The following is a 114,225-nucleotide window of genomic DNA, read 5'->3' on the forward strand; positions in this document are numbered from 1 at the left end:
AGCCGTGACCATGCTGCTTGTCTCGAAAGGCCGTGGCCGCCATATGCCGCCACCGGTGCTGATCCCGCGGCTCAACGCGCTGGACGGGCTGGCGACCGATGTATCGGAAGAAGCCCGCAAATTGGCAGAAGCCTTCTGGCCCGGCGGCGTGACGCTGATCTTCCACGCCCAGCCGTCCCTGGATTGGGACCTGGGGGAGACCCGCGGAACCGTGGCCCTGCGCATGCCTGACGACGAAATTGCGCTCGAACTGCTCAACCGCACCGGCCCGCTGGCTGTGTCCTCGGCAAATCGCACCGGTCAGCCGGCAGCGCAGACAGCCTCCGAGGCGAGGACCCAGCTTGCTGAATCGGTCGAGGTATACCTTGAGGGCGGCTTCCGGCCTGTCGAGGGAACCGAGTCCGTGGCGTCCACGATTGTCGACGCCACCACCCTGCCGCTCCGTGTGGTCCGCGATGGTGCCATTTCCCTGGAACGCCTTCGCGAAATTGTTCCCGGAGTGCTGGCCCTTGGAGAAGCCGCGCCGGAAACTGCAGCGGCGACTGAAGCCGCGCCGGAAACTGCAGCGGCGCCTGAAACCGCCCCTGAAACCGAACCGGCGACTGAGACAGAAACGGCCCCGGGGGAACAAGCTGGGACTGTTGTCCACACGGAGACCAGGGCCGAATGAGCCTGGTCCGGGATCGTGTTCCCCTTCTGGACGTAGATGTCACCGCACTATGCGCCGACGAACTCATTGAGGCCATCAGCGGGTACGTTTCGGACGGCACCACCAAGGTTGTCCTTGGACACAATCTGCACAGTGTCACGCTGTTTCATTCGAGCCCGGATTTCCGCCGCCTCTATGAACGCAGCGATGTGGTGCTCATGGATGGTGCGCCTGTCGCCATGCTCTGGGGACTAGGGCGCCGCACCGGCTCAAGAGACGATGGAGCGGGGTTGATGGAATACCGTTTGGGATCCACTGACTGGGTGCCGGCGCTCGGCGGCGTCGAAGGACTCCGCCGGATCGCCGTCGTGGGCGCCGGCCCCGAGGCCAACAGCAAGACGGTGGAGCGCCTCCGCAAAATCGTGCCCGGCGCCGAGGTCTCCGGGCGGCCCGGTGAGAATTGGAACGATGCCAGCGAAGAGGCCGCCGTCGCCTGGCTCGCGGAATTCCGTCCGCAGCTCGTGCTTCTTGGCCTTGGAATGCCATTGCAGGAATCGGTCTTGCACCGCCGCTTGGACGAGCTTCCGCCTGCGGTCTACTGCACGGTCGGCGGCGCCATCGAGCAGCTGGCGGGCCTCCAGAAGCTCGCTCCACGCTGGCTGGGCCGTCTCGGGCTCGAATGGGCCTGGCGGCTCGTCCTGCATCCGGGACGCGTCGCTTACCGTGTCTTCGGCGAGCCGTGGGTGCTCCTCGGGCTGCTGGTCCGCCGTCGGCTTTCCCGCAGGAACAGCACGCCGCGCCCGGTGGGCCGTTAGAACTTCTGGTCCTCCAGCGGGCCGAAGCCCTTTTCCCGCAAACCGGCGGAGAATGCCCTGAACCATTCGGCGAGCCCCCGAAAGTCACCGCGGGGGAGGAAGTAGCCCAAGTAGCCACCGACGTCGGCTACCATCGACTTGCCGCGGCGGTAGCGGCGGATCAAGTAGCCCCGGTTGCGGTAGTAGAAGTAGCGCTTGAAGGCAGAATCCGGCACGATCACGTGCCAGCGCGCGCCGAAGACGTGCTTTGTTTCGGAGAACGCGTGCGGGTGGGTGATCCACGCCGTCGCGACCGTACCGAAGCGTATCCCGGCTTTCCTGAGGCGGATCATGAAGTCCACCTCATCGCCCCGGATGAACAGCCGGATATCCGGCACTCCGACTTTGAAGAAGACATTGGAACGGATGAGCGCACCGTTGAAGAAGTGCCCGACGTCGGGCAGGAACCCCGCCTTCTCGACTTCGGCGCGCTCGTGGGTCACCTTGCCGTCAATCCGGAAGAAGAAGGAAAGCTTGTCCGGGTGGCCGGGGGCTACGACAAGCGGAACGACTGCATCAAGTCCACGGGCCTCCGCTTCGCGAACCAGGGTTTCGAGACAGGCCGGATCGCCGGGCTCGGCGTCATCGTCCATGATCCAGACCCACTCGGCGCCGCTGGCCACCGCCTTGAGGATCGCAAGGGCGAAGCCCCCCGCGCCGCCCAAGTTCGCCTCCGAGCGGACGTAATCCACCTTTGGATGGCTTGACGCAAGCTCCCGCGAAGGAACGGTCCCGCTGTCCACGAGGCAAATCGTGTCCACGGCCATGGACTGCTTGTTGATGGCGTCGAGCAGGACTGCTAGCTCTCCGGGGCGGTCAAAGGTCACAGCCGCTACGGCAACGGAGACAGGCATGTAGGGTTCCTTCCGGGCAGTTGCGGGGAGGGTCCTCCCGGCTCGCCCTAGGGGCGCGTGAAACGGAGCAAAGCCGCCGTAGCCGCTAGTATCTTGACAGAGTCCAACTGTAGTACAGCAATATTCGGCGGTGCGCAGAGGTGTTGCAGGTGTTGTGCCGGCAGCTAGTCGCCAGGGACAGAATCCACCGCCACCGCCAACAGGAGCCGCCACGTGATCATGTATTCCCTCATGATGCTCACGGCTGCCGTCGTGTCGTACCTCGCTACGTGGGTAGCCCGCCAGATGGGTAACAGACTTCGGCTTTTCGCCCCCATCCGCAGCCGGGATATGCACTCGGTGCCGATTTCCCGACTCGGTGGCCTGGGACTCTTCGCCGGCTTTGCCGTGGCCCTCGTGGTAGCCAGCAATTCGTTCTTCGTGAAGGACATATTCCACGGGAACGGTGCGCCGTGGGGAATCCTGGCAGGTGCCCTTGTGATCGTCGCGGTGGGTGTCGCCGATGACGTGATGGACATCCGCTGGTGGGTCAAACTGATCGGCCAATGCACGGCCGCTACGATCGTTGCGGTCTGGGGAGTGCAGATGTCCGTGATTCCGTTTGTTCCGGAACCCATACGGATTGAGGCGGAGCCGCTGCGGATCGTCCTGACCGCGCTCCTCATTGTGACCACCATGAACGCAGTCAATTTCATCGACGGCCTCGATGGCCTGGCAGCCGGCGTCGCCGCAATCGGCGGGGTTGCGTTCTTCCTGACGGCGTATTGGGTCCACCGCAATGCAACGCTCACGGACCGCTCGGATCTGGCGGCGCTGCTGATGGCGATCATCGTGGGTTGTTGCATCGGATTCCTGCCGCATAACTGGTTCCCGGCCAAAATCTTCATGGGCGATTCCGGCGCCATGCTTCTGGGCCTCGTGATGGCTTCGGCCGGTGTGGTGTCAACGGGCCAGATCAGTTCAGGACTGTACGACCGCGCCAATGGTATTCCGACCATCGTGCCAATCCTTCTGCCGTTCGCTATCTTGTCGCTACCGTTGCTGGACCTAGGCCTGGCGGTGTTGCGACGCACCGCTCGCGGCCAATCCCCCTGGTCGGCTGACCGCGGTCACTTGCACCACAAGCTCATCGAGCTCGGCCACACCCACCGCACGGCGGTGCTGATGATGTACGTCTGGACCTGCATTCTGGCGTTCGGAGGCCTCGCGTTTGCCATCTTCCCGTGGCAGATGGTCCTCACGGTCGACATCGTGGCCGCGCTGATCATGGCCGGAGTGACAGCCTGGCCATACTTCGTCCGAAAAGGGCGCGCCGTCCAGTAGACGGTGTGTGACGAAGGCGTTAACATCACAGTTCTATCTCATGTAGAATTCTAGGGCGGACAGTCACTCGCCCGCGCACCCACCCTTTTTGAGACTTTGGCATTTTTGCCACGACGATTGGCATCCCCATGACCTCCAACGCCGGCGGACAGCAGTCCGACTCGAGCGGCGTTGCTGCCCCCCGCTCCACCTCTTCGCTGTGGCTGCGGCTTCTTTTCCTCAGCTCGACGACGGCGGTGGCGGCTCTCGCTGCGACGGCGGCTGTTGCGGCGGTCATGAACGGTGGCGTAGGAGTGCTTTCTGCCGCATTCGGCGGTGCGATCGTGATGGCTTTTTTTGCCATCAGCCTCCTGATCGGCCATTTTGTCGGCAGGGATAACCCCTCCGGCGCGGTTGGCCTTTTCGTTGCCAGCTACTTTGTCAAGGTCGTCGGCTTCGCGGTGGTGCTGTTCGTGTTGGGAGCCCCCGCATGGCTGCACGGACGCTGGTTCGTGATCGGCGCCGTCGTCACGGTTGTCTCGTGGCAAGCCGCCGAGATCTACGGCTTCAGCAAGGCCCGGCTCCAGATCTACAACGACCCCGCAGCAGGCAAAGGGGGCGACGATGTTCACTCCTAGGAACAAGCGACGCTCCGCTACACCTAATGCCCCAAAACCCGGCGATTCCACTGAGCAAGTGAGCGACGGAAGCGACGGCGGATACAACGCCGGCATCGCCGTCTTCAGCTACATTGTTGGCGGAATCATAGTCTGGAGTTTGATAGGCTGGGGTCTGGATAATCTGTGGGGGACTCGCTGGATTGTGCTCCTTGGCGCTCTGCTTGGAGCCGCAGGAGGGTTCTATCTTTCCCATATGCACGGCCTCACAAGTCATCGCTCGTCTTCCGGTGGAAGCAAAGCAGACAGTGGTCCGTCCCAGGACGGGGACAGTAATGCCAAATAATTTCACACGGGAAATGGCTGCAAGAAACGCGGCCGGATCCTCAACAACGCCCAATGATGGACACTGCAGAGAGGAAACGCGTTGATCGCGCTTGCGCTCCCGGCCCAGGATTCAGGGACCTTCACTCCTCCCGGAATCGACCAAATGCACCTGCCGGCTATCCTGCCGTGGGGTGCGAGCGATGGCTTCTCCAAGCAGATGTTGCTGGTGATCCTGTCGGTCGTCCTTATCGCTACATTCTTCATCCTCGCTGCGCGCAAGCAGCAGCTGGTTCCCGGCAAGCTGCAGTTCGCGGGCGAGATGGCCTACGGCTTCGTCCGCAACAGCATCGCCAAGGACATTATCGGCGGACGCGACTTCATGAAGTTCGTGCCCCTTCTGTTCTCCCTGTTCTTCTTCATCCTGGTGAACAATATCTACGGCGCCATTCCCGTGATCCAGCTTCCGAGCTTCTCGCACGTCGGCGGGGCCTATGTGCTGGCCGCAGTTGTGTACGTCACCTGGATCGGCATCGGCATCAAGAAGAACGGCCTGAAGTACTTCAAGCTGGCCACTGTTCCTTCCGGTGTTCCGTGGTACATCCTGCCGATCGTCGTGCCGATCGAGATCATTTCCAACTTCATGGTCCGGCCGGTCACCCACAGCCTTCGTCTCTTCGCCACCATGATGGCAGGGCACCTCATCGTGATGATCGCCGGCTCCGGCATTGAGTTCCTCGTCATGCAGGAAAACGTCCTTCTCAAGGGCGCGTCCGTGCTGGTGCTCGTTGGCGCAGTCGCCATGTACATGCTTGAAGCCCTGATCATGGTGCTGCAGGCGTATGTCTTCACCCTTCTGACTGCGATCTACATTGAAGGCGCGCTCCACGCCGACAGCCACTAGGCACAACCCCTCAATCTTCCCCTCCGGGGGTTGAAGCAAACCAAACAACCTGCCGCGACTGCGGCATCTTGAAAGGAAAACAATGAACGGCGATATCAACGGCTCCCTTAACCTCATTGGCTACGGTCTCTCCGCAATCGGCGGTGGTATCGGTGTGGGTCTCGTATTTGCTGCTTACATCAACGGTGTTGCACGTCAGCCGGAAGCCCAGCGCGTGCTCCAGCCGATCGCGTTCCTTGGTCTGGCTCTGACGGAAGCCCTCGCCATCCTCGGCCTGGTCTTCGCTTTCGTTCTCAAGTAAACCGCTAAGAACCAAGCGAACATTCAGAACCGAGTAGATAAGGACGGGTGAAATATGAATCAGCAGATCATCTCAGCCGCCGCTCAAGGTGCCGCCGAGTCGGCTAATCCGCTCGTTCCCAACGTCTGGGAAATGGGCGTCGTCCTCGCTGGCTTTGCGGTCCTCTTTTACATCGTGGTCAAGTTTGTTGTCCCGATGTTCGAGAAGACTTTCGCCGAGCGCGCAGAGGCGATTGAGGGCGGCATTGCCAAGGCTGAAAAGGCCCAGGCAGAAGCTTCTGCAGCTCTCGAAGAGTACAAGCAGCAGCTCCACGATGCCCGCGCCGAAGCCAACCGCATCCGCGAAGAAGCTCGAGCCGAAGGTGCCCAGATCCTCGCGGAGCTGAAGACCAAGGCAGCAGCCGAGTCGGCTCGCATCACCGAGCAGGCGTACGCCCAGATCGAATCAGAGCGCCAGGCAGCTGTTGTCTCCCTGCGTTCCGAGGTGGGCACCCTGGCCACGACATTGGCAGAGCGCATCGTTGGCGAATCGCTCAGCGATGACGAGCGTGCCGCCCGCGTGGTGGACCGCTTCCTCGCAGATCTGGAGACCCAGAGCGCAGGTGCAGCTAAGTAATGGCAGGTGTATCGAGCGAATCGCTGACCAAGGCGCTGGAGCAGTTGGAAGCCACGCTTCCGACGGCCTCGCTGCAGTTGGCTAAGGACCTCTTCGGAATCCTGGGAACGGTGGACAGCTCGGCTGGCTTGCGCCGCGCCCTGACTGACCCCTCCCGCAGCGGAGAAGAAAAGTCGGCGCTGGTCAAGCAGCTGGTTGGCGGAAAAGTCTCCGCTGATGCTGCGGAAATCGCGAGTGGATTGGCCAGCTTGCGCTGGGCATCGGCACGCGATATCGGCGATGCACTCGAGACTCTTGCCGCCACGGTGGTCATTGCCGTGGCTGAAAACAAGTCGGCCGTTTCTGCCTCCGGAATCACGGGGCTGGAAGAGCTGGAAAACGATCTGTTTGCTTTCAACCAGACCGTTGCTTCCAGCCACGAGGTACAACGTGCTCTGGGAGAGTCGCAGGCAAGTGCTGCGGCCAAGATCAGCCTGGCGGAGAAGCTGCTTCCTGGTGGAAGCCCGGAAGCCCAGCTCCTCATCGGCCAGGCCGTGTCGCAGCCGCGCGGCGTCAAGCCGAGCAAGCTCATCGACAATTTCGCCAAGCTTGCAGCCAAGCGCCAGCAGCGCTGGATCGCAACTGTCCGCGTTACCCGTCCGTTGACGGATGCGCAGGCCAGCCGTCTGCAGGCCGGGCTTGATGCCCTCTACGGCCGCGAGCTGAAGGTCAACATCAGCGTTGATCCGACTCTGATCGGTGGAATCCGGGTCCAGGTGGGAGACGAAGTGCTTGACGCTTCCGTCGTAGCCCGCCTGTCCGAGCTCCGCCGGCAACTCGCTGGCTAGCCAGACAAGCACAACTTAACTGATACAAACACCGGTCATCGTGAGCAACGATGATCACGAAAACAGGAGAGCAGGGACTGCAGATGGCCGAATTGACCATCAACGCCGACGACGTCCGTAATGCGTTGAACGAGTTCGCGGCGTCCTACGAACCCGGAAACGCAGAGCGCGTAGAGGTCGGCCGCGTGACCGCCGCAAGTGACGGCATCGCCCGTGTTGAGGGCCTTCCCTCGGTCATGGCGAACGAGCTGCTTCGCTTTGAAGACGGCACCCTGGGCTTGGCCCAGAACCTCGACGTCCGCGAAATCGGCGTCATCATCCTCGGTGACTTCACCGGTATCGAAGAGGGCCAGGAAGTCCACCGCACCGGTGAAATCCTGTCCGTCCCGGTAGGCGACGCCTTCCTGGGCCGCGTAGTTGACCCGCTGGGCATGCCGATCGATGACCTCGGCGAGATCAAGGCCGAGACCACCCGTGCACTGGAACTCCAGGCTCCGGGCGTGACCCAGCGTAAGTCGGTGCACGAGCCCATGCAGACCGGTCTCAAGGCTATCGACGCCATGATTCCGATCGGCCGTGGCCAGCGCCAGTTGATCATCGGTGACCGCCAGACCGGCAAGACCGCCATCGCAGTGGACACCATCATCAACCAGAAGGCCAACTGGGCTTCGGGCGATGTCACCAAGCAGGTTCGCTGCGTTTACGTCGGTGTCGGACAGAAGGCTTCCACCATTGCCGCTGTCCGCCAGACCCTGGAAGACCACGGCGCGCTGGAATACACCACCATCGTGGCTTCCCCGGCATCCGACCCCGCCGGCTTCAAGTACTTGGCTCCGTACGCCGGCTCGGCCATTGGCCAGCACTGGATGTACGGCGGCAAGCACGTACTGGTGATCTTCGATGACCTGTCGAAGCAGGCCGAAGCCTACCGTGCAGTGTCGCTGCTGCTCCGCCGCCCGCCGGGACGCGAAGCGTACCCGGGTGACGTTTTCTACTTGCACTCCCGTCTGCTGGAGCGTTGTGCCAAGCTCTCCGACGAGCTGGGCGCAGGCTCGATGACCGGTCTTCCGATCGTCGAAACCAAGGCAAACGACGTCTCGGCCTACATCCCGACCAACGTCATCTCCATCACCGATGGCCAGATCTTCCTGCAGTCGGACCTCTTCAACGCCAACCAGCGCCCCGCTGTTGACGTCGGCGTGTCCGTGTCCCGTGTTGGTGGTGCGGCACAGGTGAAGTCCATGAAGAAGGTCTCCGGTACCTTGAAGCTGGACCTGGCACAGTACCGCGACATGCAGGCGTTCGCGATGTTCGCGTCCGACCTTGACGCCGCTTCACGCCAGCAGCTGACCCGTGGCGCCCGCCTGATGGAACTGCTCAAGCAGGGCCAGTACTCGCCGTTCCCGGTCGAGGACCAGGTTGTGTCCATCTGGGCCGGTACAAAGGGCTACCTGGACGATGTCCCGGTTGAGGATGTCAGCCGTTTCGAGTCCGAGTTCCTGGAGCACCTCAAGCACAAGTCCTCCATCCTGACCACGCTGGCGCAGACCAACGTCCTGGACGACGACACCGCTGAAGCGCTGAAGTCCTCGATCATCGACTTCAAGAAGGGCTTCTTCGGAGAAGGCGACAACCGCTTGGTTGGTGCCGGACACGAAGAGCACGAAGCGATCTCCGGTGGCGAAGTCGACCAGGAAAAGATCGTCAAGCAGAAGCGCTAGAGCATTGGTTCCCGGGCCTGCGGAATCCGCAGGCCCGGGGCCTTCGCCAAAGCCTTAGCCGCTGATCCATCGGGATCTTAGGAAAGGAAATGTATGGGAGCCCAGATCCGGGTCTACCGCCAGAAGATCAGCTCGACGACGTCGATGCGCAAGATCTTCAAGGCGATGGAACTGATCGCTACCTCGCGCATCGGTAAGGCCCGCGCCCGCTTGGCAGCTTCACTGCCCTACGCAAACGCGATCACCCGCGCCGTTTCTGCTGTCGCAAGCCAGAGCGAAATCGATCACCCGCTCGTCACCGAGCCGGAGCAGATCCGCCGTGCCGCCGTCCTTGTTATCACCTCGGACCGTGGCCTGGCTGGTTCTTACTCGGCGAGCGTGCTCAAGCAGGCCGAAGGACTCAACGAACTTCTCCGAGCAGAGGGCAAGGAAGTCAAGACCTACTTGCTTGGCCGTAAGGCCCAGGCATACTTCGACTTCCGCAGCCGTCCGTACTCCCGCGTATGGACCGGCGGAACGGACGCACCGGAATTCAAGACTGCAAGGGAAATCGGCGCCGCTCTTCTCGAAGAGTTCGCCAACGACTTCGCTGAGGGTGGCGTGGACGAAATCCACGTTGTTTACACCCGCTTCAAGTCGATGGTGACGCAGGAGCCCACAGTTGTCCGTCTGCTGCCGCTCGAAGTTGAAGAGCAGACAGTCAGTGAGTCCGAGCTTTTGCCGCTGTACGAGTTTGAACCGGAATCGGAGCAGGTGCTTGACGCACTGCTGCCGCGTTACATCGAGTCCCGCATCTTCGCAGCAATGCTGCAGGCGGCAGCTTCCGAGCTCGCCGCCCGCCAGCGTGCCATGAAGTCGGCAGGCGACAACGCGACCGATCTGATCAAGAAGTACACGCGTCTGCGCAACACGGCCCGCCAGGCTGAGATCACGCAGGAGCTTTCCGAAATCGTGGCCGGCGCCGACGCCCTGAGCGCGTAGCCGCCGGTGTCTGGTTCGGCGCAAGCTGCACCTGCACCAAATAGATAAACTTAACCCCACGCCATCTACTGAGTGAAGTGAGAGAGATGACTGCCACCGCTACCGAGCACGCAGCTGCAACGGCCGGCGCCACCGGCCGCATTGCCCGTGTCATCGGCCCGGTTGTCGACGTCGAATTCCCGGCTGACGCAATCCCGTCGATCTACCATGCGCTTACCACTGAGATCACTCTCAACGGTGAGACCAAGACCATCACGTTCGAGACCTCCCAGCACCTGGGTGACAACCTCGTCCGCGCCATCGCCCTGCAGGCCACCGACGGACTCGTCCGCGGCACCTCCGTGCAGGACACCGGCGCCCCGATCTCCGTGCCTGTCGGCGACGGTGTGAAGGGCCACATCTTCAACGTTCTCGGCAAGCCGCTGGACGTTGACGAGTCCGAGATCCACGCTGACGCTTACTGGCCGATCCACCGCAAGGCTCCGGCCTTCGCGTCCCTCGAGGGCTCCACGGAGATGCTCGAGACCGGTATCAAGGTCATCGACCTTCTCACCCCCTACATCAAGGGTGGAAAGATCGGTCTGTTCGGTGGTGCCGGCGTCGGCAAGACCGTTCTGATCCAGGAAATGATCACCCGTGTTGCCCGCAACTTCGGTGGTACTTCGGTATTCGCCGGTGTTGGCGAGCGTACTCGTGAAGGCAACGACCTCTGGGTTGAAATGGAAGAGGCAGGCGTCCTCAAGGACACTGCCCTTGTATTCGGCCAGATGGACGAACCGCCGGGAACGCGTCTGCGTGTGGCACTGTCCGCGCTGACCATGGCGGAGTACTTCCGCGATGTGCAGAACCAGGACGTGCTGCTCTTCATCGACAACATCTTCCGCTTCACCCAGGCCGGTTCCGAGGTCTCCACGCTGCTCGGCCGTATGCCGTCCGCAGTTGGTTACCAGCCGAACCTCGCCGACGAGATGGGCCTCCTGCAGGAGCGCATCACCTCGACCAAGGGCCACTCGATCACGTCGATGCAGGCTATCTACGTGCCTGCTGATGACTACACCGACCCGGCTCCGGCAACGACCTTCGCACACCTCGACGCGACCACGGAACTTTCCCGTGAAATCGCCTCCCGTGGTCTGTACCCGGCCGTTGACCCGCTGACGTCGACGTCCCGCATTCTGGACCCGCAGTACATCGGCAAGGACCACTACAACACGGCTGTCCGCGTGAAGCAGATCCTGCAGAAGAACAAGGAACTCCAGGACATCATCGCCATCCTCGGCGTTGACGAACTGTCCGAAGAAGACAAGATCGTTGTGTCGCGTGCACGCCGCATCCAGCAGTTCCTGTCCCAGAACACCTACACCGCCAAGCAGTTCACCGGCGTCGAGGGCTCCACCGTGTCCATCAAGGACACCGTGGAAGGCTTCACGGCGATTTGCGACGGCGAGCTGGACCACATTGCAGAGCAGGCGTTCTTCAACGTCGGCGGCCTGGATGACGTCGAGCGCCAGTGGGCCAAGATCCAGGAACAGACCAAGTAGTATGGCTGAGCTCGAGGTTGAGATTGTCGCAGCGGACCACTTTGTGTGGTCCGGTGCGGCCAAGATGGTCAAGGCCCGCACCAGCGATGGTGAAATCGGGATCCTGCCGGGCCACTCGCCGCTCCTCGCCATTCTGGCCGCGGGCGAGCTGGCCATCGAGCCGGTTACCGGAGACCGCCTTGCAGTAGTTGTGGACGGCGGGTTCTTCTCCGTCGACAACAACCGCGTGGTGATCGTCGCTGACAACGCCCAGCTGGGCGATTCAGCTACTGCGGGGATCCGATAGCAAGACCTTGATGGACGATTCTGCTATTCCGTTCATCGCCTTGGCAACGGCGTTTGCGTTGCTGATTTTTACACTGTGCCTCGTCGGGGTGCGCCGCTTCAATTTGCGGCGCGCCCTGGGCACAGTCGACGCCTCCATTTGCACGGCTGGAAACAGCTGGCGGATGGGGGTTTGTCGTTATCAGGACTCGGAGCTTGAGTGGTTTCGCCTGCTCTCGCTTAGCTTCCGTCCGAAGCACAGCTTCCGCCGCAGCTCCTTGGAGCTCTTGGGTCGTCGGAAGCCCACGGAGGAAGAACGGACGAGGCTTCAGCCCGACGTCGTGGTAGTCGAACTCCAGCATGAAGGCCAGTCGTTCATGCTGGCAATGAGATTTGATGCCTACGCCGGGTTGTCGTCCTGGCTGGAGGCCGGCCCTGTGGTGGGCGTCGGCACCTGGCGCTGAGGACAGTGGAATTCCTGTACAACCTAAGCCTTGTTGATGGTCCGTTCTATTGGACCATCGTTGGCGCTGGAATTGCCGGGACCGCATTCCTCCTGCTCCTGCGACGCGACCGGCGCTGGTTGCTTTCCATAGTTGTGTCGCTTGTCGTGGCAAGTGGAGTTGTCTCGGTCATCCATTGGCTGCTCGTCAACGTCCTGACCGTATTCCCGGAGGATCTCCCCTTCGACGTCCTCGCTTGGTCGACGGTTGCCTTGTCCGCATTGGCCCTCTTCCTTTTTCGGCTTCCTCGTTCGTCGTTGCGCGGCAGGAGCGCCGCAGGGGTCTCGTTCGTCGCCGTGCTGCTCCTCTCCGCCATGCAGATCAACAGCTACTTCGGGCTCAATCACACGGCGGCTGATCTCTTCGGCCACAATGTGGGACGGATCCCCCAGCTTGAGGAAGGGCTCAAAAGGGGTTTTTCCCGGGCCCTGCCCGTCTCACTGCCTGACGGGGGAATAGTCCGCAGGGCATCGATTCCCGGAATCGAATCCGGCTTCAAGGCCCAGGACGCTTTCCTCTACCTGCCACCGGCATACCAAGCCGCTGATCGCAGCCAACTTCCCGTGCTCGTCCTGTTTGCCGGCCAGCCCGGACGTCCCGCCGATTGGCTGACCGGAGGCCTGCTTGAACGGGCCATGAATTCCTTCGCCGCCCGGCACGGAGGCGTGGCGCCCGTCGTCGTCGTGGTCGATCCAAACGGGTCGGATACCGCAAACACCATGTGCATGGATAGCCGGATCGCGCGTGCCGACACTTACCTCGCGATCGACGTTCCGCGCTGGATCAACTCGACGCTCGAGGTTTCCGCCGACCCAAGGAAGTGGGCGGTCGGCGGGTTCTCCTTCGGTGCAACCTGCGCCGTTCAGATGACCACGCTGCATCCGGAAATCTACCCTTCCTTCATCGCCTTCTCTGGAGAGCGGGAGCCTTCACTTGGCCCTGATCGCCAGCGGACCATCCAGACCGCATTTGGCGGGGACTCTGCCGCCTTCGACGCCCTCACGCCGTTGAACCTGATGAAACAGCGACGCTACGACGGCCATGCAGGCTTCTTCGCCGTCGGGGCCGCGGACGGCGAATTCGTCCGCTACGCCGCCGAGCTGGCGGCAGCCGCCACTACTTCCGGGTTCGATATCAGGCATGCTCCAGTTTCCGGAGCGGGCCATTCGTGGGCCGTGGCCGTGCAACAGCTTCCTTCGGCAATGGAATTCCTGGCGCCCCGGTGGGGACTCGTCCAGTGAGTACCCAGGAAGCCCAATTGTCCAAGGACCAGGCTGACCCCGAAGATGCCAGGCCCGCCCGGAAGATGGTGGCAACCCTTGCCCGGGCCATCCTGGGCAACGTGGCTGCCCATATTGGCGCGATCCCCTTCACGGTGATTGTGCTCGCGCTTTACCTTCTCGCTCCGGCTATCTTCGACTCCGATCTCGGGTACGGCCCTGACGTGTTGCGGCATATTTCGAGCGTGAGCGGCGGAGGATTGAAGTCGGGGGACTGGTGGTCCATTTGGACCTCGATGTTTTTTGCCGCCAACCCTCTCGACTACGTCATGAGCTCATTGTTGTTGGTTGTGTTGTTGGGTTCTTCAGAGCGCAAGCTGGGGTGGTTCCGGACAGCGGCGGGCTTCTTTGGCGGGCAGTTTGCCACGGTCACCGCCTTTTTGCTGGTGGTCCAGTTGGCAGCCTATGCCGACGACGGCTGGCTGGGACGGATGATGGATGCCAGGACCTCCGGGCCCCTTCCGGCGACGCTCTTCGTCTCGATGGCGGCCAGCGGCCTTCTACCGACCCTGTGGCGTCGGCGCCTGAGGGCGACTGTCGTGTCCGTGGCGCTTCTCTTGGTCCTGTACGTTGGCGACCCCTCGGCTGTCATGGCCCTGACAGGTGCAGTGCTCGGTCTGGGGGCCGGTCTGTGGCTCCAGCTCGACCACGGCATTCAACCGAGCCATCGGGCGACCAGGCGTGAAACGCGAAACCTGCTGTCCCTCATGGTGGCGATTTTCGGCGTCGGGCCCTTAGTGGCGGGTGCGGTGAGGAGCCCCGCGGGGCCGCTGGCGTTGCTCCGCGAAATGGTCCTGAACCCTGTTCCCACGCTCAACCAATTGCAGGCGAACTGCGGCGGAACCGTGGACATCAACTGCCTTCAACTTGGACGCCAGGGTTATCCCGGGCCCGCCGGCGTCGCCCTCGCGGTGGTACCCGCGTTGCTTCTCCTGATCTGCGCGGTGGGCATGCGCCAAGGAAGGCGCTTGGCGCTGAAAATCGCCATCGGCGTGCAACTTGGCGTGGTGGCGCTGTCCTTTGCCTACCTGGTGCTGTTTGCCAGCATTCCGCATTTTCCAGGACGGGGCCGTACCGTCGTCATGGGCTCCGCGGTGTTCCACATCCTGACCCTCGCCCTGGTTCCTCTGGTCCTGGCGGTTCTGCTTTTCCTGTTCAGGGGCAACTTTGTAGTGGGATCGAGGGCGTCGCTCCGCCGGAAGATGGCCTGGCTGGTTGGTGGCACGTGGCTCATTTTGGCGAGTGGCTACACCGGGGCCTGGCTCGGCTCGGGCGGTTTGGCGCACGACGGCGGCATCCTGGGGCTCATTGCGGAACTCGCCCGACAGTATCTTCCCTTGCCCATACCCACGGCTTTCGGCCGCGTGTTCGCAGAGCGAAGCGCTGCCGAGTCGATATTGTTCGCGTGGTCGGGGATTATCTTCTGGCTTGTGGCCATGGGCGCAGTGTGGACGCTCCTTCTCAAACGGCAGCACGGCCCCGGCGGTGACGATCCGGCTCGCTTGGCTGCCAGGGATTTGGTCAAGCGCGGCGGGGAGTCCCTGTCGTGGATGGCGTTATGGGAGCCGAACAAGTTCTGGTTCACTCCCGGAATGGACGCCGGTGTTGCCTACCAGCAGCACGGAAACGTCGCACTGACCCTTGCCGGTCCGTTCGGTGATCCCGCACAAGCCACTGCCGCAACCGAGGGATTCCTGGACTATTGCGCACACCATGCATTGGTGCCCTGCCTCTATTCCTGCACTGAGGAATTGTGGCCGATGCTGCAATCCACGGGATTTCGCCGAATTGCGGTTGCCCAGGAAACCCGGCTATCCATCCGCGACCTTGAGTTCACGGGCAAAGCGTGGCAAAACGTCCGCACAGCCAGGAACCGTGCACTGAAGGCCGGGATTGAAGCCCGGTGGGGGCGCTATTCGGAGTTTCCGCAACACATACGCTCCCAACTCGGCGAAGTGTCGGAAGAGTGGGCCGCCAGGAAAAAGGTTCCTGAAATGGGCTTTACCTTGGGTTCCCTCGACGAGCTGATGGACGATGAAGTGCTTTGCTGCATAGCTGTCGACGGCAAAGGGTTTGTCTACGGTGTCACCAGCTGGCTTCCGGTGTTCCGTGACGGCCAAGTGATCAGTTGGACATTGGACTTCATGCGCCGGCGCAGCGACGCCTTCCCCGGCATCATGGAATTCATGATTGCCTCGGCGGTCTACGAGTTGCGACAGGGAGTGGAGGTCATTTCCCTCTCGGGCTCGCCTTTGGCCGGGGAGACCGAGGAATTCTCCGGCGGGGAAGCCGGTTTGGAGGGCATTCTCGACCTCGTTGGCAGGACCTTGGAGCCTGTTTACGGATTCCGCTCTTTGGCCCGCTTCAAATCGAAGTTCCAGCCGGAGTACAGGACTTTGTATATGTACTACCAAGACAGCCTGGAGATTCCCGCGATCGGCGCCGCGCTAAGCCGGGCATACTTGCCGGGGCTGTCCGTCCGGCAAACCGCCAGGCTTCTCCGCACCCTCGTCGCCTGAAACGGAAAAGGGGTCCCGCAACCTGTGCGGAACCCCTTCCCTGAATCTGCCAGGCAGAATTCAAGCAGTCAAACTAGACGGCGGTTACGCCGGTGGCCTGCGGGCCCTTTGCGCCCTGACCGATCTCGAACTGAACACGCTGGTTCTCGTCGAGGGTGCGGAATCCGCCGGTCTGGATCTCGGAGTAGTGGACAAAGACGTCGCCTTCAGCGTCGTCCGGGGTAATGAAGCCGAAGCCCTTTTCAGCGTTGAACCACTTGACGGTGCCCAGTGCCATTTTTGTTTCTCCTCATTGTGGAACTATTAAGTCCGGCACACCGCGTGCCGGCCTTGGTTACTCCGCGAGAAGACCTGGTTTTCCGTCCAAGCAAGGCTTGGTTGGCTTCGCAGGAGCTTCACGCTCGCAACACGTCTTGCGAGCATGAATCACACCTACACAAAGACTGCTACAACACTTTCATGGCGGAAACTGGAGGTCAACGGTCTGCTGGGGAATTCCGACAAATTTTAAGTAAAAAGAAGGTAACGGAAGAAAGCGCGCCCGCCACTGCATGCGCCATTGGGAGCCTGCAAATTCGGCCAAAGTCAGCCAATCCCCGCTACGCCAGCCAATCCCCCTACGCCAGCCAATCCCCATTGCGCAATACACCCGCGAGTTGAAGCTCTTTGTCGACGACGACGAGATCGGCCCGCAGGCCCCGGCGGAGGCCGCCGAGTTCATCGGAGAGCCCCAGGACCGCGGCGGGAACCGCCGTGGCCGAGGCAACCGCGTCGGCGAGCCCGACGCCGGCCGCAACGGTCCGCCTGACGACGTCGAGCATGGTGGCAGTGCCACCGGCGATCGATCCCGTCGCATCCAAAGTAGCGACGCCGTCCGTCACGGTCACTGGCGAGGGGCCCAGCATGTAGTTTCCGTCGGAGAGTCCCGCCGCCGCCATTGAATCGGTCACAAGGACGACGTTTGCGGCGCCTACCAGCTGAAAAACGGTTGCGACGGTGCTCGGGTCAAGGTGGGTGCCGTCCGCTATCAGTTCCACCACGGCCTTGCCCTCCTGGGCCGTGCGAAGGGAGGCCGCCACGGGGCCGGGGGAGCGGTGGTGCATAGGAGGCATGCCATTGAACAAGTGCGTGACAGTCGGCAAGGAGCTGACGCCGTCGAAACCAGCGGATTCCAAGCCCTCCCGTGCCGCAGTGAGGGAGGCGGCCGCCGTCGCGTCGTCGCAATCCGTGTGGCCGAGAGACGGCGTCACTCCGTGGAACGTCATCAAGTCCACGAGTGCCGCAGCGCCGGGAAGCTCGGGGGCGTAGGTCATGGTGGCGAGCTTGCCGGCAGCGGCTTCAACCAGCTCGGTCATGAGATCCAGGTCCGGCTCCAGCAGATAGGCAGGGTTCTGCGCGCCGCAGCGGGCATGGGAGAGGAAAGGCCCCTCCAGGTGGATTCCCGCGACGAGTCCTTCATCGGCCAAACGTACGAACAGCTCGATGCCGCGGAGCAGGTCCTCCCGGGGTGCGGTGACCATGCTGGCGAGGAGGGTGGTAGTTCCGGAGCGGTGCAGGAAATCGATGGCCTTGCGTGCCGAGGATTCATCGGCTCCGGGGAAGTCGCCTCCGTTGCCGCCATGGCAGTGCACATCCACGAATCCGGGAACAATGTACCGCTCAGCAGGGAAATCGGTCCGGGGAGTTTCCTCGAACCCTTCGAAGGCTGCTTCGTGGAATTCGGCGGCCGGCCCGGCGAAGGCGATGCGGTCGTCCTCCACCGCCACCAGGCCATCTTCGATCACCACACCGTCGCTGACGATGGTTCCGGTAATCAAGTGGCGCACAGGCGCAGAAGAAGTTACAGGCCGGTCTGGGACAGTCATGTTTTGATTCTAGTTGCCGGGGCCCGCGCCTGACCCGGTTTATCCGGGATGACGGCCAGGACAGCTAGAACAGGCGCGACTCGCTGTCGTCTACGCCGCGCATCGCGTCATAGTCCAGGGTGATGCAGTCGATTCCGCGGTCGTTGGCAAGGACCTTCGCCTGCGGCTTGATCTGCTGGGCGGCGAAAATGCCCCGCACCGGGGCCAGCAGCGGATCGCGGTTGAGTAGTTCAAGGTAGCGCGTGAGCTGCTCGACGCCGTCGATGTCGCCGCGCCGTTTGAGTTCGACGGCGACTGTCCTGCCGTGGCCGTCGCGGGCGAGGATGTCCACCGGACCGATGGCAGTGAAGTACTCGCGCCGGATGAGCGAATAGCCTGCTCCAAGGGTTTCGATCTGCTCGGCGAGCAGTCGCTGCAGATCGGCTTCGACGCCGTCCTTGATGAGCCCGGGGTCCGTTCCGAGGTCGTGGGACGTGTCATGGAGGTGCTCGTAGATGTTGATGATGAGCCGGTCATCGGTCTTGGCCGACTGCACGGTCCACTGCTCCACCACGCCTTCTTCGACCTCGGTTTCCTCCGGTGTGGTCACCCGCAAGGTAGCGGGCGGGCTCATCCAGTTGAGCGGCTTGTAGGAGCCGCCGTCGGAGTGGACCAGCACCGAACCATCGGATTTGACGAGCAAAAGCCGGGTGGCAAGCGGGAGGTGGGCCTTGAGGCGGCCAACGTAATCTACGGAACAACGGGCTATGACGAGTCGCACCCGCTCCACTTTACTTCCTCTGCCGCCACCCCTGCCGCGCGCAACTAGCGACTGGGGCAGAATGGAGTCATGCCCCGCTCCAACCGCCCCCGACGCACCGAATCAGCCAAGGCAAGCTGGAAACGGACAGGCGAGTCGCCGGAACTGGACCTGGAACGTGCCCGTTCGGGCATTGCGCGCAGGGAAAGTGCCCCCGACGGCGACTGGATGGTCCGGACCATGACGGCACGGAATGCCGAGAAGACCTATATATGTCCCGGTTGTTCGATGGCCATCGTGCCCGGAATCGCCCATTTGGTGGTGTGGTCCGAGACGCACCTCTTCGGCGATGCCGCAGGGTTGGCGGAACGGCGCCACTGGCACAACAACTGCTGGACGGGCCGAACGTACAGGTACCGCTGAGCACTTAAGCTTGGAAGCATGAGTTTCGATCCCGCTTCCCTCGTTTTCAGCCAGCCGGAGTCTGCCACGGACATCAGGGCATCCACGGTCTTGCCGGCGCACCGCGAAAACGTGGAGTTCCGCACCGAAGACGGCAAGTTGCTTGTGGGTGAGCTGGCACTGCCGGAGTCGGGCGAGATCTCGGCGACCCTTATTACGCTGCACCCCCTGCCTACGCACGGCGGGTTCATGGATTCGCACGTCTATCGGAAGGCGTCCTATCGGCTTCCGGCACTCGCCGACGTCGCGGTCCTGCGCTTCAACACACGGGGAACGCATTCGCCCCGGGGTACCAGCCAGGGGCAGTTCGACGAAGGAATCGGTGAGCGGTACGACGTCGAGGCCGCTGTTCGCTTCGCGGTGGAACGCGGGCTTCCTCATCGCTGGCTGGTGGGCTGGTCTTTCGGCACCGAGCTGGCCTTGATGTACGGTGCCGTGGAGCCCGTGGCTTCCCAAGTGGAGGGTGCCGTCCTCTTGTCCCCGCCGCTCCACCGTGCCACGGATGTGCACTTGAAGGAATGGGCTGCTTCGGGGAAGCCGCTGACGGTCCTGGTTCCGGAACACGACGACTATCTTCAGCCCGCCGAGGCCGCCGAGCGATTCAGCCTGGTGCCCCAGGCCAGGGTCTTGGGGATCGACGGCGCGAAGCACCTGTGGGTCGGTGAGAAGTACGCGGCCCGGGTCTTGGACGAGATCGTGGACGACGTGACGGAAGCCGGTGCGGGACCGCACGGCCTGCCGCGCCAATGGACAGGCCCAGTGGCCACGGCATGATCGTTACGGCTTAACAGTCACCGCCTGACAGTCACCGCTCAGTGGCGGTCCTGCCGGACGATGAAGACTTCCTTTATCAGCAGCATGATGGCTGCCGCCGTCGGGATGGCGATCAAGGCGCCGAGCACGCCCAGTAGGCTACCGCCCGCGATCACCGAGATCACGGCAACAGCACCCGGAACGGCAACGGCCTTCTGCATGATGCGCGGCGAGATGAAGTAGGCCTCGAACTGCAGATAAGCGAAGTAGCAGATGGCGTAGATCACGGCGGTCTGCCAGCCGGCGGTCAGGGCTACCAGGATGACCACCACAGCGGCAATCAAGCCTCCCACCAAGGGGATGAACGCAAGCAGGGCAACCACGAAAGCCAGCAGGACGCTGAACGGAATGCCCAGGATGCTCATGACGATGAACGCGAACAACGCGTTGAGCAAGGCGACACAAACCTGGCCGATCACATAGTTGCCCACCGAGCGTGTGATCTCCTCGGACAGCGCCTCCACCCGGGGCCTGCGTGACCGTGGTGCGAGCCGGTATCCCCATCTCTTCATGGCAGGCAGGGCACCGAGGAAGTAGAGGCTGAGGACCAGGACGATCAGCGTTCCGAAGACCCCGTTGGCCACCGTGGATCCGAAACCGACGACGCCGCCGAAGATACCACCCATGGCGTCGGGGTTCTTGACGAACTTGTCGAGTTCCTGGCTGATCTTGTCGCGGACGCCGAATTGGCTGTCGAGGGACCGGAAGAAATCCGAATCCACGAAGCCCCGGATCCAGTCCGGAGCCTGCCGCACGATCTGCGAGACCTGTTCCACGATGGTGGGGATCAGGGTGGCGAAAAACGCCGCTACTCCAGCAACGAGGACGCCGACGGCGATGACGACGCCGGCAGGGCGCGGCACCTTGCGCTCCTCAAGCCCACGGACCACGGGGTCAAGTCCCAAGGCAATGAACAGGGCCGTAACGATCCACAACAACAGTTGGACGGTACTGGTGCCGATGTAATACAGCATGAGGGCGACGCCGACGCCCGCCGTGCCCATGAAGCCGACGTACAGGGGATGTTGCGCGGACATCCTGGGGCCGGGGGAACCGAAGCGCGCACCGTCGGATTCATCCTGGGCGGGCTCGGTTGTTGCATCGTGCTCAAGTTCGGGAGGCATTTCGAAACGGACCCGCGGTTGGGCTCCGGGAATGGGCTGGCGGAGGCGGCGCACGAAGGACGCCATCAGTCCCTCACCATGATCTTTGCCGTCCCGGGCAGACCCATCAGCCAAGCGATCGGGGCTGGTCCCCGGTTCTTGTTCGGCGGGAGTGGGATCCTTGCGCTCTTTCACGTGCTTCAGCTGCCTTTTCGTTCCGCGGTCAGGCTCCAGGAGCGTCCGATGTCATGTTGTTCGCCACACTATCAGCAGGCCGGAATTGGCGGATTCTAGAGGGTGAGCCATGCGGCGGGAAGCCCTTCGGGAGGGCCCCGAACTGACTCCTCGGTAACAAAACCGTTACCCTTGAAGTTCAACGACCGCTGATGATTGGTATTCCTGTGCGATTGAAGACTGCAGTTTCGCTGGTGCTGCTTGGCCTGCTGACACTGTTGGCCGGCATTGGCCAGCTGACCTTTTGGGCCCCGGCCGAGACCGTAACCGCGTCCGCCCCCGGTGACTCCAAAGCCGCTCCGCTGACCGTGATAACCCAAGATGTGTTGACCCACAAGGGCGGTCCCAGACAAATCAGCATCAAGGGCGACGGCAAGTTCGTGTTGGCTGTCGGACGTCCGGATGACGTCGATGCGTGGGTAGGCAAGACCGCGCACAACAGCATCACCGGTGTCTCCGAGGACGGCAAGTCCCTCGAGGTTGCCGGCACCGACGGCGAAGCAAGCTCTCCGTCGCCTGCCGGATCGGACCTGTGGGTGCAAACGGAGAACGCCAACGGACAGCTGGACTACACCTTTACCCCTCCCGCGAGTGGCAACTGGTCCCTCCTCCTTGCTAGCGACGGAACCAAGCCGGCGCCGTCGTCGGTCTCCATAACGTTCGCCAACGAGGCCACTATGCCGTGGGCGGCCCCGCTTATTGTCATTGGCGCGATCCTCATCGTCGCGGGTGCGGCGTTGCCGTTCGTCAGCAAGTTCACCAGGGGCCGGGGCTCCCGCCCGAACGGTCCGCGGGGCGGTGGGAACGCAGAAACTGTTCCGGAGACCGCCGGCGAAGACACCGCCAAGGAAACCGGCAAGGAAATCATCGGCGAGGACGCACCTGCCGAGGAGACCAACAAAGGCACAAACGGGGGTCCCGCACTTCGTATTTCGCTTGTAGCTGCAGCTGTTGTGACCGCCCTCGTCGGCGGCACCGCGGCAAGCGCCCAAGCGGCCGAGACTCCTTCTCCCTCCGGATCCGCGACACCGTCCGGATCCGCGACGGCGAGCCCCGCAGGGACCGCCGGTGCGCAGAACGTCCCCGTCGTGGTGGACGCGCAGCTCAAGCGCATCCTGGACCAGGTCGCCGGCGCCGTGGCTGCCGGGGATGCAGCTCGTGATGCCTCCAAACTCGCTCCCAGGGTTGACGGCACGGAGCTGCAGGTACGCACACAGAACTATAAGATCCGGTCCCAGGTCGCCACGCACGAGGCGCGGATGCCCGTCCGGTCCAGCAAACTGCTGGGCAGCGTCATCTCCACCCAGCGAACCTGGCCACGCACAGTGATCGCCCTGACCCAGGGCGATGGCAACGTGGTTCCCCAGGTCCTGACCCTCGTGCAGGCCTGGCCGCGGGAGAACTACAAGCTGAAGAGCACTTCCCCGCTTCAGCCGGGAACGTCCTTCCCGGCGATTCCCTTGGGCGGAACCGCGCAGTTGGCGGCCGAAGACAAGCCCGGGCTGCAGTACAGCGGGACCGAGGCGATGGCAGCCCTGGGCGATCGCTTGACGAAGGCCGATTCGGCGTTCAAGGACAAGCTCGTGGAAGGCACCAATTCGCCCTACATTGCGGATGTCCTTGACTACCAGGCGAGCACCGTCAAGTCCGGCACCAACGGCAATTTCACCTTCACGCACACGCCCTCTCCGACGGATACGGCTGTGTTCCGGACGTCCGACGGCGGCGCCGTGGTCGTGGGAAAGCTGAACTTCGATTTCACCAGCAAGCCCAAGTCGGATGGCGACACCCTGACCGTGGACAAAGCCGCGGCAGTGCTCGCGGGCGGGGATTCCACGAAAGTCGGCCTCGTGCAGACCTTCTCGGAGTCGGTAGCCATTTACATTCCACCGGCAGGCTCGACTGCTCCCATGAAGCTCGTTGCCGCGGTCCGCGGTCTGGTGGGGGCCAGCTTCCAGTAGGCAAATGCTGTTGGCGCAGCGGCTAGAGTGGACGGTATGAGTTCGCCAGGATCCCGTCCCGTCTCTCCAGCCGCTGCCAGCCAGCTCAACCTGCGCGGCGCCGTCGACCTCTCTGCATTGCGGCGCCCTGCGCCGGCGGCACCGAATGTTGCCCCGGCTGCGTCCGGCGGAAGCCCCGGAGGCAGTCAGCCCCTTCGCGTAGATGCCACCGAGGCCAATTTCCAGGATCTCGTCCAGCTGTCCGCGCAGATTCCCGTCCTTTTCCTTTTGTGGTCCAACCGCTCCCTGGAGGCTTCGACCCTCCTCCACAGCCTCGAAGCTGTCGTCGAAGGTTACGCCGGCAAAGTCGTGCTGGCTGCGGCGGATGTTGACGCGTTCCCGCAGCTTGCGCAGGCATTCCAGGTCCAGGCCATCCCCACCGCCGTCGCGGTCTTGAAGGGCCAGCCCGTGCCGCTCTTCGAGGGGCCCGCGTCGGACCAGGAAATCCGTGCCCTCATCGACGAACTCCTCAAGGTGGCCGAAGCCAACGGAGTGACAGGCAGCATCGGCGCGGGCGCCGCGGGTGCGGAGGCTCGTCCTTTGCCTCCGCTGCACCAGGCAGCCTTCGATGCCATTGAAGCCGGAGATTACGCCGCTGCGGCTACCGCCTACCGCCAGGCGCTCGCTGAGAAACCGGCTGATGCCGAGGCCAAGGCCGGACTCGCCCAGGTGGAACTGATGGGCAGGCTCGAGCTCCTGACGGCAACGGAAGCCGAAGCCATGCGTCAGCGGGCGGCGGAGGAGCCGGACAACATCGAAGTGCAGCTCACGGTGGCCGACCTTGACATCTCGGGTGGTCACATCGAGGACGCGTTCAACCGCATCATCGCGTTCATTGGCCGCAACTTCGGTCCCGAGCGTGAGGCGGCGCGTGTGCGCCTGCTGGAACTGTTCGACGTCGTCGGCATTTCGGACCAACGTGTCGCCAAGGCCCGGCAAGGTCTGGCGCGGGTCCTCTTCTAATGACGCAACCGGCGTTGTTCAGCCCGCTTCAATTGCGCTCCTTGACGGTGCCGCATCGTGGCTGGGTTTCCCCTATGTGTCAGTACAGCTGCTCGCCCGACGGCGGGGGCGGCGTGCCCAACGATTGGCACCTGGTGCATCTTGGCGCGTTTGCCACGGGCGGCGCGGCCCTCATCCTCACCGAAGCAGCGGCCGTCAGCCCCGAGGGGCGGATCAGTCCGCGCGACGCCGGACTGTACACGGACGAGCAGGCGGCCGCCTGGGAGCGGATTGTGGACTTCGTCCACCGCAACAGTGCCGTGGGCGGCAAGATCGGCGTCCAACTGGCGCACGCCGGCCGCAAGGCTTCCACCTACTGGCCGTTCGCCGAAGAGAGCGGATCCGTCGCGGAGTCCGACGGCGGGTGGGTGGCCCGGGGTCCGGGTAACGAGGCGTTTGCCGGCCTTGCGAGTCCGCTTGCAATGAGCGATGAGGACATCCACGCCGTGATTTCGGATTTCGCGGCGGCAGCCTCACGGGCCGTGGACGCCGGGTTCGACACGGTGGAGATCCACGGCGCGCATGGCTACCTCCTGCACGAATTCCAAAGCCCCTTGATCAACAAGCGCGACGATTCCTGGGGAGGCAGCGAGGCGGCACGAAACCGCTTGATGCTTGCGGTCATCGACGCCGTCCGTGCGGTCATCCCCGATTCGATGCCGTTGCTGCTGCGGATATCCGCCAGTGATTGGGCCGAGGGGGGCGTAGACATTGACGCCTCCGTGCGCCTTGCACGGGCAGCGGCCGAGCACGGCGTGGACTTGGTGGACGTCTCCAGCGGAGGCGCTGTGGCCCACCAGCGGATCAAGGCGGGTCCTGGATACCAGACGGGATTCTCGGAACAGATCCGGCGCGAAGCAGGGGTTCCCACCGGTGCAGTCGGCTTCCTGACATCCTCAGGACAGGCCGAACACACGGTGGCCACGGGCCAAGCCGATGGCGTATTCATGGCACGGGCAGCCCTCCGCGATCCGCACTGGTGGCTTCGCGCGGCTTTTGAACTCGGCTTCCCGTTGGATTGGGCGCCGCAGTATCAGCGCGCAGTTCCACGGCACAGCTTCTGAGAGCTAGTCCTTTGGGATGAGGCTGCTCCGGAAAAGGGGCCCCGTAGTTCCCCCTCCGGGACGACTCCTGGAACCGTCCCCGGGGCTAGGCTGGCTGCATGACTGTCCAGCTTCCCGGTTCACCTCCCATCTCCCCGGTGCCTGCCTTGGCCCTGCGCGGACTGGCAAAGCGCTTCGGCGGCAAAATCGCCGTCGACGGCATCAGCCTGGATGTCCCCGCCGGCTCCTTCTACGGCGTCGTTGGTCCCAACGGGGCGGGCAAGACGACCACGTTGTCCATGGCCACCGGGCTCTTGCGGCCGGATTTCGGGACGGCCTACATCCACGGCGTGGATGTGTGGACGAAGCCGCTCGAAGCCAAGAAACTGATGGGGATACTGCCCGACGGCGTCCGTCTCTTCGACCGCTTGACGGGTGAACAGCTGGTCACCTACGCCGGCTTGCTCCGTGGCATGGACAGGGACGTTGTTGCCCAAAGAGTGGGAGAGCTGATGGCCGCGCTGGATCTCAGCGGCGACGCCGGCACCCTCGTGGTTGACTACTCCGCCGGCATGACAAAGAAGATTGCCCTCGCGTCGGCGCTCATCCATGCGCCCAGGCTGCTGGTGCTGGACGAGCCCTTTGAGTCCGTGGATCCCGTCTCGGCAGCCAACATCAGGGGAATTCTTGACAATTATGTGGCCTCGGGAGGGACGGTCATCGTCTCGAGCCACGTCATGGACCTTGTGCAGCGCATGTGCGACCACGTAGCCGTCGTGGCTGCCGGCAGGGTCCTCGCCGCCGGAACCGTCGACGAGGTCCGTGACGGTGCCACGCTCGAGGACCGGTTTGTGCAGCTCGTGGGCGGCGGAAACCAGACGGGGGGCCTGGAATGGTTGCGCACCTTCTGAGCCTGAAGTGGCGGCTCCTGCGGAACGGCTTCCGGCGCAGCCCGGGCCAGCTTGTGGGCATCGCGATCGGCGGGCTCTATGCGCTGGGAGTCGTCGCGACCCTCGTGGTGACGCTCGTCGCCCTGCGGTGGGCCGACGCCGAGACGGCCCACACCGCCGTCGTCCTCGGTGGCGCCGCCGCGATCCTGGCCTGGGCAATCGTGCCCCTGATGGCCTCGGCCGCTGACATGACGCTTGACCCTTCCCGCTTCACGACGTCGGCGATCCCGATGCGCCAGCTGCTGACCGGGCTTGCCCTCGCCGGATTCATCGGATTGCCGGGCTTGTCCACGACGATTGTGGCGTTATTCACCGCGGCGACATGGTGGCGCAGCGTGCCGGCGGTGCTCGGCGCCCTGCTGGGTGCCGTGCTAGGCGTGCTGAGCTGCGTGGTCTTGTCGAAAGTCATCACGACGGCGACTGCCAGCCTCGCGGCCTCCCGCCGTTTCAAAGATGTGAGCAGCATTGTGGTCTTTGTGCCACTCGTGCTGATGGGGCCGATCGTGGCCGGCGTCTTCAGGGGAGTGTCCGGTTCTACGGGCTACCTCCCGGAACTTGCCCGGACGGTCTCCTGGACTCCACTCGGAGCTTCCTGGTCGCTTGGCGGGGATCTGGCGTCCGGAGATTTTGCCGCCGCCGGCCTGAAGGCATTGATCGCCCTCGCCACTCTCCTCGTGTTGTTTGCCGTCTGGAATGCCTTGCTCAAGCGGGCGCTGGTCACTCCGCCATATTCCGGTGGATCAAGGAAACGCGGCGGGAAACTTGGCTTGTTCGGACTGCTGCCGGCAACTCCCACCGGTGCGGTTGCCGCACGCTCCCTCAGCTACTGGATCCGCGATCCGCGCTACGCAGCTTCGCTGATGGTGGTCCCGTTGTTGCCCGTGATTTTCCTGTTCCAGTCCGGGCAGTCCGGAAGCTACTCCATGCTGGTGATTCTGGGGCCCATGTCTGCCTTTGTCCTCGCATGGTCCATTGCCGCGGATGTCTCCTACGACAACACCGCATTTGCCTTGCATCTGGCCACCGGGGTCCGCGGCATTCATGACCGGCTCGGCCGGGCCTTGGCTTGCATGGCCTTCGCCCTCCCGGTGGTGTTGATCTTCGCCGTGGGGCCCTTTTTCCTGACCGGCGAATGGGGCTGGTTGCCCGGTCTCCTTGGGCTTTCCCTGGGCGTGCTGTTCACGGGCCTCGGCTTGGCCTCCGTTGTGTCGGCGCGGTACACGTCCACTGTGCCGTTGCCAGGTGACAGTCCGTTCAAGAAGCCGCCGGGAAACGTTGCCCAGACACTGGCGGTCCAGTTCGGAGGAATGGCGGTGCTGTTCCTCCTGGTCCTTCCGGAACTTGTCCTCGTGATTGTCCAATCGGTCACGGGCGATCCGCTGTGGGGATGGATCAATCTGGCAATTGGTACGGTTCTTGGGGTGGCATTGTTGGTGTCGGGAGTCCGGATCGGCGGACGCTGGCTTGACCGGCGCGGGCCCGAGCTCTTCGCACAATTGAGCGTCAACCGTTGATTCCATGATCAACAATGACAAGTTATGGGACATGGGATAACCTCGAGTTTGAACCAGTTCATCCGGGAAACACAGCTAGAAAGGTCGTGGACGATGGAAGTTGTCATCCTTCCGGGAAGCAAACAGATCGGGGCACTTGCCGCGGATGCCATCGAGGCACTGCTCCGCCGAAAGCCGAACGCCGTCCTGGGCCTGGCCACAGGGTCCTCTCCGCTCCCTGTCTATGACGAACTGGCGCGCCGCCACCAGGAAAAGGGACTCGACTTCAGCCAGGCACACGCCTTCGCCCTTGATGAATACGTCGGGCTCGAACCCGGGCATCCGGAGTCGTACCGTGAAGTCATCCGCCGTGAGTTCACGGACCGGGTCAATATCGACCCCGCCAACGTCCACAGCCCTGACGGTACCGCGGCCGACCTTCCCGCAGCCTGCGAGGCGTACGAGGACTCCATGCGGGCACTCGGCGGCGTTGACCTGCAGATCCTTGGCGTGGGCACGGACGGCCATATTGGATTCAATGAGCCGGGTTCCTCGCTCGCTTCGCGGACTCGGATCAAGACGCTGATCGAGCAGACCCGCAAGGACAACGCGCGCTTCTTCAAGAGTATCGACGACGTTCCCCACCACGTGGTCACGCAGGGTTTGGGAACCATCATGGACGCCCGGCACGTTGTCCTGATTGCCACGGGGGCGCAGAAAGCCCAGACCGTCAGGGACTTTGTCGAGGGGCCGGTGGCGGCCATCTGCGCGGCATCGGTGTTGCAAATGCACCAGCACGCTACCATCCTGATCGATGAGGCTGCGGCTTCCTCGCTCAAGCTCGCCGATTACTATCGCCACACCTATGACAACAAGCCGAAATGGCAGAGCATCTGACGCGGTGCATCTGATCGCGAAGCATCAGCGGCTAAGATGGATGGCATGACGACGCTGCCTCCGGACCCATTCGAAAACGATCCCATGCGCGAGCTTTCCGGAGCCGGAACTTCCACTGCAACCATTGAGCGCGAGGAAGTGCGCCAGGAAGTGGAACCCGGTGACCGGGAGCGTTTCTCGCACTATGTCCGCAAGGAAAAGATCATGGAGTCCGCCCTGACAGGCGAACCCGTGATTGCCCTGTGCGGCAAAGTGTGGACCCCTGGCCGGGACCCGCAGAAGTTCCCGGTCTGCCCCGAGTGCAAAGAAATCTATGAAGGACTTCGCCCCGGTAACGACGGCGGAGACAAAGGCGGCCCGGGCGGCTCCAAGTAGCGAGTAAGCCCAAGTAGTCGGGTATTTCCTGGTAGTAGGCGGGGGAGTGCTTTCTCCTGCCTGTTTGCTGCCCTGCGTGATTCGGCGCGTCCGGAACAGATTGGTGTTTTTTGTGGTTATTTGGGTTTCGCTGGCCGCAGCGGACTTGCTTGGAATCGTTGCTGGTCAGGGGGAATCCGCGTGACTGAAACACTCTTCGGCGGCCCCGCGCTGCCTCCGGCATATCCGGAACGCGCAGCCTGGGGAACCGCCCCGAAGCTGCGCGCCTGGCAGCAGGAAGCGCTGGACTTGTACCTCAACGCGAGCCCGCGCGATTTTCTCGCCGTGGCAACGCCGGGAGCAGGTAAGACCACCTTCGCCCTGCGGATTGCCTCAATACTCCTCGACAGTGGAACCGTGAACCGCGTGACGATCGTCGCTCCCACTGACCACCTGAAACGGCAGTGGGCGGACGCCGCGGCCAAGGTGGGCATTGCCATCGATCCGAACTTCAAGAATTCCGACGGCCAGCACGGCAGGGGTTTCGTCGGCGTCGCGGTCACCTATGCGCAGGTGGCGAGCAAGCCCATGCTCCACCGGGCCAAGACCGAGGCCGCCCGCACGCTGGTCATCCTCGATGAAATCCACCACGGTGGCGAAGCGTTGTCCTGGGGCGACGGATTGCGCGAGGCCTTCGATCCTGCCGCGCGACGCTTGGCGCTCACAGGCACGCCTTTCCGTTCCGATACCTCACCCATCCCTTTCGTGGAATACGCCGAAGACCGCGACGGCATCCGCCGCTCGAAGGCGGACTACACCTATGGTTACGGCAACGCCTTGAGGGACCACGTTGTCCGTCCCGTGCTGTTCATGGCGTATTCGGGCCAGATGCGTTGGCGTACCAGCGCGGGAGACGAAATGGCGGCATCGCTCGGCGAGGCCGCCGTCACCAAGGACATCACCTCCCAGGCATGGCGGACCGCGCTGAACCCCGGCGGCGAATGGATCCCCGCGGTTCTTGCTGCCGCCGACAAGCGCCTCGGCGAGGTGCGCCGTACAGTGCCCGACGCCGGCGGCCTCGTCATTGCCACGGATCACGACGACGCCCGCGCCTATGCAGGTCAGCTCAAGAAGATCACAGGTCAGTCGCCCACGGTGATCCTGTCCGATGATTCCAAGGCTTCGCACAAGATCGAGGAGTTCACCGCCAGCGACAAGCGCTGGATGGTGGCTGTCCGGATGGTGTCCGAAGGCGTCGACGTCCCCCGGCTTTCGGTCGGCGTCTACGCGACGTCCACCTCCACGCCCCTGTTCTTCGCCCAGGCCGTGGGCCGCTTCGTCCGTGCCCGCAAACGCGGGGAAACGGCGTCGGTTTTCCTGCCGTCGGTTCCGCCCCTCATGGCCTTGGCCAACTCCATGGAAGCCGAGCGGGACCACGCACTGGACCGGCCCGAGAAGGAAGATCCGGACGGCCTCTTCAACCCCGAAGAGAACCTGATGGCCGAGGCCAACCGCGAAGAGAAGGCCTCGGACTCCCTTGAGAAGGGCAAATTCGAGGCCCTCGATTCGCAGGCATCCTTTGACAGGGTGCTTTTCGACGGCGGCGAATTCGGCACGGGCGCCGATATCGGCTCCGAGGACGAACTTGATTTCCTCGGGATCCCCGGGCTGCTCGACGCCGAACAAGTGGGAACGTTGCTCCGGCAGCGGCAGCATGATCAGCAGTCGAGGAAGAAGCGCCAATCTCCCTTGGCAGCCGCCGCGTCACCCGCGGTTCCGGACCACCGCATGCTGATGGACCTGCGCAATGAGCTCGCAAAAAACGTCGCGGCCTGGTCGGCCCGCACCGGTACCCCGCACGGCGTCGTCCACAACAAGTTGCGCGAGGTGTGCGGCGGACCGGCAGTCGCGCAGGCGAACGAGGAGCAATTGCAGTCACGGCTGCGCAAGCTCCAGGATTGGTTCATCGGACGGAAGTAGAACTGCTTGGCGGGGCCCTGCCCCTTAGCGCTGCCCCAGTTCGACGCCGTTCTCTTCCAGTTCCGCGTAGGTCTCGTCAAGATCCTCCGCGATTCCGGCGGTGAGTTCACCGATCACTGTCACGGAGTAACCCGCCTGCACGGCGTCCAGTGCCGTGGCCCTGACGCAGTAGTCCGTGGCGATACCTACCACCACCACTTCCTCCACTCCGTGGCTCTGCAGCCAGTCATCGAGCCCGAGGGCGTCCTCGTCCAGCTCGACGGAGGGGTCGGCGCCGGGCGCTAGTTCGCCCATGGGCACTTCGTCTTCGGGAGCGAGGACTCCTTCGAAGCCTGAGTAGGCCGCGGTGTATTGTCCCTTGCGGAAGTAAGCCTGGATGTACTCGGCGTCGAGATCCGGGTGGAGTTCGGCGCCCTTGCTCCCTGCGCGGCAATGCGGGGGCCAACTGTCCACAAGGTCCGGTGTTTCCGAGAAATGGCTGCCCGGGTCTACGTGCCAGTCCTGCGTGGCCACGACGTGGTCGAAGTGCTGGTGGTTCTCGTCAAGGTATTCGCTGATGGCGGCAGCCGTGGCGGCGCCACCTTCCACGGCGAGGGACCCGCCCTCGCAGAAATCGTTCTGGACGTCCACGATAATCAGGGCACGGGACATTCAGTCCTCCTCATAGACGGTGGGGATTGCCGGCTCGCCGCGCTGCAGCCTCCGGACTACCGGGGGGAGTTCGGCCATGCTGGCAGCGTGGCGTTCCTGTGCCCGGACGACGCCCTCGTGTCCCGTCCATCCCGGGAGCAGTTCGCCGTTCTTGATGAACTGCTGGAGCAGCGGGCGGTCGTTGCCGTCGTCTTCCGGCCGGTGTCCGATGCCCACGATCTCCTGGGTGGCGATGCCGAGTTCGTTGAGTTTGCGCAGGGCATATTTGCGGCCTCCCACGCTGGCCTTGTTTTTGGCTACCTTGGCCACGGGAATGAATTCCCCGGCATCGTTGGTCCGGCTGACGAGCTTGTAGACCATGCTCGCCGTCGGAGCCCCGGATCCTGTGACCAGGGAGGTGCCCACGCCGTACACGTCCACCGGGGCCGATTGCAGGGCGGCGATGGCATATTCATCGAGATCCGAAGTGACAACGATCCGGGTGTTGGTGTTGCCGAGGTTGTCCAGCAGCTCACGGACCCACTGGGCCTGGGCCACGAGGTCTCCGGAGTCGAGGCGGACTGCCCCGAGCTTGTCACCCGCGAGTTCCACCGCGGTGCGTACCCCGGTCTCGACGTCGTACGTGTCCACCAGGAGTGTCGTGCCCGGTCCGAAGGCGGCGATCTGGGCTTCGAAGGCCTCGCGCTCGGTGTCGTGCAGGAGCGTGAACGAGTGGGCGGCCGTGCCCACGGTCTTGATGCCGTAGCGGCGGCCGGCCTCAAGGTTGGAGGTGCTGCCGAAACCGGCGATGACCGCGGCGCGGGCTGCCGCCGTCGCGGATTCCTCCTGGGTGCGCCGGGAACCCATCTCGATGCATGGCCGGTTGCCGGCCGCGCTGGTCATCCGGGAGGCAGCCGAAGCAATCGCGGTGTCATGGTTGAGCACGGACAAGATGTACGTTTCCAGGATGCACGCTTCCGCGAACGTGGATTCGACGATCAGGATGGGGGACCCGGGGAAGTACGCCTCGCCCTCCGGATAGCCCCAGATGTCGCCGGAAAACCTGTAGTCGGCGAGGAAGTCCAGTGTCTGCCTGTCAACTACTTTGTGCTGATCGAGAAACGCGAGCTCGGCGTCTCCGAAGCGGAAGTCCTTGATTCCCTCAAGCAGCCGGCCGGTGCCGGCGACGATGCCGTAGCGGCGGCCGTCGGGCAGGCGGCGGGCAAAGGCCTCGAAGACGGAGCGCCGGTGTGCCGCACCCGAATGCAGGGCAGCTTCCAGCATGGTCAGCTCATAGTGATCGGTGTACAACGACGTGCGGGGGTGGTCCCAGGCGACGGATCTACTCACGAAATTCACTCTAGTCCCCACCGCCTCCCACGTCTCGCTCCGCTCAACGCGGGGCCCTCGCCGGTGTGGGCCCATCCACCGCCTCCCACGTCTCGCTCCGCTCAACCGCCATTAGTCCGCCCATCCATCACCATTAGAATGGACAGATGACCACTACCGTCGGCCCCGGCACAGCCCCCGGCACCTATACAGCCACCTGCACAGTGACAGACGCAGGCTTAAAGGGGAAAGAACGGACGGACCTCTCGGAGCAGTCGTCCACCGACGTCCTCAGCGCTGCCGACATCCCTTGGAACCTGGTGGTGTGGAACGATCCCGTCAACCTCATGAGCTATGTGAGTTACGTGTTCCAGAGCTATTTCGGCTATTCCGAGGCCAAATCCAACAAACTCATGCTCGAGGTCCACAAGAAGGGCCGTTCCATCGTGGCGCATGGAGGCAAGGAACAAGTGGAGCAGCACGCGGTTGCCATGCACGGCTACGGTCTGTGGGCAACGGTTGAAAAGGCAAGCAGCAGCGGCGACGGCAGGGGACGCAAGGGTGGCGCACGTGGCTAAGGCTTTCAAGTACGGACTCAAGGGCATTACCGGCTACCTTGAGCCCGCCGAGCGCGAACTCCTGCGCGGACTCCTGGACGATGTCATTTCAATGCTGGAACCGGAGCTGTCGAGCAACGAAGATCCCCTGACGGCCTTGATCGGCTTGGACATGAACGTCAAGGAACCGTCCGATCGCGCCCTCTTGCGGCTCCTGCCGAACGTCATGAAGAACGACGACGCCGCGTCCCTCGAGTTCCGTCAGCTCACCGAGCGCTCGCTGCGGGAAGGAAAAATCGGCGCCCTTCGGGCCGCCGCGATGGGCCTGGACCGCAACGAGCTCGTCCTCACCCCGGAGGAGGCGAAGTTCTGGTCCATGGCCCTCAACGATGTTCGTTTGGTGCTGGCCGAGCGCCTCGATATCCGCGACGAGGCGGATGCCGACCATGTCCACGCCATGCAGGACTGGTCCCAAGCCGAAGACGTAGAGAGCTACCTGGCGCTCGTCTACAACTTCACCACCTGGCTCCAGGAATCGTTGGTCCAGGCCATGATGGCGTCGATGGACCGGAAGCCCTGAGTGGGGCTTGTGGCCGGCCGTGTGACAAAACAGACACGAGGCCCCCGCCACATGTCGTGGCTGCAGCACATGCCTTGGCTTATTCTCTAAGAATCATGAACTCAGCATCGGACGCGGTATCGGATGGGGAGAGCGCCGCAGCGGCGTTGGAATCCCAGCGCAAGCCGGAAACACTGAACAGCACAGCACCCAACCCGTTGCTGGGATCACGCCCCATCGGTGTCTTCGATTCCGGAGTCGGCGGACTCACCGTCGCACGGTCCATCATCGACCAGTTGCCCCATGAGTCGATCATCTACGTGGGAGACACTGCCAACGGACCTTACGGGCCGCTGCCCATCGCCGAAGTGCGGGCCAATGCCCTCGGCGTCATGGACGAGCTCGTGGACTCCGGCGTCAAGCTCCTGACCATCGCCTGCAACTCAGCTTCGGCCGCGGTCTTGCGCGATGCCCGTGAACGCTACACGGCCCGCTACGGGATTCCCGTCATCGAGGTCATCCAACCGGCAGTCCGCCGGGCAGTGTCCGCGACGAGGTCCGGCCGGATCGGCGTGATCGGGACGTCCGCCACGGTAGGTTCCCGCGCTTACGAGGACACCTTCGCCGCTGCCCCGGACCTGACCATCACCTCGGTGGCCTGTCCGGAATTCGTGAGCTTCGTGGAAGCCGGCATCACCACCGGTCCCGAGCTGCTGGCCGCGGCCCACGAATACCTGGAACCGCTCAGGGACGCCGGTGTTGACACCGTGGTGCTGGGTTGCACGCACTATCCCTTGCTCACGGGCGTGATTTCCTTCGTCATGGGGGAAGACGTCACCCTTGTGTCGAGCGCCGAGGAAACCGCCAAAGACGTTTACCGCGCCTTGGCCACCCACGGGATCCAACGGACCGATCCCGGCTTGCCGCGGCACGACTTCATGGCCACCGGCGACGTTGTCCAGTTCGAAACCCTGGCGCGCCGTTTCCTCGGCCCGGAGGTCCTGTCCGTGCGCCACGTGGATCATGTGGCCGCCCAATACCCGACCGGAAGCCTCGCCCGCATCACCCCGGAAATGTTGGAGGCCGCCCGCGCCGGCGGCCATCATGCGAGGACGTCCAATTTCGTTGATCCTGCAGCGTTCACTGTGAACGAATTCGGCGCGGCCCGCGGGGGCCGCATCCAGTGAAACTGACCATTGTTGGCTGCACGGGTTCCTTCCCCGGTCCGAGCTCTCCGGCGTCGTGCTATCTGCTGACCGCGCACGACGGTGAACGCCAGTGGAAGATCGTCATGGACCTCGGCAGCGGTGCCCTTGGAGCCATCCAGCGCTACACGGACCTCGAAGATATCGACGCCATCTTCCTGACCCACCTGCACCCGGACCATTGCATGGACCTTTGCGGACTGCACGTGGCCGTCCGCTGGAAGCCGGGCGGCTGGGGACGGGACAGGATCCCCGTCTGGGGTCCCGCCGCGACGGCCGACCGCATGGCCACCGCCTACGGGCTGGAGCTGGACCCCGGAATGCACGAGGAATTCGACTTCAGCAACTGGAGCGAACGCCAATCCGTGCAGCTTGGACCGTTCACCGTGACACCGTATGCCGTGAACCACCCGGTGGAAGAGGCCTACGCCTTGCGCGTCGAGGTCACCGAGCCGGACAAGGACGGCAAGGTGGTGAGCAGGATCCTCACGTACTCGGGAGATACCGACTCGTGCCAGGGCCTTGAGGATGCCGCCCGCGACGCCGATCTTTTCCTGTGCGAGGCCGCCTTCGAAGAAGGGCGCGACGACGACATCAAGGATGTGCACTTGACCGGCAAGCGCGCGGGCCAGGCAGCGGCAGCCGCCGGAGCCCGACGCCTCCTGCTGACGCACATCCCGGTCTGGACATCGCAGACCAAAGTCATGGCCGAGGCGCGGCCCGAGTTCGCCGGCGATGTCGCCGTCGCCGTAGCCGGAGTCCACTACACCGTCTGAACCCGGAGTCCGGCTGCCCAGACCGACCGCGCAGTCCAGCGGAGGCTGGGAGATCGCTAAGCTTGCAGTATGACTTCCGAAGCCACCTCTGCCCCCGTCATCCGTGCCGACGGCCGTACGCCCGATCAACTCCGTCCCATCAGCATCACCCGCGGCTGGTCCAAGCAGGCCGAAGGTTCGGCCCTGATCGAATTCGGCAACACCCGGGTGCTGTGCACGGCTTCCCTGACCGAGGGCGTCCCGCGCTGGCTCAAAGGCGAGGGCCGCGGCTGGGTCACGGCCGAGTACGCGATGCTGCCGCGGGCCACGAACACCCGTTCCGACCGTGAGTCCGTCAAAGGCAGGATCGGCGGACGCACCCACGAAATTTCGCGCCTGATCGGCCGCTCATTGCGTTCCATCATCGACACCAAGGCTCTAGGCGAGAACACGATCGTGCTGGACTGCGATGTCCTGCAGGCCGACGGCGGCACCCGCACCGCCGCCATCACCGGCGCCTACGTGGCACTCGCCGAAGCGATCCGCTTCGCCCGCGAGAACAAGATGATCGCGAAGAATGCGCAGCCGCTGATAGACACGATTGCTGCCGTTTCCGTGGGAATCATCGACGGTATCCCGATGCTGGACCTGCCCTACGTCGAGGACGTGCGCGCCGAAACCGACATGAACGTGGTGGTCACGGGCTCCGGCAAGTTCGTGGAAGTCCAGGGCACCGCCGAGGGAGCCCCCTTCGACCGCGATGAACTGAATGCCTTGCTGGATCTTGCCCTCATCGGCACGGGGGAGTTGGCAGCAATCCAGCGCGAGACCCTGGCCGAGGCCCCGTGAGCATCGACACCACGCCGCGGCTCGTTCTCGCCACCCACAACAAGGGAAAACTGCGCGAACTCAGGGAACTGCTCAGGGGGCAAGTGCCAGGACTCGACGTCGATACCCAAGTGATTGACGCGGCTGCGGCCGGCGCTCCCGATGTTGCAGAGACCGGCGTGACGTTTGCCGAGAACTCCCTGCTCAAAGCACGGGCCGTGGCCGAGGCCACGGGAATGGTGGCGATTGCCGATGACTCGGGACTGGCAGTGGACGTCCTGGGTGGAGCTCCGGGCATCTTCTCGGCCCGCTGGTCCGGCCGGCACGGTGACGACGCCGCCAACCTTCAGCTCTTGCTGGCGCAGCTCTCCGACGTCCCCGACGCACACCGGGGAGCCGCGTTTGTCTGCGCGGCGGCACTCGCCGTACCGGCCGCCGTCGACGGCGGGGCACGCGAGGTGGTCGAGTACGGCCAGCTGGAAGGCACTCTCTTGCGTGTACCCCGCGGCGCCGGTGGATTCGGGTACGACCCCGTGCTACAGCCGCAGGGGTTGGACCGCAGTTGCGCGGAGCTGAGTTCCGAGGAGAAGAACGCCATCAGCCACCGCGGCAAGGCGTTCAGGGCGCTGCTCCCGGCCATTGTGGACGCACTGCGCTAGAACTCCCGGGCAAGCTTTAACGAAAGAGGCACCCCGCAACTGCGGCGTGCCTCTTTCCTTAAGCCAGTGCGTTTAGCGTTCGCCGTGCTTTCCGGCTTCACTTCCGTCCACGAACTCTTCGGCGGGTTCCGCGCCGCGGTCAGTGGCCTTGCGCTTCGCGAGCAAGCCGCGGATGACCTCGATGGCCACCGGGACGACCGAGAGCAGCACGATGACCACGAATATGATGTCGAGGTTGTCCCGGACCCACGGAACCTTGTCGCCGAGAAGGTAGCCGAGCAGCGTGACGCCACCGCCCCAGAGCACCGCCCCGATGACGTTGAAAATGAAGAACTTGCGCTTGTCCATCTGCGCGACGCCGACAATCACCGGGACGAAAGTGCGGATGATCGGAACGAAGCGGGCCAGGATCAGGGCCTTACCGCCGTGCTTTTCGAAGAAGGCGTGCGCACTCTCGACGTTCTCCCGCTTGAACAGCTTGGAATCAGGTTTGTTGAAGATGGCCGGTCCGGCTTTGGAACCGATGAGGTAGCCGCTCTGGTTGCCGATGATCGCTGACACGACGATGAGGACGGCGAGTGCCCAGATATTGAACTTGATGGTATCCGTGGCGACGAGGAGCCCCGCGGTGAAGAGCATCGAGTCACCCGGCAGGAAGAAGCCCACCAGGAGTCCCGTCTCGGCGAACACAATGCCGCACACGAGCAGGACTACCCATGGTGCCAAGGCGGGGTCGGCCAGGAAGATCTGGGGGTTCAACCAGTCGGGGAGGAGCGCGGACATATGCGGCTGCACCGGTCCTGCACCCACCAAAGCGGATACGGCAAAGTCGTTCATCGCAGAAAGGGTCACCCTTCAAGGGTACGGGATAACCGCCGTCGGGCCCGTGGGACATCCGTTGGGGGTGTCTGGTAGACCCTGCCTCCAGTCGCCCGAGGTGCGTAGCGTGGTGGAGGTGGACAGAAGACATGAAGACTTCTGCGTCCGCAGCTAACTGCACGTGAATGACGAGGAAGAACTTTTGAAGCGAGATGTAGTCATATCCAGGACACCGGCGACGGTCGCTGCTGGGTCAGCCCCGGCGTTCCCGTGGGGAGGTCTTCTGATCCTCGCCGCAGCAGGCTTCACTGCCGTCACTACCGAGCTCCTCCCGTCCGGACTGCTGCCCCAGATCAGCCGGGACCTGGAGGTAGACGAATCGGCCGTAGGTTCCCTCACTGCCGCCTATGCGGCGGTCATCGTCTTCACAGCGCTTCCCTTGTCCAGGCTGCTCGGCGGACGAGTTCCCCGCAAGGCGTTGTTGATCGGCACCGTGCTCGCGTTCGCACTCAGCAACGTACTGCTGGCGTCCAGCCCGAGCCTGGGATTGGCAGTTGCCGCAAGGCTCCTCGGGGGCGTGGCCCACGGGATGCTGTGGTCAAGCATGGCCCCCTACGTTGCCAGGATCGTCCCCGCGCACTCTGTCGGAAAAGCCATGGCCATGGTCTTCAGCGGTAACAGCATCGCACTGGCGGTCGGCGCTCCGATCGGCACACTCATGGGCTCGGTGCTCACCTGGCGCGGCTCTTTCCTGATCCTGGCCGGAGTCGGTGCGGTTCTCGCCTTGTTCGCCGTTTGGGTGCTCCCCGCAGCCCCCGACGAGGACGGCCATACGACGCCGACCCTCCGCGGAGCCGTGAAGCTGCCCGGCGTGACCGCCGTGGCCACAGCTTGGCCGCTCTTGCTTTTGGGCCATTTCACCCTGTTCACCTACATCGCGCCGTTCCTCCACGTCTCCGGACTGCCGGATGCCTTCACGAGCATTTCGCTGTCCGTCGTGGGGGCCGCCAGCCTCGTGGGGATCTGGATCGCCGGCCTCACCGCTGATTCCCACCCGCGGCGCTCCCTGCTTTCCGCGGTCGCACTGCTCGTACTGGCCTTTGGCCTCTTGCCGTTACTTGGTGGCACATGGGTGGGTGAACTCGTGCTGGTGACCGTGTGGGGAACCGCTTTTGGGGCCATCGGAATCTACAACCAGGCAGCAATCCTCCGCGCTGGCGGAGAGCACAAGGACGCCGCGAACGGCTTGACCGTGGTGACCATTCAACTCGGTATCGCCGTCGGCGCCGGTTATGGGGCCCTCGCCCTGACTACTGTCGGCGCCCTGTGGGTGCCGTTGGCCGCAGCCGTCCCGACGGCGGCGGCGCTCGCAATCATCCTGGCCAGCCGCCGCGGCGGCTACCCTGCCGGTCCACGGGAGACACCAGCCGCAATCCCCACTGCCAAGGAACCGGGACGCTAGCGCTTCCGGTCCGTCCAAGGTATTCGTTCAAGAATATAAGTATGCTGATGATCTTGTGCACTCCGGCCGGTGGTTTTAGGTTTAGAAGCGGCAAGCACTTCAACTGTCCGGGGTACGCGCAGGGAACCGAGCGATTCTCACGACGACGACCAGATGGAGGAACAGTGATGGCAGGACGCAACTTCGATGAGGATGACCAACAAGCAGAAGCGCTGGTTGTCAACAAGGGATCAAGCGCAAGCGATCTTGACGACGATATTGTGATGGCTTTGGAGAATCAGGTCATTCGGCACCCGGATGTCCCGGACGGAGCGCGGGATCCCCGGACCTTGTACCCGGGGGGCTCGTTCGAACCTCAACCACAGGACTACCCTGGCTGGACCGACGCGATGCGTCCCCGCCCGGACCACGGCGAAAGCACCTACATCGGACACCACCGCATGGAGGGGTTCCGGACCCTGATCACCGGGGCGGATTCCGGTATCGGAAGGGCTGCCGCGATTGCCTATGCCCGCGAAGGAGCGGACGTTGCCTTCACGTACTTGCCTGAAGAAGAACAGGACGCGGTGCACACAGTCCAGTTGATCGAAGACGCCGGTCGGAGCGCGTTGGCGCTGCCCGGTGACCTCTGCGACGAGGCTTTCTGCCAGGATGTGGTCTCCCAAACTGTTGCGGAGTTCGGTGGGTTGAACGTGCTCGTCAACAACGCCGGCTATCAAATGACCACGAGCGAAGGAATCGAAGACCTCACGAGCGAACAGTTCGACCGGACCTTCAAGTCCAACGTCTATGCCCTTTTCTGGCTGACCAAAGCCGCGCTGCCCCATCTGCAGCCAGGGTCCGCGATCATCAACGTGTCGTCCATCCAGGGCTACCACCCGAGCCCGAGCCTTATCGACTACGCCGCCACCAAGGCGGCCATCATCAACATGACGTTCTCGCTCGCGGAATCATTGGGGCCTCGCGGGATCCGCGTCAACGCGGTGGCACCCGGACCGATCTGGACTCCACTTCAGCCCCCGACCCAGCCGAGCGAAAAAATAGTCCATTTCGGTGAGGACACGCCCCTGGGGAGGGCAGGTCAACCCGCTGAACTGGCAGCGACCTTCGTGCTGCTGGCCACCGCGGAAGCAAGCTACATGTCGGGATCCGTTGTCGGCGTCACCGGGGGACGGCATTTAGCGTAGTACCGCGCCACGTCCGCCCGTGTCATTCCGGAGGCTTGGCACGGGCATCGCGCTGTTGCTGTTCGAGCTTGGCTTCTGCGTCCGCCCTGCGCCGGCCGACGATGCGCAATTGGTGAGTGGTCGGATGTGCGTAATCCTCAAGGCGTGCGGGATCATCCGGCTTTTTGTTGCTTGAGGCGCCCGCGGGTTCGGGGGCGGGGCTGGCGTGTTCACTCATGGGAGTACTCCTAGGCTGAGCCGGTGACTGTGGTCCAGATGCCGATGGCCCCGGCGACGACCATGATGGCGGTGGTGGACCAGCCGAGTGTCGCGGCAAGTCTTCCGTTGCGGTATTTGCCCATGAGATCTTTGTCCCTGGAGATGAGCATGGTGACTATGAGGAACGGGGCCGCGGCGATTCCGTTGATGATCGCGCTGAGGATCAGCAGTCCGATGGGGTCCGTGGCAAGGAAACTGATGATGACACCGCCGATGGTTCCCACGCCCAGCAGCGCGTAGAACGTGCGAGCCTGGCTGGGGCGCCGGTCGAACCCCCAGTTCTTGCCGAGCAGGCCGGCAAGCCCGGCGGAACCGGAAGCGGCGAGGACGGGGACCGCCAGGATGCCCGAGCCGATGAACCCGGCCGCGAAGAGGAACTTCGCGGCCGGACCCACGATGGGTTCCAGCGCTTTGGCGGCGTCGGCCGCGGTCTTGACGTCCGTGCCGTTCCTGCCCAGGGTCGCGGCGGTGGCCGCCATGATGGCGAACATGACCAGGACGGAGAAGAACATGCCGGTGAAGACATCGGCGCGAGCGTTGCGGAGCTTATGCTCAGCCGGTGCCGGGGCTCTTTCCTCCAGGCTGACTTCTTCAGCGCTGCCATGGTCCTCTTCGCGGAGTTCCTCGATCCTATCGGCGCTTTGCCAGAAGAACAGATACGGGGAGATCGTCGTGCCCAGCACCGCGACGATCAGTCCCAGGTAGTCCCAGCTGAAACGGAACTGCAGGCCCAACAGTCCTGCCGCGACGTCACCCCAGTCCACTTTGGCCACGAACAGGACCGCCACGTAGGCCAGCAGGGCCAGGCAGAGCCATTTGAAGATCTTTGAAATGATCTCGAAGCCGCCTGCCATCAGGACGACGGCTATGCCGATCCCGGCGATCGCGCTCCACATCTGGGCCGGGCCCGCGCCGAACAGTTCCATGCCCTGCCCGATGGCCATCAGGTCCGCCGCCGCGTTCAGCGTATTGGCCGCGAGCAGGGCCACGATCAGGATTCCAATCATCAGCCGGGGTTTGCGGGAGAACTTCCGGCGGGCCAGCCTGCCCAGACTGTCCCCGGTGGCCAGCGCGGTGCGGTCGCAGATTTCCTGGACCGCCATCATCATCGGCAAAGTGACAGGAGCGGTCCAGAGCATGCCGTTGGAGAAGGTGGCGCCAGCCTGTGCATAGGTGGCGATTCCTGAGGGATCGTCGTCGGCCGAGCCTGTGACCAGTCCTGGCCCGAGCAAGCCAAAGAACCGCAGGATGGGCGAACGTTTCGGGCGCGAAGTAGCTTGATCGCCGCCGGAAGAATCGTCTGGCTTGCTGTTGCTCGCCGGAGTATCGCGGGATTCAGGTTCAATGGATTCGACAGAACTCACTTTGTTCTCCTGCTCATCACGTATGCTGAATACTAAGCATGCTGACTATCCCCAGTAATCTATAAGTTTAGGGCAAAAGGCCGGGGGCTGCCTGGCCACATGCGCAACAGGCAGCACCGAAGCCGCGTGAACCGGCCCATGTGGGCACAATCGGAGGAACCAGATGAACGTCCTGATGAAACTGCTTGGCCTCGCTGTGGGCATGGGCGCCGGGGTTGCGGCGAACAAGGTCCTGGAGGCCATCTGGAGCAAGTCCACAGGGAAGCCCGCGCCAAAGGATGCGACCAATCTGGAGGACTCCTTGCCGGGCGTAGTGTTGTTCGCCTTCGCCGGGGGCGCCGTAGGGGCGGTCATCCATGTCCTGACCCAGAGGACAACCAAGAAAGCGCTGACCAAGCTGCAGGAGACCGCGGACGAGGTCTGAACGACGGTTCGTAGCAAGTGGCGGCCATCACCACCGCCATAGGAAGCCATATCCACCTGTAACCTTGACCAGTGGCATTGGACTTTACGGCGATCGACTTTGAAACTGCGAACGGCTTCAGGGGTTCTCCGTGCTCGGTCGGGCTGAGCAAGGTCCGTGGCGGCGTCGTGGTGGAGGAAGCTTCATGGCTCATGCGGCCGCCGGAAAACCACGACCACTTCGAATACCACAACACCCGGATCCACGGCATCCGCGCCGAGGACGTCGCCGAGGCTCCACGCTTTGGCGAACTCTTCCCTGAAATCGGGGCCTTCATCGGCGGGGACATCCTTGCCGCCCACAATGCGGCGTTCGATCTGGGCGTGATCCGCTCCGGACTCGAAGTTTCCGGCCTGCCCGGCCCCGGCTACGAGTACGTCTGCACGGTGATGTTGTCCCGGCGCTGCTACTCCTTGGTATCCAATTCCTTGCCCTACGCCGCGGAGGAGGCTGGCGTGCCCCTCGTGAACCATCACGACGCCGCGGAGGACGCACGGGCGTGCGCCGGAATCCTGGTGGACATCGCGCACCGGAACAACGCCAACAGCATCGCCGAGCTCTACTTGTCCCTTGGCCTGGCCATACCCAAACAGCAGGCCTTCCAGCCCGGAGACGGACTGTCCAAGCAAACGATCGCCGCGCTCGCGGGCGTCGGAGGAGGGGGCGGCGCTGTCGCCGGGCGACCCGGCGTCGGGATTGGCGCCGGCCAGCTTGGACGCGCCTGGAGCAATTGGCCGGAAGAGGGCACCAACCCGGACCCCAACCCTGCGGCGGAACCGGGCCACCCCCTGTTCGGGCAGACTGTTGTCTTCACCGGTGAGCTTGCCATTGCCCGGCCGGAAGCGAAACAGCGAGCGGCAGAGTTGGGCGCGCGTCCAGAGAGCCGCGTGACCGGAAGGACCACGGTCCTGGTGGTGGGTGACGGCTTCGTGGCCGGCGATCTCCGGAACGGGCGCCTCACCGGCAAAGCCAAGCGGGTCTTGGAGTTGCACAGCCGCGGCCAGCAGATCGAGGTCCTGTCCGAAGGGGAGTTCCTGCAGATGGTCGGCGGACGCTAGCGGGGGCAATATTCACACGGAGCAACAAAGCTTCCCGTTGTGTCGCGGCGCTCCTAGCCTTGAGCCATGACTCAGGGAAAACAGGCAGACACTGCAGGGCTCACCGCAGGAACGCCGGCTCCGTCAGCCACTGGATGGCGCGCCGTCTTCGCTTTCCCCAACCCCGTCAATGAGTACGCCGCGAGGATCACGGCCGGCCTGGTGGTTCTTGCGGCAGTGGCCACCCTCGTGAGCGGCCTCGGCTGGGGACTCGTGCTGATCGCCGTCGGCTTCTGGCTGCGGGTGTTGTTCGGGCCCAGGATCTCGCCGTTCGCCTTGCTGTCCGTCAAGGTCCTGGCACCCAGGGTGGGTCCCGCCAAACTTGTCCCGGGCCCGCCCAAGCGCTTCGCACAAGGAATCGGCGCGGCGCTCAGCACGGCGGCCGCGGTCCTGTTCTTCGCCGGGTTCGCCGTAGGTGCCTGGATCCTGCTCGCCTTGCTGATCGTCGCGGCGTCCCTCGAATCGTTTGTCGGATTCTGCCTTGGTTGCGCCATTTTCGGGTTCCTGCAGAGGCACGGCCTCATCCCCGAGGGCGTCTGCGAAGCGTGCAACAACATCGCGCTTCGCAGGCTTTGAACCTGTTGCTTCCTAGCCGACCGTGACAGCGATAAGCCGCTGCGCCATCCCACGGATGACGTCGGGAGCCTCAAGGGCCACAAGCCAGTCCGAGGGCAGGGCCTCCTCCCCATAAAGGGCCCCGAGGACATTGCCCGCGATCGAAGCGGTGGAGTCACTGTCACCGCTGTGGTTCAGCGCCACCGCAATGGCCTTGCGGAAATGGTCGGCCGGATCACGCTGTTTCTCCGCTGCCGCGCCAGTTGCCAGCACGGCGTAGAGCCCGACGGCGAGTGCCTCCTCCGCGACCCAGCCTTCGCCCAGTTGCGCCGTGAGTTCTTCCGGGCTGAGCAGCGTGCCGGTGAAAGAAAGTTCCAGCGCCTGGCGGAGGCGCTCCAGGAGCTCTGGAGCTGGATCCGGCAGTGCGGACACCACGCTCAAGGCATGCTCAGCCGCAGTCCGTACGTCCGAGCCCGCGGTCAGTTTGTGCACCAGCACGCTGAAGGCACCGGCGCTTTGCCGCGCCGAAGGGTGCCCGTGGGTCAAGCACGCGGCATCGGTGCTCAGCTTGTAGACCGTGGCTTCGGAAATATGCGGGACCAAGCCAAAGGGAGCGGACCGCATGACCGTGCCGCAGCCCTTCGATTCCGGATTGACGGGCCGGAACTTGGTTCCCATCTGGCCCGTGGCGAGTCCGCTCAGGCACGCTTTGCCCGGATGCCTGCGGTGCCGGAGCACCTCCTGGCTGTCGATCCAACGCGGTTGGGGAACGGGGGCCGACGACGGCAAGGCGACGCCCTGGGTCGCGAGCCATCGCAGGTAAGCCAGCCAGAGACATGCAGTTTCATCCGCCGCTACGCCGTCGTTGGCCCACTCGAGGGCTTCCACGAGGCCGTCAACGGTGTACAGCGTCATCTGGGTGTCGTCCGAAAAGTGGCTGCCGCCGTCGAGCTGGCAGAAAGAGCTGAGGCCCGCGGCGCCGAAGCGGGAGCGGATGGTGGCTACGTCATCGAACTCGACTGCGTAGCCGAGCGAATCGCCCAAGGCGCCGCCCAGCAGGCAGCCGTGAACCCGGGACTCGAAGGATGGCACGACGGAGGGGGACGGTTCAGCACTCATAGTGGTAATTTACCGTGGCTGTTTCGTCGGTCTTCACATCGCCGCTGATACGGTGGCTCGTGAACCAGGAGGCAGTGATGCGTGAACCCGCGTGGCGGAAAACCGGGAAGACCCCGGACTACAGATTCTCCCTCGCAAATGAGCGGACTTTCCTTGCGTGGATCCGTACCTCGTTGGCCCTGCTGGCTGGTGCCGTCGCCATCGACCAGCTTGCTCCGAACATTGCGCCCCAGCCCGTGCGCATCGTTTTGTGCGTCGTGCTTTCCATGATCGGCGCGGGCCTCGCGACGCTTGCCTACCGCCGGTGGGCGCAGATGGAGGCTGCCATGCGTAACGAGCAGGCCTTGCCGTTCTCTCGGGTCATGCTGCTCATGACCATCGTGGTTGCTGTGGCAGCCTTCACCTTTGCCGTGTTGATCCTGGTGGCGCGTTGACCATTGACGCCAGGGATCCGGGGCTGCAACCGGAGCGCACCACGCTCGCTTGGCGCCGGACCCTGATTTCGCTTCTGGTGGTGGATCTCTTTATCTGGCGCAGGTGGTTGACGGCCAAGTCCGGCGCGGGGCAACTTCCCACCGGGATACCGGGACTCGACTACCAAGGAATCTGCGCTTTGACGGCCGCGGCTGCCACGATTGTCCTGGGCTGCGTTGTCTGGGTCAGGTCCCACCAGTTGCACCATGGCGCAGAGGAAGCGTCGGCTGCGTTGATGCTTGCAAGCGCTGTGTCCATCATCGCGCTCGCCTGTGCTGCGGTCGCGGCAATAGCGTTGGGCGGCTAGGCTCGGATTCAGGAAGCGTCCAGACTCGGCTGACAGGATGCTGCGGGGCAGGAACGCGGTCCGCCGCGTGGCTTGTTGCCCTGGCTGGAGCATTCGCCTCCGCAAAAGACCACCCGATCTTCGAACTAAGGAATCCCTCGACATGACCACGACTGTGTCCATTCCCTCCTCCCGCGGCCCCCGGCTCCTTGCTCGGGCGTTCGCTGAAGCTCTGGGGACGCTGTTCCTTGTGGTTATTGGCCTGGGCGTGTTGATCTTCATCAATCCCCAGGCGGTTCCGATGCCGGCCTCGCTGGCCAGCGGGCTGACCGTCACTGCTGCGATGCTTGCCTTCGGTTACCTGTCGGGCGGGCACTTCAACCCGGCCATTACGGTTGGTCACCTGGTTGCCGGCCGGATGAAGCTCGTAGATGGGGCCGCGTACCTGGGGGCCCAGATCGTGGGTGGTTTGCTGGGCGCGCTGGCGATTTTCGCGGTCGTGCGAACGGTTCCCGGGATCACCGACAGCCGGACTGTCTTTGACACTGCAACCTCCGGCTTCGGTACGCATTCGAGCTTCCAGGTTCCCGTGACCGGCGTGATGCTCATCGAGGTCCTCGGTGCCGCGCTCCTCGTGGGGGTCTTCCTGGGTGTCACCGCTCGACGCAATCCCAGCAAGCTCGCAGCACCGTTCGCCGTCGGCCTGACGGTTGCAGTCCTGCTACAGCTGGGTCAGTCCACGGGCAACCTTGCCTTCAACCCGGCCCGCGCCACTGCATCCGCCATCTTCAGTTCCAGCTGGGCGGTGGAGCAGCTCTGGCTCTTCTGGGTCGCACCGCTGGTGGGCGCGGCGATCGCAGGCCTCATCTTCCGCGGTTTCGGTGAAACCACCCCAGTTGCCGTGGCTGAGGTCGAGGAGCCGTTGCCGGCCGACGGCTGGGACGAAAAGTCCGACGACGACGCCAAAGCGGCTGTCCCGGAAAGCGCGGAAGAGGTTTCCACGCCCGCTACTGAGCCCGCTGCAACGCCCGCCGAAGTGAAGCCCGACGTCGACCCGGCCCGTGATTTCTTCGACGGCAAGCGGGGCTGACACAGGAATTCAGCTGCCGGGAGGGCCCTGTTACGGCCGGTGCCGCCGCGCCGCGCCAATAATGTCAGTGCCTCCAGTTAGCTTGAAAACATGAAGCTTTTGCACACTTCGGATTGGCATCTGGGACGCTCGTTCCACGGCGTCGGAATGCTCGACGCCCAGCGCAACTTCATCGAGCAATTGCTGGCAGTCATCCGGGAACAGTCGGTGGACGTCGTCCTGATTGCAGGCGACGTCTACGACCGCGCCCTTCCCGGCCTGGATGTCGTGAAGCTTCTCGACGACGCCCTCGTGCGGATCACGGACGCCGGTGCCAAGGTGGTGCTGACCAGCGGCAACCACGATTCCGCGATCCGCCTTGGTTTCGCTTCACGCCTGCTGGAGCGCGGGGGAGTCCATCTGCGGACCCGGGTAGAGGATCTCGATTCCCCTATCCTGTTTCCACTGGACAGCAACCACCGGGCAGCTCAGGCGGGTGCCCCGGTACTTGCCGTCTACGGTATTCCTTACCTTGAACCGAGGCTCGTCGCCGAACGGCTCGGTACACAAACGGCGAGCCACTTTGACGTCACGCAGGCCGCAGTGCAGCTCATCCATGAGGACATTGCCCGGAGAAGCCGGACAGGACAGGTGCACTCCGTTGTACTGGCACATACCTTCGCGAGCGGCGGCATCACTTCGGACAGCGAACGCGATTTGAGCATCGGCGGTTTGGGGGCGGTACCCCTGGATCTCTTCGATGGCTTCGGCTACACGGCCCTTGGACATCTGCACGGGCGACAGGAACTTTCGGAGCACGTCCGGTATTCGGGTTCGCCGCTGGCGTACTCGTTCTCCGAGGCCAAGCATCGCAAGGGTGCGTGGCTGATTGACGTCGGCGTCGACGGTGTGGAGAGCGTCGAGGAAATTCTGTGGAAAGCACCACGGGAGCTGGCGATTCTCCGAGGGAAGCTTGCTGGGATTTTGGAATCTGAGGAATACTCCTGGGCCGAGACTGCGTATTGCCAAGTCACCCTCACGGACTCCGCGCGGCCGGCGCAGGCCATGGAACAGTTGCGTGCCCGGTTCCCGGACACACTGGTGCTGGGCTTTGACCCTGAAGACGCCGCGGGAAAGGTCAAGGCCAGCTACAGCAGCAGGCTTGCAGAAGCCGAGGACGATCTTGGCGTTTGTTGCGGCTTCCTTGACCATGTGCGCGGAAGGCCGGTTGACGAGGCTGAACTTTCCGCCCTTCGAGAAGCCTTGGAAGCGGTCCGGCTGGAAGGGGCAGAGCTGTGAGAGTCCACCGCCTTGAAATTGAGGCTTTCGGGCCGTTTGCCGGGGTTCAGTCGATTGATTTCGATCAGCTGGGAGCCCAGGGCCTGTTCCTCTTGAACGGCGCCACCGGTGCAGGAAAGACCAGTGTGCTCGACGCTATCTGCTTTGCGCTGTATGGCTCGGTACCGGGTGCGCGCCAGGACGGCAAGCGCTTGCGGAGCGACCACGCGGAACCGACTGCGGAGCCGCGGGTTGTCTGCGAATTTTCGGCGCGCGGCAGGCGCTTTGAGGTCACTCGCTCCCCGGTGTGGGACAGACCAAGTGCGCGCGGGCGCAAGGGCTTTACCACCCAGCAGGCCAAAACGCTTCTGCGCGAGCGGGTCAATGGATCGTGGGAAGAAAAGACCTCACGCAACGACGAAGCCGGTATGGAAATCGGTGAAGTCCTGGGGATGGACCGGGAACAATTCACCCGGGTGGTCATGCTTCCTCAGGGAGACTTCGCGGCTTTCCTGCGTTCCAAGGCGTCCGACCGGCTGGATCTCCTGCAGAAGCTCTTCGGAACCCAGCGTTTTGAAGCGATCGAGCAGCAGTTGGCCCTCCAAGCAAACGCCGCGAGCGCAAAAGTGCAGGACAACCAGAACGGACTTCAGTTGCTCGTGCAGCGGGCGGAGTCAGAGTACGCGCAACTGGGTATTGAAGAGGACGCTGACCCGGATCTTGATGACGCAGGATCCAGCGAGTCCACGCCTGAACTCCGGCTCGGGAACCTCGAGGCCCGGGCCCGGACCGAATCTTCGGGGCGGCAGCAAGCTGCCGGCTCTGCCGATGCCTTCCGGCTTCAGCTGGCAGACAAGCTCAACTCCGCCCGGGAACGGGTTCAACGGCACGCAAAGCTCGACGCCGCCATGCGCCGGCACGAAGCCCTCTCCGCACGCGCGGCTGAAGTGCAGGAATTCCGGGAGCGACTTGGACGCCACCGCAAAGCCGCCGTCCTCGGCGGACAGCTCGACGCCGTCGACCGTGCCGCTAAGGCCCTCGACCTGGCGGCCTCGAAGGCGGAATCGGCGACGGCGAAGCTTCTTGCGGCTTCTCTTGACACGAAAGACCCCGGCACCTCGCTGGCCAGTATTCAAGAGACGATGGCTGTCGTGGAGGCCAGGGCCGGGGACGAACAAAAGCTCGAGGACATCACTGCAAGGCTTGATGCCCTCGACCTCGCTGCACGGCAGCGGGAGTCGGCCAAAGCCGCGCGGTCCCTTGCGTTGGCCGGGCTTCGCTCGGAGGCGGTTGCTTTGGAACGGGAGCTGGGCCTGCTGGATGCGGCCGCTTCGGAGCTGCCCCTCCGGGAAAGCGAAGCTGCAGCAGCGCAGAACACCGTCAAGACCGTAGCCCGCTACGCAGGCGCCCTTGATTCCCAGTCCGCGGCGGTGAAGCGCCACGCGTTTGCCCGGGCGCTTTCCCAAGACCTCCGACAACTCTGGCTGGATCTCCGTGAATCCCGCTTGACCAATGCGGCAGCGGAACTCGCCGCCAAACTGCATGACGGCGAAGCATGCCCTGTCTGCGGAAGCGCCGAGCACCCTTCGCTTGCGCCAGCCGGGCTAACCGCCCTGGCCCTTGCCGAGGAAGAGCAATCCGCCCACGAACGCTATGACGAGAGTGAGCATGAACTTCTCCAGGCGGCAGGCGAGCTGGCGTCCGCCGAGCAGGAAGTTGCCGTGCTCGCCGCCCAAGGCGGAGACATCGATCCTCAGGAAGCCGCTTCGGCGGAGGCCTTGGCCAAAGACGCCCTGGCCTCGGCCCGTTCCGCCGTTGACGGGCTCAAACGGGGACAGGCAGACCTCGCCCGCATGACGGAGCGCATTGCCCGCTTGGAGGAAGAACAACTCCGGGAGGACACGGCTGCGGCGCAGGCCGGGTCCACCATGGTCCTGCTGGGGGAACAACGCGAGTCCCTGGACACCTTGCTTCGCGGGCTTCGTGATGGCTTCGACAGGCTGCGCGAGCGGATTGAGGCCCTGGCCAGGCACCGCGAGCTACTGCAGTCCGCTGTGGCTGCAGGCGTGCAGTTGGAACGTGTCCGGGAGGCTTTTGGCGATGCATCCACGGCCTTGGAAAGCGCCCTTTCGGCGAACGGATTCGACACCGCAGAAGCGGCGCGGCTTGAAATCCTCGAGGAGCAGCACGCCGCGAGGCTTGACGAAACCATCAGGGCGGTCGAGACCGAAAGCGCCCGGCTCGCGGAGCTCTTCGAGTCCGAGGAGCTCGTGCTCGCTGCCAAGGAAGTACAGATCGGAGAGGTGCCCATGACCGCGGTCGAGCTCGCCGCCCTCGAACAGGAGGCCGGACAGGCTGGAGAAACGGCCCGCCGCCTGGATCTTGCTGCGGGACTCGCTGCCCGCACCGTGACGAGCCTGGCTGCGATCCGCTCGCAGTACGAAGAAGCCTCGGCCTCCGGGCGCGGCCCCCGTGAACGCGCCCGGGTACTCAACGAGCTTGCTGAAACCGCCAGGGGTGCAGGCGATAACGGCTACAAAATGAGCCTCAACAGCTATGTGCTGGCCGCTCGCCTCGAACAAGTCGCGGCAGCGGCGTCAGAGCGGCTGATCGCCATGAGCGATGGCCGCTACACACTGCAGCACACCGACGCCAAGGCAGCCCGGGGCGCGAAATCCGGTCTGGGCCTGGAAGTCGTGGATGAGTGGACTGGGCAGCGGCGGGACACCGCCACGCTGTCCGGCGGGGAGTCGTTCATGGCTTCGCTCGCGTTGGCCCTGGGGCTCGCGGATGTGGTCCAGCAAGAGGCCGGCGGTGTGGACATCGAAACCTTGTTCGTGGATGAGGGCTTCGGAAGCCTCGACGAGCAATCCCTTGAACAGGTCATGGATGCGCTGGAGGGACTGCGCGACGGCGGCAGGGTAGTCGGGCTGGTCAGCCACGTTGCGGAGATGAAGCAGAGAATCAGCAGCCAGCTGCAAGTAATCAAGAACCGGAACGGCTCCACCGTGCGAATCGTCGACGCCGCGGCAGCCTAAACACGGCGGACACCTAGACACATCGGTCTGCGTTGAGGCGTCCGGTAGACTTGGAGGGTTACACCGGGTCGCGCGCATCGGGAGGAGGGGCGATGCGCATCATTCAGCGAACCCGGAATCATGAACTCCTACCCACAGAACTCCGCGGCGAACACCGCACTCCAGGCTGCCCCTTCATTTCCTTCTGCGTCCCCGTTCGCCGAGTCCCTATCGGCCGCGCCCCGCCGCTCGCGCCTGCCTGGGCGCTTCGCCCGCTTGCCCGAACTCGCAGGCCGCAACTTCCTGCCGCTGGGACTCTTCGCGAGGCTGCCCCTCGCCATGCTGACCGTCGGCACCCTCACCCTTGTCACGGCCGTCAGCCATTCCTACGCCATCGGCGGCCTGGCAGCCGGAGCCGTCGGAATCGGATCGGCCTTGGGTGCACCGGTACTCGGCTCGCTCGCTGACCGCTCAGGCCAGCGCCCTGTCCTGCTGGTAGCCGCGGCTGTCAACGCCGTGACCGTCATCGCATTGCTCGTTGCCGCGTACCTGACTCCCGATTTCAACGCCCCCACGGACGCGATCGCCATTTTGGTGACGGCTTTCCTGGCCGGAGCGAGTTGCCCGCAGGTGGGGCCCATGGCCCGTGTCCGTTGGATGGCCCTGACTACCCGGAACCTGAACACCAGGAATTCGAAGCCCGGAGCCGGCGAGAATGCCGCCGGTCCTGGAAGTGTGGCGTCCAGCCGCGCAGACCTTGATACCGCGTTGTCCTACGAAGGAACCGCGGACGAAGTCACTTTCGTCCTGGGTCCCGCGCTGGTCGGTATTCTCGCGAGCCTCGTAGCCCCTTGGCTTCCGCTCGCACTGGCGGCCGTCCTTACTGCCACGCTCGTGCCGGCTTTCGCGGTGCATCCCTCACAATTGGCTGTGGTGCCGGCAAAGCGCAAGGCAAGCACCGGCGTCGGGAGTGTCTCTACGGAGCAGCAGTCAAGTGTCCGTTCCTTGGCCTGGCTGAAGGTCGCGGTGCCGGTGCTGGCCATGGTCTGCATGGGAACATTCTTTGGTGCGACGCAGAATGCGTTGAGCGCTTTCTCCGCCCAGTTCGCCACGGCGGAAATTGCGGGGCTGATGTATTCCGTCATGGGGCTGAGCTCCGCCGTCGCTGCGCTGTCCGTTGCCTATTGGCCGCGGCGCTTCGGGCTGGCGATCCGTTGGGTGCTCGCCGCTGCCGCGATGACGGCGTTCTCTTTCCTCTTGTTCCTTCCAACCGGGATCTGGCCGATGGTCATTGTTCTTTTGGTGCTCGGAATTCCCGTGGGACCCGTCATGGTGACGGTCTTCAGCATCGGGGGAGTCGTGGCCCCGGCCGGCCGTATGGCAACCGTGATGACCGCCCTGGCGAGCGGCATCGTGGCGGGTACGGCGTTGGGCGCCTACCTTGCCGGCCAGTTGGCCCAAACCCAAGGTCCCGCCGCCGCTTTTGTGGTGTCCACGGCTGCTTCGGGCGCGCTCCTGGTGCTCGGGATCGTCGCAGGACTGGTCCTCCGGCGCAGGCCAAGCACCCAACAATAACGACGCTCGCTCACTTATGGGCCGCTTTTTGGTAACCCTCGCTCAGATCATCTGCAAGAGCGTTCCCGGTTTTGGCCTTAGAAGTGAGCGAGCGTTGGAAGAAGCAGGACGACTGAAACCCGGGGCCCTTACGCCAGTTGGGACTCTATGCGGGCCGCGCTCGCTGCCAGTGCTTCGCCGACGGCGGCCTGGTCCTGTTCGCGGCGGATGTAGACGACGGCGATCGCCGCGGGCCGGCCGCCCGGCACCTGGATGGGGGCGGCCAAAGATGACAAGCCTGCGATGACTTCGTCGTGGCTTGCCGCGTAGCCGAGCCGGCGCGCATCGGTCGCTTCCGGGCGATACGGCAGGCCCGGGGCGCGGGCGGCCCATTCTTCTTCGCTCATGGTGGACTGGATCGCGATTCCAGGTGCCCCGGTGTTCACGGGGTGGCGCGTGCCGGGATGCTGAGCCAGGGTCGCGGCCGAGTGGCGAGGCTCGACCGTGACCAGTGTGACGCAATCCTGATGGTCCCAGACCGCTACGAAGGCCGTCATGTTCAGGGTGTTGGCAAGCTGGGTCAGCTCCGGCAGGGCGGCCGTCTGGAGGTCGCGGGATACGCCCCGGGCCAGCACCGCAAGGCCCGGACCTGGCTGGACGCGCCCGGCGTCGTCGCGCACCAGCAGGGAGTGATCCTCGAGCGTCCGGAGGATCCGGTAGGCCACTGAACGATGGACGCCCAAGGCGCCGGCGAGTTCTGCGATGGTCAGGGGGCGCTCGGCAGCCGCCAGGATTTCCAAGGCTTGGATTCCGCGGGAGAGGGTCTGCGAGGGCGAGACCGTCGCCGTCGTTTCCTGCAGACTTTTCGCGGCGCTGGGAGACATCATGCGCTCCATCCTATGTTGGGGTCTGACGCGGCTGACCCGCCGTCTTGTGCTGTGGCACACAAAAGACTATGGTTCTGTATGAGAATTTGTTGTTCAAATATAGAACAAATTCACACATGGAACAATCTCCAAGCAGGAATCGACGATGATTGCCAAGTCCAGCCAGAACGCGGAGCAGGGACCCCTGGGCCGCACTTCGCGGCCGCGGGCCCATCATTTCCGCGGCAGCCTGGGCCGCTTTGCCACAGGCGTTGCCATCGTGACGTTCGACGGCGTCACCAAGCGGCATGGCATCACCGTCAATTCCTTCACCTCTGTGTCCATGGAACCGCCCCTGGTCCTGGTCAGCATCGCCCGCAACACCAAAGCCCACGACGAGCTCGCCGGGCGCCCCTTCAGCGTCAATATCCTGGGCGCCGAACAGAAGCAGCTCGCCCTGCATTTCTCGGGCCGTCCCGGGCCCGAGCCCCGGTGGGTCGAAGGCGAGACCGCGCCGCGGCTATCCAACGTCCTCGCCTATTTCGAATGCACGCCGTGGGCGGCCTACGACGGCGGAGACCACACCCTCTACCTGGGTGAAGTGGTGGACTTCAACTACCGCAGCGGCGATGCGCTCGCCTTCGCCAACAGCTCCTTCACCACCATCCCGGAAAGCCAATTGGGAATGGAGGATCTTCTGTAGTTGCCGGCGCCCGTCGACGCCGCATCCATATGCCGTTTCAGCTCAACCATCATTGGAGACAACCATGGGAATCCGGACCGGACAGCAGTACCTGGACAAGCTCAACTCGATGAACCCCCACGTCCTGATCGACGGCGAAATGGTCACCGAGAAGATCGCCGACCACCCGTCCTTCAGGAACGTGGCCCGCACGTACGCGAAGCTCTTCGACATGCAGCATGATCCGAAGTATGCGGACGCCCTCACCTACGAGTCCCCGACGACGGGTGACCGGGTAAGTGCCTCGTTCCTGGTACCGCGCAGCAAAGAAGACCTCGAACATCGGCATGCAGCCATCCGCACCTGGGCAGAGTACTCCCTTGGATTCCTGGGCCGCACGGGTGACTACATGAACGGCGCCCTCACGGCGCTCGCAGCCGCGGAAAAATGGTTTGCCCAGGCCGATCCGATGTTCGGCGAAAACATCCGCAAATATTACGAGCATTGCCGCGAGAACGATCTCCTGGCCACGCACACGCTGATCCCGCCGCAGGTCAACCGTTCGGTGTCAGGTTCCGAACAGCTCGGGGGGCAGCTCTCGGCGAGGGTCGTGGAAGAACGCGAAGACGGAATCGTGGTCCACGGCGCGCGCATGCTCGCCACGATCGCGCCAATCGCCGACGAGCTCCTCGTGTTCCCGTCGACGCTCCTGCGCTCGACGCCGGAAGATGCTCCGTATTCCTACGCGTTCGCCCTTCCGAACGATGCGCCCGGCATCCGCTACCTATGCCGGACCTCGCTCTACAACGGCGGAGGCACCCACGACGAACCGCTCGCCAGCCGCTTCGAGGAGATGGACGCCGTCGTCGTTTTCGACCATGTGTTCGTTCCCAACGAGCGCATCTTCATGCTCGGCCATCCCGAACTGTGCAATGCCTTCTACTCCGAGACCGGCGCCGGGGCTCTCATGACCCACCAGGTGGTCACGCGGACTATCGCGAAGAGCGAGTTCTTCCTTGGCCTGGCCTCGGAGATTGCGGCGTCGATCGGGATTGACGGTTTCCAGCACATCCAGGAAGACCTGGCGGAGCTGATCGAAACCGTTGAAATCGGCAAGGCCCTCATGGTGGCGGCGGAAGCCCAGGCGGCTCCAAGCCCGGATGGCGTGTTCTTGCCGCATTGGCCCACCCTGAATGCGGCACGCAACTGGTACCCCAAGGTTGCCCAGCGTTTCCCCGCCATCATCCGGAAGTTCTCGGCCTCCGGCCTCATGGCCCTGCCGGGCGAAGCGGACGTGGCGAGTGAGGCGTTGCCGGACATCGAACTGTACCTGCAGGCGAAGACGCTGACCGGGCCGGAGCGCGTGCGCCTCTTTAAGCTGGCTTTCGATGCCAGCATTTCCGCATTTGCCGGACGCCAGGCCTTGTATGAGTACTTCTTCTTCGGCGACCCCGTCCGCATGGCGGCCGCCCTCGTGAACAGCTACGACCGCGAGCCGGCCCGCGCCCGGGTGCGGGAGTTCCTCGAGCGGAAGGACTGAACCCAGATCGCTGTTTGAATCGTCGAAGGCATTGCGGGCGCAGCGACCGGTGTGCTGATCTTAACGTAGAGACCGATCGCAGCCCGCCGATGAGGGAGACAAATCGAGTGAAATCGGGCCAAGGGATGATGCTGGCGCTATCCGCGATGTTGGGGCTCTCGGCGTGCGAGCCCTCAAACACATCGCCACCAACAGAAGGCTCTGCACCCAAGACGCTCACATTGGCGTCGAACCTCGAGTGTCGCGATGCGTTTGGCACAGACGCGGACCGTGGGCCGGAGTCTTCGGGATCAGACACGCCCCAAGCACTAGGAGTCTCGTCGAGATCTTGGACCGGGAGCCCGGCTGGCTATGCGTGGCCGATCAAGGACAATCTAGGCGGCTTTGCCGTCACCATCGCGGGCATCCAATACGGCGGATGGAAAGCGCCTCTGACCCTGGAGCCGGGTATCGGTGAGCGCGTAGTGAGCATCGAAGGGCCGGACGACGCTGCTCTGATGGTTGTCTCCAGCAAGGATTGGGGAACTAATCCTGCCTTGCAGGAGGGAAACGTAGTTGTCCACCGGTCCTACTCCACCAAAGGGTGCCAAGGCCGCAGAACACAGTTTCCGGGGATGATTCTTGTCCGTGGACCCGCCTGCGTCGTAATAAGGGTCAGCGACCCCGAGGCGGGGGCGACATCTACCGTATCCGTGCCGATGTACGGCGGCGCTTGCAAGTGAGCTAGGTGGCATTGGAAAGGAACTACCCCGCCTGCTCCAAAAGCCGCACCGCGTCGTCGTCGGTCAGTTGTTCGAAGTGCTCGTAGAACGCGCCAACGGCGTGGAACTTGCCGGGCGTGTGCAGGCACATCATGAAATCGCACACGCGGCTGATGGACGCTTGGGCTTCGAGGGATGACACGGGGACGGCGGCCACCACAGTCGCCGCCCCGCCTGCGCGGACGGCCTCGACGGCGGCGCGCATCGTTGCGCCCGTGGCGAGTCCGTCGTCGACAAGAACCACGGTCTTGCCCGTGAGGTCAAAGACGATGCCAGGGTAGGTCTTCACACGCCGCAGTAGTTCTCCCCGCTCGCGTACCTCCACCGCATCAAGGGAAGCCTGGGTGATTCCGTGCCGCAGCATGCGTTCGCCGAGGGGCCGGTTGAGTATGCGGACGATCCTGCCGTTGGACCAGGCCAGGGCGCCGAACGCTGTTTCTTCACGCCCGGGAATGCCGAGTTTACGTACCAGAATGGCGCCGTATGGCTGGTGGAGCTCGACGGCGGCAGCGGCCGACACGGGGACCCCACCGCGGGCGAGGCCCAGCAAGATGGTGTCCGGCCGTTGCCGGAGCTGCGGAAGTCCTGCGGCCACGCGGCGTCCGGCGTCCGCACGGTCCTTGAAGCGCATGCCCATTCGTCTCACTTCCACGTCATCCAGCGCTGAATCAAGCCTACCTTTGTTGCCGGGACCGCTCTGCGCTGCCACGATGGGCCATGTGAACAAGCCCATCGGTTACTGGACCAAACGGCTGGATGCCGCGTTGGAGGCACATCTGGACAGCACCTTGGCGAGGTTGAAACTCAGCCGGAGGCAGTGGCAGGCCCTCAATGTCCTGGCTGAGACACCCCTGAGCCCCGAGGATCTTGACGGAATACTCGGCCCCTTTTGGGGCGGCGACACGCGACGTCGCGAAAGCGAACTTGCCGCGCTCGTAGGCCGTGGCATGATCGTCATGGTGGACGATCGCATCAGCCTCAGCGAACTGGGCCACGCAAAACACACGGAAGCCCAAAGACTCGTTGAAGACTCCCGCCGGGACCTCTCGATGGGGATCGGTATCGACGAATACGCCATGGCCGTCAGCGTGCTGGAGCGCATGACGCTCAATGCGGAGCGGCTGGCCGGCTAACGCCGCCGCTCCGCCACCACTAGACGCCGAGGAACGCCAGTGCAGCGTCCTTGAAAACCCGGCTGGTCACCGCGTTGCTGTGGTTCCGCCCTGGCACGAGCAGCTGTTCAACCATGCCCCCGGCGTGGGAAGCGATCGAAGCGAGCTCCGGCATGGTGACGGCGCGTTCGTCCTTTTCGCCGGCCACCAGGAGCATCGGCATATGGGGCACGGCTTCGGCAGGATCGAATGGTTCCCCCTTGATGGCCTCGATGAGGGACAAGAGCGCAAAGAGATCGTTGCTCGGCAAGAGTTGTGCCATCTTGAGCAACCCTGCGGTGGACTCGTCTTCAATGGGTGTGCCGTCCGCGAGGTAGCGCTGGGCTGCCGCGAGATCGAAGGACGCCAGGGGGTCTTCCTCGTTCGGGCCGCCCAACACCAGCCGGTGCACCAGTTCGGGCTGGGTTGCCCCGAATTCCCAGGCGAGCCGGGAGCCCAAAGAATAGCCGATGACGTCGAGCCCGCTGGTAGGGTCACCGGCGCGCAGAGGGCGCGCACCGGCGTCGGCGACTATCTGGAGAAGGTCCGCGCGGATCCGGCTCGGGGAGTAGGAGTCCAGGTCCTCGGGTGAACTGCTCTGGCCATGCCCTGGAAGGTCCACCGTGATGACGCGCCGGCCTGCGGCTTTGAGGGTGGAAATCCAGCCGGTGTCGCCCCAATTGAGTTTGGTGGACGAGGAGAAACCGTGCAGCAGCAGGACAGGGCGCAACCCGGCGTCGGTGCCTTCGGCGGGCTCATGGACTTCCACGAACAGATGCGGGTCTGTGCCCTCCACCGTGTGGATGTGCTCTTCCGTGTGCCTGCCGCTCATGGTGTCAGTCCTCATCAAGTACAGCGCTCAGGCGGACCCGGCGCTTCGGTGCGTCATCTTTGGGAACGGTGCCCACGATGCCGGCAGTATTGTCCGGCACCTCGAACACCACCAGCGGCTCACCGACGTTGATGGTCTCGCCCGGCGCGCCGTGGATACGGATCACTTTACCCGCCTGCGGGCTCGGCAACTCGAGGGCGGATTTACTCGTTTCCAGCTCCACGAGCGGCTGGTTCCGTTCCACCTGGTCGCCCGGAGAGACGAGCCAGTCCAGCACAGTCGCCTCGATGAGGCCTTCGCCAAGATCGGGCAGGGGGAAGCTGATTTCAGCCACGTCGATACTCCAGTACTCGTTGGATCCCCAGGAGGATGCGGTCAATGTTCGGAATGTATTCGTCCTCCAGGTCGCCGGAGGGATACGGCACGTCGAAGCCGGTGACCCGTTCAACGGGCGCCTTGAGCGTGTCGAAGCAGCTTTGCGTGATGAGTTGGGCCACTTCGGCACCCAGCCCGGAGGTCAGCGGAGCTTCATGCACGACGACGGCGCGCCGCGTCTTTCCGACGGAAGTCGCCAGTGCTTCGGCGTCGATCGGCTTGAGCCAGCGCAGATCAAGGACCTCGACGTCGATTCCGTCTTCCGCTGCGAGTTCGGCAACCTGCAGGCACCGGGCCACCATGGCACCCCAGGCAACGAGGGTCAGGTGGCGACCAGGCCGGACAATGCGGGCGCCGGTGAGGGTACCGCCGTCGGCTGTGTCGACGTCGCCCTTTTGCCAGTACCGGGACTTCGGTTCCATGAAGATCACCGGGTCAGGCCGCGAAGCTGCGTACTTGAGCAGGTGGTAGGCATCGTGCGGGTCCGACGGTGAGACAACCTTGAGCCCTGGAACGTGCGCGAAGAGTGCCTCGAGGCTTTCGCCATGGTGTTCGGGGGCGCGGATGCCGCCGAAGCTGGGGACCCGGAGCGTGATCGGCATCGGCAAAGTGCCGCGGCTGCGGTAGTTCATCCGGGCGATCTGGCACACGATTTGGTTGATGGCGGGATACGCGAAGCCATCGAACTGTACTTCCGGAATCGGGTGGAAGCCGGCCATGGCCAGCCCTACGGACATGCCCAGGATGCCCGATTCTGCGAGCGGCGTGTCAAAGACCCGGGATTCTCCGTGCTTGGCCTGCAGTCCGTCGGTGATACGGAAGACTCCGCCCAATTGGCCGCAGTCCTCGCCGAAGACCACCGTTTTTGGATCGGTGGAGAGGGTCTCGTCCAACGCCCGGTTGAGTGCCTGCTGCATGGAAAGCTTGGCGGACTGGGTCTCGGCCGCTGCCTCGGCTTCAAGGATGGCGGTGGTGCTCTCAGACATGTTCGGACTCCTCGCGCCAACGGGCGGCCTGGTTTTCAAGTGCGGGGGTGGTTTCCTGGAAGACGAAATCGAACATTTCGTTGCCGGGCCGGGGGCCGAGGGCTTCGATTCCGGTGCGGATCGCTTCTTCTTCCGCCCGGGCTGCTTGGTTCGCGGCGGTGAAGAATGCCTCGTCGGCTACGCCTTCGGCCAGCAAACGCTTGCGGAGGCGTTCCAGCGGGTCCTCGCCGGCGTCGATGCGCTCGTCGTCGAGGCTCCTGTAGCGGCCGGGATCGTCGGCGGTGGAATGCGGCCCGCGGCGGTAGGTCATGGCCTCGACCACGACCGGACCGTTCCCTGCGCGGCAGTGGGCGAAGGCGTTGCGGGTGGCCTCGTAGACGGCGACCACATCGTTGCCGTCAACCTGAATGCCCGGGATTCCGTAGCCCGCGGCGCGTGCAGCTACCGAGCCGCCGGCCACCTGCCGTTCGGTGGGCACTGAAATCGCCCAGCCGTTGTTCTGGATGAAGAAGACAACAGGTGCATTCATCACGGCGGCGAAGTTCATGGCTTCGTGGACGTCGCCTTGGGAGGAAGCACCGTCGCCGAAGTAGCTGAGGGCCACTCCGTGTTCGCCGCTCAGGGTCTGGCCGTGGGCCCAGCCGACGGCATGAAGCACCGAGCCTGCCACCACGGCCTGGATGGGCGCGAGGCGGCTTGCCAGTGGATCGTACATTCCGCCGTGCCACGTTGCCTTGTGGGTGGACATGTACGCCACCATGTCCACGCCCATGGTCCGGGCGACGCCCATCTCGCGGTACGTCGGGAAAGCAAAGTCGCGGGCAGTGTCGAGGGCGTAGGCGCTGCCGACCTGGGCGGCTTCCTGGCCGAGTTCCGGAGCGTAGCCGGGGATGATTCCCTGGCGCTGCCAGGCGACGGCCGAGGTATCGAGGTACCGAACGGCAGCCATCAGGGAATAGAGCTCCCTGAGCTGTCCGGGGGACAGGGGCGCGGCGTCGGCTGCGGCCACGACGGGAAGAAGTGAGTCCATGGACGTGACCGTAGTCACTGTTTGGTTCGTAGGCAATCCGCCTATTCGAGGCTGATCAAAATGCCATGGACTGCCAGCTTTCCCGTGGGAACACATAGCAATTTGTGCAAGTTTCCCTCACCCAACTGACTCGCAGTTAATGTCGTTATGAGGGCTCAAAACGACAACAACTGCGAGTCACTTGGGTTCCCTATGCGCTTCGGGCTGACTTGACCTTGGCGCCGATCCTGCAGGCCACGGCGATGCACGCGATCAACAGGAACGTGCCGATGAGCTGGCCCGCGCTCTCGGCATTCGAGAAGCCCACCACGAAGATCAGGGCGAGCAGCACCAGGCCGAATACCGTGAGGAAGGGGAATCCCTTCATGCGAAGCGGCAGTTCGGTTCCTTCGCGGTCGGCGCGGCGGCGCAGGATGAACTGTGACACGAGCGCCGTTCCCCAGACCACGAGGCAAGTGGAGCCTACGAGGTTGAGCAAAGCCGGGAGCACATGGTCGGGGAAGAGGAGTTCCAGGACAGTGGCGATGAAGCCGAAAGCAACGGAAACCCCGACGGCAGCCATGGGCACCTGGGCGCCGCGCAGCCGCGACAGGAAGGCCGGTGCTTCGCCGCGCTCAGACAGGGAGAAGACCATGCGCGAGGCGCCGTAGAGGTTGGCGTTGAGCGCGGAAAGCAGGGCCACGACGGCAACCAGAGTGATGGCCGTGCCGGCTCCCGGGATGCCGGCAAGGTTCAGGACACCGGCGAACGGCGACTTCAGTCCTTCGGAGTCGGAGGGCAGCACTGCTGCAATGACGAAGACGGAACCGATGTAGAAAACCAGGATGCGCCACACCACCGTGCGGATGGCTTTGCCGACGCTGTGTGCAGGGTTCTGCGTCTCCGCAGCGGCCACGCTCACGATTTCGGTGCCGCCGAAGGCAAAAATGACGACGAAGAGCGCCGCTGCAATTCCAGACCAGCCGGACGGTGCAAAGTTGCCGGTCAGGTTTCCGAGGCTGGGGGAAGCCACTCCGGGCAACCAGCCGAACAGCAAGGCCGCCCCGATGACGAGGAAGGCGACAATGGCTGCAACCTTCAGGATGGCGAACCAGAATTCGAACTCACCGAAGTTCCGGACCCCGGCGAGGTTGATCGCGGTAAAGGCCACCATGAACACCAGGGCCAGCGCCCACAGGGGGATGACCGGCCAGACGGAGAACAGTAGCCCTGCTGCGCCGAGTGCCTCCGCGGCGATGACCACTACCAGCTGCAGCCACCACAGCCAGCCGACCGTGGATCCGGCCGTCTTGCCCATGGCCTTTTCCGCGTAGACCGAGAAGGCGCCGCTGTTGGGGTTGGCGGCTGCCATCTCGCCGAGCGCCCACATCACCACGATGATCAGGGTGCCCGCCACAAGGTAGGAGATGAGTACTGCGGGGCCGGCCGCGTGGATTCCGGCACCCGATCCCAGGAAGAGTCCCGCTCCGATCGCGCTGCCCAGGCCCATCATGGTGAGCTGGCGCGGCTTCATCGAATGGCCGAGGCCTTGCGAAGGAATGGCGGGTCGAACAGCGGTGGACTTCGTTGTCATTCGTGTTTGCCTTCTTGTGGATGGTTTGTCAGCTGGTCCTCGTAGGACTTATCGAATTTACCGCGTCCGAAGGGAAGTGGCGAAAAACACTCGTGAGAGGATGGTTACAAGCTGGTGCGACATTTGGGCATGGAGTGCCGATTTGTACAGCTCATGGGCGGAAGTAGGAAAAACTGATGGTTGTCGACGAGTTGGATGCCAAGATTGTCCGATTTTTCACCGACTCCCCGCGGGCGTCTGTCCTTGAGGCATCCAGGGTCTTGAAGGTCGCCCGCGCCACGGTCCAGTCCCGGCTGGACCGGATGGCCGAGCGCGGGGTTGTGGCTCCCTGGGTTCCGCAGCCCGATCCCGCCGGCTTCGGCTATCCGGTGGTCGCCTTCTGCTCCCTGACCATCAACCAGGACAAGGGGCACGACGCGGTCGTCGAAGCCCTCGCCGCGATTCCTGAACTCATTGAGGTCCACACCGTCTCCGGCAGTTCGGATCTCATGGTGCGCGTTGTGGGTAAGTCGAACTCGGACCTGCAACGTGTGCTGGACAAGCTAATCGCCACCAAGACCGTGCTGCGCTCGTCCTCAGTGATCGTGCTGAATACGCATTTCCAGGGCCGCACTTTGCCCCTCCTGGAAGCTGCCGCCAAGGAGAACGCTGGCTGAAACATTTGGACACTGTCCGCTGACAGTCGTACCATTAGTTCTAGTCAATTTGACTATAACTAACTGTCTGGTCCCTACGGCAAAGAAGCGGGGTGAATACCGTGTACGCTACCTCCGCCAATGTCGCAGAGCGCAGGCTCGCACCGCCGTCGTTGGCCATATCAACGGTGATCTTCGCCCTCCGCCCGAGTGAAAGCTCCGGCCGCCCCACGCTGTGGTTGCCGCTCGTGCGCCGCATCCGCGAACCGTTCAAGGACATGTGGGCACTGCCCGGCGGCCCTCTGCAGCACGACGAATCCCTCCAGGATGCCGCGTCACGGAACCTCCGGGAGACCACGGGGCTGGCTCCCCAATACCTCGAGCAGCTCTACGCCTTCGGCGGCTTGCACCGCTCGCCTGCCCAGCGGGTCGTCTCGATTGTCTACTGGGCATTGGTGCAGCCCACGGAAGCCGCCTTGGCCGATGAATCCGAGAACGTCCGTTGGTTCCGGGCAGACCGGCTCGCGGAATTGGCCTTCGATCACAACGCGATTGTGGACTACGCCTTGTGGCGGCTGCGCAACAAGATGGCCTACGGGTCCATCGCTTATCACTTGCTGGGCGAATTCTTCACCCTGGCACAGGTCCGGGAAGTCTACGAGGCTGTCCTGGACCGTCAGCTGGATCCGGCGAACTTCCGCCGGCAAATCAAGGGAACACCGGAAATCGAGGAAACCGGTGAATACCTCCAGGGCGGAAAACACCGCCCTCCCCGCCTCTACCGCTTCACCGGCACGCCCGGACTCGGGCCAGACAACAGGAGTACACCATGAGCAGCGTCAACACAGCTATCCAGCTGATCACGCGGGAAGAAGCCGAAAGCGGCCGTTCCGCGGCCGGCTCAACGTGCAGTCCCGCTCTGGCCAAGGGCCCGTGGGAGTACGACCTTGCTGAAGCCCTCGCCGGCATACCGGCCTACGGTCCCGGAGCGTCCAGCTCCGACGACGCCCCCAAGGCCACGCCCCGCCAAGGCCAGTTGCCCGAAGAGTACAAGCTGGCGGGCGACGCCGAGCTCGACGCCCGGATCCGCGCCGCCAAGGAGACGCTGGGGGACCGGGCCGTCATCCTGGGCCACTTCTACCAGCGTGACGAGGTTGTCCAGTACGCGGATTTCGTGGGTGACTCCTTCCAGCTCGCCAACGCCGCCCTGACCAAGCCCGACGCCGAGGCCATCATCTTCTGCGGCGTGCACTTCATGGCCGAGACTGCCGACATCCTGTCCAGCGAGGACCAGTCCGTGATCCTGCCGAACCTCGCCGCCGGCTGCTCCATGGCGGACATGGCGGACGAGGACTCGGTGGAGGAATGCTGGGAGCAGCTCGAAGAGCTCTTCGGGACCGCCCCCGATTCCGAAGGCCGTGCCCCGGTCATCCCCGTGACCTACATGAACTCCTCGGCGGCACTGAAGGCCTTCTGCGGACGCAACGGCGGCATCGTCTGCACGTCCTCCAACGCCAAGACGGTCCTCGAATGGGCCTTCGAGCGTGGCCAGCGGGTCCTCTTCTTCCCTGACCAGCACCTTGGCCGCAACACCGCCAAGACCCTCGGCGTGCCGCTGGAGCAGATGCCCATGTGGAACCCGCGCAAGGAATTCGGCGGAAACGACGAACAGACCCTGCTGGATTCCCGCGTCATCCTCTGGCACGGCTTCTGCTCCGTCCACAAACGCTTCAACGTGGGCCAGATCGAGAAGGCGCGCACCGAATTCCCTGGCGTGAACGTCATTGTCCACCCCGAGTGCCCCATGGAGGTTGTCGACGCGGCAGACGGCGCGGGCTCCACCGACTTCATAAAGAAGGCCATCGCCGCCGCAACCGAACCCACCACCTTCGCGATCGGCACCGAGATCAACATGGTGAACCGCTTGGCAGCCGAGAACCCTCAGCACACCATCTTCTGCCTCGACCCGGTGATCTGCCCTTGCTCCACGATGTACCGCATCCACCCCGGCTACCTCGCCTGGGTACTCGAGGAACTGGTGGAAGGCCGCGTGGTTAACCGCATCACGGTGGACGACTCGGTCAAGGACAACGCCAAGATCGCCCTCGAACGCATGCTCGCAGCACGGCCGCTCTAGGCCACACCCTGTACCAACCAGTCGAATCGAGCCTCACATGACTGCAGAACGCATTCCCGGTGCTCCGGCGCGGCGGCGGCTCGTCGTCGTCGGAAGCGGTATCGCCGGCCTCTACTCCGCGTTGCTGGCCGCCGATGCCGGTGCGGACATCGTCCTGCTCAGCAAAGGCGCGCTGGCGGACAGCAACACCTTCTTCGCCCAGGGCGGGATTTCGGCAGTGCTGGACGAGCCCGCCCCCGGGGATACCGTCGCCGCGCACATCGCGGACACCCTCAAGGCCGGCGCGGGCCACTGCAATGTGGAGGCCGTGCGGGTGCTGTGCACCGAAGCGCGCCTCGACATCATGGGGCTCGAGCGTTTTGGTGTCCGTTTCGACGAGGACGACGACGGCGATCCCGCCTTGGGGCTCGAAGCCGCCCATTCCGCGCCAAGGATCCTGCACACCGGCGGAGACGCCACCGGTGCCGGGGTCGCGAACGCGCTCATCCTGGCCGTCCTTGACGCGCAGGATGCCGGGAAGATCCAGGTGCTGGGACATGCCCAGGCGACTTCCCTGCTCCAGTCCGAGGGGCGTGTGACAGGCGTCGAATTCCTGCGCAACGGCCGCCTTCAGAACGTAATCGGCGATGCCGTGCTGCTGGCCACCGGTGGGGCGGGGCAACTGTTTGCCCAGACCACCAATCCCTCGGTGGCAACGGCTGACGGGCTCGCGCTCGCATGGCGGGCAGGCGCCGAGCTCGCAGACCTGGAGTTCTTCCAATTCCACCCCACGAGCATGGTCCTCGCCGCTGCCGATGGACCAGCTCCCCTCGGCGCCGATCCGCTCCTCATTTCCGAAGCGGTCCGCGGCGAAGGCGCCATCCTGATGGACGCGAATGGCCAGCGATTCATGCCGGGCTACCACCCGGACGCCGAACTGGCGCCGCGCGACGTCGTCTCCCGCAGCATCGCCCTCCACCTGGCTTCGCTTGGTGATCCGAATGGCCACGTCTTCCTTGACGCCCGGGTCGTGGAAGCGAACAAGGGGGACGGCTTCCTTGAGAAGCGCTTCCCCACGCTTAGCGCCCGGACCCGCGAAGCCGGCATCGACTGGACCATCGAACCCGTTCCGGTTGCCCCTGCGGCCCACTACTGGATGGGAGGAGTAGTCACCGATCTGTTCGGCCGTACTTCCGTTCCTGGCTTGCTGGCCGCCGGCGAAGTTGCCTGCACCGGGGTCCAAGGCGCGAACCGTTTGGCCAGCAACTCCTTGCTCGAAGGGCTTGTGTTCGGGCGGCGGGCTGTCGAGGCTTTCGTTGCTGACTCCACCGCCGGGTCACCTTTGGCGTCGCCTGACGGCATCCCTCTGCGTGCTAACTCGGCCGCGGGCGGCCTCGCTTTTACGCACGCTGCCGGGACACCGTCAGACGAAAGCCGTCTCACCGCGTGGCAGCCTGAGCTGGTCACCGAGCCGGCCGGGGCGCTCGTGTTGCAGCCCGAGCTGGTCCCCGAGCCCTTCAGCCGGACCGCGCTTCGGCGGCTGATGACTGCCAAGGCCGGGGTGCTCCGGACCGGGGGGTTGCTGCGGGAGGCTGCTGAGTCGCTCGACGCTTGGGGCGACGTCGTGCTTCCTGAGAATGTGCCGGATTCTGCGGATCCGTGCGCGCACGAGGATGCCAATTTGCTCCTTGCCGCGCAGTTGTTGGTGCAGGCTGCGGGGGCGCGGCGGGGGTCGCTCGGTGCGCATTATCGAAGTGACGCCGTCGAAACCCATCGCGAAGAAATTGTTCAAAGATACACGATCCGCCGGAAAGCGAGCCTCGTCAATGACTAGCCTGACCCTCCCCGCAGCACCCGTCCGGGACATTCTGGAGCGGGCTTTCGCGGAGGACGCGCCGAGCGGCGACATCACCTCGCAGTTGCTCATTCCCGCCGAGGCCCGGGCCACCGCCGTGCTCAATGCCCGGGTTCCGGGGGTCTTCAGCGGCGGCACGGTGTTCCGTGACGCCATGCTGCTCGTCGACCCGGACACCGAAGTGGAGCTGTTGCTCGCGGACGGTGAAGCGTTCGACGCCGGAACCCATCTGGCGCGGGTCAGCGGCCGCGCCCGCTCGGTGCTGCTCGCCGAACGCGTCGGGCTCAACCTTGCCCAGCGCATGAGCGCCATTGCCACCAAGACCGCGGAGTTCGTCAAGCTGGTCGACGGAACCCAGGCCCGCATCACGGACACGCGGAAAACTACTCCTGGATTGCGGGTATTGGAACGCTACGCCGTACGCTGCGGCGGGGGAGCCAACCACCGCTACAGTCTGTCCGATGCCGTTCTGGCCAAGGACAACCACCTGGCCGTGATGACCGGTGGTGACTCCGCCAAGCTCACCGCACTGCTCAAGGCCGCGAAAGCCCAGCTGGGCCACACTACACACTTCGAAGTGGAAGTGGACAGCGCAGAGCAGATCGAACCTGTGCTGGCTGCCGGTGTCGACACGATCATGCTGGACAACTTTTCCCTTGAGGAGCTCCGCGCCGGCGTGAAGCAGGTGGCTGGCCGCGCCGTCGTCGAGGCGAGCGGCAACGTCAACGTCAACACCGTGTCGGACATCGCCGCCGCGGGAGTCGATGTCATTTCCATCGGCGGACTCACGCACAGCGTCAACGCGCTGGACCTCGGCTTGGACGTGACGCTCGACGTGACACCGGACCCATCCCTGGCTCTCGGCTGAAGCCATGATCTTCCTCGACGCCGCGGCGACCACACCCGTCCGCAGGGAAGTCCTCGAAGCGATGTGGCCGTACCTGACGGGGGAGTTCGGCAATCCCTCAAGCCATCACAGCCTCGGCGAAGCTGCTGCGAACGCGTTGTCGGGTGCACGGGCGGCGGTAGCGAAAGCCTTGGGTTGCCGGCCCGGCGAGATCACCTTCACTTCCGGCGGCACCGAGGCGGACAACCTGGCAGTGAAAGGAATCGCCCTCGCGAGACGTGCGGCGGACCCTGCCCTGAACCGAGTTGTCATCAGCGCCATCGAGCACCCCGCCGTCGAAGAATCCGCGCTCTATCTGCAACGCGTCCATGGGCTCGAGGTGGACGTGGTCCCCGTGGACCGGCACGGCGTGGTGACGGCCGAGGCGCTCCGGGCTGTGGTCGGTCCGGAAACAGCCCTTGTCAGCATCATGTATGCCAACAACGAGATCGGGACCGTGCAGCCCGTGGGTCAACTCGCGGAGGTGGCCGCCGAACACGGCGTGCCGTTCCACACGGACGCCGTCCAGGCTGCCGGCTGGCTGCCCATCGGCGTCAAGGAACTGGGAATAGACGCCCTGAGTATTTCGGGCCACAAACTCGGCGCGCCGAAGGGCAGCGGGGTGCTCTACGCCAAAGGGAGGCTGCGCCTTGAACCGCTCGTCCATGGCGGCGGCCAGGAGCGGGGCAGGCGCTCCGGGACCGAAAACGTGGCGGGTGCCGTTGCGCTGGCCACGGCACTGACTCTTGCCCATGCCGGGCAGTCGGAACTCGCAGGGAGGGTCTCGGAGTTGCGGAATGCCTTCATCCGTACAGTGCTTGAGGCCGTGCCCGGTGCTGTGCTGACCGGCCACCCCTCGCAGCGCTTGCCATCTGTCGCGTCCTTCTGCTTCCCGGGGACGAGCGGTGAGTCGGTCTTGCTTGAGCTTGAGCGGCTTGGCGTGGTGTGCTCGAGCGGATCGGCCTGCGCCGCTGGATCCGACGCTCCCTCGCCGGTCCTGCTGGCCTTGGGAATCGAGCCCGAGGTGGCCCACACTGCTGTCCGTTTCAGCTTCGACTCCACGGTGACTTCAGCGGAACTGGAGCAAGCCGCGGAAGCCGTGGCTGCCGCCGTCGGGAGCGTTCAGGGGCTCGGTCGCCGCTGACCGTCCCCAACCCAACTAGCTCGCATTTAATGTCGTTTTGAGCCCTCAAAACGACATCTACTGCTAGTCAGTTGGGAATCCGACAGCGAATCAAACGTGGCGGGCCCTGCGGAAAATCCAGTGCCGCAGCATCGTGAACCGAACTGCCGTCGCGACGAATCCGGACAGCGTGGTGGTCCAGAGGTCCTCGGCGAGGGTGGCTTCGGGGCGCAACGCATGCAGCACGCCCAGGCTCCCGCCGGTGATGACCAGTGCCACGGCGATCACGATCAGCCCGTTGAGGTGGTCCCGGGCTCTCTTCCGGTTGCCGCTGATCTTGAAGGTCAGCCGCCGGTTCAGGGCCGTGTTCATGAGCGAGGTGATGATCAGCGCTGCGGCGTTGGCAGGTTGGGGTCCCATCCACGACCGGAACAGAGCGTACAGCGCCAGCGAGGTGACGGTGCAGATGATCCCGACGCCGGTGAATCGGATGAGCTGCCTGACCACCGGATAGCGCAGCACGCCTTTGCGGCGCTTGCTTGTATTTGGCCTGGAAGGGGACGTCTGCCGCGTCTCAATTGCCGGCACGGCAGGAAGCTCCATGGCTCAAGCCTGTCATATCTAGCTGGGAATTTTCTCCCAAGACGCTGCGATAACGGGGTTGCTGAGCTCTCCAATGCCCTCAATGCGGCAGGTCACAAGGTCTCCGGGCTCGATCCTGGCGCACTCGGCCGGGAAGCCTGTGAGGACCAGGTCTCCGGGGTGCAAGGTCATGAACGAAGTGAGGTAGACAAGGATCTCGTCCACTTTCCATCCGAGGTCGGCCGTGGTGGCCGTCCGCAATTCCTTGCCGTTGTGCACGATACCGATTGAAACGTCGCCAGTGAGGTCGGTGACGATCCACGGTCCCGCAGGAGTGAAGGTGTCCTGGCTTTTCGCGCTGATCCATAGTTCGTCGGTCTTTTGCAGGTCCCGCGCCGAGACGTCGTTGCCGATCGTGAAACCAAGGATCGCGTCGCGCGCATTGTCGAGCGTGAGCCCGCGGACCTTTCGTCCGACGACGACGGTCAGTTCCGCTTCGGGGTCCACGTAACCGACATCCGAGGCCAGTTCGATGGCGTCGCCCGGTCCGATGACACTTGTGGCGGCTTTGTGGAACGCCTGCGCGGGCAGGTCCCGGCCCGGCTGGCCGGTGTTGTGCGCCATGCCTAACACATTGGCGGGAACAGATGGCGCCAGGAATGTGAACGCATCCTCGGACACTTCCGTGCCTCCAACCCACCCGGGCCGCCCGGCACTGCTGCTGTTTGCCGACGAGCCGGGGAACGGGCTGTCCACTACAGTCCAGCTCCGGCCTTCTGCGGAAGCGAAGTCGGCGGCGTCGTTCGCGACGAAGAAGTATTCGTCCGGGGAGGTGGGGGAGAGCGGGCGGACGCGGGCGATCCGGCGTGGACGTGAGGAAGTCATGAAGACATCCTACGTCCTTGCGCCTATTTAGACGGGCAGTTTAGACGGGCAGGTACAGCTCCCCTACAGGGATATCCGCGGCCAGGCGATTCGCCGGCCCGGCCAAGGGGCAGGCCCAGGCCTCGTTGTAGGCGCAGGAGGGGTTGTAGGCGAAATTGAAGTCGAGCACGAACTCTTGTTGCCCGGATCCGCGAAGGCCGTGGAAGGCTCCCTTGATGGTGTCCAGCAAATAGCGGCCGGCGCCGTAGCTTCCTCCGGGTTTGCCGGCCGTGGCGTCGCGGAAGGGCACGAAGATGCCGCCGCCGTAGCTGCGCAGGCGCCACACGGCCAGCGAGCCGAGCTCGTCGAGGTCGAAGGTGCCGAGGCGGACAAACGGCACCATGCCGTCGGTTCCGGTCTGGACGTTCATCTCCTGGCCCGCGCCTTCAGGAGAAAGGGTGGCGTAACGGCGAAACCTGGAATCGTAGTCCGCGGTGCGCAGGCCCGAGAAAGACCGCTTACTGGCGGGAGTCAGTGCCGAGGCCGGGTGGGTTCCGAACATGCGGTCCCGTTCCTGGCGCCAGTAAACATGGGCCTGGAAGGGATCGTCCATCGCGATCTTACGGACGTCGTCATACAAGGCAAACGTCCGCAAACGCCAGTCCGCGATGTCCACCGCGGAGATGTCCGCCACATTGTTTTCGTCCTCAGCAAGCTGATCGGGAGCCATGCGTCCAGCCTAGTCCTACGACGCAGGCCGAAGCGGCCCGGCGTGCATCGGCTGGGTTTGCACGGGCGAAACGCCGATCCGGACGGGCAGGCAGGGGCTCGGCGCCGCTAGGCTGGTGCGCATGAGAGCAAAGCGGATCCCGTTGAAGTTTTCAGTCGCCGTCCTCGGCGCCCTCATCGTGGTCGCCACGGCTGGCTGCAGTTCCGAGGGCAAGGGCGGACCCGTCTGGACAGCCGGGTCCAACAGTGCGGCACCCGGGAGTGCGACGCCGTCGGGCTCGGGTACGGCACCGCCGTCGGGCAGTTCCACTGGGAGCCCCTCTGCCGGCAGTACCGCGACGGCGGGGGCGACCGCCTCGGCGTGGAAGACGTACTCGGATGCGGCCAAGAAGGTCAGCTTCGATCTTCCGAGTGACTGGATTGCGCAATCGGTCACGCCCGACGCCGGTTCCATGCCGGGCGCCCTGAAGATCGAGGTCAAAGACGCCAAGGGCGGGTATCTGGCGACCCTTCACACTGGATTGCCCTCGGCGAGTCCGGCCGACTGCAATCCAGCCGCCAAGCGCCCCTACACCGTGGTCAGCAGCGTGCCCATTGACCTGCCCCATGCGGATGGTGATTCCATGATCCCCCCGCACGTGGTATTCCGGGTCATCCAGGGCTACAAATTCTTTGGTTCCTACGGCATCACCAACTTGGTGGCCGGATCTGACGGCCAGGCCTGCCAGCTGCGGAACCTTGTGGTGGGACCCGCGGGAAAAGGCAACTACTACTTCGGGGACATGCCCGCCGTACATGCCTTCGCCACAGACGAAGTAGTTGCTCCCGCGAAGTCCTTTGACACCTTGGACCAAGCGGCAAAGTACGTTGACCAGAGTTCGGAATTCGCCAACGTCCAGCGGATGCTATTGTCTCTGAAGGTCAATCTGTAGAACCACGATTGACAGAAACTCGTCGGCGTCAACTCTGCATAATTAGTGGGTTGTCCAGCCGCAACACTCCGGAGATCCATGGAACGCAACGTTGCTGCCCAGCTCGTTTTCAAGACCGTAGCCAACACCAAGGTGGCCATGGCAATAGCCGTGGCCAGCAATCCTGGCTATGAATCGTTGACCGAAGAGCTGTCAGTCACGGTGGAAGGCGAAGCTGTTCCGCTCACCGAGCTGACGGACCATCACGGTGGACGTTTCCAGTACATGGAGTTCGACGAACCCAGCGAGGTAACTGTTGATTACCGAGCCTCGGTGGAGGGCTTGGGTGTCCCCGATGAGTCCTCCCGGATGGAGCTCATCCGTTACGTCCGGCCCAGCCGCTATGCCGAGTCCGATCGGCTTCTTCCGACGTCGTACGCCGAGTTCGGCGGGCTGCACGGCGAGGAGCTGTTGCAGGCAGTCCGGAACTGGGTCCACAACGAGCTCCGGTACGTCAGTGGTTCCTCGCGGGGGACGGACGGCGCAGTGGAAACGCTCCTGCACCGCAAAGGTGTTTGCCGGGACTTCGCCCACCTTGCCATTGCCCTCCTGCGCTCCAAGGACATCCCCGCCCGTCTCGCTGCGGTGTATGCGCCCGGGTTGAGCCCCATGGACTTCCATGCCGTGGCTGAGGCCCACATCGACGGAACCTGGTACGTGATCGATCCCACCGGCCTGGCTCCGCGCGAGTCCATGCTGCGTATTACGGCCGGACGCGATTCCTCGGACACGGCGTTTTTGTCCACGGTGGGCGGCAGCTTGTCGTTGAAGAGCTTGAAGGTCACCGCGATAGTGGCCGACGCTTTGCCGGATGAGGATCCGGCAAAGCTCGTCGTCCTCCGCTAGCTTTCGCTAGCCTTCGCGCGGCTGCTTGTGTGCGACGAACGCTTGCAGCTTTTCCGTCAGGCGAAGCAGCTCACGCTGCTCTTCGGCTGTCAGGGCCGGCGCCACAAGTTCGGCGATGTCGCGGATGTGCTCGCGGCCGATCTCCTTCTGTAGTTCCTGCCCGGCCGCGGTAAGCCCCAGCAGGATCCCGCGCCCGTCGTCGGGGGCGATGCTGCGCTCCACGAGACCGCGCTTCTCCAACCTGTCAACCAGCCGGCTCAGGCTGGATTGGCTGAGCAGGACGTGATCGTTGATCTCGTTCAGCCGCAGCTTGCCGGTAGGGCAGCGGGAAAGAGTGAACAGGACGTCGTACTCCCGGATGGGCAACTTCTTGAATGCCTGCCCGGCCTGGAGGCGGCGCATCACCGCCACCTGGGAGCGGAACAAGGACTCCCAGGTTTCGGCGGCGAGGCGCACGGCGGACGAGGTGGGTGCCGCGGTGGTCACGGGGTCCGCCCGATGCCGCCACTGACAGCATCGGCTGCGTCGTCCTTGGCCGAGGCGCTGACGGACGCTGCCACCCGGGATGCATGGGTGGGTGCGTCAGGTACGTGGGCCGGCTTGCGGTCTTCGAATTCCTTGCGCAGGACCGGCAGGACTTCTTCGCCGAAGAGGTCCAGTTGCTCCAGGACGGTCTTGAGGGGCAGGCCCGCGTGGTCCACAAGGAATAGTTGGCGCTGGTAGTCGCCGAAGTACTCGCGGAAGGTCAGGGTCTTTTCGATGACTTCCTGCGGACTGCCGACGGTCAGGGGCGTCTGGGACGTGAAGTCCTCGAGCGAGGGTCCGTGACCGTACACCGGTGCATTGTCGAAGTAGGGGCGGAATTCCTTCACGGCGTCCTGGGAGTTCTTGCGCATGAAGAACTGCCCGCCGAGGCCCACGATGGCCTGGTCGGCGTTGCCGTGGCCGTAGTGCTCGTAGCGTTCGCGGTACAGGCCGATCAGCTGCTGGTAGTGCTCCTTGGGCCAGAAGATGTTGTTGGCGAAGAAGCCGTCGCCGTAGTACGCGGCGAGTTCCGCGATCTGCGGGCTGCGGATGGAGCCGTGCCAGACAAAGGGCGCGACGCCGTCGAGCGGGCGGGGCGTGGAGGTGAAGTTCTGCAGCGGCGTGCGGTACTTGCCGCTCCAATTGACGGTGTCCTCATCCCAGAGCCGGCGGAGCAAGGAGTAGTTCTCCACCGCGAGTTCGATCCCGTCCTGGATGTTCTTGCCGAACCAGGGGTAGACGGGGGCGGTGTTGCCGCGGCCCATGATGAGGTCCACGCGGCCATCCGCGAGGTGCTGGAGCATCGCGAAGTCTTCGGCGATCTTGACGGGATCGTTCGTGGTGATGAGCGTCGTTGACGTTGACAGCGTGATGCGCTCAGTCTGTGCTGCGATGTAGGCCAGCGTGGTGGTGGGGGACGAAGAGAAGAAGGGGCGGTTGTGGTGCTCGCCGATGGCATAGACGTCCATGCCGATCTCTTCGACCTTCTTGGCGATGGCCACGGCGGCTTTGATGCGCTCGTTCTCCGTGGGGGTTTGGCCCGTGGTCGGGTCAGTGGTGATGTCGCTGACGCTGAATACGCCGATCTCCATGATGTGCCTTTCTGCCTGCCCGGTTGGTGTGCGGGCTCTGCCAACAGTCTATCCTAAAATAGATGCATTTGCATGTATCACTGCCTGCAACAGGGTACGGCATCATTTTGTTCCCGGTAAGTCGCCCTACTCGGCGGGGCTGGAGGCAGACCGGCGGCCGGTGACTTTCGGAATCATTTCGGTGGTCCAATCCGCGTGATCGCCCTCACCATGTCCGGCGATACCGTCCTTCGCGACGTCGGGGCGTTGTGTGAGCGCCTTGAGCAGCGCCTTCTTCTCACGCCGGCCTTCGACCAGTTTGTAAAGGACGGGCACAAGGACGAGCGTCAAAGCCGTGGACGAAACAAGGCCGCCGATGACCACAACCGCGAGCGGCCGGGAAATGAACCCGCCGCCTCCCGTGAGGCCCAAAGCCATGGGCGTCAGGGCGAATACAGTAGCAAGCGCCGTCATGAGGATCGGACGTAGCCGCTGCCTGGCGCCGTGGGTGATGGCGTCCGCCACACTCATTCCGGGGCTGCCATCATGCGGTTTGCGGTATTGGTTGATGAGGTCGATCAGGACGATCGCATTGGTCACGACAATTCCCACCAACATCAGCATGCCGATCAGGGAAGGCAGTCCGAGAGGAACACCCGTGACCAGGAGCAAAGCGATGGCGCCGGTCGCCGCGAAAGGCACGGAGACCAACAGGATCAGGGGCTGGATGAGGGACTTGAACGCGGCCACCATGATGACATAGACAATGGCGACGGCGGCCAGGAGTGCGAGGCCGAGCTGGCGGAACGAGTCCGCCTGCTGCGTCGTGGCGCCGCCGATCGTGGCGGTAACGCCCGCAGGCAGCTGCACCGAGGCCAGCCGGTCGCTGACTGCCGTGCTGACGGCGCCAAGGTTGGAGCCCGACGGCGTCACGGTCACCTTCGCGCTCCGCTGGCCGTTGCTGCTGGTGATGGAGACCGGAGTGTCCACCTGGTCTACGGACGCGATGCTCGACAGCGGAACCGGCCCCGCCGGCGTCGGGAGATTGATGGCCCTGACATCGGCGATACTGCTGAAGTGCGTGCCTTCGCCGATCTGTACCGGGAAGTCCGTGGTGTCGATACGGACAGTGCCTGCGGGGACGGGACTGACGGTGGACGCCAGGACGCCGGCAACTTGTTCTTCGTTCAGCCCGGCGGCGACGGCCTTGGCGCGATCAACCTTCACCTGCACCACCGACTGGCTGGCATCCAGGTTGGTGGCGACTTCGGCACTCCCGGGCACGCCGTCCATGGCCTTGGCCACCGCGTCGCTTGCCGTCTTGAGATCCGCCGAGTTGGCAGCGTTGATAGTGATGTCGACGCTGGAGGACGTGCCCAGGCCGCCTTGCTGCGCACCAACAGTGACCTTCCCGGGAGCCGAGGCGCTGGCGAGGCGGGAGCGGACTGTATCCTGCAGTTTCTGCTGGTCGGCCTTATCGTCCGTCACCACCGTGAACGTCGAGTTGGAAGCGCCACTTGAGGTGAGGGCGGCGAATCCCGTTTGGGCGTTGCCCGACGTGACCTGGACGTCCTTGATCCCGTCGATCCCGCGGAGGACCGATTCCACCTGCGCGGCGGCGGCGCCGGTCTGCTCCAGGCTGGTGCCGGCAGGAAGGACCTGGCGCACGGTCATGCTGTTCTGGCCCGAGTTGCCGAGCAGGTCCGTGGCAAGCAGAGGGGACATGGCAGCTGTTCCACCCAATACCAGGACCGCGGCGACGATCGTCATGACCGGGTGCTTCTGGGTCTTGGACAGGATGGGCAAATAGCCGCGCTGCAGTCTGCTGCGTTGCTCTGCCTCGTGCGCCTTGGTTCGGGCATCCTCCGCGGCACGGACGTCCTCTGCGGCCGAGGCCTGCGACGGCGACTTGAGGAACCAGTACGCCAGCACCGGAACGATGGTGAGGGACACGAGCAACGAGGACAACAGGGCGATGGTCACCGTCAGGGCGAAGGGCCGGAACAGTTCGCCCGCCAGGTTGCCCACAAAGGCGATCGGCAGGAAGACGGCAACCGTGGTGAGGGTGGACGCCGTGATGGCACCGGCAACTTCCCGGATCGAATTGAGGATGGCTGCGAGCTTGTGCTCGCCGTAGCTGAGGTGGCGTTTGATGTTCTCGATCACCACGATCGAGTCGTCCACCACGCGGCCGATTGCGATGGTCAGTGCGCCAAGCGTGAGGATGTTGAGCGAGTAGTGGGTTGCCGATATGCCGATGAACGTGATCAGGAGCGACAGGGGAATGGATACCGCCGTCACGAGCGTGGAGCGTACGGACATCAGGAACACGAGGATGATTGCCACCGCGAAGCCAAGTCCAAGAAGGCCTTCCGTGGTGAGGTCCTTGATGGATTTTTCGATGTACGGGGCCTGGTCGAACACTGGCGTGAAGTGCGCATTGGACCCGAGTTCGGCTTCCATCTGGGGAATGGAATCCTTGACAGCGTGCGAAATGGCGACGGTATCGCCGTCGGGCTTCTTCGTGATGGACAGGGCCAGCGTGGGTTTCCCGTCAGTCCGGGTAATTGAGGTTGCGGCGTCGTCCTTGATGCTCACGTCGGCAACGGTGCCGATCGTGGTTCCGCCCTTGGCGCCGGTGAGGGGCAAGCCCTTGATGACGTCGAGCGAGTCCACCGGGCTGCCGATCTGCAGCGAGAGCGTCTTGCCTTGGTCCTCGATGGTTCCGGCCGGGACCAGCGTCCCGTTGTTCTTGAGGGCATTCGTGAGTGACTGGACCGTGGCGCCGCTCGCGGCCATGGCCTGGGCTTTCGGCTGGATCAGGATGTGCTGGGTGGCCCCACCTGTCACGTCGGCGCTGCGCACACCGTCCAGTTTCTGGAGGCGGGGAACGCTCAAGCGCTGCAGGTCCGTGTTCAGCTCGCTGAGGGGCTTGTCCGAAGACACCGCCAGGTACACGATCGGGAAGTCGCTGATGCTGCCGGCAAAAGACCGGGGCTCGACGTCGGCCGGCAGCACACGCTTGGCGTTGGAGATGGCGCGATCGATCTGGTTGCGTGCGCGGTCCAGGTTCGAACCGTAGGTAAACACCATGGAGATCTGCGAAACACCGTTCCGCGACGTCGACGTGGTCGATTCCAGGCCCTCGACGCTGTTCAGTGCCGCTTCGAGCGGACGGCTTAGTTGCTTGTCGACAACTTCCGGGGACGCGCCCGGCATCGCCGTGATCACCGAGATCTGCGGGAACTCGATCGAGGGGATGAGCTCCTGCTTGAGGGAAGACATGGTGATCACGCCGAACACCGCCGCGAAGACGGTGATCAGCGCAATCAATGCCCTGTTCGCCAGTGAAAGCTTTGCCAGACGGAACATTGCACTGTCTCCTGGGATCTACGGTCTGTTTCTTGTCTCGAACCGGCCGCAGCGGACGGTTGCTAGTGCTGAACGGCGTCGGCAGGCTCAAGCTGGAGCGAACGGGCAGTGCTCGATTCCAGCTCGGCGGCAAGGTCCGGATTGTCGTTCAATTTGACGCCGTAGCCTGGCATCATTTCCTTGAGCTTGGACTGCCAGCCCTTGAAGTTCTTCGGGAAGGACCGCTGGAGCATCTCGATCATGATCGGGACAGCGGTTGAGGCTCCGGGGGAGGCGCCGAGGAGTGCCCCGATGGAGCCGTCACGAGCCGTGATGACTTCGGTGCCGAACTGCAGCACGCCGCCCTTCTTGGAGTCCTTCTTGATGATCTGTACCCGCTGGCCCGCGGTGATGAGCTCCCAATTGCCGCCGTCGGCCTGGGGGTAGTACTCGCGGAGGGACTCCACCTTGGCGTCGTGGCGCTTGGCGACTTCCTTGATGAGGTACGCAGTCAGGTCCATGTTGTCCTTGGCCACGGCCAGCATCGGGATGATGTTGCTCGGGCGGATGGACAGCGGCAGGTCAAGGTAGCTGCTCGTCTTGAGGAAGTTGGTGGAGAAGCCGGCGTACGGGCCGAAAAGCAGGGAACGCTTGCCGCCAACGTAGCGGGTATCCAGGTGCGGCACGGACATGGGCGGGGCACCCACGGAGGCCTGGCCGTATACCTTGGCGCTGTGCTGGCCGGCAATGGCCTCGTCGGTGCAGCGGAAGAACTGCCCGGAAACCGGGAAACCGCCGTAGCCTTTGCTTTCCGGGATGCCTGATGCCTGGAGCAAGTGGAGCGCTCCGCCGCCGGCGCCGACAAAGACGAACTTGGCGTGGATCTGGCCGTGTTCGCCGGAAGCGGGGTGCTTGAGCGAAAGGTCCCAGCCGCCGTCGGAGGCTTTGCTCACATTGGTGACGTCGTGGCCATAGTTGACTTCAACGCCGTTGGCAGCGAGGTAGCCGGTCAGTTCGCGGGTCAAGGCGCCGAAGTCGACGTCCGTGCCTTCCGCCGCGCGGGTGGCGGCAACGCGCTGCTTGGCGTCGCGGCCCCTGACGATGAGCGGAGCCCACTTGGCGATCTGTGCCTGGTCTTCCGTGTATTCCATGCTGCGGAAGAGCGTGTTGGGCTTGAGTGCCTCATAGCGGGCCTTGAGGAAGTCCGCGTGCTTGTCGCCGATGACGAAGCTCATATGCGGGACGGTGTTGATGAAGCCCTTGGGGGAGCCGATCAACTTGTTGTCCACGAGGTGGGACCAGAACTGCCGGGAGAGCTGGAATTGCTCGTTGATGTGGAGGGCCTTGGACGGGTCAACGGAGCCGTCCTTCGCTGCAGGTGAGTAATTAAGCTCACACAGCGCTGCGTGCCCGGTTCCCGCGTTGTTCCACGGTCCGGAGCTTTCCAGGCCGGCTTCGTCGAGTCGCTCAAAGAGGGAGATGGTCCAGCTGGGTTCGAGTTGCTTGATGAACGCACCCAGGGTTGCGCTCATGATCCCGCCCCCAATAAGGACGACGTCAGCGTGGTGTGTCTTGGAAATGAAGGTCACGATCAATCTCCGATAGCGGCGGCACTGGCTGTCACAGAATATCCCCGCGTGGGCGCATAACTGAAATTGCGGCGGGACGTCAAGACTTCAGGCGAACGTTTGTAAAAACTTCGTTTAAGACAGGCGACGCCGGGTACTTCTCGACGCGGTCGGAAAGGGCCAACGCCGAGATGGGGAAGGCGATGGGTACCGCAGGGACGGTGGCAGCGATCTGGGCATTGATGGTCTGGTACTGGGAGTTGCGGTCAGCGCCGTCGGGGAGTCCCCGGGCCCGGTCGATCTTTGAGAACACCTGTGGATCGCTGTAGCCGAACTCGCCGTTGTTTTCACCGAAGAGCGTGCCCACGAAGTTGTCCGGGTCCGAGTAGGCGCCATTCCAGCCGAGCAAATGGAGCGCATGGTCACCGGGGGACTGGACCTTCTGGAGGTAGCCGTCGTCCCAGTTCACGGGTACCGGCTTGATGTTGAGCCCGATGGCGGTGAGCTCCGCACTGATCTCCGCGTAGATCTTCTCCGGAGTGGGAAGGTAGGCGCGCGTGACATTGAGGGGGTAGTAGAACTTGAGTTCCTCGCCTTTGTAGCCGGACTTGGCGAGCAGTTGCTTGGCTTTGTCCGGGTCGTATCCCAGGGACGGTGCGTTGTTGTTGAAGCCGCTCAGCTTGGGGGGAACGAACTGGGTCGCCGGCGAGGTGTTGTCGATGAAGAACTTGTGGATGAGGGTGTCTTTGTCGATGGCCATCTCGATTGCCTGGCGCACGCCAAGGTTCTGGAGGGGCGCCACGGATTCGTTCATCCCCAGGTACATCACGGAGAACGGATCCCGTTGGACGATTTGCATGCCCTTCTTGACCAATTGGTCGAAGGTGCCGGCGGTGACAAGGTCATATCCGTCGATGGTTCCTGCGAGCAAGGCCGAGAGCCGGGCCTGCGGATAGTCAAACGGAATGAAGTTGACCGTGGCTATCTCTCCGCGGTCGCCCCAGTAGCCCTTGTAGCTGTTGAGCGTGATGCGGTTCTGGGTCCATGACGAGAAAACGTACGGGCCCGTGCCCACGGGGTGGGAGGCGTACGCCGATGCCGGCTGACCGGACAGTTTCCTGTCCAGGACGTCGGCCTTGCCGTCTGTCATCGCTTTCGGGGACGACATCGCGAACGCCGGCAGCGTCAAGGCCTGAAGGAAGCCCGTGAAGGGCTTGGCCAGATTGATTTGGACGTGGTCGGGAGAGACAACCTTGCAGTTCTTGAAGAGCGAAAGGGAAGGTTCGTCCGAGAAGGATTTGAAGACGCTCTTGAATGCGATGCCCGGTGCCTGCTGACGCACGGCCGCCGGGAAGTTGAACCAACGGTTGAAATTGCTGCAGACGGCCGCGGCGTCAAAGACGGTTCCATCGTGGAAGGTGACCTTTGACCGCAACTTGAAGTCGTAGCTAAGTCCGTCATTCCCTTGCGACCAAGAGGTGGCCAACAGGGGAGTTGGCTGGCCGGTGGACGCGTCGACCCCTACGAGGCCTTCCATCACTTGCCGGGTGACGCGATACGACTCGGAGTCGTTCGTCACGGCGGGATCGAGCCCAAGCGGCATCGACGGGGTGCCAAAGTTGAAGGTCTTGCTCGGCTCTGCCGAGGCGCCGCCCGCGGCAGATGTCGACGGTGCCGGTCCGGGACTTACCGTGCACGAGGTCAAGGCCACGGCCAGAAGGCCTGCGCCGATTTGTAGCGTGACTCGGCGAAGCTTGCTGCTTACCACTCTTGTCCCCTCAAGGCAGTTGGACGGGCTGAGGCCCGCGGCAGCCGGACCGCAGTCCAGTCTAGTTCAGGGCCCTGAGTCCCGGCTGGAAACCGGAAGTGCCCCGGCCAAGGACCGGGGCACTTCCTGAATGTGCGCAAGGGGGGACTTGAACCCCCACGCCCGAAGGCACAGGAACCTAAATCCTGCGTGTCTGCCAATTTCACCACTCGCGCTGGTGTTGGTATCCGGAGCGGCATCCAGGGATTCCCGCTCCGGTCATATACCGGCCTCCATTGTACCCGCGGTTTCGCGCCACCCATTCCAGCCGCGCCTATGCGGCGATGCGGTGGCTACTTGTCGAGTTTGAGGTCCCTGCGGAGTTTGGCGACATGGCCGGTGGCCCGCACGTTGTACTGGGCCAGGGTCACCTTGCCGTCGGGGTCCATCACGATCGTTGATCGGATCAGCCCTTGATAGGTGCGCCCGTAGTTCTTCTTTTCGCCCCAAGCCGCATAGGCGTCAGCCACGTGGTGCCCTTCGTCGGACAGCAGGGGAAAGGTCAGTGATTCTTCGGCCACAAACTTTTCCAGGTCCTTCACCGTGTCCGGAGAGATGCCAAGGACCTCGTAACCGGCAGCCTGGAGGGTTGCGAGGGAATCGCGGAAGTCGCAGGCTTGCTTGGCACATGCCGGCGTGGAAGCCGCGGGGTAGAAATAAATAACGGTATTGCGGCCGCGGTACGAGGCCAGGCTGACCTCGCGACCAGTGTGATCCTTGAGGGTGAAGTCCGGGGCAGTGCCGCCTGGAATGAGTCGTTCGGCCATTTGTGCTCCTTGCTAGCGTTCGCGATCACTTAGCTTAGTGACGGGCTGGCCGCTTCACGAATTGAACGTCGGTCCTGATCTGCGCGCAGCGGTCTATATACTGGCCCTTATGCCTCATATGGAACGGTGGCCCACCGGGCGCCTGCTCTCCACGGCCGCGCGACTCGTGGAGCATGCCTGGAACGAGAAACTACGCGGTATGGACCTGACCCATGCCGGGGTCATTGTCATGGAAGTACTTGCCGTCAACGGACCGACCACGCAATCGACGCTCGCACAGATCGTCCGGGTTCAGGCCCAGACAATGGGGAAGACGCTCACCAGGCTTGAGGCCCACGGCCACGTCAGCCGCGCGCGCAGCGTGTCCGACCGCCGGAGCCAAGTAGTCAGTTTGACCGAGGCGGGGGAGCACACCCTCGGGCTCGCCACGCAATTGGAACGCGAAGTGCTTGAACCTGTGCCCGTGGACACTGCCAAACTGCGGCGGGAGCTCCAGTCGCTGGTACGCGAACTGGCGAACAATCATTCCTCGGCAGTCGTAAACGACATTGTGGCCGCAGCGGATTCAGGCGCGGCGCCGGGCGAAGCCTCCAACTAAGCTTCTGGGGCCCGGTCCGGTGAAGCTGGTCCGGTAAAGTCCGGCTCGCGGCGGAGCCGGCGGAAAGCAAAAAGATCCCTGGACGGCCATTCAGCCATCCAGGGATCTTCCCTTTGGTGCACCCCCCGGGACTTGAACCCGGAACCCATTGATTAAGAGTCAATTGCTCTGCCAATTGAGCTAGAGGTGCAATTGTTTGTTGCTCGCAACGCAAAGAAATAACCCTTGAGCGGCTGCTGCCGCTCAAGGGTCCTTCCCTTTGGTGCACCCCCCGGGACTTGAACCCGGAACCCATTGATTAAGAGTCAATTGCTCTGCCAATTGAGCTAGAGGTGCATTTGTCGATTTCGATCAACGGAGGGCTTTTCTTCCCTCGTTGATCTCCGCAACGACATGTAACTCTACACGACAGTTGCCGAAGTGTGAAATCGGCCCGGGCCTCCTGCGCGTCACTGGCGGGGAGGCTTCAGGACCAGCGCAAAGTCAGGGTTTTGGTTGTTGCTAAGAACCCAAAGCGTGCCGTCCGGCGCAAGCGAAATGTCCCTGAGTCGCCCGTAGTCCGCCGTGAGGTATGCCACGGGATTCCCCGCCGTTTCTCCGTTGAGCGGTACCGTCCACAAACGCTGCCCGCGCAGCGCGCACGTGAACGCCGTTCCGTTCACGATCTCCAGCCCGCTCGGCGAGGCATCCGCCGTCGACGGCCAGACCACTTTGGCGTCGATGTAGCCGGCGCGGCCGGGCGCCCCGGTCACTTCCGGCCAGCCGTAGTTGCCGCCCGCCTGGATGAGATTGAGTTCGTCGTTGACGTCGGGGCCGAATTCGCTCGCCCACAGCCTGCCGGAGCTGTCCCAGGCGAGCCCTTGCACATTGCGGTGCCCGTAGCTGTAAACGGGGTTGCCAAACGGGTTGCCCGGCGCGGCTTTCCCCTCGGGGGTAAGCCGCAGGATCTTCCCGCCGAGCGCATTGCGGTCCTGCGCCCGCTCGGGGTGCTGTGCATCTCCCGTGCCGACGTAGAGGAACCCGTCGGGGCCGAAGCGGATGCGGCCGCCGTTGTGGGTCAAGGCTTTGGGGATGCCTGAGAAGATGACTTCCGGTGTGCCGAGGCTCAGCCGCCCGTCCGCGGCCTGCTCCAGGCGGGTGCGCGAAATTCTGTTGTCCGATTCGGCGGTGAAATAGGCGTAAAGCAGGCGGTCGCTGGCGAACGCGGGAGAGAGGGCCAGCCCCAGCAGTCCGCCTTCGCCGCCGGGTACGACGCCGGGAAACTCGCCCACCGTCGTGACCTGGTCGTTCCGGACCGATTTGATGAGCTTGGTGTCGCGTTCGGAGATGATGGCAGTTCCGTCGCCGAGGAACACGATGGACCACGGGAGTGTCAGATTCACGTCAAGCTTCCGAAGCAGCTCCGGTCCGTTGCCTTGGGTGGGCCCCGGGCCGGGAGCACTCCCTGTACAGGCGCCTAGCAGCAAAGCCATGAGGCAGGCCACCGCTATCAGAGCCCGGGCAAGCGCAAGGCGGGACCGGAAGACGCTCCCCGATCCCGCCTTTGTGTGGTTCATTGCTTGTCCTGGTTGCAGGGCCGCTTGCCGCCGTGGATCCTCAGGTCCTTGGGCCCTCAGCGGCGGTTCCTGCGAGGCGGACGGAAACCGGCTGCCTCCGCGTGGGCGCTCGAAATAAACCACACCTCGGCTTTGACCTCGTCGTAGGACGGGCTGTCTTCATCGTGGTAGGTCATGGTGTCCGCGTTGCCTTTGACCGTGTAGCCAGCGGGGCCGCTCCCGTCGGCGCCGGCCGCAGCCGATCCTTCACCGTAAGGCTGCTCAGCGGCAAGGTGCCCGCCAAGCGGCGGCGCGCCGGTGGAATCCTCGGCCTGGGTGGTTGACTCAAAAGGCGCCGGAGCCGCGTCGGGAGCTTCGGCCCGGTCTTCTTGCATTTCCGCAGCAGAGTCGACTGCCTCCGCCGCGGCTGATTCCGCACCGGGAAGCGTCGGTGCATGGGCGTCCGTGTATTCGCGGTGGTGGATCGGAGCGGGGGGTACGGGTGCGCCGCCTTCGCTCCAGGTAGCTTCCCACTCGGCGCTGTCGGCCAACTGTTCGGGGGTTGCTGGTTCCGTAGTCGACGAGGCCGGAACGCCGGCAGCCGCGGGAACGGAGGGTCCGGCGTCGGCCGCCGTAACGTCGTCGGCCGTCACGCCCCCTTCAAGTTCGGGCTCGGCAGCAACCGGCCCGGTGGCCTCGGAAAGCGCGTCCTCGGAAAGTGCGGCCTCCGAAACCGCGTCCTCGGACAGCACGGGTTTCGAGAGCGTGGGCTCCTCGAACATGGGCTCCTCCGCCGAGGTTCCGGCCGCGGGGGACTCTTCCGGGGCGGCCATTCCGGTGTCGCGGGGAGGGGAAGGTCGCTCCCAATCGTCGACGTCGAGGCCCCCCGCCTCAGGTTCCGCCTCCGGCTCCGGCTCGGCTTCGGGTGCGGCCGCCTGCGACCCGGCCACGTCTTGATGGGCGGTCGCAGTTGCGGCGACCAAAGGGGCGGAGCCTGTCAGGGCGGCGGCTGTGACGTCCATCTGTGGAGAGGAAGCAGTCGGTGACGGCGAGGCCGGGGCCATGGCGCCCGGGGAAGACTTCGCTCTATTGCGGCTCAGGAGCCACCAGACAATCGCGACGATCAACACGATGACGATGACCGTGGTCAACCATTCCATGGGAGGAGCCCTTCTGTCTGTTCGAGTGGCGCAGTGGTCGTGATTTGACGTTACGTCCGTGTCACGGGGCTGTCTAGGTTAGTCAAACGATTCGCGGCCTTCAGCGCTCCCGTGGTCCTGTCGGGTGGAACTGCGGTCGACGATGAGACTGATGTCTCACATATCGAGACGACTGTCCATTATTTGAATGAAATATTGAATGAAATAGCGCTAAATTCGCCTTAACCCGCCAAACATGTTCGTTGGCCACAGCCCAAGAGTCATAGACTCGTGCCCATGAGTGACCACACCCCAATTGCGACAGACAACCAGCCGGACATCAAGCCACGCAGCCGGGTCGTAACGGACGGCATCCATGCCGCCCCCGCGCGAGGCATGTTCCGGGCCGTAGGCATGGGCGATGACGACTTCGCCAAGCCCCAAATCGGCGTCGCGAGCTCGTGGAACGAAATTACGCCCTGCAACCTTTCGCTGAACCGACTCGCCCAGGGTGCCAAGGAAGGCGTTCACGCCGGCGGTGGTTTCCCCATGCAGTTCGGCACCATTTCCGTTTCGGACGGCATTTCCATGGGCCACGAGGGCATGCACTTCTCCCTTGTTTCTCGTGAAGTCATTGCCGACTCCGTTGAAACCGTCATGCAGGCCGAGCGCATTGACGGCTCCGTTTTGCTGGCCGGCTGCGACAAATCCCTCCCGGGCATGCTGATGGCGGCCGCCCGACTGGATCTCGCCAGTGTCTTCCTTTACGCCGGTTCCATCATGCCGGGCTGGGTCAAGCTCGAGGACGGCTCGGAGAAGGAAGTCACCCTCATTGACGCCTTCGAAGCCGTGGGCGCGTGCGCTGCTGGCAAGATGAGCCGCGGAGACTTGGACCGCATCGAGCGCGCTATCTGTCCCGGTGAAGGCGCCTGCGGCGGTATGTACACGGCCAACACCATGGCGTGCATCGGCGAAGCGCTCGGCATGTCCCTGCCGGGCTCGGCTGCCCCGCCCTCGGCAGACCGCCGTCGTGATGACTTTGCCCGCAAGTCCGGCGAGGCAGTGGTCAACCTGCTCCGCCTCGGCATCACCGCCCGGGACATCATGACCAAGAAGGCGTTCGAGAACGCCATCGCCGTCACCATGGCCTTCGGCGGTTCCACCAACGCCGTCCTGCACCTGCTCGCGATCGCCCGGGAAGCCGAGGTCGAACTGACCCTGGACGACTTCAACCGCATCGGCGACAAGATTCCGCACCTGGGCGACCTCAAGCCCTTCGGCCGCTACGTCATGACCGACGTCGACAAGATCGGCGGCGTGCCGGTCATCATGAAGGCGCTGCTCGACGCCGGCCTGCTGCACGGCGACTGCCTGACCGTCACAGGCAAGACCCTTGCCGAGAACCTGGCCGCCATCAACCCGCCGGACCTCGACGGCAAGATCCTGCGCGCCCTGGACAACCCGATCCACAAGACCGGCGGCATCACCATCCTGCACGGTTCCATGGCCCCGGAAGGTGCCGTCGTGAAGAGCGCCGGCTTCGACGCCGATGTCTTCGAAGGAACCGCCCGCGTGTTCGAACGCGAGCAAGGCGCCCTCGACGCTTTGGACAAGGGCGAGATCAAGGCCGGGGACGTCGTCGTGATCCGTTACGAAGGACCCAAGGGCGGCCCGGGCATGCGTGAGATGCTCGCCATCACCGGCGCCATCAAGGGCGCGGGCCTCGGCAAGGACGTGCTCCTGCTGACCGACGGTCGCTTCTCGGGCGGAACCACGGGTCTCTGCATCGGGCACGTTGCGCCTGAAGCCGTCGACGGCGGTCCTATCGCCTTCGTCAAGGACGGCGACAAGATCCGCGTGGACATTGCTGCCCGTTCGTTCGACCTCCTGGTGGACGAAGCCGAGCTCGAGTCCCGCAAGGTCGGCTGGGAGCCCCTCCCGGCCAAGTTCACCAAGGGCGTCCTCGCGAAGTACGCCAAGCTGGTGCACAGCGCCTCCACCGGCGCCTATTGCGGCTAATTCCGGGTTCCGGCCCAACTAACTCGCAGTTGTTGTCGTTTTGACGCCTCATAACGACAACAACTGCTAGTCAGTTGGGTGGCCGGGGTAGGACCAGTCCGTGGACAATGGGGTCCACATAGTGAGATGACATCTTTATCGTTTGACACCTATCTCACTAAGAGGGAACACTGAACGCATGATCGCATTCGTTACTGTCGGCGCCACCGTGGGCACTGTCGTACTTACCAAGCGCGTGGCCTCCTAGCCCGACTGGTAACGAACCGTCACGCGCAACCCCTCGAAGAGCCGCAAGGCTGAGGGGTTTTTTTTATTTCCCGCAGGGGACGGCGCATTGAGCAAGAACCCGCATGAACGCAGTACCCAAGCAGTAACTTTCACTAATTGAAGATCCCCAAAGGAAGAGTCCGATGAGCAAAGGATCGCCGATCAGCCCCTCGCTGATGGCTGCAAAGTCCGCTGGAGCCCCCAAGGCTCCGGAAAAGGTCGACCGTACGGCTGACGCCGTCGTCGACAATGCTGCAACTCTCTCTCCTGTACTCGGGCCGAACAACGTTGTACCCCCAACGGTGATGACCGGCTCGGAAGCTATTGTCCGCTCGCTCGAAGAACTCGGCGTGGACGATATTTTTGGTTTGCCCGGTGGCGCGATCCTCCCCACCTATGACCCTTTGATGGCCTCCAAGATGAATCACGTCCTGGTCCGTCACGAACAGGGAGCCGGCCACGCAGCGCAAGGCTACGCCATGGTTACCGGACGGGTTGGCGTCTGCATCGCCACCTCGGGCCCCGGTGCCACCAACCTCGTTACCGCCATCATGGATGCCCACATGGACTCCGTGCCCCTCGTTGCGATTACCGGCCAGGTATCGGCTTCTGTCATTGGCACTGATGCCTTCCAGGAAGCAGACATCGTCGGCATCACCATGCCGATCACCAAGCATTCCTTCCTGGTGACGGATCCCAACGACATTCCGCATGTCATGGCCGAGGCTTTCTACCTTGCGAGCACCGGGCGTCCCGGTCCCGTATTGGTGGACATCGCCAAGAACGCCCAGCAGGGCACCATGACCTTCTCCTGGCCGCCCAAAATCGATTTGCCGGGCTATCGTCCGGTGGTCCGCGGCCACAACAAGCAGGTGCGCGAGGCTGCCCGGCTGATCGCTGCGGCAAGCAAGCCCGTCCTGTATGTCGGCGGCGGTGTGGTCAAGGCCCACGCATCGGCCGAACTGCGCGAGCTCGCGGAACTCACCGGCGCTCCCGTGGTGACCACACTCATGGCCCGTGGCGCGTTCCCGGATTCCCACCCCCAGCACGTCGGCATGCCCGGCATGCACGGCACGGTTTCTGCGGTTACCGCACTGCAGCAGTCCGATCTGTTGATCACCCTTGGTGCGCGCTTTGATGACCGCGTGACGGGTGTCCTCAGCACCTTCGCTCCGCACGCAAAGATCATCCACGCGGACATCGACCCCGCGGAGATCTCCAAGAACCGCACGGCTGACGTTCCGATCGTGGGCTCCGTCAAGGAGATCATTCCGGAACTGAGCGAGGCGGTCCGCAACGCTTTCGAGCAATCCGGCACCCCGGACCTCGGCGGTTGGTGGGCGTTCCTCAACAACCTCCGCGATACCTACCCTCTGGGTTGGACGGAGCCGGAAGACGGACTCAGTGCCCCCCAGCGGGTCATCGAACGCATTGGTGCGCTCACGGGCCCGGAAGGCATCTACGTCGCGGGCGTTGGCCAGCACCAGATGTGGGCCGCGCAGTTCATCAAGTACGAGCGTCCCCACGCCTGGCTGAACTCCGGCGGTGCCGGCACCATGGGTTATGCCGTGCCCGCAGCCATGGGCGCCAAGGTCGGCGAACCCGACCGTGTGGTCTGGGCGATCGACGGCGACGGCTGCTTCCAGATGACCAACCAGGAACTGGCCACCTGCGCCATCAACAAAATTCCCATCAAGGTTGCCATCATCAACAATTCCTCGCTTGGCATGGTGCGCCAGTGGCAGACCCTCTTCTATGAAGGCCGCTACTCCAACACCGACCTGAACACCGGCCACGACACCGTCCGTATCCCGGACTTCGTCAAGCTTGCAGACGCCTACGGCTGCGCAGCCTTCCGTTGCGAGCGGGACGAGGATATTGACGCAACCATCCAGAAGGCCCTGGAAATCAATGACCGTCCCGTGGTCATCGACTTCGTGGTCAGCCCGAACTCCATGGTGTGGCCGATGGTCCCCTCCGGAGTCTCGAATGACCAGATCCAGGTTGCCCGCAACATGACCCCGGAATGGGAAGAGGAGGACTAGCCATGAGCCGCCACACACTGTCCGTTCTGGTCGAAGACAAGCCCGGTGTGCTGACCCGCGTAGCCAGCCTCTTCGCCCGGCGGGCCTTCAACATCAACTCCCTGGCCGTCGGCCCCACCGAGGTCTCCGGGATTTCCCGGATGACCGTCGTCGTCGACGCCGATGGCGACCTCATCGAGCAGGTCACCAAACAGCTCAACAAACTGATCAACGTGATCAAGATTGTCGAGCTGACTCCAGAATCTTCCGTGCAGCGTGACCACATCCTGGTCAAGGTACGTGCGGATGCCGCGACACGCCTGCAGGTCACCCAAGCTGCAGACTTGTTCCGTGCCTCAGTGGTTGACGTTTCCACAGACTCGGTGGTCATTGAGGCAACCGGTACCCCGGAAAAGCTCGCAGCGCTGCTTTCAGTGCTCGAGCCGTTCGGCATCCGCGAAATAGTGCAGTCCGGCACCTTGGCCGTTGGGCGGGGATCCCGCTCCATGAGTGACAGGGCGTTGCGCAGCGCTTAGGCATTTTCTTAAGTACTGCGTAGTAGCCCGATACCGAACCACAGACAATATCTACAAAACCACTCAAGAGGAGTTACGCAAGTGACTGAAATGTTCTACGACGACGACGCAGACCTGTCGATCATCCAGGGTCGCAAGGTTGCCATTGTCGGCTACGGTTCCCAGGGCCACGCCCACGCGCTGAACCTGCGCGACTCGGGCGTCGAGGTTGTCATCGCGCTCAAGGAAGGCTCGAAGTCGATCGCCAAGGCCGAGGACGCAGGCTTCACGGTCAAGAACGTTGCCGACGCCGCCGAATGGGCCGACGTCATCATGATCCTGGCACCGGACCAGCACCAGCGCGCGATCTACAACGACTCCATCAAGGACAAGCTGACCGCCGGCAAGGCCCTTGCTTTCGCCCACGGCTTCAACATCCGCTTCGGGTACATCGAGGCACCCGAGGGCGTTGACGTCATCCTGATCGCCCCGAAGGCTCCAGGACACACCGTCCGCCGCGAGTTCGAAGCCGGCCGCGGTATCCCGGACATCATCGCCGTCGAGCAGGACGCTTCCGGTTCCGCTTGGGAACTGGCCAAGTCTTACGCGAAGGCAATCGGCGGCACGCGCGCCGGCGTCATCAAGACCACCTTCACCGAAGAGACCGAAACCGACCTCTTCGGCGAGCAGGCTGTCCTGTGCGGCGGTGTCTCCCAGCTGATCCAGTACGGCTTCGAGACCCTGACCGAAGCCGGCTACCAGCCGCAGATCGCCTACTTCGAGGTTCTTCACGAGCTCAAGCTCATCGTTGACCTCATGTGGGAGGGTGGCATCGCCAAGCAGCGCTGGAGCGTTTCCGACACCGCAGAGTACGGCGACTACGTCTCCGGCCCGCGCGTCATCGACCCCCGGGTCAAGGAAAACATGGCCGGCGTCCTCGCCGACATCCAGTCCGGTGCCTTCGCCAAGCGTTTCATCGACGACCAGGACAACGGCGCTGTCGAGTTCAAGGAACTGCGGGCCAAGGCAGAGCAGCACCCCATCGAGGGTGTCGGCCGCGAGCTGCGTTCCCTGTTCTCCTGGCAGCAGCAGGACGAGGACTACGTCGAAGGCTCCGCAGCCCGCTAGTCAAGGCACCCGTTGAAGCCGCGGCAGGAGCCGTAGCAATTCAACACAGAACGCCGTTCGGGATAGGCTCGAAATGAAGCCGCCCGGCATGGAGGCCGGACCCGGTACACCGGGTCCGGCCTTCGTCGTCAAAGAATCGTTTCACCAAAACCCCACCTGAAAAAGAGAGCTAAAGAGGTCACCGGTGACTAGCACCAAGCCAGTAGTACTCCTCGCTGAGGAACTTTCGCCCGCCACGATCGAGGCCCTTGGTCCGGACTTCGAGATCCGCCAAACCGACGGCGCGGACCGCTCCCAGCTGCTCTCCGCAATCGTCGACGTCGACGCCATCCTCGTGCGTTCAGCCACCCAGGTGGACGCCGAGGCAATTGCCGCAGCCAAGAACCTCAAGATCATCGCGCGTGCCGGTGTCGGCCTGGACAACGTGGACATCAAGGCCGCCACCCAGGCCGGCGTCATGGTGGTCAATGCTCCGACGTCGAACATTGTGTCCGCTGCCGAGCTGACGGTCGGCCATATCCTCAGCCTCGCCCGCCACATCCCGCAGGCCAGCTCCGCCTTGAAGGGCGGCGAGTGGAAGCGCTCCAAGTACACCGGCATCGAACTCTTCGAGAAGAAGATCGGCATCATCGGCCTCGGACGCATCGGAGCGCTCGTGGCTGCCCGGCTGCAAGGCTTCGAGACCGAGATCCTCGCCTACGACCCCTACATCACCTCGGCACGCGCGGCCCAGCTCGGCGTCAAGCTCGTCACCCTCGACGAGCTGCTCGAGAAGTCGGACTTCATCACCATCCACATGCCCAAAACCCCGGAAACAGTAGGCATGCTGGGCGCCGACGCTTTCAAGAAGATGAAGGAAACGGCCTACGTTGTCAATGTCGCCCGTGGCGGCCTGATCGACGAAGAGGCCCTCCACGAGGCCTTGGAAGACGGACAGATCGCCGGCGCAGGCATCGACGTCTTCGTCAAGGAGCCGAGCACCGACCTTCCCTTCTTCGGCATGGACAACGTCATCGTGACGCCCCACTTGGGTGCCTCCACGGACGAAGCCCAGGAAAAGGCCGGCGTCTCCGTGGCGAAGTCCGTGCGCCTCGCCCTCGCCGGCGAACTCGTGCCGGATGCCGTCAACGTTGCCGGTGGCGTGATCGCTTCCGACGTCCGCCCCGGAATCCCGCTGATCGAAAAGCTCGGCCGGATCTTCACGGCCCTGACCCACGCATCCCTGACGCAGATCGACGTCGAGGTCGCGGGCGAAATCGCGAGCCTGGACGTGAAGGTCCTCGAACTGGCGGCGCTCAAGGGCGTGTTCGCCGACGTCGTGACCGAGCAGGTCTCCTACGTCAACGCGCCCGTCATCGCAGAGCAGCGCGGCATCAACACCCGCCTGATCACGACGCCGGAAGCCGAGGACTACCGCAACGTCCTGACCATCCGCGGAGCACTCAGTGACGGCTCACAGATTTCCGTGGCCGGCACGCTCACCGGACCCAAGCAGGTCCAGAAGCTCGTGGGCGTCAACGGCTACGACGTCGAAATCCCGATCAGCGAACACTTGGTGGTTGTTTCCTACGCGGACCGTCCCGGTGTCATCGGCACCATCGGCCACATCCTGGGCATGAACAACATCAATATCGGTGGCATGCAGGTGGCACGCCAGAGCGAAGGCGGCCAGGTCTTGGCGCTGCTGACGATCGACACTTCGGTGCCGCAGCAGGTCCTTGAAGCAATCAAGGCCGGCATCGGCGCCGACATGGTTCGCGAAGTGGACCTGGAGGACTAGCATCCTCACCGTTTGAGCTAGAAAAGTGTGCCGCACTTCACATCGGCCACATATCATTGGCCGGTCTGCCTACAATGGCTTGGTCCGAAATTCGGAACCGGCGGCAGGCCGGCCAATAACTTTTGCACGCACCCAGTGGATTCCTATTGCCTCGGCATGGTTCCAGGGACAGCAGCACACCCGCAATCCAGGACTCAGGGAGCCCTATGAACGCCGTCCAGAGGTTCATCAGAAGCCGTGTGCTTCTGTTGACCGCGGCCATTTTGATCGTCGCCATGTGTTTGTCCGTATTCATCCAGAGCCAGTCGCAGGCCGCGCTGAACCGGACAGTGGATGAGAACTCACGCGGCCTGTACGACATCCTGGTCCAGGCCAAGTCCGCGAATACCAAGGACGGCGGGGCACTCCTCCAGCCGGACATCGCGAACGGCCAGGGCGGCATCAGCTTCCCTCAACTCGAGAAGATCCGGGGGCTGAGCGGTGCGTCGGTAGCGGCGCCCATCAGCCTCGTGTCCCGGGTGACGCAGAACCTGGAAACTCCGCGGCTTGATGCTATGGATTACCTTGGCTACAACGCGGGGCTGGCTGGTGGAGCCACCGCGGGAGATCCGACCGGAACGGACTCCAAGAGCTGGCCCGCGCCGGAGTCCGTCCTCCCTGCGCAACCCAAGAAGTACCGCCTCACCGCCACTGCCGTGAGCTCCGACGGAGTGTCCCAGCAAACCCTCTTCCAGACCAGCGCTGAAGGCACGCTCGGCAAGGGGCAGGTCGTGGAGCAGCAGGCTGCCGGAGGCAAGAGCATCCGCATCGCCGGCCCCGCGGGAGAGAGCGGCATCAAGTTCCCCGCTCCTGCCGGTGGCTCGGAGCACAACCTCTTCAACCTGTCGGTGGCGCTGCCCATGGCTCCACAGGTCACCGAGTCTGTCGTCGCCGTCGATCCGACAGCTGAACGCGCCCTCCTGGGCTCGGCCGGAGACTTCCTCGCACCGCTGCAAAAGGCGCCGCCGGCCGACACCCGCAACGCGGGTGCCATCGGCCGCTACTTCGAACAACTCTTCGCCAAGAGCCCCACGCAGCAGGAACTCGAGCAGGGCCCGGATTTCATGGGCGTCAAGCTCAAATACTGGGCGCCCCTCATGACCCAGTACCAGCAGGCAAAACTGTCCGGCCAGATCACGGATGCCTCGCAGGCCATTCCTTTGATCGTCCGGCAGGGAACCTCGCTGGACCTGAAGTACTCGGTCAAAATCCAGGAAATCGATGATTCGGGCAAGGTCGTCAACGACGTCGGCACTGTCTCACGTTCCTTGGACAAGGACTACCTGCCGTTCGTGTCAAAGTCGCCGTTCGCCCTGTCATGGCCCGGGTCCACCGACCACAGTCAGTTGCTCGGTAACATGGGCAACTTCAGCCAAGGCCTGTACCAGCCGGCCCAGTGGAGCACGGACTTCGCAGCCGCACCCAAGTACAAGGACGGCGAAACCTCTGCGAATGGAGCCGTCGCCAAGTCCGCCACACCGGGGGACTGGGTTACCGTCAACAAGCTGCCTGAGAAGTCGGCCTTCGGCGCGATCGTGGACCAGAGCCAGCGCAAGCCGGTCGACGAGCGCTCCTACCGGGAGAACCTTGCCACGGGATCGAAGCCCGCTACCCCGCTGCCGATGGTCTACGGGACGTTTGATCCTGCCCAGATCCAGAAAGCGGCCGGCGACGTCAACAAGCTGCCCTTGGGTGGCTACGACCCGGCCCCGATGACGCTCCAGAAGGACGCTTCGGGCAATGACACCGCCGCCAAGGGCCTCAAGCCCTCGCTGAGCGATACTGGCCTCGTCAGCCAGTCTGCCGGTGCCATTACCGACTACTACGGCCTTGCCGCAGCGCGCGGTTACGATTCCAACGCCAACGTGATCGATGCCGTCCGGGTCCGCGCCAGCGCACCGGGCAACTGGAAGCAGGCCCAACCAGAGGTCGACAAGCTCGCAGCCCAGATCCGCGACATGGGTCTACAAGCCACAGTGGTGGCCGGCTCCGCGCGTGAAGACGCCAACATCTTCGTCCCGGGATATTCCAAGGACGATGCCGGCAAGGAATCCGCCCTGGGCACCGTCCAGCAATCGTGGGTTCGGCAGGATGCCGCCGATGCCGTGTCCGGTTCCCTGACGGGCACCAACATCACCCTTCTCTTCCTGACGCTGTGCGGGGCCACTCTCCTGACCGGCGCTTCCACAGTCAGCTATATCCGCCAGCGACGCAACGAGGCGGGGATCCTCCGCGCCATGGGCTGGACCCAGAGGAAAATCCGAAGTTGGGTCCTCGAGGAGTTCGGCATCGGTGCGGGGATCGTCGCCGTGGCAGGCATTGCGCTGAGCCTTCTGAGCTGGAACCTGGCGACGGTCATTGTTTCCGCGTCCGTGTTGCTCATTTACTGCGCCGCCGCATACATCGCGGCCCAGCAATTGCGGCACCGCGACATCGTTGACCAGGAACCCCAACACGATGAACGCCTGATCCCGGTGGATTCGCCGCTGACGTTTGCGTACCGCCAACTGGTCACCCACCGCTTCAGCTCAGTCGCGCTGGCCGTGGCTGTGGGAGTGTTCGGGGCGGCCGTCGGTGCCCTGATCGCCTTGCTCATTGACATCCCGCGCGCAGCTGGAGCCAGTGCCCTCAGCGGTCTCGCCTCAGCTACCGTAGCCCTGCCGAGCGTCATCCTGGCAGTCTGCGGAGTGCTCGTGGGCCTCGTACTGACCTTGGTCACGGGTCGGTTCGAACTCCAGGCCAGGCGGGAGCAGCTCGGCACTCTCCGGGCCATGGGCTGGAACCCGGACATGCTGGGGCAGGTCCGGTTCTTCGAAAATGCCTTGGTCGGAGCAGTGGCCCTGATCCTGGGCGTCGTGGGGGCGCTGGGCCTGGGCCTGTTGCTCGCTCCTTATGCCGCACTTTGGGCCGCTTTGGCCGGAGTGGTGGCCGTAATTTGCTGGATTCCCATTGCAACGAAAGTGGTCAAATGACTGACAATCTCGAACCCGATCTGACCGCGACCACGGAATCCACCGACGAGTCGTTCCAGACCCGGGCCAATACCATAGTGCGGGCGGCGGACCACGGTATGCCCCTGCAGTTGAGCAACATCACCATCCGCTACGGCGGCGACAAAGGTGGCGCGGAGCCGGTCACCGTCGTCGAGGACTTCAACCTGAGCCTGCACGCCGGTGAGATGCACTGCGTCGCCGGGCGAAGCGGCTCAGGCAAGACCAGCATCCTGACAGTGGGAGCGGGACTGACGCTTCCGACGTCGGGCCGTGTCCTCTGGGAGGGCGACTCCCTCGAGAAGATGGGCGACGACGAAATCGCCGACCGCCGCCGCGCCCTGATCGGGTACGTGGACCAGGGCGGCGCCTTGATCGACGGCATGAGCGCTTTGGAGAATGTGCTGTTGCCGGCCGTTCCCGACGGCGAAGTGGAGCAGCGCACCGAAATGGCCAAGGACCTGCTGGACCTGGTGGGGCTGGGCCGGCGCATGCGCCACCGTCCGGCGCAGCTGTCCGGCGGTGAGCGCCAGCGTGTCGCGATCGCCCGGGCCCTGATCCTGGGCACCCGTGTCCTGGTAGTGGACGAGCCAACGGCCAGCCTGGACCGCACTTCGGCAAACCGCATCATCAGCATCCTGAAGGACACCACCAGCGACGGCATCGCCGTGCTCGTGGCGTCGCACGACCACGAGCTTGTCAGGCTCAGCGATACGCTGACTGAATTGAACTAGTAGCCGATGCTTCCGGACCGGCCGTCACATGCGGCCGGTCCGGTCTTTCCATCTCCAAGAGAAGGTAACTTCGTAGAGTGACGTCTCCAGATAAACCCCCGTTCTACATCACCACCGCCATTACGTACCCGAACGGCGAGCCGCATATCGGGCATGCCTACGAGTACATCGCCACCGACGCGATGGCCCGGTTCAAGCGCCTCGACGGCTATGACGTGATGTTCCTGACCGGTACGGACGAGCACGGCATGAAGATTGCCCAGGCCGCGGAGAAGGAAGGCATCACGCCCAAGGAACTGGTGGACCGGAATGCCCAAATCTACAAGGCAGCCCACGCTGCCCTGGGCATCTCCTACGACCGCTTCATCCGCACCACGGACGCCGATCACTACGCCGCTTCCCAGGCCATCTGGAAGAAGATGGAAGCCAAGGGGGACATTTACCTGTCGAAGTACGAGGGCTGGTACTCGGTCCGCGACGAGGCTTATTACACCGAGGACGAGACCGTACTGAAGGACGACGGCGTCCGCTACTCGCGCGGTACCGACACCGAAGTGACCTGGACCGCCGAGGAGAGCTACTTCTTCCGCTTGTCCTCCTACCAGGACAGGTTGTTGGCCTTGTACGAGGAGCAGCCGGAATTCGGCGCGCCCCAGTACCGCTTCAACGAGGTCATCAGTTTCGTCAAGCAGGGGCTGCAGGACTTGTCCATCAGCCGGACGACATTCGATTGGGGTGTCCCGGTGCCGGGGAACGACAAGCACGTCATGTACGTGTGGGTTGATGCCCTGACGAATTACCTGACGGGGATCGGCTACCCGGATGCCGAATCGGAGGCGTTCCGTAAGTTCTGGCCTGCGGACGTCCATGTCATCGGCAAGGACATCTCACGGTTCCATGCGATCTTCTGGCCCGCCTTCCTGATGAGCGCCGGCCTGGAACTGCCGAAGCGCGTCATGATCCATGGCTTCCTGACCAACAATGGCGTCAAGATGTCCAAGTCCCTCGGCAACGTGGTGGCCCCTAAGGACTTCGTGGAGCAGTACGGCCTGGACCAGGTGCGCTTCTTCTTCCTCCGCGAAGTGCCCTTCGGTGCCGACGGCAGCTACAACCACGAGGCGATCGTGGGCCGCATGAACGCAGACCTCGCCAACAACTTCGGCAACCTGGCACAGCGTTCGCTGTCCATGGTGGCGAAGAACTGCGAAGGCAAGGTTCCGGTTCCGGGCGATTTCTCGGCGGAGGACACCGCGCTGCTGGCCCAGGCCGGCGGACTGCTGGACGTGGCCCGCGCCGCTTTCGAGAAGCAGGAATTCAGCCGTGCCCTCGAGGCAATCTGGGCTGTGCTGGGCGACACCAACGCGTACTTCGCCGAGCAGGCCCCGTGGGTGCTGCGCAAGACCGACGTCGAGCGCATGAACACCGTCCTGTACGTCACCCTGGAGGTTGTCCGCATCGTGGCGATCCTCGCCCAGCCGGTGATGCCGACGTCGGCGGCCAAGCTGCTTGAGGTCCTGGGACAGCTGGAAGGGGAGGCCCGCCAGTTCGCGGCCATCGCGACGCCGATCGTCCCCGGCACGGAACTCCCGGCCCCGGCCCCGGTTTTCCCGCGTTACGAGGAGCCCACCGAGTCCTAGACGCCCGCTCACATACGCGGCCTTTTAGGCGAACGCCCGCTCACTCATACGGTGCGTGACGCAAACGCTCTTTCGGATCTGTTCCGTCAGCAAGGCAGATCTGAGCGAGCGTTTGTCTTTTTTCACTCATATGTGAGCGGGGATCGACGGAAAGTGCCATATATGTGAGCGAGCGTCGGTGGGGACTCGCACGCTCAAATGCTGAGACGATTTTGACCAACATGTGGATGGGTTGGCAGTCTGAAAACATGAGCGCAACGCAACCCGCCGCAACGATCAACCTGGCTGTCATTCCCGGCGACGGCATTGGCCCCGAAGTTATTGCCGAAGCCCTCAAGGTCCTGGAAAAAGTTGTCGCCGAAGAAGGCGTCACCTTGGAACAGACTGAATACAAGCTCGGAGCCCAGCACTGGCTTGAAACCGGCGAAACGCTCCCGGATGAGGTCCTGGCCGATCTGCGCACCCGCGATGCCATCCTCTTCGGCGCTGTCGGTGCGGCCCCGGGGGACACCCGCATTCCTTCCGGGATCATTGAACGCGAGATGCTGCTCAAGCTCCGCTTCAGCCTGGACCACTTTGTGAACCTGCGCCCCTCGCGGCTCTATGGCACGGTGGGCAGCCCGCTGGCCAACCCTGGCAACATCGATTTCATCGTGGTCCGCGAAGGCACCGAGGGTCCGTACGTCGGCAACGGCGGTACGTTGCGCGGTGGCACCCCCCATGAGGTTGCCACCGAAGTGTCGCTCAACACGGCCCGCGGCGTCGAGCGCGTCGTCCGGGACGCCTTCCGCCGCGCCAGCGAGCGTCCCCGCAAGCACGTCACCCTCGTGCACAAGCACAACGTCCTGGTCTTCGCAGGCCACTTGTGGAAGCGCACCGTCGAGGCCGTGGCCAAGGAATTCCCCGAGGTCACCCACGACTACCTGCACATCGACGCCGCGACGATCTTCATGGTGACCGACCCTTCCCGCTTTGACGTGATCGTCACTGACAACCTCTTCGGAGACATCATCACAGACCTTGCAGCGGCCATCACCGGCGGCATCGGTCTGGCAGCCTCGGGCAATATCAACATGGACCGCACCGCGCCCTCCATGTTCGAACCCGTCCACGGCTCCGCCCCGGATATCGCCGGACAGCAAAAAGCGGATCCGACCGCCGCCATCTTGTCCGCGGCCTTGTTGCTGGACCACCTCGGCTACACGACCGCCGCCCGCAGGATCGAGGCCGCCGTCGTCGCTGACATCGAAAGCCGCAATGGCGAAAGCCGCAGTACCGCGGCCATCGGCGACGCCATCGCCGCCGCACTTTAGGGTCTGTACCCGGGCGTAAGCTTTACTTGAATTATTTACCTGCTGCCGTGGTCCGTCGCTGAACCATATCCTCCAAGAGATGGTTCGCTCTGCCTGGTAGCCGACTGGAGGAAACATGACTCAGACTGCCCACGGCGTCGAATTCAGCCAGCAGCTCTCGGAGACCCCGAAGTCTGCTGAGGAGCGTGCAGCTATCCTGGCAAACCCGGGATTTGGCGACTACTTCACCGACAACACAGCCATTGTCGACTACAGCGTCGACACCGAGGGCAAGGGCGGCTGGCACAGTGCCCGTGTCGAGGCCTACGGACCGATTTCCCTGGATCCTTCGGCGGCAGTGCTGCACTACGGCCAGGAGATCTTCGAAGGACTCAAGGCATACCGCCACGCTGACGGCTCAGTGTGGACGTTCCGTCCCGAGGCCAACGCCGCGCGCCTGAACAAGTCGGCCCGCCGCTTGGCCCTCCCGGAACTGCCCGAGGAATACTTCCTTGGCGCCATCCGCGAACTCGTGCAAGCGGACAAGGAATGGGTTCCGTCCGGCGACGGCGAGGCCCTGTACTTGCGCCCGTTCATGATCGCGACGGAAGCGTTCCTGGGTGTCCGCGCTGCCCGCGAGGTCTCCTTCCGGGTCATCGCTTCTCCGGCCGGCAACTACTTCGGCGGCGAGCTCAAGCCGGTATCCATCTGGATCTCCCGTGAATACGCGCGTGCCGGCCGTGGCGGAACCGGTGCAGCCAAGTGTGGTGGAAACTACGCCGCATCGCTGATTGCCCAGATGGAAGCCGAGGAGAACGGCTGCAAGCAGGTCCTCTTCCTGGACCACTTCAACGACGACGCCGTCGAGGAACTCGGGGGCATGAACGTCTTCTTCGTCATGAAGGACGGCTCACTCGTCACCCCGGCACTCACCGGAACCATCCTCGAAGGCGTGACCCGTTCTTCCGTCATCCAGGTGGCGAAGGACATGGGCCGCGAGGTTTCCGAGCGCAAGATCACCCTCGCTGAATGGCGCGACGGCGTGGCCTCCGGCGAAATCGCCGAGGTCTTCGCTTGCGGAACCGCGGCCGTCATCACGCCCATCGGCGTGCTCAAGGACAAGACCGAGTTCATCGGCTCCGAGGATGCCAAGGCAGGCGAAACCACCATGGCCATCCGCCAACAGTTGCTCGGCATCCAGACCGGAACGGTCGAGGACAAGCACGGCTGGCTCACCCGCCTGGCCTAAGGTTCAATAGAGCGCCCGACGGCGGCTTCCCACTTTGGTGGGCGGGTCGCCGTCGACGTTTAACCGGCGAACGGGGTGCTCCCGGGGCTGGCTTGCTGGATCCTCGGTCCGATGAGCGCTTCCATTTTGGCCTGCAGATACTGCTGGCCGGCCGCGGACGGGTGATCGCCGTCGGGACCAATGAGGTCCGAGGCATCGTCCATGATCCAGCCGAGGTCGATCGGATCGATGAAATCGGCCCCGGCTTTCAGGGCAGCGGCTTTGTCCTGGTCGCGGATGTCGAGCCTTTCCGCCTCGGGTGTGCGCGTATACGACGGCGGCCCTATCACCAGGATGTCGGCTTGCGGAGCTCGGGCCTTGACTGAGGCGAACGCCCGTGCGGCCGCAGCCTCGGTTTCTCCGGGGGAGGTGCCCATGTCATTTTCGGACCCAAAGAACAGCACCAAGCGGGTCTCGTCGGTTACCGCTGTGTCCACTTGGGAACCGAAGGTCGATCCGTCCTCGCCGACACTGACATAGCCGCTGCCGTCATGCGCGGCGTTGAAGATGGTCGCTTGGAACTGTTGAAAGCCGGGATCGTTCTCCACTAGATGAGGCCAGGCATCGTCAGGGGAGGTGCCGTGACCTGTGCTGAGGGAGTCTCCGATGATCACCACGGTGGACTGGCCCACGGCGGATCGGGGTCCAGTGTCGGAGGAACAAGCGCTGAGGACTGCGAAGACGGAGAGGCAGACGGCGGCGATCGCCATCGTCATCAAGAGAGGTTTTCTTCGTCGGGTTTGACTCCGCATTCGACTCCTCCTCCGCAACTGTCCACATGTATCCGTCCCAGTTCCTTGGCACCATGCTACGTCGTGTGCCGTTCCTGCCTCTTGGAACCGGGTTTCCCGTTGCCGGGCCCGGCTCGTTGGCGTGTGCCAAGATGGAGAAGTGAATCCGGTCAATGACGCCACTTTCCAGAACAGCAGTCCCCTCACCCGATCGTTGCTCGCTCCCAATCCGGGTCCGATGAGCCTCGACGGCACCAACTCGTACGTCATTGCCGCGCCGGACGCTCCCGGAGTCGTCGTCGTCGATCCCGGGCCGCTCGACGAATCGCACCTCGCGGCCCTGGCCGCCGCGGGATCCGTGGAGCTCGTTCTCATCACCCATCGCCACAAGGACCATACCGAGGCCTCTGCGCGCTTCCACGAAATCACCGGCGCACCTGTCCGCGCGGCGGATCCGGCGCACTGCCACGGAGGCGAACCGTTGCGGGGTGGCGAGGTCATCGAGGCTGCAGGTGTTGAGATCCGCGTGCTTGCCACGCCGGGCCATACTTCGGATTCAGTCTGCTTCCACCTTCCCGGCGACGGACCCGACGGCTCCGTGCTGACGGGCGACACCATCCTGGGACGCGGAACCACGGTCCTGGACTATCCCGATGGACGGCTGGGGGATTACCTCCCCAGCCTCGACACACTCGAAAGCCTCGGCCCCGCAACACTGTTGCCCGCTCACGGTCCCGTGCTGCCGGCCGTCGACGTCGTATGCCGCGAGTACCGGGCCCACAGGGAGATGCGGCTGGACCAGATCCGCGAAACACTCGCGCGGCTCGGGCCCCAAGCCGGGGTCCAGGCCGTCACCGACGCGGTGTATCCCGACGTCGATCCTTCCGTGCGGTGGGCCGCTGAAACTTCGGTGGCGGCGCAATTGGACTATCTGCGAGGCTAGCGGACGTCCACCACAGTGCGCGCGTGGTGGCCGCCGGCGGACGGTACGCTAGAAACCATGCGTATCGCCCGGTTTGTTGTTGATTCTGATCCCGTCTACGGCGTCGTCGAAGGTGAGCCCGGCAGTGAAGTCATCACTGTCATCCATGGCGACCCCTTCTTCAACGGCGTTGAGCGGACCTCGGTCCGCCACAAGCTGGAGGACGTGCGCCTGCTGGCACCGATCATTCCGCGCAGCAAGGTCATCGGCGTCGGACGGAACTTCGCCGAGCACGCCCGGGAACTCGGTAACGAAGTTCCGCAGCACCCCTTGTTGTTCCTGAAGCCGAATACCGCCGTCGTTGGCCCCAACGATCCGATCGTGTTGCCTGAGTTCTCGGAGGAAGTCTCCTTTGAGGCTGAACTCTGCGTTGTCATTGGCCGCATCTGCAAGGATGTGCCCGAAGATCGCGTGGACGATGTCATTTTCGGTTACACGTGCGGAAACGACCTCACGGCCCGCGACGTACAGAAAACGGACCTGCAGTGGGCGCGTGCCAAGGGCTTTGATACCTCCGCGCCGCTCGGCCCGTGGATCGAGACGGAACTCGACCCCGAGGACCTGGCGATCAAGGGGTGGCTCAATGGTGAGCTCCGCCAGGACGGCAGCACGAACCAGATGATTCGCAGCGTTCGGGAGCTGGTGTCCATCGTTTCGCAGGCTTTCACCCTGCTTCCGGGTGATGTCATCATGACCGGGACTCCGGCCGGCGTCGGCCTGGTCCAGGAGGGCGACCGCTATGAGATCGAGATCGAAGGCATCGGCCGCTTGTCCAACCCGGTAGTCCGCCGGTAGAGGTTTGGCGGTCCGCCCCGTCAACCGCTTTGCACCCACGGGCGCTGGGCTTTCCGTCCGGCGGCACGGGGTAAAGTTGGAACCATTATGACTACTGTTGCTGCGTCGAACTCTGCCGCCATTCCTGCCGTGAACGCTGAAACCCCGGTCCGCGTCCGGTTCTGCCCCTCACCCACGGGAACTCCGCACGTTGGGTTGATCCGTACGGCCCTCTTCAACTGGGCCTACGCACGGCACACCGGTGGCAAACTGGTTTTCCGGATCGAGGACACGGACTCGGCCCGCGACAGCGAGGAGAGCTACCACCAACTGCTTGACGCGTTGAAGTGGCTCGGCATCGACTGGGACGAGGGCGTCGAGGTTGGCGGCCCGCACGAACCGTACCGCCAGTCGCAGCGCAGCGACATGTACCAGGACGTCATCGCCAAGCTCAAAGCCGGCGGTCACATCTATGAGTCGTACTCCACTCCCGAGGAGATCGAAGCACGGCACCGGGCTGCGGGCCGGGATCCGAAGCTCGGGTACGACGGCTTTGACCGCCACGTCACCGAGGAACAGCTCGCCCAGTACAAGGCCGAGGGCCGCAATGCCGTGTTGCGCCTGCGCATGCCGGACGAAGACCTGACCTTCAACGACCTTGTGCGCGGGGAGATCACGTTCAAGGCCGGATCCGTGCCCGACTTCGCCGTGGTGCGCGCCAACGGCGCCCCGCTGTACACACTCGTGAACCCCGTTGACGACGCACTCATGGGCATCACGCACGTCCTCCGCGGCGAAGACCTGCTCAGCTCCACTCCGCGGCAGATCGCCCTCTACCGGGCCCTCTACGCCATTGGTGTGGCCGAGTACATGCCCGAGTTCGGCCACCTTCCCTACGTCATGGGCCAGGGCAACAAGAAGCTTTCCAAGCGCGATCCGGAATCCAGCCTCTTCCTGCACCGTGAACGTGGCTTCATCCGCGAAGGACTGCTCAACTACTTGTCCCTCCTGGGCTGGTCCCTGAGCGCCGACGAGGATATCTTCACCGTGGAGCAGCTCGTGGCCAACTTCGACATCCACGACGTCCTGGGCAACCCGGCGCGCTTCGATATCAAGAAGGCCGAAGCCATCAACGGAACGCACGTGCGCATGCTCACTCCGGAGGACTTCCGTCAGCGGCTCGTGCCGTACCTGCGTGCCGCAGGCTTCGTGGGGGAGATCCTGACTCCGCGCCAGGAAGAGATTCTTGCCGAGTCCGCGCCGCTGATCCAGGAGCGGATCACCCTGTTGGGCGAGGCTCCCGAGATGCTTGCCTTCCTGTTCAAGAACGACGACGCGATCGACGTCGCCGACGACGCCCGCAAGGGACTCCCCGAGAACCTGGGCGAGGTGCTGGACGCCGCGTTGGCTGCGCTCGAACCCCTCGCCGACTGGACAGCAGAAAGCATCCAGGCAGCACTCAAGCAAGCCTTGGTGGAGGATCTTGGGATCAAGCCGCGCCTCGCGTTCGGCCCCGTGCGCACGGCAATCTCCGGCCGCCGCATCTCGCCGCCGCTGTTCGAATCGATGGTCATCCTGGGCAAGGATTCCTCGCTCACCCGCCTGCGCGCGTTCCGCGGCTAGTTCAGGCACTCCGTGATCAGCGCACTTCATGAGTCATTCGGCACGGTCCGGGGTGTCCTGTTCGACATCGACGACACCTTGGTGGACCTTGAGTACGCCATGACCACGGCCCTGCGTGACGTGAGCGAGCACCTCCTGCCCGGCCTGGACCAGGCCGGGTGGGAGAAGTTCGGACGGATCTTCACGCACGAAACCACGCACTTCTATGACCGGTACCTCGCCGGCGAGTTGACGTTCAACGAGCAGCGCCTTCTGCGTGGCCGTGCGGCCCTGGGGCATTTCGGAGTGGAACTCGGCGGCGAGGACTCCCATACGTGGCTCAATGACTATTCCCGCCTGCAGCCCAGTTATGTCAGGGCCTTCAGTGATGTCCTGCCCGTCCTCGACGCCCTCGACGCCGCGGGCATCCCCTACGGCGCCGTGAGCAACAACGTCCACGACTACCAGCGGGTCAAGCTCGATAGCGCGGGGCTTGCCCGGGTCTCGGTCCTTGTCGGAACGGACACCGTAGGCGTGCCCAAGCCGGACCCCGCCATTTACCTGGAAGGGGTCCGGCGCTTGGGCACCAACCCGGCTGAGACCCTTTTTGTGGGCGACAACCGCCTTCTCGACGCCGAAGGCGCCACTGCCGCCGGATTGCTGGGCATCTGGTTGAACCGCACAGGTGAGCTCGCCTCCGACTTTTCCGGCCGGGAAATAGACGCCTTGACGCGACTGCTCGCCTGAGGCTTCTGCAGCTACGCGCCCAGCCGGAACTTCCGCAGGAAAACGAACGTTCCGACGGAACCCGCCCCCAGGACGCCCACAAGTCCGAGCGCCGTGCCGGTATCCGACTTTTCGGCCATGCTCGACGGCGATACCGCCGCAGCTCCCTGATGCAGTTCCGCTGTGCCCGCCGCGATTCGCGCATTTCCGTCCGCGAGTTTTTCGGCACCGGTGGACAACTGGGCTGAGCCCGCGGCCAGTTTGGCATTTCCATCGGACAACTTGGAGGCGCCCGCCGCCAATGCGGTGGAACCGTCCAGGAGACCGGGGGAGGAGGGATCTGCGGGGCTGCCCTTGATGCCCGTCATCAACGAGTCCGTGCCTGCAGCCAAGCGGGATGTTCCGTCCGTCATGCTGGCCGTGGCCTTGAGGAGTCCCGGGTGCTCAGGGTCGCCAGGTACGCCGTCCATGCCCACGCGGATCTTTGCGGTTCCATCGGCGAGCATTTGGGTTCCTAGAACCACGCCCGGGGACGCGGGATCCTGGCTGTTGAGCTTCTGGGCGAGCGTGGCGAAACCGGCCGTCAGCTTGCCGGTCCCTGCCGCGAGCTTCCCGGTGCCGTCTGCGAGCCGTCCGGTGCCGTCGTGCAGTTGCGCCGCCCCAGCCGAAAGCTGGCCCGCTCCGGCCTGCAATTGCGAGGCTCCGGCATCGAGGCGATGCGCGCCGTCGTTGAGCGCGTTGATCTGTGCCTTCAGCGTTGCCAGCGGCACTACGCCCTGGATGCCGTTGGCGGCGTCCGCGAGCTGCTGGAGCCCTTGGGCCAATGCGGCGGAACCCGTTCCCTTGGTGGGATCGTCTCCGGCGCCCGGGTAACCTTTGAGCTGGTCGGTGCCCGCCGCGAGCCTGGAAGCGCCCGCGTCGAGTTGGCCAGCACCGGCGTTGAGCTGGGCGGCTCCGTTGTTGAGCTGGTTCGCGCCGGTGTTTAGTTGAGTGGCGCCGTCGCCGAGATTGTTTTCAGCGTTGCCACCCGGCGTCGGAGTCAACGCCGCGGAAAGCTGCACGGCACCGGCTGCGAGCTGCTGTGCGCCGTCGTCCACCTTGTAGACTCCCGGTGCAAGCTTGGCGTTGACGTCATTCTGGATCTTGACGGCCCCCGTGGCGAGTTTGTCGGCTCCATCCTTCAACTGCTGGGCTCCCGGAGCCAGCTTGGCCTGGATTCCGTTCTGGACTTTCGACGCGCCATCCGCCAGCTTGGCCGCACCTGTCCCGGCTTCCGCAGCTCCACCCGCGAGCCTTGCCGCGCCGTCCTTGAGCTGGCCGGCGCCGGCAGATGCCTGGCCAGCGCCGTCATTGAGCTGCGCCGACCCCGCCGCGATCTTCCCGATGACCAAGGTATAGAAGCCAAGGAGCGCGATGAGCAGGAGTGCGAGCACGGCAATAGCGATTATCTGGGCACGGCTTCGTGTTCTGGTGGCAATTGCAGGGTTCGGTGTCATGGGCAATTCCTCTCGATGACTTCCCGACAGCGGCGCTGCTGCCGGGCATCCCCCCATGTGACGCAGCTAACAGGCGATTCGGCCTGCAGCTGTGCCACGAAACAAGTGCGTGACGTAGGTTACCGATTGGTAACCTACCGAGAGTAAACCTATGGTGCCGTCGATTGCAAGGGTTTTTCGATGCCAGCATCCACATCGGCGGATCGCTGAGGTGTGCACCAAGCTGGACGCGGGCGCGTGTTCTCGATTTGTGTGCATCGAAAGTCTCGGGTAAAGTAATTACTCGTGCTGAGGGGCGCGGAGCGAAGGTTTACGCCTTCGAATCCGGCCTAAAAGCACCAATGGGATATGGTGTAATTGGCAACACTACGGTTTCTGGTACCGTCATTCTAGGTTCGAGTCCTGGTATCCCAGCTCCGAATGATCCACACATTAGTGCAGGAATTCGGGCTTTCGAAACGGTTCGCCGATTTGAAACAAAGTTGAATGTATGAAACAATCATTTAGCTTGAATGCCGGAAACGGCGTTCAAAATGCGGTAATTAGAAGTGCAAATAGGTCAATAAAGTGCAAGGCCCCATCGTATAGCGGCCTAGTACGCTGCCCTCTCACGGCGGTAACGCGGGTTCGAATCCCGCTGGGGTCACAAATCGAATCCCCCGGAACCAACAGGTTCCGGGGGATTTTTTTGCCTCAAGCAAGACCCCCAGAATCCTCGTGCGCCGTACCTTTCTCCCCTTGTTTGCGGCGCGAAAGCCCGGGAATGACGCGACTCGCCGCGTCGGAAGCGCTTTCCTATTTCAAAACAGGGGAGAACGGTGCTCGTGGCAGCTCATTCTTACTTCTGCAGGGCCTTTGCGGCGTCCCTGACCTTGATGAGCGTGCGCAGGTTCCGGGTGGTGGTGCTCGCCTTGTAGCGGGCCTTTGCGGAGAGCTTGCTGAAGGGGCTGTCCAGGGTCCCTCCCGCCGGGGCAAGCCAAGCCGAGGCCTCGGGACCCAGCCGGACTTGATCGACGCCGCCCTCCCCGGCGGCGCCGAGGGCTGTGCCGGCGTCGAATAGTTCGTCCAACATTGCCGCGTCCGAGGCGAGGGTGATGTAGCTGTGCGTCGTTTTATCGTCGGCCGGATAGGGGCAGGCTTCCACCAGTTCGGCAACTCGTTCGGCGGTCAGGACCACTACCCAGGCGTCATAACCAAATGCTTCCCTCAAGCACTTTTCAAACTCATCCTTGACTGCGGAGGCGTCGAGCTCGCTCTGGAGCACCACGTTGCCACTGGCCAGCAGGGTCTTGACATCGGCGAAAGGGTACGCCTTGAGGGCTGCTTTGAGGTCGGCCATCTTGATGTTGATCCCGCCCACGTTGATTCCACGCAGGAACACGGCAAAGCTGTTCATGCGCCTACCCTACCTGCGCCCGTCTGCAGGGAGGTGCCGACGGCAAAAACGGCAAGCGCCTAGTCGTTGTTCTTACGCAGGGCTTCAGTCAATACCCGGGCGGCGTTGCAGACGACTTCGGCATGCAGACGTCCCGGCTGGCGGGTCAGGCGCTCGATGGGGCCGGAGATGGACACCGCGGCAATGACGCGGCCGGAAGGGCCGCGCACGGGTGCGGAGACCGAGGCGACTCCAGGCTCGCGTTCGCCGAGGCTCTGGGCCCAGCCCCGGCGTCGTACTCCTGCCAGGACGGTCGGCGTGAACCGGGCGTTCTGAAGTCCGTCCAGGAGGCGGTCGTGGTCTTCCCACGCCAGCAGGATCTGGGCGGCGGAGCCGGCCTTCATGGAGAGTTGGGTGCCCACGGGAATAGTGTCTCGCAGGCCGATGGGACGTTCGGCAGAGGCAACGCAGACGCGCCAGTCGCCCTGACGTCGGAAGATTTGGGCGCTCTCTCCCGTGGCGTCGCGCAACTGGATCAAGACCGGGCCCGCAGAAGCGATGAGCCGGTCTTCGCCGGCCGCCGAAGCAAGCTCAACAAGGCGGCTGCCGAGGACAAAGCGGCCTTGGATATCACGGCTCACGAGGCGGTGGTGGACGAGCGCCAGCGCGAGCCGGTGCACCGTGGGGCGGGCCAGCCCGGTTGCTGCCACAAGTTGAGCCAAGGTGGTTGGCCCCGCCTCAAGTGCGTCGAGCACTTGGGCCGCTTTATCGATGACGCCGACTCCACTAGAATTGTCCATGTAATGATATTGCCGTCTCAATATCTGAGATGCAAGTTGTTTCACTGGCGCAGTTTGGATCACTGATGTTCAGTGGAAGTAGTCAAGCCAACCGCAGTGAAGGGAGCAGGCCGTGGGAAAGACACTGGCCGAGAAAGTTTGGGATGCGCACGTGGTGCGCAAGGGCGAAGGCGAAGGAGCCAACGCCCAGCCCGATCTTCTGTTCATCGACCTGCACCTCGTGCATGAGGTGACCTCCCCGCAGGCCTTCGAGGGCTTGCGGCTGGCCGGACGCCCCTTGCGCCGCCCCGACCTCACCATCGCCACGGAAGACCACAACACGCCGACCCTGGACATAGACAAGCCGATCGCCGATCTGACCAGCCGCACGCAGATCCAGACTTTGCGCAACAACTGCAAGGAGTTCGGAGTCCGCCTGCACTCGCTCGGCGACGCCGAACAAGGCATTGTGCACGTCGTCGGCCCGCAGCTGGGCCTCACCCAGCCCGGCATGACGGTAGTCTGCGGCGATTCGCACACCTCGACCCACGGCGCCTTCGGAGCGCTCGCCATGGGTATCGGCACCTCGGAGGTGGAACACGTCATGGCCACCCAGACGCTGTCCCTCAAGCCGTTCAAGACCATGGCCATCAACGTTGAAGGCACCCTGCGCCCGGGCGTTTCGGCGAAGGACATCATCCTGGCCGTCATCGCCAAGATCGGTACCGGCGGCGGCCAGGGCTACGTCCTGGAATACCGTGGATCGGCCATCCGGGCGCTCTCCATGGATGCCCGCATGACCATCTGCAACATGTCTATCGAAGCCGGTGCCCGCGCCGGCCTGGTGGCTCCGGACCAGACGACCTACGACTACATGTACTGCCGCCCGCACGCCCCGCAGGGGGAGGAGTGGGATGCCGCCGTCGAATACTGGAACACGCTGCACACCGACGACGACGCTGCTTTCGACGTCGAGGTGGATCTCGACGCCGATACCTTGGAGCCGTTCGTGACCTGGGGGACCAACCCGGGCCAGGGCATTTCGCTCAACGAGGCGGTACCGTTCCCCGAAGACTTCGGTGACGAGAATGCCAAACTGGCGGCCGAGCGCGCGCTGCAGTACATGGGCCTCGAAGCCGGCACGCCCATGAAGGACATTCGGGTGGACACTGTCTTCCTCGGATCCTGCACCAACTCCCGCATCGAGGATCTCCGTGCCGCCGCCGATGTCATCCGCGGGCGGGAAAAGGACCCGAAGGTCCGGATGCTCGTGGTTCCCGGCTCGGCACGCGTCCGACTTGAGGCCGAAGCAGAAGGCCTGGACAAGGTGTTCAAGGAATTCGGCGCTGAATGGCGCTTTGCCGGCTGCTCCATGTGCCTGGGCATGAATCCGGACCAGCTGGAACCGGGGGAGCGCTGCGCATCCACCTCGAACCGCAACTTCGAAGGACGCCAGGGCAAGGGCGGCCGCACCCACTTGGTTTCGCCGGTCGTCGCCGCAGCCACCGCAGTACGCGGAACGCTGAGCTCGCCTTCGGACCTGGAGCCCGCCTCTGTTTCCGCATCCACCACCACCGACGCCGCCTAGGAGGGCCCCATGGAAAAGTTCACCACCCACACCGGCATCGGTGTCCCGCTGCGCCAGAGCAATGTGGACACGGACCAGATCATTCCAGCGGTCTACCTGAAGCGGATTACCCGTACGGGTTTCGAAGACGCGCTGTTCTCAGCATGGCGCAAGGACCCGTCCTTCATCCTGAACCAGGAACCGTTCAACGCCGGCTCCGTGCTTGTGGCTGGACCCGATTTCGGTACCGGCTCATCCCGCGAGCACGCAGTCTGGGCACTGAAGGACTACGGGTTCAAAGCCGTGCTGTCCTCGCGGTTCGCGGATATTTTCCGCGGCAACTCGGGAAAGCAAGGCCTCCTGGCGGCGGAGCTCGCCCAGGACGACATCGAGCTCATCTGGAAGGTCCTCGAAAACGCGCCCGGCACCGAAGTCAAGGTGGACCTCGTGTCCAAGACCGCTGTGTGCGGAAACGTCGTGGCACCCTTCGAGATCGATGACTACACCCGGTGGCGCCTCCTGGAAGGGCTGGATGACATCGGACTGACGCTCCAGCACGAGGAAGACATCACGGCCTACGAGGCCACGAGGCCTTCGTTCAAGCCCAAAACCCTGCCGGCGCGAATCCAGTAGATCAGCCGAAGAGGACCGGAGGCTGCCTGACTAGCTTTTGCACCTTGAAAGGACCGGTGCACCCGAATGAACGGGTGCGCCGGTCCTTTTCGTGTGCGTGGCACGTTGTGTTCATGGCCCGATCCCGGCGTTGCGCAGCTTCAACAAGAGTTCGGCACCGTCTTTCGCTTCTGGCCACATCCAGCGGACTACGGTCAAGCCCGTTGCCCTCAGGCGGTCCTCCCGGATCTTTTCGGCCTTCAGCACGTCTTCCGGGCTGCGTCCGGCCAGAAACTCGCCCAGCCATCGAATTCGCCCACGACGCCGTGTTCCGGCCAGTGCACCAGTTAAAGACCAAGGCACCCGAACTACCGGGTGCGCCCGTCTTTTCGGGGTGCGGAGTTGTTTCCGGCGCGCGCTCGCGGCACCACCGGCACCAGCAAACCCGCCTTCGCCACGCCCCTCCATTTCGAATCGCTAACGTCAGCTTTTATGCTTAGCTGGAGCCTTCGTAAGTGTGGGGGCATCAACTCGTGAGGAAACCGGTATAGATGAGTAGTGTTCTGACAATCCGCGGCGGCGTCCCGTTGACCGGCCGCGTCACCGTCAGAGGTGCCAAGAACCTTGTTCCCAAGGCCATGGTGGCTTCCCTCCTCGGCAACGAGCCCTCGGTGCTGCGGAACGTCCCGGAAATCAAGGACGTGGAGGTAGTCACCAGCCTGTTGCAGCTCCACGGCGTGACTGTTCAGAAGGATCCCGTCACCGGTGATCTCACCCTGGATCCCAAGAATGCGAAGACCGCGTCCAGCACCGCGATCGACGCCCACGCCGGGGACTCCCGTATCCCGATCCTGCTGTGCGGTCCGTTGATCCACGCCATCGGCGAAGCGTTCATTCCCGATCTCGGCGGTTGCAAGATCGGCGACCGGCCGATCGATTACCACTTGAACGTGCTCCGCCAGTTTGGCGCCGTCGTCGAAAAGCGCCCGGGCGGCATCCACATCTCCGCTCCCAAGGGACTCCACGGCGCCAAGATCTCGCTCCCGTACCCGTCGGTGGGAGCCACGGAACAAGTCCTTCTGAGTGCCACGCGCGCAGAGGGCATCACCGAACTGAGCGGTGCCGCTACCGAACCGGAAATCATCGACCTCATCGCCGTGCTGCAGAAGATGGGTGCCATCATCAGCGTCCAGACCGATCGCACCATCCGGATCGAGGGTGTTCGGGATCTGGGTGGCTACGACCACCGCGCATTGGCGGACCGCAATGAATCGGCGTCGTGGGCTTCCGCTGCCCTGGTGACCCGCGGAGACATCTTCGTGGAGGGTGCTTCCCAGAGGGACATGATGACCTTCCTCAATACCTACCGCAAGGTGGGCGGCGGCATGGATATCCGCGAGGACGGCATCCGTTTCTACCATCCCGGCGGAAAGCTGAGCCCGCTCGTCCTTGAAACCGATGTGCACCCGGGCTTCATGACCGATTGGCAACAGCCACTGGTGGTCGCCTTGACCCAGGCAGAAGGCGTGTCGATTGTCCACGAAACCGTGTACGAAAACCGCTTCGGCTTCACCGACGCCCTGACTCGCA

Annotated in this window: 106 protein-coding genes and 5 tRNA genes (2 of these 111 only partly in view); 74 read left to right on the forward strand and 37 right to left on the reverse strand. The window is 63.8% G+C overall.

Annotated features, from left to right (window positions below):
- Together AB4074_RS01035 and AB4074_RS01040 are read left to right on the forward strand one after the other, a co-directional pair.
- A protein-coding gene (locus AB4074_RS01035; protein WP_441411729.1) for an L-threonylcarbamoyladenylate synthase crosses the window boundary here: on the forward strand, positions 1–670 show its 3' portion. Its footprint begins 143 nt before the window's first position; 670 of the gene's 813 nt are visible here — the last part of the coding sequence; its start codon lies off the left edge, out of view; its stop codon occupies positions 668–670.
- Complete coding sequence (locus tag AB4074_RS01040) at positions 667–1,464, forward strand: WecB/TagA/CpsF family glycosyltransferase (protein WP_345452829.1); 798 nt, start codon at positions 667–669, stop codon at positions 1,462–1,464. The genes AB4074_RS01035 and AB4074_RS01040 overlap by 4 nt, the downstream gene beginning before the upstream one ends.
- Here the strand turns inward: AB4074_RS01040 and AB4074_RS01045 are convergent.
- The gene (locus AB4074_RS01045; protein WP_441411730.1) at positions 1,461–2,357 is read right to left on the reverse strand and encodes a glycosyltransferase; all 897 of its coding nucleotides are present in this window, start codon (positions 2,355–2,357) and stop codon (positions 1,461–1,463) included. The two genes, AB4074_RS01040 and AB4074_RS01045, sit on opposite strands and share 4 nt — an antisense overlap.
- A 213-nt stretch (positions 2,358–2,570) precedes the next feature.
- On the opposite strand from AB4074_RS01045, the gene AB4074_RS01050 reads away from it, so the two are divergent.
- The 14 genes from AB4074_RS01050 to AB4074_RS01115 all read left to right on the forward strand — a co-directional run bounded on the left by AB4074_RS01050 (position 2,571) and on the right by AB4074_RS01115 (position 16,056).
- Complete coding sequence (locus AB4074_RS01050) at positions 2,571–3,680, forward strand: MraY family glycosyltransferase (RefSeq protein ID WP_441411731.1); 1,110 nt, start codon at positions 2,571–2,573, stop codon at positions 3,678–3,680.
- Positions 3,681–3,808: 128 nt separating this feature from the next.
- Positions 3,809–4,297, forward strand: coding sequence for a hypothetical protein (locus tag AB4074_RS01055; protein WP_441411732.1), 489 nt, complete (start codon positions 3,809–3,811; stop codon positions 4,295–4,297).
- Positions 4,284–4,622 (forward strand): hypothetical protein, encoded by a 339-nt coding sequence (locus AB4074_RS01060; RefSeq protein WP_345452836.1) that lies wholly within the window; start codon positions 4,284–4,286, stop codon positions 4,620–4,622. Before AB4074_RS01055 ends, AB4074_RS01060 begins: the two co-directional genes overlap by 14 nt.
- Positions 4,623–4,703: 81 nt before the next feature.
- The gene (gene atpB / locus AB4074_RS01065; protein WP_236811724.1) at positions 4,704–5,504 is read left to right on the forward strand and encodes a F0F1 ATP synthase subunit A; all 801 of its coding nucleotides are present in this window, start codon (positions 4,704–4,706) and stop codon (positions 5,502–5,504) included.
- Positions 5,505–5,586: 82 nt separating this feature from the next.
- A complete protein-coding gene (gene atpE, locus AB4074_RS01070; protein ID WP_028264751.1) occupies positions 5,587–5,805 on the forward strand; it encodes an ATP synthase F0 subunit C in 219 nt (72 codons plus the stop codon).
- Positions 5,806–5,859: 54 nt separating this feature from the next.
- Entirely contained in the window at positions 5,860–6,420 is a 561-nt protein-coding gene (locus tag AB4074_RS01075; RefSeq protein ID WP_236811722.1) for a F0F1 ATP synthase subunit B, read from the forward strand.
- Positions 6,420–7,247 carry a F0F1 ATP synthase subunit delta gene (locus tag AB4074_RS01080; protein WP_441411733.1) on the forward strand — a complete coding sequence of 276 codons (828 nt, stop codon included), beginning with the start codon at positions 6,420–6,422 and terminating at the stop codon, positions 7,245–7,247. Before AB4074_RS01075 ends, AB4074_RS01080 begins: the two co-directional genes overlap by 1 nt.
- An 83-nt stretch (positions 7,248–7,330) precedes the next feature.
- Positions 7,331–8,968, forward strand: coding sequence for a F0F1 ATP synthase subunit alpha (atpA, locus tag AB4074_RS01085; protein WP_234748626.1), 1,638 nt, complete (start codon positions 7,331–7,333; stop codon positions 8,966–8,968).
- 93 nt (positions 8,969–9,061) lie between these two features.
- The gene (locus tag AB4074_RS01090) at positions 9,062–9,949 is read left to right on the forward strand and encodes a F0F1 ATP synthase subunit gamma (protein WP_234747857.1); all 888 of its coding nucleotides are present in this window, start codon (positions 9,062–9,064) and stop codon (positions 9,947–9,949) included.
- 86 nt (positions 9,950–10,035) lie between these two features.
- Entirely contained in the window at positions 10,036–11,490 is a 1,455-nt protein-coding gene (gene atpD / locus AB4074_RS01095) for a F0F1 ATP synthase subunit beta (RefSeq protein WP_441411734.1), read from the forward strand.
- Position 11,491: 1 nt separating this feature from the next.
- Entirely contained in the window at positions 11,492–11,776 is a 285-nt protein-coding gene (locus AB4074_RS01100; RefSeq protein WP_059387616.1) for a F0F1 ATP synthase subunit epsilon, read from the forward strand.
- Positions 11,777–11,786: 10 nt separating this feature from the next.
- Positions 11,787–12,218, forward strand: a complete 432-nt coding sequence (locus AB4074_RS01105) for a DUF2550 domain-containing protein (protein ID WP_437770756.1) — start codon at positions 11,787–11,789, stop codon at positions 12,216–12,218.
- A 5-nt stretch (positions 12,219–12,223) separates the two neighbouring features.
- Positions 12,224–13,498, forward strand: coding sequence for an alpha/beta hydrolase (locus AB4074_RS01110; RefSeq protein WP_441411735.1), 1,275 nt, complete (start codon positions 12,224–12,226; stop codon positions 13,496–13,498).
- 65 nt (positions 13,499–13,563) lie between these two features.
- Positions 13,564–16,056 (forward strand): bifunctional lysylphosphatidylglycerol flippase/synthetase MprF, encoded by a 2,493-nt coding sequence (locus AB4074_RS01115; RefSeq protein WP_441411840.1) that lies wholly within the window; start codon positions 13,564–13,566, stop codon positions 16,054–16,056.
- Between the two features lie 73 nt (positions 16,057–16,129).
- On the opposite strand, the gene AB4074_RS01120 is transcribed toward AB4074_RS01115, so the two are convergent.
- From AB4074_RS01120 to nucS, 3 genes are all read right to left on the reverse strand, one after another.
- A complete protein-coding gene (locus AB4074_RS01120; protein WP_028264741.1) occupies positions 16,130–16,333 on the reverse strand; it encodes a cold-shock protein in 204 nt (67 codons plus the stop codon).
- 340 nt (positions 16,334–16,673) lie between these two features.
- The gene (gene nagA / locus AB4074_RS01125; RefSeq protein ID WP_345452846.1) at positions 16,674–17,921 is read right to left on the reverse strand and encodes an N-acetylglucosamine-6-phosphate deacetylase; all 1,248 of its coding nucleotides are present in this window, start codon (positions 17,919–17,921) and stop codon (positions 16,674–16,676) included.
- A gap of 64 nt (positions 17,922–17,985) precedes the next feature.
- Positions 17,986–18,681, reverse strand: coding sequence for an endonuclease NucS (nucS, locus tag AB4074_RS01130; protein WP_439181197.1), 696 nt, complete (start codon positions 18,679–18,681; stop codon positions 17,986–17,988).
- Between the two features lie 69 nt (positions 18,682–18,750).
- On the opposite strand from nucS, the gene AB4074_RS01135 reads away from it, so the two are divergent.
- Both AB4074_RS01135 and AB4074_RS01140 read left to right on the forward strand, forming a co-directional pair.
- On the forward strand, positions 18,751–19,083 hold the full coding sequence (locus tag AB4074_RS01135; RefSeq protein ID WP_236811708.1) for an ATP/GTP-binding protein: 333 nt from the start codon (positions 18,751–18,753) through the stop codon (positions 19,081–19,083).
- An 18-nt stretch (positions 19,084–19,101) separates the two neighbouring features.
- On the forward strand, positions 19,102–19,896 hold the full coding sequence (locus AB4074_RS01140) for an alpha/beta hydrolase (RefSeq protein ID WP_441411736.1): 795 nt from the start codon (positions 19,102–19,104) through the stop codon (positions 19,894–19,896).
- Positions 19,897–19,934: 38 nt separating this feature from the next.
- Here AB4074_RS01140 and AB4074_RS01145 read toward each other — a convergent pair whose 3' ends face one another.
- Entirely contained in the window at positions 19,935–21,125 is a 1,191-nt protein-coding gene (locus AB4074_RS01145; RefSeq protein WP_437774058.1) for an AI-2E family transporter, read from the reverse strand.
- Between the two features lie 299 nt (positions 21,126–21,424).
- Between AB4074_RS01145 and AB4074_RS01150 the strand changes: the two genes are divergently transcribed.
- The 8 genes from AB4074_RS01150 (at position 21,425) to AB4074_RS01185 (ending at position 30,991) form a co-directional block, all read left to right on the forward strand.
- Positions 21,425–23,233 carry a hypothetical protein gene (locus AB4074_RS01150; protein ID WP_441411737.1) on the forward strand — a complete coding sequence of 603 codons (1,809 nt, stop codon included), beginning with the start codon at positions 21,425–21,427 and terminating at the stop codon, positions 23,231–23,233.
- A 36-nt stretch (positions 23,234–23,269) separates the two neighbouring features.
- Entirely contained in the window at positions 23,270–24,235 is a 966-nt protein-coding gene (locus AB4074_RS01155) for a co-chaperone YbbN (RefSeq protein ID WP_441411738.1), read from the forward strand.
- On the forward strand, positions 24,235–25,338 hold the full coding sequence (locus tag AB4074_RS01160; protein ID WP_441411739.1) for an NADH:flavin oxidoreductase/NADH oxidase: 1,104 nt from the start codon (positions 24,235–24,237) through the stop codon (positions 25,336–25,338). Before AB4074_RS01155 ends, AB4074_RS01160 begins: the two co-directional genes overlap by 1 nt.
- Positions 25,339–25,436: 98 nt before the next feature.
- A complete protein-coding gene (locus AB4074_RS01165; RefSeq protein WP_441411740.1) occupies positions 25,437–26,228 on the forward strand; it encodes an ABC transporter ATP-binding protein in 792 nt (263 codons plus the stop codon).
- On the forward strand, positions 26,210–27,781 hold the full coding sequence (locus AB4074_RS01170; protein WP_441411741.1) for a transporter: 1,572 nt from the start codon (positions 26,210–26,212) through the stop codon (positions 27,779–27,781). Before AB4074_RS01165 ends, AB4074_RS01170 begins: the two co-directional genes overlap by 19 nt.
- A 93-nt stretch (positions 27,782–27,874) precedes the next feature.
- The gene (nagB, locus tag AB4074_RS01175; protein ID WP_437770746.1) at positions 27,875–28,657 is read left to right on the forward strand and encodes a glucosamine-6-phosphate deaminase; all 783 of its coding nucleotides are present in this window, start codon (positions 27,875–27,877) and stop codon (positions 28,655–28,657) included.
- A 36-nt stretch (positions 28,658–28,693) separates the two neighbouring features.
- Entirely contained in the window at positions 28,694–29,032 is a 339-nt protein-coding gene (locus tag AB4074_RS01180; RefSeq protein WP_236811694.1) for a DUF3039 domain-containing protein, read from the forward strand.
- Between the two features lie 180 nt (positions 29,033–29,212).
- Positions 29,213–30,991 carry a DEAD/DEAH box helicase gene (locus AB4074_RS01185; RefSeq protein WP_345452864.1) on the forward strand — a complete coding sequence of 593 codons (1,779 nt, stop codon included), beginning with the start codon at positions 29,213–29,215 and terminating at the stop codon, positions 30,989–30,991.
- Between the two features lie 24 nt (positions 30,992–31,015).
- On the opposite strand, the gene AB4074_RS01190 is transcribed toward AB4074_RS01185, so the two are convergent.
- Positions 31,016–31,642, reverse strand: coding sequence for an isochorismatase family protein (locus AB4074_RS01190; protein ID WP_345452866.1), 627 nt, complete (start codon positions 31,640–31,642; stop codon positions 31,016–31,018).
- Positions 31,643–32,971, reverse strand: coding sequence for a nicotinate phosphoribosyltransferase (locus AB4074_RS01195; protein WP_441411742.1), 1,329 nt, complete (start codon positions 32,969–32,971; stop codon positions 31,643–31,645).
- Positions 32,972–33,117: 146 nt separating this feature from the next.
- Between AB4074_RS01195 and clpS the strand changes: the two genes are divergently transcribed.
- The 6 genes from clpS to rdgB all read left to right on the forward strand — a co-directional run bounded on the left by clpS (position 33,118) and on the right by rdgB (position 37,513).
- The gene (gene clpS / locus AB4074_RS01200) at positions 33,118–33,528 is read left to right on the forward strand and encodes an ATP-dependent Clp protease adapter ClpS (protein WP_345449878.1); all 411 of its coding nucleotides are present in this window, start codon (positions 33,118–33,120) and stop codon (positions 33,526–33,528) included.
- Positions 33,521–34,087 carry a DUF2017 domain-containing protein gene (locus AB4074_RS01205; protein WP_441411743.1) on the forward strand — a complete coding sequence of 189 codons (567 nt, stop codon included), beginning with the start codon at positions 33,521–33,523 and terminating at the stop codon, positions 34,085–34,087. Before clpS ends, AB4074_RS01205 begins: the two co-directional genes overlap by 8 nt.
- A 95-nt stretch (positions 34,088–34,182) precedes the next feature.
- Positions 34,183–35,253 carry a glutamate racemase gene (murI, locus tag AB4074_RS01210; protein ID WP_441411744.1) on the forward strand — a complete coding sequence of 357 codons (1,071 nt, stop codon included), beginning with the start codon at positions 34,183–34,185 and terminating at the stop codon, positions 35,251–35,253.
- A complete protein-coding gene (locus AB4074_RS01215) occupies positions 35,250–36,047 on the forward strand; it encodes an MBL fold metallo-hydrolase (RefSeq protein WP_441411745.1) in 798 nt (265 codons plus the stop codon). Before murI ends, AB4074_RS01215 begins: the two co-directional genes overlap by 4 nt.
- Before the next feature lie 69 nt (positions 36,048–36,116).
- Complete coding sequence (rph, locus tag AB4074_RS01220) at positions 36,117–36,875, forward strand: ribonuclease PH (RefSeq protein WP_345449882.1); 759 nt, start codon at positions 36,117–36,119, stop codon at positions 36,873–36,875.
- The gene (gene rdgB / locus AB4074_RS01225; RefSeq protein WP_441411746.1) at positions 36,872–37,513 is read left to right on the forward strand and encodes an RdgB/HAM1 family non-canonical purine NTP pyrophosphatase; all 642 of its coding nucleotides are present in this window, start codon (positions 36,872–36,874) and stop codon (positions 37,511–37,513) included. The genes rph and rdgB overlap by 4 nt, the downstream gene beginning before the upstream one ends.
- A gap of 72 nt (positions 37,514–37,585) precedes the next feature.
- On the opposite strand, the gene AB4074_RS01230 is transcribed toward rdgB, so the two are convergent.
- The gene (locus AB4074_RS01230) at positions 37,586–38,350 is read right to left on the reverse strand and encodes a VTT domain-containing protein (protein WP_441411841.1); all 765 of its coding nucleotides are present in this window, start codon (positions 38,348–38,350) and stop codon (positions 37,586–37,588) included.
- Positions 38,351–38,552: 202 nt separating this feature from the next.
- Between AB4074_RS01230 and AB4074_RS01235 the strand changes: the two genes are divergently transcribed.
- Positions 38,553–39,794 carry an MFS transporter gene (locus AB4074_RS01235; RefSeq protein ID WP_441411842.1) on the forward strand — a complete coding sequence of 414 codons (1,242 nt, stop codon included), beginning with the start codon at positions 38,553–38,555 and terminating at the stop codon, positions 39,792–39,794.
- Between the two features lie 263 nt (positions 39,795–40,057).
- Positions 40,058–40,981 carry an SDR family oxidoreductase gene (locus AB4074_RS01240; protein WP_441411843.1) on the forward strand — a complete coding sequence of 308 codons (924 nt, stop codon included), beginning with the start codon at positions 40,058–40,060 and terminating at the stop codon, positions 40,979–40,981.
- Positions 40,982–41,003: 22 nt separating this feature from the next.
- On the opposite strand, the gene AB4074_RS01245 is transcribed toward AB4074_RS01240, so the two are convergent.
- Positions 41,004–41,198: a hypothetical protein gene (locus tag AB4074_RS01245; protein WP_441411747.1), complete on the reverse strand. Its 195-nt coding sequence runs from the start codon at positions 41,196–41,198 to the stop codon at positions 41,004–41,006.
- Positions 41,199–41,208: 10 nt separating this feature from the next.
- Positions 41,209–42,603, reverse strand: a complete 1,395-nt coding sequence (locus AB4074_RS01250; protein ID WP_441411748.1) for an Nramp family divalent metal transporter — start codon at positions 42,601–42,603, stop codon at positions 41,209–41,211.
- 163 nt (positions 42,604–42,766) lie between these two features.
- On the opposite strand from AB4074_RS01250, the gene AB4074_RS01255 reads away from it, so the two are divergent.
- The 3 genes from AB4074_RS01255 (at position 42,767) to AB4074_RS01265 (ending at position 44,739) form a co-directional block, all read left to right on the forward strand.
- Positions 42,767–43,027: a DUF4235 domain-containing protein gene (locus AB4074_RS01255; protein WP_441411749.1), complete on the forward strand. Its 261-nt coding sequence runs from the start codon at positions 42,767–42,769 to the stop codon at positions 43,025–43,027.
- A 71-nt stretch (positions 43,028–43,098) separates the two neighbouring features.
- Positions 43,099–44,124, forward strand: a complete 1,026-nt coding sequence (locus AB4074_RS01260; protein ID WP_441411750.1) for an exonuclease domain-containing protein — start codon at positions 43,099–43,101, stop codon at positions 44,122–44,124.
- A 66-nt stretch (positions 44,125–44,190) separates the two neighbouring features.
- Positions 44,191–44,739: a DUF4395 domain-containing protein gene (locus AB4074_RS01265; RefSeq protein WP_441411751.1), complete on the forward strand. Its 549-nt coding sequence runs from the start codon at positions 44,191–44,193 to the stop codon at positions 44,737–44,739.
- A gap of 12 nt (positions 44,740–44,751) precedes the next feature.
- Here AB4074_RS01265 and AB4074_RS01270 read toward each other — a convergent pair whose 3' ends face one another.
- On the reverse strand, positions 44,752–45,837 hold the full coding sequence (locus tag AB4074_RS01270; RefSeq protein WP_441411752.1) for an ADP-ribosylglycohydrolase family protein: 1,086 nt from the start codon (positions 45,835–45,837) through the stop codon (positions 44,752–44,754).
- A gap of 77 nt (positions 45,838–45,914) precedes the next feature.
- Here AB4074_RS01270 and AB4074_RS01275 point away from each other — a divergent pair, with 77 nt between their 5' ends.
- From AB4074_RS01275 to AB4074_RS01300, 6 genes are all read left to right on the forward strand, one after another.
- Complete coding sequence (locus tag AB4074_RS01275; RefSeq protein WP_437770735.1) at positions 45,915–46,271, forward strand: YidH family protein; 357 nt, start codon at positions 45,915–45,917, stop codon at positions 46,269–46,271.
- The gene (locus AB4074_RS01280) at positions 46,268–46,618 is read left to right on the forward strand and encodes a DUF202 domain-containing protein (protein ID WP_236811668.1); all 351 of its coding nucleotides are present in this window, start codon (positions 46,268–46,270) and stop codon (positions 46,616–46,618) included. Before AB4074_RS01275 ends, AB4074_RS01280 begins: the two co-directional genes overlap by 4 nt.
- Before the next feature lie 142 nt (positions 46,619–46,760).
- On the forward strand, positions 46,761–47,687 hold the full coding sequence (locus tag AB4074_RS01285; RefSeq protein WP_441411753.1) for an MIP/aquaporin family protein: 927 nt from the start codon (positions 46,761–46,763) through the stop codon (positions 47,685–47,687).
- Between the two features lie 90 nt (positions 47,688–47,777).
- Entirely contained in the window at positions 47,778–48,965 is a 1,188-nt protein-coding gene (locus AB4074_RS01290) for an exonuclease SbcCD subunit D (RefSeq protein ID WP_441411754.1), read from the forward strand.
- Positions 48,962–51,982: an AAA family ATPase gene (locus tag AB4074_RS01295; protein ID WP_441411755.1), complete on the forward strand. Its 3,021-nt coding sequence runs from the start codon at positions 48,962–48,964 to the stop codon at positions 51,980–51,982. Before AB4074_RS01290 ends, AB4074_RS01295 begins: the two co-directional genes overlap by 4 nt.
- Before the next feature lie 120 nt (positions 51,983–52,102).
- Positions 52,103–53,536 carry an MFS transporter gene (locus AB4074_RS01300; protein ID WP_441411756.1) on the forward strand — a complete coding sequence of 478 codons (1,434 nt, stop codon included), beginning with the start codon at positions 52,103–52,105 and terminating at the stop codon, positions 53,534–53,536.
- A gap of 128 nt (positions 53,537–53,664) precedes the next feature.
- Here AB4074_RS01300 and AB4074_RS01305 read toward each other — a convergent pair whose 3' ends face one another.
- Complete coding sequence (locus AB4074_RS01305; protein WP_441411844.1) at positions 53,665–54,399, reverse strand: IclR family transcriptional regulator; 735 nt, start codon at positions 54,397–54,399, stop codon at positions 53,665–53,667.
- A 148-nt stretch (positions 54,400–54,547) separates the two neighbouring features.
- Here AB4074_RS01305 and AB4074_RS01310 point away from each other — a divergent pair, with 148 nt between their 5' ends.
- Both AB4074_RS01310 and hpaB read left to right on the forward strand, forming a co-directional pair.
- On the forward strand, positions 54,548–55,084 hold the full coding sequence (locus tag AB4074_RS01310; protein WP_441411757.1) for a flavin reductase family protein: 537 nt from the start codon (positions 54,548–54,550) through the stop codon (positions 55,082–55,084).
- A 64-nt stretch (positions 55,085–55,148) separates the two neighbouring features.
- Positions 55,149–56,603, forward strand: coding sequence for a 4-hydroxyphenylacetate 3-monooxygenase, oxygenase component (gene hpaB, locus AB4074_RS01315; protein WP_441411758.1), 1,455 nt, complete (start codon positions 55,149–55,151; stop codon positions 56,601–56,603).
- A 744-nt stretch (positions 56,604–57,347) separates the two neighbouring features.
- Here hpaB and AB4074_RS01320 read toward each other — a convergent pair.
- On the reverse strand, positions 57,348–58,001 hold the full coding sequence (locus AB4074_RS01320; RefSeq protein ID WP_441411845.1) for a phosphoribosyltransferase: 654 nt from the start codon (positions 57,999–58,001) through the stop codon (positions 57,348–57,350).
- An 82-nt stretch (positions 58,002–58,083) separates the two neighbouring features.
- Between AB4074_RS01320 and AB4074_RS01325 the strand changes: the two genes are divergently transcribed.
- A complete protein-coding gene (locus AB4074_RS01325; protein ID WP_441411759.1) occupies positions 58,084–58,497 on the forward strand; it encodes a MarR family transcriptional regulator in 414 nt (137 codons plus the stop codon).
- Positions 58,498–58,516: 19 nt separating this feature from the next.
- Here the strand turns inward: AB4074_RS01325 and AB4074_RS01330 are convergent, their stop codons facing one another.
- From AB4074_RS01330 to AB4074_RS01350, 5 genes are all read right to left on the reverse strand, one after another.
- Entirely contained in the window at positions 58,517–59,347 is an 831-nt protein-coding gene (locus AB4074_RS01330; RefSeq protein WP_441411760.1) for an alpha/beta fold hydrolase, read from the reverse strand.
- Positions 59,348–59,351: 4 nt separating this feature from the next.
- Positions 59,352–59,681 carry a biotin/lipoyl-containing protein gene (locus AB4074_RS01335; protein ID WP_234747729.1) on the reverse strand — a complete coding sequence of 110 codons (330 nt, stop codon included), beginning with the start codon at positions 59,679–59,681 and terminating at the stop codon, positions 59,352–59,354.
- Positions 59,674–60,708 carry an alpha-ketoacid dehydrogenase subunit beta gene (locus AB4074_RS01340; protein ID WP_441411761.1) on the reverse strand — a complete coding sequence of 345 codons (1,035 nt, stop codon included), beginning with the start codon at positions 60,706–60,708 and terminating at the stop codon, positions 59,674–59,676. Before AB4074_RS01340 ends, AB4074_RS01335 begins: the two co-directional genes overlap by 8 nt.
- Complete coding sequence (locus tag AB4074_RS01345) at positions 60,701–61,738, reverse strand: thiamine pyrophosphate-dependent dehydrogenase E1 component subunit alpha (protein ID WP_441411762.1); 1,038 nt, start codon at positions 61,736–61,738, stop codon at positions 60,701–60,703. The genes AB4074_RS01340 and AB4074_RS01345 overlap by 8 nt, the downstream gene beginning before the upstream one ends.
- A 190-nt stretch (positions 61,739–61,928) precedes the next feature.
- Entirely contained in the window at positions 61,929–63,311 is a 1,383-nt protein-coding gene (locus AB4074_RS01350) for an amino acid permease (protein ID WP_441411763.1), read from the reverse strand.
- A 176-nt stretch (positions 63,312–63,487) separates the two neighbouring features.
- On the opposite strand from AB4074_RS01350, the gene AB4074_RS01355 reads away from it, so the two are divergent.
- From AB4074_RS01355 to AB4074_RS01380, 6 genes are all read left to right on the forward strand, one after another.
- Positions 63,488–63,967 (forward strand): Lrp/AsnC family transcriptional regulator, encoded by a 480-nt coding sequence (locus tag AB4074_RS01355; protein ID WP_441411764.1) that lies wholly within the window; start codon positions 63,488–63,490, stop codon positions 63,965–63,967.
- Positions 63,968–64,068: 101 nt separating this feature from the next.
- On the forward strand, positions 64,069–64,779 hold the full coding sequence (locus AB4074_RS01360) for an NUDIX hydrolase (protein ID WP_113990543.1): 711 nt from the start codon (positions 64,069–64,071) through the stop codon (positions 64,777–64,779).
- Positions 64,776–66,083, forward strand: coding sequence for a quinolinate synthase NadA (gene nadA / locus AB4074_RS01365; protein ID WP_441411765.1), 1,308 nt, complete (start codon positions 64,776–64,778; stop codon positions 66,081–66,083). The genes AB4074_RS01360 and nadA overlap by 4 nt, the downstream gene beginning before the upstream one ends.
- Before the next feature lie 37 nt (positions 66,084–66,120).
- Complete coding sequence (gene nadB / locus AB4074_RS01370; protein ID WP_441411766.1) at positions 66,121–67,896, forward strand: L-aspartate oxidase; 1,776 nt, start codon at positions 66,121–66,123, stop codon at positions 67,894–67,896.
- Positions 67,889–68,785 (forward strand): carboxylating nicotinate-nucleotide diphosphorylase, encoded by an 897-nt coding sequence (gene nadC / locus AB4074_RS01375; protein WP_441411767.1) that lies wholly within the window; start codon positions 67,889–67,891, stop codon positions 68,783–68,785. Before nadB ends, nadC begins: the two co-directional genes overlap by 8 nt.
- Before the next feature lie 4 nt (positions 68,786–68,789).
- Positions 68,790–69,947 (forward strand): cysteine desulfurase family protein, encoded by a 1,158-nt coding sequence (locus AB4074_RS01380; protein ID WP_441411768.1) that lies wholly within the window; start codon positions 68,790–68,792, stop codon positions 69,945–69,947.
- Positions 69,948–70,037: 90 nt separating this feature from the next.
- Here AB4074_RS01380 and AB4074_RS01385 read toward each other — a convergent pair whose 3' ends face one another.
- From AB4074_RS01385 to AB4074_RS01395, 3 genes are read right to left on the reverse strand one after another with little or no spacing between them, the layout of a single operon-like run.
- A complete protein-coding gene (locus tag AB4074_RS01385; RefSeq protein WP_441411769.1) occupies positions 70,038–70,529 on the reverse strand; it encodes a GtrA family protein in 492 nt (163 codons plus the stop codon).
- 18 nt (positions 70,530–70,547) lie between these two features.
- Positions 70,548–71,393: a fumarylacetoacetate hydrolase family protein gene (locus tag AB4074_RS01390; RefSeq protein ID WP_441411770.1), complete on the reverse strand. Its 846-nt coding sequence runs from the start codon at positions 71,391–71,393 to the stop codon at positions 70,548–70,550.
- Positions 71,394–71,433: 40 nt separating this feature from the next.
- Positions 71,434–72,102: a DUF1684 domain-containing protein gene (locus AB4074_RS01395; protein ID WP_441411771.1), complete on the reverse strand. Its 669-nt coding sequence runs from the start codon at positions 72,100–72,102 to the stop codon at positions 71,434–71,436.
- 121 nt (positions 72,103–72,223) lie between these two features.
- On the opposite strand from AB4074_RS01395, the gene AB4074_RS01400 reads away from it, so the two are divergent.
- Both AB4074_RS01400 and AB4074_RS01405 read left to right on the forward strand, forming a co-directional pair.
- Positions 72,224–73,033 carry a hypothetical protein gene (locus AB4074_RS01400; protein ID WP_441411772.1) on the forward strand — a complete coding sequence of 270 codons (810 nt, stop codon included), beginning with the start codon at positions 72,224–72,226 and terminating at the stop codon, positions 73,031–73,033.
- 78 nt (positions 73,034–73,111) lie between these two features.
- Positions 73,112–73,918 (forward strand): transglutaminase-like domain-containing protein, encoded by an 807-nt coding sequence (locus tag AB4074_RS01405; RefSeq protein WP_441411773.1) that lies wholly within the window; start codon positions 73,112–73,114, stop codon positions 73,916–73,918.
- Positions 73,919–73,924: 6 nt separating this feature from the next.
- On the opposite strand, the gene AB4074_RS01410 is transcribed toward AB4074_RS01405, so the two are convergent.
- The 7 genes from AB4074_RS01410 to bcp form a co-directional block, all read right to left on the reverse strand.
- Complete coding sequence (locus AB4074_RS01410; protein WP_441411774.1) at positions 73,925–74,404, reverse strand: MarR family winged helix-turn-helix transcriptional regulator; 480 nt, start codon at positions 74,402–74,404, stop codon at positions 73,925–73,927.
- On the reverse strand, positions 74,401–75,534 hold the full coding sequence (locus AB4074_RS01415) for an LLM class flavin-dependent oxidoreductase (RefSeq protein WP_441411775.1): 1,134 nt from the start codon (positions 75,532–75,534) through the stop codon (positions 74,401–74,403). Before AB4074_RS01415 ends, AB4074_RS01410 begins: the two co-directional genes overlap by 4 nt.
- Positions 75,535–75,660: 126 nt before the next feature.
- Positions 75,661–78,885 (reverse strand): efflux RND transporter permease subunit, encoded by a 3,225-nt coding sequence (locus tag AB4074_RS01420; RefSeq protein WP_441411776.1) that lies wholly within the window; start codon positions 78,883–78,885, stop codon positions 75,661–75,663.
- A gap of 62 nt (positions 78,886–78,947) precedes the next feature.
- Complete coding sequence (locus AB4074_RS01425; protein ID WP_441411777.1) at positions 78,948–80,453, reverse strand: malate:quinone oxidoreductase; 1,506 nt, start codon at positions 80,451–80,453, stop codon at positions 78,948–78,950.
- 79 nt (positions 80,454–80,532) lie between these two features.
- The gene (locus tag AB4074_RS01430) at positions 80,533–82,200 is read right to left on the reverse strand and encodes an ABC transporter substrate-binding protein (protein ID WP_441411778.1); all 1,668 of its coding nucleotides are present in this window, start codon (positions 82,198–82,200) and stop codon (positions 80,533–80,535) included.
- 133 nt (positions 82,201–82,333) lie between these two features.
- A tRNA-Leu gene (locus tag AB4074_RS01435) sits at positions 82,334–82,415 on the reverse strand.
- Positions 82,416–82,532: 117 nt separating this feature from the next.
- Entirely contained in the window at positions 82,533–83,006 is a 474-nt protein-coding gene (gene bcp, locus AB4074_RS01440; protein ID WP_441411779.1) for a thioredoxin-dependent thiol peroxidase, read from the reverse strand.
- 109 nt (positions 83,007–83,115) lie between these two features.
- On the opposite strand from bcp, the gene AB4074_RS01445 reads away from it, so the two are divergent.
- Positions 83,116–83,604: a MarR family winged helix-turn-helix transcriptional regulator gene (locus AB4074_RS01445; RefSeq protein ID WP_441411780.1), complete on the forward strand. Its 489-nt coding sequence runs from the start codon at positions 83,116–83,118 to the stop codon at positions 83,602–83,604.
- A gap of 114 nt (positions 83,605–83,718) precedes the next feature.
- Here AB4074_RS01445 and AB4074_RS01450 read toward each other — a convergent pair.
- From AB4074_RS01450 to AB4074_RS01465, 4 genes are all read right to left on the reverse strand, one after another.
- Positions 83,719–83,794 (reverse strand) — tRNA-Lys (locus AB4074_RS01450).
- A 70-nt stretch (positions 83,795–83,864) separates the two neighbouring features.
- Positions 83,865–83,940: transfer RNA gene (locus AB4074_RS01455), tRNA-Lys, on the reverse strand.
- A gap of 113 nt (positions 83,941–84,053) precedes the next feature.
- On the reverse strand, positions 84,054–85,160 hold the full coding sequence (locus AB4074_RS01460; RefSeq protein WP_441411781.1) for a PQQ-dependent sugar dehydrogenase: 1,107 nt from the start codon (positions 85,158–85,160) through the stop codon (positions 84,054–84,056).
- Between the two features lie 56 nt (positions 85,161–85,216).
- The gene (locus AB4074_RS01465; protein WP_441411782.1) at positions 85,217–86,299 is read right to left on the reverse strand and encodes a sunset domain-containing protein; all 1,083 of its coding nucleotides are present in this window, start codon (positions 86,297–86,299) and stop codon (positions 85,217–85,219) included.
- A 276-nt stretch (positions 86,300–86,575) separates the two neighbouring features.
- On the opposite strand from AB4074_RS01465, the gene ilvD reads away from it, so the two are divergent.
- From ilvD to AB4074_RS01515, 10 genes are all read left to right on the forward strand, one after another.
- Positions 86,576–88,297: a dihydroxy-acid dehydratase gene (ilvD, locus tag AB4074_RS01470; protein ID WP_441411783.1), complete on the forward strand. Its 1,722-nt coding sequence runs from the start codon at positions 86,576–86,578 to the stop codon at positions 88,295–88,297.
- A 410-nt stretch (positions 88,298–88,707) separates the two neighbouring features.
- Entirely contained in the window at positions 88,708–90,609 is a 1,902-nt protein-coding gene (locus AB4074_RS01475; protein ID WP_441411784.1) for an acetolactate synthase large subunit, read from the forward strand.
- Positions 90,610–90,611: 2 nt separating this feature from the next.
- Positions 90,612–91,124 (forward strand): acetolactate synthase small subunit, encoded by a 513-nt coding sequence (gene ilvN / locus AB4074_RS01480; protein WP_236811607.1) that lies wholly within the window; start codon positions 90,612–90,614, stop codon positions 91,122–91,124.
- A gap of 81 nt (positions 91,125–91,205) precedes the next feature.
- Positions 91,206–92,231, forward strand: coding sequence for a ketol-acid reductoisomerase (ilvC, locus tag AB4074_RS01485; RefSeq protein WP_078108575.1), 1,026 nt, complete (start codon positions 91,206–91,208; stop codon positions 92,229–92,231).
- Between the two features lie 184 nt (positions 92,232–92,415).
- A complete protein-coding gene (gene serA, locus AB4074_RS01490; RefSeq protein ID WP_236811602.1) occupies positions 92,416–94,011 on the forward strand; it encodes a phosphoglycerate dehydrogenase in 1,596 nt (531 codons plus the stop codon).
- A gap of 206 nt (positions 94,012–94,217) precedes the next feature.
- Positions 94,218–97,022, forward strand: coding sequence for an ABC transporter permease (locus AB4074_RS01495; RefSeq protein ID WP_441411785.1), 2,805 nt, complete (start codon positions 94,218–94,220; stop codon positions 97,020–97,022).
- Positions 97,019–97,774 (forward strand): ABC transporter ATP-binding protein, encoded by a 756-nt coding sequence (locus AB4074_RS01500; RefSeq protein ID WP_441411786.1) that lies wholly within the window; start codon positions 97,019–97,021, stop codon positions 97,772–97,774. The genes AB4074_RS01495 and AB4074_RS01500 overlap by 4 nt, the downstream gene beginning before the upstream one ends.
- 77 nt (positions 97,775–97,851) lie before the next feature.
- Positions 97,852–99,411: a methionine--tRNA ligase gene (metG, locus tag AB4074_RS01505; protein WP_441411787.1), complete on the forward strand. Its 1,560-nt coding sequence runs from the start codon at positions 97,852–97,854 to the stop codon at positions 99,409–99,411.
- 248 nt (positions 99,412–99,659) lie between these two features.
- Positions 99,660–100,724, forward strand: coding sequence for a 3-isopropylmalate dehydrogenase (locus tag AB4074_RS01510; RefSeq protein ID WP_441411788.1), 1,065 nt, complete (start codon positions 99,660–99,662; stop codon positions 100,722–100,724).
- Between the two features lie 115 nt (positions 100,725–100,839).
- A complete protein-coding gene (locus AB4074_RS01515) occupies positions 100,840–101,952 on the forward strand; it encodes a branched-chain amino acid aminotransferase (RefSeq protein ID WP_441411789.1) in 1,113 nt (370 codons plus the stop codon).
- A 59-nt stretch (positions 101,953–102,011) separates the two neighbouring features.
- Here AB4074_RS01515 and AB4074_RS01520 read toward each other — a convergent pair whose 3' ends face one another.
- Entirely contained in the window at positions 102,012–102,707 is a 696-nt protein-coding gene (locus AB4074_RS01520; protein ID WP_441411790.1) for an SGNH/GDSL hydrolase family protein, read from the reverse strand.
- Positions 102,708–102,882: 175 nt separating this feature from the next.
- On the opposite strand from AB4074_RS01520, the gene AB4074_RS01525 reads away from it, so the two are divergent.
- From AB4074_RS01525 to AB4074_RS01540, 4 genes are all read left to right on the forward strand, one after another.
- Positions 102,883–103,665, forward strand: a complete 783-nt coding sequence (locus AB4074_RS01525; protein ID WP_441411791.1) for an MBL fold metallo-hydrolase — start codon at positions 102,883–102,885, stop codon at positions 103,663–103,665.
- 57 nt (positions 103,666–103,722) lie between these two features.
- Complete coding sequence (locus AB4074_RS01530) at positions 103,723–104,499, forward strand: fumarylacetoacetate hydrolase family protein (protein ID WP_241707477.1); 777 nt, start codon at positions 103,723–103,725, stop codon at positions 104,497–104,499.
- An 87-nt stretch (positions 104,500–104,586) separates the two neighbouring features.
- Positions 104,587–106,101, forward strand: coding sequence for a glutamate--tRNA ligase (gltX, locus tag AB4074_RS01535; protein ID WP_437770698.1), 1,515 nt, complete (start codon positions 104,587–104,589; stop codon positions 106,099–106,101).
- A 12-nt stretch (positions 106,102–106,113) separates the two neighbouring features.
- Entirely contained in the window at positions 106,114–106,827 is a 714-nt protein-coding gene (locus AB4074_RS01540) for an HAD family hydrolase (protein WP_441411792.1), read from the forward strand.
- An 11-nt stretch (positions 106,828–106,838) separates the two neighbouring features.
- On the opposite strand, the gene AB4074_RS01545 is transcribed toward AB4074_RS01540, so the two are convergent.
- The gene (locus AB4074_RS01545) at positions 106,839–108,302 is read right to left on the reverse strand and encodes a hypothetical protein (protein ID WP_441411793.1); all 1,464 of its coding nucleotides are present in this window, start codon (positions 108,300–108,302) and stop codon (positions 106,839–106,841) included.
- Positions 108,303–108,644: 342 nt separating this feature from the next.
- Here AB4074_RS01545 and AB4074_RS01550 point away from each other — a divergent pair.
- A tRNA-Gln gene (locus AB4074_RS01550) sits at positions 108,645–108,716 on the forward strand.
- A gap of 159 nt (positions 108,717–108,875) precedes the next feature.
- A tRNA-Glu gene (locus tag AB4074_RS01555) sits at positions 108,876–108,948 on the forward strand.
- A gap of 192 nt (positions 108,949–109,140) precedes the next feature.
- On the opposite strand, the gene AB4074_RS01560 is transcribed toward AB4074_RS01555, so the two are convergent.
- Positions 109,141–109,698 (reverse strand): DUF1697 domain-containing protein, encoded by a 558-nt coding sequence (locus tag AB4074_RS01560; protein WP_345449933.1) that lies wholly within the window; start codon positions 109,696–109,698, stop codon positions 109,141–109,143.
- Positions 109,699–109,757: 59 nt separating this feature from the next.
- Entirely contained in the window at positions 109,758–110,477 is a 720-nt protein-coding gene (locus AB4074_RS01565) for an IclR family transcriptional regulator (protein ID WP_028264661.1), read from the reverse strand.
- Between the two features lie 112 nt (positions 110,478–110,589).
- On the opposite strand from AB4074_RS01565, the gene leuC reads away from it, so the two are divergent.
- Positions 110,590–112,044 (forward strand): 3-isopropylmalate dehydratase large subunit, encoded by a 1,455-nt coding sequence (gene leuC, locus AB4074_RS01570; protein ID WP_441411794.1) that lies wholly within the window; start codon positions 110,590–110,592, stop codon positions 112,042–112,044.
- A 9-nt stretch (positions 112,045–112,053) separates the two neighbouring features.
- Entirely contained in the window at positions 112,054–112,656 is a 603-nt protein-coding gene (gene leuD / locus AB4074_RS01575) for a 3-isopropylmalate dehydratase small subunit (protein WP_441411795.1), read from the forward strand.
- Positions 112,657–112,767: 111 nt separating this feature from the next.
- Here the strand turns inward: leuD and AB4074_RS01580 are convergent, their stop codons facing one another.
- Entirely contained in the window at positions 112,768–112,902 is a 135-nt protein-coding gene (locus tag AB4074_RS01580; protein WP_441411796.1) for a hypothetical protein, read from the reverse strand.
- A 284-nt stretch (positions 112,903–113,186) separates the two neighbouring features.
- On the opposite strand from AB4074_RS01580, the gene murA reads away from it, so the two are divergent.
- On the forward strand, positions 113,187–114,225 hold the 5' portion of the coding sequence (murA, locus tag AB4074_RS01585) for a UDP-N-acetylglucosamine 1-carboxyvinyltransferase (RefSeq protein ID WP_059387657.1). It continues 287 nt past the right edge of the window; the window shows 1,039 of its 1,326 coding nt (coding positions 1–1,039); its start codon is at positions 113,187–113,189; its stop codon lies beyond the right edge, outside the window.

It is taken from the genome of Arthrobacter sp. 2MCAF14 (assembly GCF_052115645.1).
GTDB lineage: Bacteria > Actinomycetota > Actinomycetes > Actinomycetales > Micrococcaceae > Arthrobacter.

Bases quoted from the DNA above. Each gene is read 5' to 3' on its own strand.
- AB4074_RS01305 (WP_441411844.1), bottom strand. From the start codon at position 54,399: ATGTCTCCCAGCGCCGCGAAAAGTCTGCAGGAAACGACGGCGACGGTC.
- AB4074_RS01120 (WP_028264741.1), bottom strand. From the start codon at position 16,333: ATGGCACTGGGCACCGTCAAGTGGTTCAACGCTGAAAAGGGCTTCGGC.
- AB4074_RS01150 (WP_441411737.1), top strand. From the start codon at position 21,425: ATGATTGGTATTCCTGTGCGATTGAAGACTGCAGTTTCGCTGGTGCTG.
- AB4074_RS01390 (WP_441411770.1), bottom strand. From the start codon at position 71,393: ATGACTTCCTCACGTCCACGCCGGATCGCCCGCGTCCGCCCGCTCTCC.
- leuD (WP_441411795.1), top strand. From the start codon at position 112,054: ATGGAAAAGTTCACCACCCACACCGGCATCGGTGTCCCGCTGCGCCAG.
- AB4074_RS01265 (WP_441411751.1), top strand. From the start codon at position 44,191: ATGACTCAGGGAAAACAGGCAGACACTGCAGGGCTCACCGCAGGAACG.
- AB4074_RS01180 (WP_236811694.1), top strand. From the start codon at position 28,694: ATGGATGGCATGACGACGCTGCCTCCGGACCCATTCGAAAACGATCCC.
- AB4074_RS01100 (WP_059387616.1), top strand. From the start codon at position 11,492: ATGGCTGAGCTCGAGGTTGAGATTGTCGCAGCGGACCACTTTGTGTGG.
- AB4074_RS01330 (WP_441411760.1), bottom strand. From the start codon at position 59,347: ATGAGCGGCAGGCACACGGAAGAGCACATCCACACGGTGGAGGGCACA.
- nadB (WP_441411766.1), top strand. From the start codon at position 66,121: ATGACTGCAGAACGCATTCCCGGTGCTCCGGCGCGGCGGCGGCTCGTC.
- rph (WP_345449882.1), top strand. From the start codon at position 36,117: ATGACTTCCGAAGCCACCTCTGCCCCCGTCATCCGTGCCGACGGCCGT.
- bcp (WP_441411779.1), bottom strand. From the start codon at position 83,006: ATGGCCGAACGACTCATTCCAGGCGGCACTGCCCCGGACTTCACCCTC.
- AB4074_RS01380 (WP_441411768.1), top strand. From the start codon at position 68,790: ATGATCTTCCTCGACGCCGCGGCGACCACACCCGTCCGCAGGGAAGTC.
- AB4074_RS01385 (WP_441411769.1), bottom strand. From the start codon at position 70,529: ATGGAGCTTCCTGCCGTGCCGGCAATTGAGACGCGGCAGACGTCCCCT.
- AB4074_RS01515 (WP_441411789.1), top strand. From the start codon at position 100,840: ATGACTCAGACTGCCCACGGCGTCGAATTCAGCCAGCAGCTCTCGGAG.
- clpS (WP_345449878.1), top strand. From the start codon at position 33,118: ATGACCACTACCGTCGGCCCCGGCACAGCCCCCGGCACCTATACAGCC.
- AB4074_RS01245 (WP_441411747.1), bottom strand. From the start codon at position 41,198: ATGAGTGAACACGCCAGCCCCGCCCCCGAACCCGCGGGCGCCTCAAGC.
- AB4074_RS01230 (WP_441411841.1), bottom strand. From the start codon at position 38,350: ATGAACGACTTTGCCGTATCCGCTTTGGTGGGTGCAGGACCGGTGCAG.
- AB4074_RS01090 (WP_234747857.1), top strand. From the start codon at position 9,062: ATGGGAGCCCAGATCCGGGTCTACCGCCAGAAGATCAGCTCGACGACG.
- AB4074_RS01140 (WP_441411736.1), top strand. From the start codon at position 19,102: ATGAGTTTCGATCCCGCTTCCCTCGTTTTCAGCCAGCCGGAGTCTGCC.
- AB4074_RS01290 (WP_441411754.1), top strand. From the start codon at position 47,778: ATGAAGCTTTTGCACACTTCGGATTGGCATCTGGGACGCTCGTTCCAC.
- gltX (WP_437770698.1), top strand. From the start codon at position 104,587: ATGACTACTGTTGCTGCGTCGAACTCTGCCGCCATTCCTGCCGTGAAC.
- AB4074_RS01415 (WP_441411775.1), bottom strand. From the start codon at position 75,534: ATGGAGATCGGCGTATTCAGCGTCAGCGACATCACCACTGACCCGACC.
- AB4074_RS01520 (WP_441411790.1), bottom strand. From the start codon at position 102,707: ATGACGATGGCGATCGCCGCCGTCTGCCTCTCCGTCTTCGCAGTCCTC.
- AB4074_RS01400 (WP_441411772.1), top strand. From the start codon at position 72,224: ATGAGAGCAAAGCGGATCCCGTTGAAGTTTTCAGTCGCCGTCCTCGGC.
- atpD (WP_441411734.1), top strand. From the start codon at position 10,036: ATGACTGCCACCGCTACCGAGCACGCAGCTGCAACGGCCGGCGCCACC.
- nadA (WP_441411765.1), top strand. From the start codon at position 64,776: ATGAGCAGCGTCAACACAGCTATCCAGCTGATCACGCGGGAAGAAGCC.
- AB4074_RS01135 (WP_236811708.1), top strand. From the start codon at position 18,751: ATGCCCCGCTCCAACCGCCCCCGACGCACCGAATCAGCCAAGGCAAGC.
- AB4074_RS01465 (WP_441411782.1), bottom strand. From the start codon at position 86,299: ATGGAATGGTTGACCACGGTCATCGTCATCGTGTTGATCGTCGCGATT.
- nagB (WP_437770746.1), top strand. From the start codon at position 27,875: ATGGAAGTTGTCATCCTTCCGGGAAGCAAACAGATCGGGGCACTTGCC.
- atpA (WP_234748626.1), top strand. From the start codon at position 7,331: ATGGCCGAATTGACCATCAACGCCGACGACGTCCGTAATGCGTTGAAC.
- AB4074_RS01300 (WP_441411756.1), top strand. From the start codon at position 52,103: ATGAACTCCTACCCACAGAACTCCGCGGCGAACACCGCACTCCAGGCT.
- AB4074_RS01510 (WP_441411788.1), top strand. From the start codon at position 99,660: ATGAGCGCAACGCAACCCGCCGCAACGATCAACCTGGCTGTCATTCCC.
- AB4074_RS01080 (WP_441411733.1), top strand. From the start codon at position 6,420: ATGGCAGGTGTATCGAGCGAATCGCTGACCAAGGCGCTGGAGCAGTTG.
- AB4074_RS01145 (WP_437774058.1), bottom strand. From the start codon at position 21,125: ATGGCGTCCTTCGTGCGCCGCCTCCGCCAGCCCATTCCCGGAGCCCAA.
- AB4074_RS01055 (WP_441411732.1), top strand. From the start codon at position 3,809: ATGACCTCCAACGCCGGCGGACAGCAGTCCGACTCGAGCGGCGTTGCT.
- AB4074_RS01355 (WP_441411764.1), top strand. From the start codon at position 63,488: ATGGTTGTCGACGAGTTGGATGCCAAGATTGTCCGATTTTTCACCGAC.
- AB4074_RS01040 (WP_345452829.1), top strand. From the start codon at position 667: ATGAGCCTGGTCCGGGATCGTGTTCCCCTTCTGGACGTAGATGTCACC.
- AB4074_RS01420 (WP_441411776.1), bottom strand. From the start codon at position 78,885: ATGTTCCGTCTGGCAAAGCTTTCACTGGCGAACAGGGCATTGATTGCG.
- AB4074_RS01275 (WP_437770735.1), top strand. From the start codon at position 45,915: ATGCGTGAACCCGCGTGGCGGAAAACCGGGAAGACCCCGGACTACAGA.
- AB4074_RS01255 (WP_441411749.1), top strand. From the start codon at position 42,767: ATGAACGTCCTGATGAAACTGCTTGGCCTCGCTGTGGGCATGGGCGCC.
- AB4074_RS01460 (WP_441411781.1), bottom strand. From the start codon at position 85,160: ATGAACCACACAAAGGCGGGATCGGGGAGCGTCTTCCGGTCCCGCCTT.
- AB4074_RS01075 (WP_236811722.1), top strand. From the start codon at position 5,860: ATGAATCAGCAGATCATCTCAGCCGCCGCTCAAGGTGCCGCCGAGTCG.
- AB4074_RS01500 (WP_441411786.1), top strand. From the start codon at position 97,019: ATGACTGACAATCTCGAACCCGATCTGACCGCGACCACGGAATCCACC.
- AB4074_RS01495 (WP_441411785.1), top strand. From the start codon at position 94,218: ATGAACGCCGTCCAGAGGTTCATCAGAAGCCGTGTGCTTCTGTTGACC.
- AB4074_RS01190 (WP_345452866.1), bottom strand. From the start codon at position 31,642: ATGTCCCGTGCCCTGATTATCGTGGACGTCCAGAACGATTTCTGCGAG.
- AB4074_RS01155 (WP_441411738.1), top strand. From the start codon at position 23,270: ATGAGTTCGCCAGGATCCCGTCCCGTCTCTCCAGCCGCTGCCAGCCAG.
- nadC (WP_441411767.1), top strand. From the start codon at position 67,889: ATGACTAGCCTGACCCTCCCCGCAGCACCCGTCCGGGACATTCTGGAG.
- AB4074_RS01565 (WP_028264661.1), bottom strand. From the start codon at position 110,477: ATGGACAATTCTAGTGGAGTCGGCGTCATCGATAAAGCGGCCCAAGTG.
- hpaB (WP_441411758.1), top strand. From the start codon at position 55,149: ATGGGAATCCGGACCGGACAGCAGTACCTGGACAAGCTCAACTCGATG.
- ilvN (WP_236811607.1), top strand. From the start codon at position 90,612: ATGAGCCGCCACACACTGTCCGTTCTGGTCGAAGACAAGCCCGGTGTG.
- AB4074_RS01340 (WP_441411761.1), bottom strand. From the start codon at position 60,708: ATGTCTGAGAGCACCACCGCCATCCTTGAAGCCGAGGCAGCGGCCGAG.
- murI (WP_441411744.1), top strand. From the start codon at position 34,183: ATGAACTCAGCATCGGACGCGGTATCGGATGGGGAGAGCGCCGCAGCG.
- AB4074_RS01395 (WP_441411771.1), bottom strand. From the start codon at position 72,102: ATGGCTCCCGATCAGCTTGCTGAGGACGAAAACAATGTGGCGGACATC.
- AB4074_RS01310 (WP_441411757.1), top strand. From the start codon at position 54,548: ATGATTGCCAAGTCCAGCCAGAACGCGGAGCAGGGACCCCTGGGCCGC.
- AB4074_RS01545 (WP_441411793.1), bottom strand. From the start codon at position 108,302: ATGACACCGAACCCTGCAATTGCCACCAGAACACGAAGCCGTGCCCAG.
- AB4074_RS01045 (WP_441411730.1), bottom strand. From the start codon at position 2,357: ATGCCTGTCTCCGTTGCCGTAGCGGCTGTGACCTTTGACCGCCCCGGA.
- AB4074_RS01105 (WP_437770756.1), top strand. From the start codon at position 11,787: ATGGACGATTCTGCTATTCCGTTCATCGCCTTGGCAACGGCGTTTGCG.
- AB4074_RS01270 (WP_441411752.1), bottom strand. From the start codon at position 45,837: ATGAGTGCTGAACCGTCCCCCTCCGTCGTGCCATCCTTCGAGTCCCGG.
- AB4074_RS01475 (WP_441411784.1), top strand. From the start codon at position 88,708: ATGAGCAAAGGATCGCCGATCAGCCCCTCGCTGATGGCTGCAAAGTCC.
- AB4074_RS01240 (WP_441411843.1), top strand. From the start codon at position 40,058: ATGGCTTTGGAGAATCAGGTCATTCGGCACCCGGATGTCCCGGACGGA.
- nagA (WP_345452846.1), bottom strand. From the start codon at position 17,921: ATGACTGTCCCAGACCGGCCTGTAACTTCTTCTGCGCCTGTGCGCCAC.
- AB4074_RS01530 (WP_241707477.1), top strand. From the start codon at position 103,723: ATGCGTATCGCCCGGTTTGTTGTTGATTCTGATCCCGTCTACGGCGTC.
- AB4074_RS01560 (WP_345449933.1), bottom strand. From the start codon at position 109,698: ATGAACAGCTTTGCCGTGTTCCTGCGTGGAATCAACGTGGGCGGGATC.
- AB4074_RS01115 (WP_441411840.1), top strand. From the start codon at position 13,564: ATGGTGGCAACCCTTGCCCGGGCCATCCTGGGCAACGTGGCTGCCCAT.
- AB4074_RS01350 (WP_441411763.1), bottom strand. From the start codon at position 63,311: ATGACAACGAAGTCCACCGCTGTTCGACCCGCCATTCCTTCGCAAGGC.
- AB4074_RS01405 (WP_441411773.1), top strand. From the start codon at position 73,112: ATGGAACGCAACGTTGCTGCCCAGCTCGTTTTCAAGACCGTAGCCAAC.
- ilvD (WP_441411783.1), top strand. From the start codon at position 86,576: ATGAGTGACCACACCCCAATTGCGACAGACAACCAGCCGGACATCAAG.
- atpE (WP_028264751.1), top strand. From the start codon at position 5,587: ATGAACGGCGATATCAACGGCTCCCTTAACCTCATTGGCTACGGTCTC.
- AB4074_RS01060 (WP_345452836.1), top strand. From the start codon at position 4,284: ATGTTCACTCCTAGGAACAAGCGACGCTCCGCTACACCTAATGCCCCA.
- AB4074_RS01320 (WP_441411845.1), bottom strand. From the start codon at position 58,001: ATGGGCATGCGCTTCAAGGACCGTGCGGACGCCGGACGCCGCGTGGCC.
- AB4074_RS01165 (WP_441411740.1), top strand. From the start codon at position 25,437: ATGACTGTCCAGCTTCCCGGTTCACCTCCCATCTCCCCGGTGCCTGCC.
- AB4074_RS01285 (WP_441411753.1), top strand. From the start codon at position 46,761: ATGACCACGACTGTGTCCATTCCCTCCTCCCGCGGCCCCCGGCTCCTT.
- AB4074_RS01160 (WP_441411739.1), top strand. From the start codon at position 24,235: ATGACGCAACCGGCGTTGTTCAGCCCGCTTCAATTGCGCTCCTTGACG.
- AB4074_RS01445 (WP_441411780.1), top strand. From the start codon at position 83,116: ATGCCTCATATGGAACGGTGGCCCACCGGGCGCCTGCTCTCCACGGCC.
- AB4074_RS01170 (WP_441411741.1), top strand. From the start codon at position 26,210: ATGGTTGCGCACCTTCTGAGCCTGAAGTGGCGGCTCCTGCGGAACGGC.
- AB4074_RS01345 (WP_441411762.1), bottom strand. From the start codon at position 61,738: ATGGACTCACTTCTTCCCGTCGTGGCCGCAGCCGACGCCGCGCCCCTG.